The following is a 99157-nucleotide window of genomic DNA, read 5'->3' on the forward strand; positions in this document are numbered from 1 at the left end:
TCAGAAACAGCTGATGAACCACCGGCCTATCTCAAAGCCATGAACGTGATCGAAAACGCACTCTGAGTCTTAACTAACCAAACCTAGAAACTCAGTCTTGGTCGAGATCAATGATTGAATCGGCAATCGCTCGGTAGGGATCAGGGTCGCAACTCAGAAGCACCACCTGCAGACCCAGATCAACAGCCTGCCGGAGCATGCTCCCCACCGCTTCCAGTCGCAAGGGATCGCTGTTCGTAAAGGCGTCATCAAACAGCACAGGCAGACAGCCGTCATGGCCATCGCGCAGAGCCTCGGCAATGGCCAGGCGAACGGCGGCATTCAGTTGTTCCTTGAGTCCTCCGCTGAGTTGTGAAAACTCGAGGGTCTGACCTGAACGTTGAAGACGCAGATCCTTCAGACCATCGCTGGCATCAAAGCGGAGCTCAGAGCTGTCGCCGGGGTTCTGCAGAAATGGAGCAATGAAACGGTTGATGCTGGACTTGAGTGGTGATGAGTAGCGCCGTGAAAGATCGGCGCGTGCTTCCTGAAATCGTTTGAGAAGCAGCACGCGTGCCTCAACCAACTGGGTCTCCTGTTGTTCTGCCTGCTGGGCCACCTCCAGACGATTACAAGCTTCCTCCAGTTCTGCATGCAGTTCCCGGCTACCGAGACGTTCGCAGCGCTCCAGTAATGAGCCGCGTTCACGGCTCAGATCCGTACGCTGACGATTGAGCTTCAGCTCACGGGCATCCAATGCAGACAGTGATGTCTCAACGTCGGCGTCGACATTGAGGCCACAATCACGACTCAACACAAGCAGTTGGTCCTGCAATTGCTCACATTGATGAGACAGCTTCCTGAGATCGTCGGCGATTGTGTTGGCTGTGCCGTGCCGTGTCTCGATCTCGTGTTGCTGTTGAAGCTGCTGAGCATGCCGTGCCTCCTGACGCTCCAGTCGAATCTGCAGCTCCTGAAGCTGCTTGGTGTGTCCGTTCTGTTCACGTTCTCCACGATCACAATCGGAACGCAGACAGCGAACCTGTTCCTGCACTGATTGATAGGTCTTGCGGCAATTGTTCAAGGCCTGCTCGAGATCCTCCTCCGCGGCAAGGTCTGGCTCATCTTGATGTTGTTGCAATTCGGCGAGCTGCTGATCGAGTTGTTCAAGAGTTTCACCACCCTTCTGCTCGCCCCGGTGCTGCTCCATCAGCTGGCGAAGACGCGCTTCAAGAACAGCAAGCTGTTGTTGAAGCTCCTTACGTTTCTGCAACTGAGCCTCTGCAGCTTCAATGCTGCTAACGCCCCAGAGTTTGAGATTGTCCGCCAACAGGGCCTCACAACGTGTCTTGTCAGCCAAGAGTGTTGAGAGGCCAGTTCCCTCACCAGGACAAACCAGCAGAGTGACACCATCACCGACGTCAAGACGGAATGCACCCGTCCTTTGAGCAACATCACCTGGGCTGAGCTGTTCACCATCGAGCTGCACAGTCCTGTCTGAGGACTGCAATTCGATCCTTGATGCCATGCTCTGCAGACGAATGTCCAGCTCACGAAGCCGTAATTGCTGAGCCTGTAAGGCATCCAGAGCGTTGGCATCACGACCCGGCAGTTCCATCAGCTGCTCTTTGAGAGCAGATTGCTGATGTTCAAGATTGGCCCGTTGATCCCTTTGACGCCGAATGGTCTGGATGCGATGTTGAAGCCGTTCCTGATCCTGATGACGCCGGAGGGCAAGGCCACGCTCCTCAAGCACCTGACGTTTGCGCTCGAGTTGTTCATAAGCAGCTTTTTGATGAACGAGGTTTCTGGACAATGTTTGAGCAGATTCGTTCATGACAGAGAGCTCCTGTCGATGGGCCTTCATCGCTGTTTCCGCAGCCTGAATCTCCTGATGAAGACGACTCAGGACACTGAGTTGCTGTTGCCATTGGGTCTGCTGTAAACGCAGCGGAGCCAACTGTTGTTGAAGATCCTTCAGTGAAAGAAGCTTTCGACGCAGCTTCTGCACTTCTGGTGCTGCACACTCCAGCTGATCTAGAGCCTGCTCGTTCGCATCGAGCTCGATGCAGGCCGTTTCGTAGCTGAGCAGACGATCCTGTGCTTCAGCCTTGCGTTCAGAAGCCTGCTGCAGCTCCTGCCGACGTTTCCACAGTTCACTGTTCTGTTTCACCCCGCGACTGGTGAAACTGGAGGCCACAAGCTGTTCAAGTTGGTTGAAGACCTTTTGGTCGATCGGCGACTGCAGCGATTGCTCCGCCTGTCCCTCCAGAGCCGTGATCAATCCCTTGAGGTCATAGTGCTCGCCACTGAGTTCCAGCAGATTGCGACCGGCCAGTCCCTGCATCACCCAGAGATGTGCCCAACGGGTGGGAAGCACACGGTTCACCTGGCGACTGCCGATGATCTCCTCGACTCCAAGCAGAGCGGCCAGTTGATCCTCGGCATCTCCACCGAGCAAAACCTGCTGACCAGCTCGGCTGAGGCGGCAGGTTCCGCCGGCACCGCTGAAGCATTTCAACAACGACCAACGCTGCCCGCCGACATCGAAATCGATTTCCACCTGCGGATGGCCTGCATGTGTGGCAGATCTCAGATCACGAATGGCAGCTCCGGTGGCAGAGGCGCGCACAAACAGAGCCCGATGCATCGCGTCCACAAGCGAGCTTTTGCCGGATTCATTGGCACCACCGATCAGGGTCAGCCCTGGAGCGAAGGGAATCTCCAGAGCTCGATGACGGCGAAGGCTTTCCAACCGGCAGCGAATCAGGCGCATGAGTCGGTGGTCACTGGGTGCGTGGCAACTGGAACCGTTGCAAGTGAATCCCTGGCGCAAAGACGATGCAATTCGATCAGAGCCTGCTCAACCAGAGGATCAGCATTGCTCTGCAGCTCCTCCTGAAGACCAGCAGCGATCGTGCTGACCAGGGGGCTGTCCATCCGAAGCAGCAGCTCATCCCTCTCCTCGGCAGTTGGTTGACGGTGCAGCTTGCCTCGCAGACGCAGGTGAAGAAGCTGTTGACTGAGCAGCGCCAAACGGTCCTGCAGCTGGAGGTGTCCCTGGAGACCCAGTTGACCGTTGAGTTCAAGCCGCAACAGGTCGCGCCCCACGCGACTGCCAACAGACTCGGCAAGCTGTTGCTCCAAGCGGGCCAAATCGGCATCGCCGTTGAGCGTCATGGTGATCCGATGCCAGCGCATTCGACCGGTGGACTGGACCTTCACGATCGGCTGTTGACCTCTCTCCAGATCAACCAGCAGAACCTGTGACCTCAGGTCATCGGGCCCGCTCGGGAAGCGGTCGGGTTCCGGTGTGCCGCTGTACCAGGTTTTGCGATCGATCTCCATCAGCGCATGCCAGTCGCCGAGAGCGATGTAATCGATTTGATCCCGGGGAAGGGAATCGAGGCAAAGCTGATTCACCTGGGCTTCGCCACCGAAACCCTGCACCGAGCCATGGGCCAGAACAACACGGGGTTGCAGAGAATCGAGCTCAGTCCAGTTGAGCTGATCAAGCCAGAGAGACGGGCTGCGGCTCTCCCGCTGCCGAAGCAATGGGCATGGCAACAGAGTGATCCCAGCAACACTGACCGGTTCCTGCTTGAGCAGCAATCGGAGGTTGGCGGCACGCTGCCGCATCTGCCCGAGCAGATCTTCACGCCTCCAGATGCCACCGGCTCCGCCGTGATCATGATTGCCTGGTATCACAACCACAGGTGATGGGATCGATCCGATCGCTTCCAGCACCTCCATGACCATGTCAGCGGCCACAGTGCTCGAGTCGAACAAATCACCAGCAACCAGCACAACGTCCGCCTGTTGCTGACTGGCCTGCTCAGCAATTCTTAGAACCGCATCAACACGCTCCTGCTGCAAACGAGCCTGTTTCTGCGAGTTTTCGATCCAGCGATAGGGCTTGCCGATCTGCCAGTCAGCGGTGTGAAGGATTCGTGGCACCCGTGCCGTTCAGATATCGCTCACCATGCTGCCGCCTTCCCGCCTGATTTTCCGCACACTCATTGCTGGCAGTGGGCGAAGAACACGGCATGTTTCGTGATGAGACCCATGCGATTCGACGTGCCCTCCCCATTCTCCAGCACCAACTCGATCCTGGAGACCATCGCTGGACTGTTCCACCCGCCAGAACAGATCGACGGGATCAGCCAGCTTGGGTCAGGAAATGTCAACGACACTTTTCTGGTGACACTGAACCGCAGTGCATCACGATCAGCCTTCGTGATGCAGCGTTTGAACACTGAGGTGTTTGAACAACCTGAATTGGTGATGAGCAATCTGCTCAAACTGGGCAACCACGTTGAGCAGCGTCTTGCCCAACAACCGCCTGAACTGTCGGGTCGCCGCTGGGAGGTTCCCAAAGTTCTGCCGACCCTCGATGCCCACGGACACTGGGTTGAGCATCAGGGTGAGTTCTGGCGATCCATCACCCACATTGGTGCAGCCACCACGACGGATGTGATTCAAGACGACCTACACGCCCGCGAACTGGGCTACGGGTTGGGCATGTTTCATCACCTGATCAGTGATCTGGCCACTGACGAACTGGCTGACACGCTGGAAAATTTCCACATTGCCCCGGCCTACCTTGCCGAATTTGACCTGGTGTTCTCCAGGGCGAATGATCGAAACAGCAATCGCATCGCCAATGCTGTCTCCTTCATCGACAAGCGGAGGGCAGGGATCGACGTTCTTGAGCAGGCCTGTGCAAGAGGTGAACTGAAACGACGACCAATCCACGGAGATCCGAAGATCAACAACGTGATGATCGATAACGCCTCCGGGCAAGCCGTGGGACTGATCGATCTCGACACCGTCAAGCCGGGGCTGGTTCATTACGACATCGGCGACTGTCTTCGCTCCTGCTGCAATCGATCGGGCGAGGAAGCTCTCGATGCCCAGACCGTCAGCTTTGATCTGGACCTTTGCCGGGCGATCCTTGAGGGCTATCTGTCTGTGGGTCGATCATTCCTCACGCCAGAGGATTTCCGCTACTTGCCTGATTGCATTCGTCTGATTCCCCTTGAGCTCGGTATCCGCTTTCTCACAGACCATCTCTCCGGAGACCGTTATTTCCGTACAACAAGGCCTCAACACAATCTTGAGCGGGCTGAGGTTCAGTTTGCGCTCACCCAATCGATCGAAAATCAGTGGCGGGAGCTGAAGAAACTGATTGATGAATTGTCGCAAGAATTCTGAGTTGGATAGCCATAGGATGATGATGAATCAACTCGGAACGAGTTCACTTTAATCCACAGCATTTGCTCAGACCATTGCCCACGATGCGCTTCCAGAGAGAGGCGATCAACAACAATCCAAACCAAGAAAACGAAAATAATTTTTTTGACCAGTGATCATCCAAAGTGACATCAGATTATTCATATTGCCACAGTGTTGCCCGACAAAGCATCAACCAAGAGAAAGCAAAGTTCTTATGACAATTAAAACGAATAAGACAACAGTTGGGTAAAACGTCAAAGCAAAACCAAACGCTCTCGACACGGCACCTTTTCGGAATCCTTTGATAAATAATATCCGACCGATCAAGAAGCAACACGCCGAGAGAGGAAGCACCGATAACCACACGGAGGGAGTCATCACGATCCACAGACAATAGACAAATGCAGCCAGAATCGTTTGCTCAAGAGTGTTCTGGAGAAGCGATTGGAGGCATAAAAGTGGTGACGATGGTGTAGAGGCTGCCGTTGAATCAATATCTTCAGGAGAAAAAAATCGGTACCTAGCGATTCTTGCAATGGATACGATGAGCACAGATAATGGGATGAGTAAACATCGTGCCAGTACTACGATCCTGTCATCCATCGCCTCCGACTCAGAAAAAGAGAAAGGATTGAAGATGATTCCGTAGAGAACCAAAAGGAGAGAGACAAATATTCCCAGTCCCATGCCGCGCAACACGTTTGCCTGCTGTTCTGTCAAGGACATCGCCCTATTCATGAGTTGCACGATTCACTACTCATACTATGTCGACAGCAAAACAATTGATCAATCAAGTCAAACTTAAAACATCTGACGACAACAAGAATCCAAGGAAATCCCAAACTGACCAGCGGTCAATCCAATGACCTTTCGGTGGCACCCCATGAACAGTGTTGAGTCAGTGGCTTGAATCCAGGAATCGCCCCCATTCATTCCGCTACTATTTGAATAACCTGCCATATCTTGCTGAAATAGATGCCCCACCTGCTAAATACTCCGCACTTGCAACCTGGAACCATTGATTTAATGAAGTAATTACCAAAACGATAATGTTCTGTATAGTTTTGAGTTTTGAGGCTTGTTCAATCTTGCCGATGCGCAGAGCATGAACAGCCACGTTGTTCAGATCCTTGGCTTTGTTCTCGTCGTTGTAGCCTGCACCGCCAATGATTCCTTACAGACCTTAGGCACCTTCCTGGTCAGTAATCGTGGGAGAACATCCATTCATCTGCAGATGATTTGGATCTGTTTAGCAACAACCTTCATCTTGGTTTTCGGCTGGTTTAAATATGCAGGTGATCCTGCCTGGGGGCTGCTATCTCAGTTCCCATTACCAGATGATTTCAATCTTTTTTATCTGATACCACCATTGACCGTGGCAGCTCTGACCTGGTGGGGTGCGCCGATTGGAACTTCCATCCTCGTGTTGGCTGCTTTTTCGCCTCTACAAACATCTGCACTGGTTACAACATCGATTTTTGGCGGGGTCTTCGCGCTGATCGCCTCTGCTGTCGTTTATGGGTTGGTGTTATGGATTCTCGAGCGTCGATTTATACGAAGTCCACAGGATAACCATCAGCTACCACGACGTTGGTTAATTCTTCAATGGTTCAGTACGGCCTGGTTGTGGTGTCAGTGGATGATTCAGAATGCAGCTAGCTTCTATGTTTACCTTCCAAGAAAGCTCAGCTTTTTTGAACTGCTAATGAGCATTTGTGTGATCTGCTGTTCGATTGCATTGATTTTCGCCTGGGGTGGAGGGCCTGTACAGAAGATCATTCGCAGAAAGGCGAATATTCGCGATATCCGCTCAGCAACACTCTGCGACTTAGTCTTTGGAACAATTTTATTTGCAAGAGCTCTTAGCTTCTCCGTGATTCCAATGAGCACAACATGGGTCTTTCTTGGCCTGCTCGCTGGCCGCGAATTGGCCTTGGTTGCCCGCATAAAAGTCTCAACTCCACTGGCAGCTTTCCATCAGCTTGCCAAAGACTTCTTCAAAGCTTTCTCGGGTGTCCTGGTGAGTGTAGGTGTGGTTTCCGTTCTTCGATTGCTCACAACCTGAGCGGTCTAAATATGCTCCATAGCCTAGAAGTAACGCTATTTAACTCTACTCATCAATTGGCCTTCTTCCTTTACCACGATTGCATCGCCTCACGATTGATTCTGACAAGAATTCATACAGTACCCAACCTGTGAATCTAAATCTCCCGACACTCTAAGATGTCATCTCAGATTCGATTAATGACCCTAAATTATGGTTAATTCGCTGGCACCAAACTTTAAATTTCTTGTTTTAAAATAGTGATAGCATACTTCTTTGAAATCAGAATAGAGATAGTCGCAATCGCTTGCTGCACTATGAGATCAGCATATTGAATCGTCTCTTCATTGAATTCCGGAATCATTGCTTCAGGATCCTGTACTTCTGCTGCTGTAATCAGATTTAAACGCTCGCGATCTGTCTCTGAACAATGATCAAGCACGTTTTCTACAGCAGCCGAAATCAGCCAACCTCTGGCCTTTTTGTATCGATAGGAACAGTCATCCTGTTCATCACCACTGGGCATCTTGAAGTCCATGCTTGACATCACACCAGCATGACTCAGCTCACCCTGAATCGGGGCCAACAAGCCCGTATATCAATTAGGTGATCTCTAGGAAAGCTTTGATATCTCAGAGATTCATCCTGGTGGTTGGATTTTGCAAATCAGCCCTCACGGTTATCTTCTTGTTGATCGTTGTGTTCTTGCTCGTCGTGTTCGTCTTGAGGGTTGGCCACTTCCAGCTGATGACGAGTGAGCTCAACTGAACAGGACTCGATGAGGTCTGCTGCCAGATCCTGTTCTTCTCCCTCAAGTCGAAGATCCTGAGAGATCGGTGCTTCTGGGCAACTGATGGCGGCTACCTGCTGCAGGGCATTGGTGATGGCGGAGAGATCGTTTTGCCAGGTGACTGCCAACCCCTCGATCTCGGCAAGCACTTCAGGACTGGCAGCTTTGATGCCAGAAGCGGCATTCATCCGAGCAGCAATCCGCCGCTCATCCCAGACAGAGGCACCGACCAAGTGTGCTGCATGAAGGGTGGCCAGGGAACTGATTGCTTCGGCCTTGAGAGTTTTGACTGAGCGGCTGATCACACGTTGATCCAGCGATAACGGTTCCACCGAAGGCAGATCAGCAGCATCCGCCGAAGCCGTATTGGTGAGGGATTCGCCCTGCTGTTGTGGTTCCAACCGCAGCGGCATCTCCTCAAGTTCATCGGAATTGACAGGTGGTGCGATGCGGCATGCAGCTCGAATCAAGAAATCAGCAAAGCGTTCTCTCAAGCTCATGTTTGATCAGCTACCCCTGCTCCATTCTGACTCTGCACCTAGTCTGCGAATCTCAACAGGCCGGACTTCACCACTCAACAGTGACCACGAGACAAGCCATCAGTCGCAGAGCTCAGCTCAGAACTGCCTGGAGTGGGATTTAGGGAATGGGACGACACCCGGTGATGGTGAGGCAAGTGTGCCCACTGATTCCCTTTGACCTTGATCAGTGTCCAGCGGTGCTTGCCATGGCGGAGTTTGTCTGGAAAGAAAATGCTCCTCTTGAACTGAACTTCAGCCTTAGCCCGAAGTTGCCCGAAAGCTCCATCAATTGCCTATCGCTGAACAGTGGGAAGACAAAAACTTCAGCGCAGAGACTGGACAATCTCTGGAGCCATACCTGTTTCGAAGCCTTTCTCGCTCGTCCTGGTGAGCCAGGGTACTGGGAGATGAATGTCTCTCCGAACGGAGACTGGAACCTCTATCAGTTCAGCGATTACCGCACAGGTGGAAAAGCGGATCCTCTGGCAGAGGCACCTGAGGTGAGCTTCAGCATTGATCGTGTTGGTTGTCGCTGCACGATTCGGATTTCACTGAAGCCATGGTGGGAGCACACAGAGATGCCTGAAATCGCACTTACCATGGTTCTTGAAGACCAAAACGGTTGCCTGAGTTATTGGGCTCTGAACCATCCGGGAGACAAGCCAGACTTCCATGATCGAAGGGGTTTTCTGCATTGGTGAACAGTCGTCTGCGTTACACCAGGGTCTGGGTGCGTTGTCTTTTAAGCATCCCTGTCTTGCTCAGTCCGATCACAGTGGCTTGCAAGACGATTGAAAGCACCGACACAGCTGAAGTTCAGACGCCGAGCAAAGCAACAAGCCCGAACCTGCCAAACCGGACAGACCTGTCCATCGCACCGAATGGTCGGCACTACCCGCTGATGCCGGAAGAGCCGAATGAAATCGCCGAGCTGATTGGCGAGATCGAGGCCGCTGTGCTCACTCCGCAGTTGACCGAACAAAACCTCGCTGCACTTGCCCATCAGCAGCAGGTGATCTACAGGGTTCTGTCCAAGAACAAAGCACTGAGTCAGGACGTTCGGGCTCAACTGGATCCTCGCTGGCACTGGGTCTTTGACCAGCACATCGCAGCTCGCAGAGAATTCCTGGCGATGCACCGAGGCCCTGCGTCGTCCACACTGCCGGCCTGGAGGATCAATCCTCCAGCACCAGCAGATCAATTACTTAAGGCTTACCGCAGTGCGTCGGCAGCCACGGGAATCGACTGGACCGTATTGGCCGCAGTAAATCTGGTGGAAACAGGAATGGGGCGCATCGATGGCGTCTCTGTTGCCAATGCACAGGGACCAATGCAGTTTCTACCCACCACATGGTCAGAGCAAGGCATCGGGAATGGTGGCAATATCCGCGACCCATGGGATTCCATTCATGCTGCTGCTCGCTATCTGGTCCGGCGTGGAGGTCTCAAAGACATTCGCCGCGGCTTGTGGGGCTACAACAACAGCGACCACTACGGCAGGGCCGTGCTTCATTACGCGGCACTTCTCGAGCAAGAACCACTGACCTACAGGAGTCTTCACCAATGGCAGATCCATTACGCCTCTTCCGCTGGTGACCTCTGGCTGCATGAGGGTTATGAGCAACAACAGCCGATTGCGGTGAACGACTACTTACGAGGAAACCGCCACAGCGCACCGCCGATCTGAGAACGATCCACCCTGGTCTTTCATCCCCTGGCATCTACGCTTCGGGAATTAGGACTCAACAAGCTGCGTGGCAAAAGAACTTACCCATCGCGCCAATGAACTAGCTGGACTTGGCTGGTCTGCTGACGATGTGAATCGCTACGCGGAACTCTGGGAGTATCGGCAGCGCTGGGGAGCTATGAACCTGGAACGAGAGGACCGTCTTTTTCTGCGTAAAGCCGAAGCGGCCTTGCCTGTTCTGGCGACTGGCAAAGCTGCGGTCAAAAAGAACACACAAGACAAGTCCTATTACCGCTGGCTGCGTTTCCACCTCGATGCCATGAGCACGGCACAGTCCCAGATGGATCTCCCTGAAGGATCCCAAGGAGCGTGGGCCATTCTCCTGGAAGAAGAGCTGCGTCTTCTGGATCACTATCAGCCGGTCCTGGGGCTTCCAGACACCATCAAGGCCAAAAGCTTCGATGCATTCCGAGAGCAGATGGCTGAACAAGCATCTGCTCTGGAAAGCACAGAAATGCAATTACGCAGCCATGATTTTCAGGCCGCGCTAACGGAACTCAAGGAGAAAGAGAACAGCAAGTGGCGTCATCTACGCGAGCAGGGCGGAGAACAGCCCTACCCGGTACTACTAGGCAGCACAGTCGATTCCTTCCGCAGCGAAGTGCGCAGCAAATTGACACCGCTACTGCGACAGACCCTTCCCTCGCTCGCAGAAACAGACAAACCTGATCCAGACGGGGGCTGAGGTCGCTCGATCTCCGCAACGCTAGAAATAAGGAGACTTCCCTGCGATTGCCGTGACGGATCAGCGCTTTGAGACCCTGCAACTGCATGCGGGACAGGTCCCTGATCCCACCACAAATTCAAGGGCGGTGCCGATCTACCAGACCAGTTCCTATGTCTTCAATGACGCAGATCACGGGGCCAATCTTTTCGGTCTGAAGGAATTCGGCAACATCTACACCCGCCTGATGAACCCAACAACGGATGTCTTCGAGAAGCGGGTAGCTGCTCTGGAAGGGGGCGTGGCAGCGCTGGCCACAGCATCAGGACAGTCAGCACAGTTTTTAGCGATCACCAACTGCATGCAGGCAGGTGACAATTTCGTGTCCACGTCATTCCTGTATGGGGGGACCTACAACCAGTTCAAAGTTCAGTTTCCACGACTCGGCATCAACGTCAGATTCGCCGAGGGAGACGATGTTGCCAGCTTTGCGGCACAGATCGATGACAACACCAAGGCGATCTATGTGGAAGCCATGGGGAACCCGCGTTTCAATATCCCCGACTTCGAAGGCCTGTCAGCTCTTGCCAAGGAGCAAGGGATTCCTCTGATCGTGGACAACACCCTTGGTGCCTGCGGTGCATTGCTGCGACCGATCGAACATGGTGCCGATGTAGTGGTGGAAAGCGCCACCAAATGGATTGGTGGTCATGGCACCAGTCTCGGTGGTGTGATTGTGGATGCCGGCACCTTCAACTGGGGAAACGGCAAATTCCCGCTGATGAGCCAGCCGAGCGCCGCTTATCACGGACTTGTGCACTGGGATGCCTTCGGCTTCGGCAGTGACATCTGCAAGATGTTGGGACTGCTGGACCATCGCAATATTGCTTTTGCCATGAGAGCCCGGGTGGAAGGGCTGCGTGACTGGGGTCCTGCAGTGAGCCCCTTCAACAGCTTCCTGCTACTGCAGGGTCTGGAAACCTTGAGCCTGCGTGTTGAACGCCATGCTCAGAATGCAATGGAACTAGCGACGTGGCTGCAACAGCATCCGAAGGTGGCAAGCGTGAGCTATCCCGGCCTCAATAGCGATCCATATCATTCTGCAGCCAAGAAATACCTCACAGACCGAGGCATGGGATGCATGCTGATGTTCTCGCTCAATGGCGGCTATGACGACGCAGTTTGTTTCATTAACAGCCTGAAACTGGCGAGTCATTTGGCCAATGTGGGAGATGCCAAGACATTGGTGATTCATCCAGCATCAACCACTCACCAGCAGCTAAGTGAAAGTGAGCAGATGTCCGCAGGTGTGACTCCGACCATGGTCAGAGTGTCGGTGGGTCTTGAACACATCGATGACATCAAGGCCGACTTCGATCAAGCCCTGGCATCAGGGGCCTGATCGGAGAAGTTGTGACATGGCTCTGATTCTTCCAGCCAACTATCACAAGATCACAGCTGTTGAGCGAAATCGCATTTCCTGGATCAAACCAGAACAGGCAGAACGTCAGGACATCCGACCATTAAGGATCGGAATCTTGAACATTATGCCGCTTGGAAAACAGTACGAATTTAACCTGTTACATCCACTAGGACTTTCGGTGCTTCAGATCGAACCAATTTGGATTCGTCTGCAGAACCATGCTTATAAAAGCTGGGATAAATCACACCTCGATGAGTTGTATCAGAGTTGGGAAGAGGCCAATGCCAAAGGGCCTCTGGATGGTTTGATTATCACAGGCGCACCGGTTGAACACCTTCATTTTGAGGAAGTCACGTACTGGTCGGAATTTGTAAACCTCGTTAATGAGGCTCGTGTCAGCTGCGCTAGCACCCTGGGCTTGTGTTGGGCGGGATTTGCTCTGGCTTATCTGGCTGGAGTGAGGAAAGTGGCACTGCAACAAAAACTATTTGGGGTGTTTCCAATGCGCAGCCTTGTGCCAGGGCATTCGCTAATGGGAACTCAAAATGATCAATTTCTCTGTCCACAAAGTCGCTACGCAACACTGCCAGATACTGCTATGGAGGCAGCCCAACGTCAGGGACGTCTACGTTTATTGGCACATGGAGAGTCTGTTGGCTACACAATTTTCGAAACCCCCGATCAACGACAGCTCATGCACCTTGGACATCCCGAATACAACGTTGACAGAATTCTTGCTGAAATGGAAAGAGACAAAGCCCGGGGTGATGTTCCACCGCCACAAAACTTCGACGCTGATCAACCTCAAACTTTATGGAGATCTCACCGAAACCTACTCTTTCAACAATGGCTGTGGTTCTGTTATCAACGCGTTAGTTTCCAAGCTTAATGATATCAAACAAGAGCCATGCATCCTCTTGAAACCTTTGGTCAATGGCGTAGACGATGGTTAGGTTGGCTTCCCAATCAAAAACGGTGGGAACGTTCAGGTACAGACATTGCACCAAGGCCACAGGACGATTGGTTGTTAGAACCTGTCAGTCAACAAGAAGCGTCAGCCCTATTTCCTCATCTGAGTAAGGAAAAAGCTGTCCTTCAATACCAAAAAATAAGACTCCAATTGCGTGAACAGACTAAGAGAGGATACTGACCAGAAACAGAGCTAACAGACGACAATTGAAGTAATTGATAGAGCTCAAACAACGTAGAACACAACCAATAAGCTGAAACAACAAAGACGAAGAGCCACTCATATTGAGAAGCTGAGTCTAAGCGTAATCAACAGAATAACAATAATAAGCTGAAAATTATTAAGACAGACTTTTCGGAAAATGTATAATATCAATTGTTCGGTCAAAGAATACAGTTCTGAATGATTGCTTTGATACGTCAAGAGCGGCAACATCAAACACAGAGCAGAGTTTGAACGTTCGGATGGGCCCTTGAAGGCCAAGATGTAGTCTCGGTTTCAACCCCATCAGTCAAACTCACGGCTACTGGATTGAATTCGCCATAATCTTGCAATGAAAAATTTGTTCCTGAAATTTCTTGGCCCACTGCTTGCTATTGCCGGCGTGCTTGGGTTAACAGGCTCCTCCATTCTCTGGAATTTCCAGGGTCGTGCCCTGGGAATTCCCGCGACAGTGCTTTCACTAATGCTACTTGGAGTGGGAGTTGTTCTATTGCGCCCCCTACAACCTGCGGCGTCAGCAGAAGCAATTGAAACCATTGAATCCACAGCGCTCGAGATTGACACCGCGGTTGCCACAAACGAAACCAGCGAACATCAAGGGGTTCAGATCAATGAATCATCCAAATTTGAAACAGGAACCATCGAAGCTGACTCCGATGAATCGTTGTCAACCACTCAATCATCGTTGACCATTGCTGAAGCGATCGCTGCGGAACTTGCCGCAGCGGAAGCAGAAAAACCTGATGTGGTCCTCGTGAATTTTGCTCCGGATGCCTTGAGCCCTGGAAATTCGATTCGATCCAACAAGCGTGTACCGGGACGCAATTTATCTGGTTTCAGAATGATGGCTTCTGATCTCTTCAAATCGAACTGATTCATTTTTAATTGATTAGCTCGTCGAAAAAAACTAAACTTTTATTTGAGTTATTTCCAAAAATTAAAATTTTATTGTTTTTAATTCTATTTTATAATTATAATCATTCAAGCTTCATTGGCAGTACTTTCTTAAGAATGTTAGTGACTGTTCATCTCCAAGCTCAATAGCGCGGTTCCAATCGAGGCATGCACGTTGAAGATCATTAGACATTTCCATTGCCATTCCGTGGTTAAAGTAAGCAGTACCATCGTCGGGATTCATCTGTATAGCAACATCAAAGTCGAGAATGGCTCCAGAAAGATCTCCAGAACGCGCTTTTGCAATTCCACGATTCGAATAGGATTCAGTGCGACTTGAATCCAGCTCAATAGATTTGCTGTAATCTATAATTGAACCTTCAAAATCACCATATTTTGCCTTAGCTACACCACGATATTGATATGCAGATGAATTGGTTGGATCGAGTTCGAGTGCCTTATTAAATTCAATTAGAGCACCTCTATAATCTCCGGATTCAGATTTCTCCACTCCAGCTTGCAAATAGGAATCAACACTCGCAGCAAAACACGGTGGCACAAGAGCTAACAAACAAACCATTAACGAAACAACAATGACTCGAATGAACATTTGCTGATAAGACTCAGTCTATACAGCGTAGTCGCCAGGATCAAGAGAGTAAACAATCAATCACTGAAAAACACCATCCCAGTAACCATCGTTTCGTGCTGGGGGTTGGGATCTGGAACAAAACAACATTCATAGAGTCGTTTTCAAAACAATGCTAGAAGATAGTCAGGCTAAAAAAGAACGACTAGCGTTCGGTTTTAGAGACATCTGACGACAAGAGCTAGCTTCCTCGGAGAAGCTTGTGAGATGGATTGTTATGGAATTGGTGAAAATCGATGCTTCTCTGAACAGCGAACTCCAAGTGACAGTCTCTGGACATCCCCCCAAACCAACTCATGACTGACTGGAATGGATCACCTGGTGCAGTTGTCACACCACCCAAATCGTTAAAGCAGTCTCGATGCATGATCAGATAGCCAGAACCAGTGAACCAAAAATCTTACAAAAATGCCGCGAGACTGGTGGAGCGACGAACACTTTAAAATTTAAGGGAGATTACAAGGTAATGCTATCAATGTTTAAATTAACGACCATTAAATATAACGATAAATAATAAATAATACCTGATGATGCAGCATCCAAACGATCAAGCTTGGGTTATCGGCTCTTGATCAATCAATACTAATTTCCAATCATTCGGATCATACTCACCATCACCAAACATAATATTGGAAGCTTCATCAAAACAAGATGCTTCGACCTCAACCGTTCTTTTTATTTTCTGATTCAAGAAAGAGTAAATATGACCTTCCTCGTAATAAGCAAATGGCTTAGATGGCATCTTTGAATCAGGAAGCCAATCGTCTTGCTCAATGATTTTCTGTGTGACCTCTTCGATCATTTTCAAAGAATCGATATCACCATCTTCGAAATATCCTTGCCAGCTCATCTCTACCCACTTTCCATTGTCCTCCATGTAAAGAATGTAAGTCTGATCATTGGCAGACTCTCTCATCAAGCAAAAATTTTCACCTGAAAATCCAAATTCAGCTGACTGAAGCTTATTGTTATTGGCCATCATAAAACTCCGATATCATATTCTACAAGTCATTAACACAATGCAAGTTATATCATCGTCCAGTATTAAAACTGAAACGAGCAAGACGACTCATTGACCAGCAAACCACAGAACAGACATCTCGCATTATTGCATCATGTCAGCCGAGGGCATTTACTGAGTATTGGAGACGAATGTTAATTTAGCATGACCTTGCTTGATTAAGCATTCCATAGTGCTCAAATCTAATTTGCATTTGAAAATAAAACACGGCGTAATTAAGATAATAATTTATACATTTTCTTCCTCAACAAATTGGCCAGGGTAGAGCTCGTCAATGAACTACTTCAAAACTTAGAGCACGCGATCAAAACAAACTAAAATATAGCAAAATTAAATAGCATTAGCAGACTTGTGCGCTTGGTCATGACTTGGAACAACACCAACGATTCCATCGCAACAGTAGCTATAAAAACAGTATGCTCATCCACTAGAAGCACCATCTTAGGTCTTCAAATCCTCTTTTGAATACAAGAACCCATGGCAGATTCAAATTTGAAACGAGCCTGCTACGTTGTAAACCTCAGCGATGGTAATCTCCTAATTGAAGTCAATAGCTTTGAGACTCACGCCGAAGCGTTAGAACAGTTCAATCAAATCATTAAAATGGGTTCTTTTGGTCGATGGAAAGAAGCCTACTTAGAGGGCAAAGACCGAGCAGGTGAATTCGTCGATGTGTATTCAGTTCATTACTTTGACCGAAACTAGCCAACTCTGATACCTCACCTGAGACGTGAAGAAGATTTGATGCAGAGTCAGCTACGCAGGAACTCATTTTATCAGGTGCTTTCGCTGATATAACTCAACATCGCCTTAAACACATGCTTCATTCCCCCAATAGAGCTAATCGTAATGTTGTTTTTGGTACGAATGGGGGAGGACAGGGTAAACGCCTGAGCTGATACTGAAGCCAATGGAGGCTTTAGTGTGCTGACCGACTGGTACTGGTATAAAGATCTAACTGACGAACAAAGGAGTTTGTATGAGGAGCTAGTTCAGATCGACACAGAGGTTTATTTAAGTCCTCACGACTGTAAGCAACTCGTGAAGGGTCTAACACGAATCGGAATCAAAACACCTAGGCAACTCAGAGAGTGGTTTAGAGCCTTAGCCGAAGCAGAAGTAGAAGTAGAAGTAGAAGACAATTAACTAAAATTAGAGATAAGTCTCAACTGAACCCCCATCGGCTTAGTGATGATCAAACAAAGACTTTAATACACACCATTACTCTTACTGCTGCACAACCTTGCCACCGATGCCAGAAGAGCAACTCAAAGCCTTCCTTGAAAAAGTTAAAGCCAGTATAGAATTACAGGAGAAGCTCAAGGCAGCAAAGTCACCTGAAGATGTTGTGGGCATTGCTAAGGAACATGGCTATGAATTAACTGCTGATAAGGTCGACCAGCTCTCAGATTGGGAACTAGAAGGTTTTTCCGGGGGCGGATGGCATCATGGCATCGGTCCAGGCGGATATCCGGGTGCTTACGCATCGCATGGGGGTGAATTCGCAGTGTGTGCAACACCTCTGACTGTTGTAAATTGACTGATATTAAAAGAAAAAGCTCACAAATAAGTCTCCAATACCTGGGACAATTGAGCGCAGTTGAGCAGTAATCAGGCAAGTTAAAGCTTTGCTCAACTTGGCGGTGAATTGTTCTGAGCCATTCACCAGAAGCCCGCCAGAACCCCTTGGGGTCTGCACCGGGGCTATGTAGCAGGGTTCCACAGAGGGTTGTAAGCTTGAACGAGTGGAGGGGGCATTACCCCAAAAATCCACTGCTTGGAACCAAAACATCTTCAGTAACACCCACCAATAGCTTTCCCTAATGGGCAGATGTAGAAACAGGTACAGAACCCGAGGCCGTAGGCTATCCGGAAAATATTTTGTATCGCCCATGTACTCCGATCAATTAGCAATCATTGATGGAGAAAATTTATCGACAGGCTGATTCAATAACTGGAGAGACTATTGGTAACTGATGGGAAACAACAGATCCATGGCAAAGGGAATTGGATTCAGCAGTGCTTGGTTGGCTCAAAGAGCATCATGTCGAGCGACTTAGAGACGGTTATTTTGATATGAGTGAAGCGAATTCCTTAACTGGCGAGGCAGCTGATTATATGGCGGTCAACAACACCGGTGGAACTGAGCACATGGAATTCTCCCATGAAAATGTTTCTGACAACAACCTTGACCTGAATTTCATGACTGAGCCCGTAGAATTCACTCCACTTGAGGCTAACTTCGCAGTTCCATTACTTACTGATCAGCTTGCAATGAGAGATCAAACAGAGTCTGTTGTAGTCAACGAAACCTGTCGGCTGGTGAATAACCCCAGAACAGAAATGAGCTTCATGGTTTGCGAGCAACACATCGACTAGTGGTTACGGAGAAGTCCACGTAAAGGTCCTGTCAAACGAAAGGTTTTGCTGCCTTTCATCCATCAAGAGGTTCTTAATTTCAAATCAGGCTCTCCAACAATTCAGCCTTATAACCTAAGCAGGAACCACAAAGCGAGTCACTTGTGGATCTTTCACATCCTCTCCCCCCATTCAACTATGACCACAACAGTGAGGATCAGAGAGCCAGCAGGGCAAAGAACATATTGAATAAAAAAAATTTGTTACTTCGCGATAACAAAATAATCATTAATTGCTATAAATAAATCAACTATTAATGTATCATGGCACAGGATATTGGATATTACCTGGAAGGCTTAGACGAATGGGCAAACACTCCACGAGGATCTACAGTCATCGGAAATGAGGCGAGCACAACATTTCAAGATCAAATCAACAATGATGGACGGCTATTTGGATTCTCCGCTGCTCTGAATGCACAGGGCGTAGGACTCTGGGAAAAAATCAATCAAGAAGTGGATCCAACAGCGATACTTGATGCGGCGTTTATACAAGATCAAGGAAAGAGCTCGGTCCTAAACAATCGAGGAAACTCATCAAAATGGTTTTATGCGCAGAATTTTCAGATTACAGATGTTAAGACTGCGAATGCCAAAAGTAATGAAGTTTATGCCGGGGTTGCTGCGGTGCTTTGGTCAGTTAAACAGCTATATCCTTCTATAGATAGAATTCCAGTCTTTGATTCCTATTATGTGAAGAGTTTAGGCAACTATGATGCCAATAAAATACAAACATTATTGTCACCAATATTTAATCTGCAAGTAACAACTCCTCCCAAGCAAGGAAATTGGAACTTCATCTCCACTTTATACGATAATGGACTCATTAAGGGATTTATTGGAGATATTTATGCATTAGGGAAAGAAGGTCAGTTTCCGACTGATGCGAAGCCATTCAGTGCACCGGTTCCTTATGCACTCCAATCAACTTGGGATAACCTGCCAAACGAAGGGGGCAAAATTACTTCCGACTATTCTGGATCACTTCCAGTGAATGGATCTGTTTATTTCCCAGGCGCTGTCCCTCATAATTTCGATGGGTCTGACTATTTGATTCCTACGAACAGTCCCCTGTCAGCAAGTTCCTTACCAACCGTGCAAACTCCTGAGGCTAATCAAGCCTTAGTCGATGAAAGTATACAAATAATCGATGGCGTTACTCAGCTTACCGATGCAGACGACTTACTAACAAACCAATCAAATTTTAAGCTTCGGATGATGGGAGGCAAAGATTTTCTTGAAGTGATTGGTGGCAAAGGTAACTTCGCTAACGGCAACATGGGAGAAGATACAATTGTTTTAAAAGGTGGCTCTGGTGAATACCTAGGAGGAAGAGACAATGATACCTTTGAGGTTTTTAATGCAGAAGAAGGTACTTCTGTTAATGGTAATATGGGAAAAGATTCAATTGTTTTGAGAGCTGGTTTCGGTAAGTACCTTGGAGGAGAAGATAGCGACACAATTTACGTTATGAACGCAGAAGAGGGAACTTTAGTGAATGGCAACCGTGGTGATGACAGAATCATAGGTAATGTTGACGGCGTGGTTTACAGAGGTGGCAAAGACAACGACTTGATGGCAGTCAGTCAAGGAGAAACTTGGGGCGACAAAGGCGCAGATATGTTCCGTGGCGTAACTGGTGAAGGATATGCTGTAATTAAGGACTACACCATTGGAGAGGATTTTGTTGACCTTACAATGAGTGGAAGCTGGAGCCAAATTGGACCTGGCTTGATGTTTACGGACGACTCAGGTGACCAAATCATGCTGCTAGCTGGAATCACTAATATTGAACAAGTCACAGCGGTATAAAACGACATTCAAAGTCAGATCTTTCTTGATACCTCACCATCTGTGGGGTTCTTCATTCCATCCCTATCAATACTTCAAGTGCTACAAACTATCGCTATAACTATTGAACAGACCTGATACAAATGTCGAAAGAACAACTCAAAGCCTTCCTCGAAAAAGTCAAAGGTGACACCAGCCTTCAGGAGAAGCTCAAAGCAGCTGCCGATGTTGACGCAGTTCTAGCGATTGCGAAAGATGCTGGGTTTATGATTTCTGCTGATGAATTGAAGGCCTTCTCAGAGCTTTCAGTAGAAGAACTAGAAAATGTGGCTGGTGGTGGTACTGATGTAAATCATTGCTACTTCGCAACAGCATACGGTCCGCACACATGCTCAGGTGCCTGTGCACAATAAAATCATTTCCAATATGTGAGATTATTTAAGATTATTCTGCCACAAGGATCACACATTAGCCTTCAAAACCTGGCACAATCTATTAGCCAAAGACGCTGCAGCAGACTGTTGCTATAACCGTTATAGACTCCCGATACCCATGTCAGAAGAACAGCTCAAAGCCTTCCTTGAAAAGGTCAAAGGCGACACCAGCCTTCAGGAGAAGCTCAAAGCAGCGGCTGATCCTCTTGATGCTGTTGTGGCGATTGCGAAAGATGCAGGGTTTAGTATTTCTGCTGATGACTTGAAGAACGCTAAGTCAGAGATTTCAGATGTGGAGCTGGAAGGAGCGGCTGGCGGGGAGGATTCAGGCGGCAAATGGTCGAGCGCCAACCCTCCATTCTGCGGCCCCTGCTGGTGAATCCTAAGCCCTTCAACCCCCTGTATTGACAGAGGCTTTTTATTGCTTCAATAACCTGACTAATCCCATAAAACATCCTTCAATACCTGGCACGATTGAGCGTATTAATCGATTGACAAAGACACTGCAGCAGACCGTTGCTATGACTGCTTAACAGGCCTCATACCCATGTCCGAAGAACAACTCAAAGCCTTTATAGAAAAAGTCAAAGGCGATACCAGCCTTCAGGAAAAGCTCAAAGCAGCGAAGTCACCTGAAGATGTTGTAGGCATTGCTAAAGAACTTGGTCATGAATTCACCGCTGACAAGTTCACTCAGCTCAGTAAAGAGGAGCTAGAGGGCGTGGCTGGGGGGAGTGGGAGCTATGCGGCGGGGTGCTGTGTTGGTTCAAGTCAGTGTGTGGTGGCAGGTCCTGGTACCTCCTAGGTGGCTTCAAGTCAGCTTGGTGGGGCAGACTGTTTTTGGTTGCTTGTTATTTGATCCCAGATCTCCGAGGATCCATTTTTTAAGGGAACACTGATAGAGCTTACACACTCAAAGCCCTGCATTAGCAGAGGTTTTTATTGCTTAAATCTCGCCAATAAGCCAACAAATCAGCCTCCGATGCCTGGCACGATTGAGTGCAGTAATTATTAGCTATAGACGCTGTGAGACTCCTTTGCTATGAATGCAGAGCCGACCTCATACACATGTCAGAAGATCAACTCAAAGCTTTTCTGGAAAAAGTTAAATCCGATACTGAATTACAGGAAAAGATCAAGAGCGTCACCTCCCCTGAAGCTGCTATTGAAATCGCCAAAGATGCAGGATTTTCAATTACATCAGAAGATATTCAATCGATGAAATCTAAATCACCTGAAGTGTCTGACCAAGAGTTAGAAGGTGCAGCGGGAGGAACTGCTGCAGCATTGGTAGCTCTTGGTGTTGTTGCGGCGATTCCGATAATTACAGAACATATTTGTGATCAATAGTCTTAGCCATAAATTTTAAATCCCGATTGGCCAAGACTCCTTGTCGTGAGACCACGGCTGATGACGAGGGTCAAGTAGCCAGTGGCGTTGATGCTGTACCTAAACTTTGATAGCTTGTCGTAGGAGCTGACTCCGGGTTCAAATTCGATTACTCGGAGAGCGCTGATTAACTTCTTGCAGCTTGGAAGCCTGACTAATCCCATAAATCAGCCTTCAATGCCTGGCACGATTGAGAGTAGTAAGTATTAGCCAAAGATACTTCAAGACATTGTTGCTATAACCGTTAAAGACACCAGCTACCCATGTCAGAAGAGCAATTCAAAGCCTTTCTTGAAAAGGTCAAAGCGGACAACAGCCTTCAGGAGAAGATCAAGTCAGCTAAGTCACCTGAAGACGTCGTGACAATTGCCAAAGAACATGGTCATGAATTCACTGTTGACAAAATTACTGAATTTTGCGAACTTAGTAACGAAGAGCTAGAAGAAGTGGCCGCAGGGGCTACGTGCTATCTTTCAACACATGACTACAGTTCGAATTGCTAACTGGAGTTACCAGCCTTGAATGTAATTGACTTACAACCAGAATAGCCGCTGCATTAATGACAGGAATTATTTATTTATTCGATCACCCTAAAAAGTCTAGATATCAGCCTTCAATACCTTGCACGATTGAGCGCAGTAAATATTAGCTATAGATACTGCGACATATCTTTGCGATGAATACAGAACTGACTTCATACATATGCCAGAAGAGCAACTCAAAGCCTTTCTGGAAAAAGCCAAAGGCGACTGCAACCTTCAGGAGAAGCTCAAAGCGGCTAAGTCACCTGAAGATATTGTAGGCATTGCTAAAGAATATGGTGATGAATTTACTGCTGAGCTCATAAGCCAACTCACTAAAGAGGAACTGGTAGTAATAACTGTGGGGGGTTTGGCAACTTACGATGAACAAGAGAATTTTTACTACCCCTGATTGTTTGGTTAGTAAGTGATTGTGAGAGAACTGGGAGGATTGTTTCTCTATCCCCTCTCCCTCCTCTCTCACTCCCTTTACGACTCTCCATCTACGACCTTTCTGGCTTATCCAGTTCTGAATAAACTTTCTGAAGCTCTCAGTGTTGTTTTACAGGGAGTTGGTGAGGGGTTCGGGGGTGAGTGTCCCAGTCCATTCCCAACAGGCACCTACCATAGAGGGATTCACCTTTACCCAAAAACTATCCATTAACCAGAAAGGTTTATTTAGTTTTTTAGATGAAACCCAAAAAGGTTTAGCACCAGATTTTCTGAGCAAAAAAATTTTTGGAATGCCCTAACAGGTAACCCAATCTGCTCTTATAGCTTTATCAGGCAGGATGGGACCCATGGGGTTTATATGGGGGGATTTTATCAAGGGTACCCCCCACCCCTCTCCTGTAACTCCTCACTGAAGATCAACTGAAGGTTCTCCAGCGCCCATGCACGAGCCTCTTCAACTGTGTGTTTACCAGTTGATCGAATGATGTATCGCCCAGCGTTCTTGTGATATCTCCTGACTCGAAGGCAACTCCTTCCCTTGTGCTCGTAGATCTCCAGGCCACTGCCAGGGATCACTTGAATGATCTCAGAAGTCCTTGGTCTTGCCAAACAGTACAGAAGAATTACCCCTAAGACGGTTTCCCCTTGAAATCAAGCGGGTGGTCAAAACTGGGCAAAACCCAAACCCAGTGTTTACCAGTCAACCAAAAAACCATCCATAACTATGCAAACCGATTCCCAGCAAATTAACGCCGATATAACACACGACAATCACCACTAACCCGGAGGCCGCAACCAATGCTGGCCGCCGTCCCTGCCATCCACGACTGAGACGCGTATGGAGATAGGCGGCATACACAAGCCAACAGATCAGAGCCCATGTTTCCTTTGGATCCCAACTCCACCAGCTTCCCCAGGCTTCATTAGCCCAGACGGCACCGCTGATGATGCCAACAGTGAGCAGTAAAAAGCCCACTGTGATCGTGCGATAGCTAAGACTGTCTAGCTGCTCAGTGCGGCTGAAATGGACGGAAGACAGTTGTACCTCCGGTGGGTTCTGCACAGCAACTCCACCTTCAGCAGCGAACACTTTCGGCCTTCGATAGGCACCAGTTCCAATGGAACTGCTGCGAAGTTCAAGCTCTTCGCCTCGGTCTGTCAGTAATACAGCAACCGACAGCAGCGACCCCACCATCAGAGCCGCATAGCTGACCATGATCACGCTGACGTGCATCACCAACCAGCTGCTGCGCAAAGCAGGAACAAGCGGTGATGCTTGCTGTAACTGATCAGGCAGTGCAAAGCTCGCAAAGGCAATGCAGCCGAGTCCCATGGGTGTTGCGGCAGCTGCCACAAGTGGTGACGACCAGTTGCGCTCAACCAGCAGCTGGGTGAGCGTGCAGGCCCAGGCCAGAAAGCACAGTGATTCGTAGAGGTTGCTGATCGGAAAATGTCCAGATTGCCACCAGCGCAATACGAGCTGGGCTGTCAGCAACAAGTTGGAGAGGGCGATCAGTGAACGAACACCGCTTGAGCTACGACCATTAGACAGAGCCCAGAAACTCCAGGGGAGAGCTGTCAGCAAAAAGGCAAAGGCCATCAGACCCAGAAGCAGAACGGGTTCGGAGACGATCGCTTCCAGACCGGAAAACCCCATCAAACACCTCGACCAGAGGACTCACTGACGTTGATTCTGACGGTCTGGCTCATCGACTGGCCTGCCGTAGTAGGAAACCGCCACCAGCTAGAGAGATCAACACTGGACTCCAGGCAGCAAGTAGGGGTGGAAGGGTTCCCTTGACGCCAAGGGAACTGAAACTGAAACCAAGCAGGTAATACACCAGAATCATCACAACACTGATCCCGAAACCCTGGCTACGGCTGGTTCGATTGTTCGGCTTGGCACCCAGGCTTGCTCCGATCAAACCGAAGACGAGACAAGCCATGGGCAGAGTGAATTTCTCCTGAATCCGAACCTGAAGCTTCCTCGCTCCCTTGACGTCACCAGCGTTCTCAAGCAGTTGCTCCGCCTGCAACGCTTCGGCAACGGTCATGTTGTTGGCATCTTTTGGAAGCTTGGCGATCCTGATCGGTGCCGCACTAAAGGGGTACATGTATCGGTCGAAATCAGCCGAAGTGGTGCTTCCTGAGGGCGTCAGAGTGAGAATCTGCCCGTTGAAAAATTCCCACTTCGCTTCCTGTTCATTCCATTGACCACTTTCAGCAAGCAACATCTGGGTAAAGCCGACCCTTGAAAAATCAAGCAGTGTGACTCGGGTCATGGTTCCGTCTTGGAATCTGCTCGCATAGAAAAGCTGAAGCAGACCTTTGCTGGAGGAACCGTCAGGTTCCTCCAGCCTTCCAAAGCGTGGATAGATGATGTTGTCACCTTTTTCAGTGGCGATGGCCTTGCCAAGAGCCCTACGCAAGGTCACCTCGGCCGATCGATTACTGCGCGGCACCAAAACGTCGTTAAACAGGAAGGTGAGGCTTGACATCACCAACGCCAGCACCAAGGCAGGAATGATCATGCGTGTGGCCGTCACACCAACACTGCGTAGGGCTGTGAGTTCACTGTTGGTGGAAAGACGGCCGTAGGCCAGCAACGTGGCAAGCAAGGTGGCCATCGGGAACGAGAGCACCAGAAAGCTGGGCAGTCGCTGCAATAGCACCTGAATGGCAATCAACACCGGCAGATTGGATTCAACAATCTGACGAACCAGCTCAAACAGAACCCCCACCGAAAGGGAGAGCACCGTGAACAGGGCAACGGCAAATAGAAGGGGGCCGATCAGCTCACTAAGAAGCCAGCGATCGAGGAGAGGAATCCTGCGCAGGAGCACATGAATCCGTTGCGTCAGGTTCTGAATCACAGCTGGAAGCCCTCACCGAGGTAGTGACGACGCACCAGAGGATCCGAGGCCACCTGATCAGAAAGCCCAGAGGCCAGGACGCTCCCGTCCGTGAGGATGTAGGCCCGATCAGTGATGGCCAGAGTTTCCCTCACATTGTGATCAGTGATCAGAATTCCCATTCCCCTTTGACGCAGCGCCTGAATCAGTTGCTGCAGATCCGCCACCGCCAGTGGATCCACACCGGCGAAAGGCTCATCCAAGAGCAGATAACGCGGTCCTTCAAGCCCAACCGCCAGGGCACGGGCCACCTCACAACGACGACGTTCGCCACCGGATAGTTGGAAACCCTTGCGATTCAGAAACGGCTGCAGATGAAAATCATCAATGAGTTGTTGGAGGCGTTCACGGGCCTGAGGCTTAGCGAGTCCGGTCTGTGACAGCACCAGCTCCAAGTTCTCCCGCACTGTTAATTGTCTGAAAACGCTGGGTTCTTGGGGCAAATAACCGATCCCAAGTCGTGCCCTCTGTGGCATGGAGAGACTGGCAACGGGATGTCCATCCATCAACACCTCTCCCTGATCGGGCTTGAGCAGGCCGATGACAAGGTTGAAACTTGTGGTTTTACCAGCACCGTTTGGGCCTAGAAGACCGATCACTTCACCCGGTTCCAGCTTCAGGGTGAGATCTTTCACCAGAGGTCGACCTCCCAGGGAGAGAGAGACCCGATTGAGACTGAGACTCATGGTGTCAGCGGGGTCTGCGCTGGCTGATCAGGGCGCAGGATCATGGTGGCGCGCACCTGTCCGCCATTCGTCGGTACCGCCACAGCCCTTTCATCCTCAAGGTTGTAGGTCACACGTTCAGCCCTGAGTGTGCTGCCATCTTCCTGTACGACGTCGACATCACCACTCAGCACCAGGCGGCCCTCGCGGCTGAAGTACTGCGCCTGACGCGAGGTCGCCACCATTCCACGGGAGGGGTAAACGATCCGGACATTACCGATGGCGGTGACCACACCCGTGATGTTGTCAGCCGTTTGACTGTCGGATTCGATGGTGATCAAGCCATCGTCCGAGGGCGGACCCTCCAGAGGTGCGACAAACTCCTGCGCCAGAGAAGGTCCTGACAAGGCGAGAGCCAGACCCGCGCACCAGATCATGGAACGACGGAGCACAGTGATCGATCGCTGAAACGGTGGGAACACCATCGGTCCAGGCGCTTGGGAAAGGATGTGTCATGGTCCCACGAATCACTCCACTGCAATCAGGCGAGGTGGCGGTAGAACCTCCGGGTCTGAGCCGGACTGAAGGGCGCTCAAGCGATCAGCGACTGCTTGATGCAACGCCATGAGGTCAAGCCCCAGAGCAGTGGGTAATGAGGGTCTGAGGCGCCCAATACCCTCACCGAGAAGAATGGTGGCACCGCGTGTGTTGCCCCGTTCGAGGTGAACATGGGCGACAGCGATCTGCACAATCGCCTGAATCAACTTGCGATCGGGATCGATCTGCTCATGCCAGATCTCCTCAAAGGCATCGTGGGCCTCATACCAGGCTCCGGAATTGAACAGCTCCAGAGCCTGCGGGAAACGGGGATCGTCAGCCGGACTCAACGCTTGGCCATCTTCTTCGCAGGAAGTTTGCGCAGACGAATCGATTCCGGAGTGACCTCAAGCATTTCGCCAGGACCGATGTATTCAAGAGCGCGCTCCAGCGTCATCTGAACAGGAGACTGAAGGGTGTCGAGTTCTTCAGCACCCGCTGAACGCATGTTGGTGAGCTGCTTCGACTTGCAGACATTGATCTCAAGATCCTGAGGACGATTGTTCTCGCCGATGATCATGCCTTTGTAAACCTTGGTTCCTGGGGAAATGAAGAATTGACCACGATCTTCGGCATTTTTGAGGGCATAGAAGGTGGAAGTGCCCTCCTCAAATGCGATCAACACACCATTGCGGCGGGTGTCGAAATCACCCGTCATCGGCCGGTATTCAAAGAAGGAATGGCTCATGATCCCTTCACCACGAGTGGCACGGATAAATTCACCACGGAAACCGATCAGGCCACGGGAAGGAACCACAAATTCCAGCTGTGTACGGCCATCCGAACTGGTTTCCATGTTCTGCATCTCAGCCTTGCGTGAGCCCAGTTTTTCAATGCAACTTCCCACGGCTGCTTCAGGAACATCCATCACAAGGGTCTCGACAGGCTCGCAGGGTGTGCCGTCGATGGTCCTGAAAATCACCTGCGGCTGAGAGACCTGGAATTCGTAACCCTCGCGGCGCATGGTTTCAATGAGGATGCCGAGGTGGAGCTCACCGCGACCACTCACTGCAAAACGATCAGGTGAATCCGTGTCTTCAACTCGGAGTGCAACGTTGGTCAACAGCTCACGCTGGAGACGGTCTCGCACCTGACGGCTGGTCACAAACTTGCCTTCTTTACCTGCAAAGGGTGAGTCGTTGACCACGAAGGTCATCTGCAGGGTCGGCTCATCAACCTTGATCAGTGGAAGAGCTTTGGGTTCATCCGGACAGGCAATCGTCTCGCCGATATTGACCTCGTCAAAACCGGCTACAGCCACCAGATCGCCAGCACTGGCTTCAGCGATTTCAACGCGCTGCAGTCCTTCAAAGCCAAGCAGTTTGCTGATCCGGCCCTTCTTGAGGTTGCCGTCATCTTTGATCAGAACTGCATTCTGACCCTGCTTAATCACACCATTGTGCACACGGCCAATGATGATCCGGCCTAGAAAATCGGAATAATCAAGCGTGGTGATCTGAAGTTGGAGAGGCTTGGTGGAATCGCCCACCGGAGGCGGAACGTGGCGCAGAATCGCATCGAAGAGCGGACGCATGTTGTCGCTCTCAGTTTTCATATCGGGCTTGGCGAAACCACCCAGGCCACTTCCAAACAGATAGGGGAAATCACACTGGTCGTCGTCGGCACCCAGCTCAAGGAAGAGATCAAGCACCTTGTCGACAGCCGTTTCAGGATCAACCCGAGCACGATCGATCTTGTTGACAAAAACGATGGGCCTCAAACCCTGTTCCAGTGCTTTTTTCAGCACGAAACGGGTCTGAGGCATCGGACCTTCATTGGCGTCAACGATCAGAAGGCAACCGTCCACCATGCCGAGCACGCGCTCGACCTCACCTCCGAAATCAGCGTGTCCAGGGGTGTCAACAATATTGATGCGGGTGTCGTTGTAGGTGACAGCCGTGTTTTTGGAAAGGATGGTGATTCCACGCTCGCGCTCCAGGTCATTGGAATCCAGGACGCAGGTGGGGACTGCTTCGTTGTCACGGAAAATGCCTGACTGGGCCAGCAGTGAGTCGACCAGGGTCGTCTTTCCATGGTCAACGTGGGCGATGATCGCGATGTTGCGAATCGCCTTTTGCTGGGCGCTCATGGGGGTCTGTAGGGGGCGGAATGTCTCTAAGCGCCCGCAGGCGCAGTCGACGCACCTTATCTCAACGTGAGATCGTTTCGGGTCGATGTGGACGGTCTTGATGAAGGTTGCTCCAGTACTAAGCACCAAATCAGCGCAGATCAGCGCGAATGACGATCCTCAAGCTCCATTGGCCAGGCGACGTGCAGGTTCAAACCTTCTCAACGCATCCGCTGAACCTTCAAAACGCCAGTGCCAAGGCTCGTAACTGACACCCTGCGAATTCACAGCAGGGAATGAAAGCGTGAAGTGATAACTAGCGGCATGATCCTGAAGCCAACTGAAGGCGTAAGTCTGCTCAAAAGAGGTTGACAAATTAGTCGCCGGGTCGTCCCCATCCCCGAGGTCGACGGCATAGCCAGTGCTGTGTTCGGAATACCCTGGCGGTGCAGACACCTTGGCCCGCTCCGCGGCAGTTTGATTGCGCTCGGATTTGACGTCGAAGAAAATACTTTTCTGGAGTTCCTGGGAGCGATAACCGCTCAGCAATCTCAGATCAACGCCATCGGCTGCAGCCGCACGACGCATGGCATCAAGAGCGATGGCGGCGTCTCGATGCAACTCAATTCCCGCCTCCACTGGCACCAGTTGATCCACCACTGCCTCTGGGTAGGGGAAATGCCCCAGTAGGCGACCATCACGACCTGGCTGTTCCTCAATGCCCTCAACCAACTCGGGCTTGGAACCGAACGGCAGCAGGTCCGGCAGGAATAAGACTGTGGCTAGCGACAGTGAGAAGACAACACCACAGGCGAGCAGAAGTCCTAGACCACTGCCTCGCTTCGGTTGAGAGGAACGACTGCGGCGTGCGATGGGGATGTCATCGCGGCTGCTGTCGCGCTTCCTGCTGCGGGTGGCGACAGCCCGAGACAAAAGAACACTTCACTGATGTTTCGATCGTAAGGGGGTGCGCCAGTGCCAGCGGCGAAAGGACAGGTTGCGGTGTAGCTTCAATTTAGAGTCCAGCGGAGTGTGCTGAGATGCTGAGAGTTGCTGTCATCGGCGGAGGTCCGAGCGGTTCCTGCGCGGCCGAAGTGCTTGCAAAAGCTGGCATCAACACCTGGCTGTTCGAACGCAAACTTGACAACGCCAAGCCCTGCGGAGGAGCAATCCCACTCTGCATGGTTGAGGAATTCGAACTTCCTGAATCAATTATCGACCGAAAGGTCCGCAACATGAAGATGATTTCCCCCTCCAACAAGGAGGTGGATATCAGACTGGACCCACTCGGCTACGACAACGATGCCTATATCGGCATGTGTCGTCGTGAGGTTTTTGATGCCTTCCTGCGCAACCGCTCCGCCGAACTCGGGGCGACTTTGGTGAATGCGTTAGTCCAGAAAATTGACACCGGAACCAATCGCCAGGGGCCCTACACCCTGCATTACGCCGATTACAGCAATGGTGGTCCGACCGGAGAGCTGAAGACTCTCGAGGTGGATCTGATCATCGGCGCCGATGGTGCCAACTCCCGTGTTGCCAAGGCCATGGATGCCGGTGATTACAACGTGGCCATCGCTTTCCAGGAACGCATCAAGCTGCCTGCCGAGGAGATGACCTATTACGAGGATCTCGCCGAGATGTATGTGGGGACCGACGTCTCCCCTGACTTCTATGCCTGGGTGTTCCCCAAGTTCGACCACGTTGCTGTGGGAACAGGAACAATGCAGCAGAACCAGTCGCTGATCAAAGGCCTTCAGAAAGGGATTCGTGAGCGTGCGCGCAAGCGTCTGTTCAAGGGTGAAGTGATCAAGGTCGAAGCCCATCCAATCCCCGAACATCCCCGTCCAAGAAGAGTTGTGGGTCGCATGGCCCTGGTGGGTGACGCCGCTGGCTATGTGACCAAGAGCTCAGGTGAAGGGATTTACTTCGCCGCCAAGAGCGGGCGAATGTGCGCGGAAGCCATTGTGGAGATCTCAGCGAACGGAAGCCGCATCCCCACGGAGAAGCAGATCAAGTCGACCTACCTGAAGCGCTGGGACCGGAAGTACGGCGCCACTTATGCGGTTCTCGACATTCTCCAAAAGATTTTCTACCGGAACGACGCAGCCCGGGAAGCCTTCGTGGAAATGTGCGATGACCGCGATGTTCAGAAGCTCACCTTTGACAGCTACCTGTACAAGCGGGTGGTGATGATGAATCCCTGGCAGCAGGTCAAGCTCACCCTGCGCACTGTTGGCAGCCTGTTACGCGGTCAGGCCCTTGCACCGTCCAACTACGGGTCTGTTCCCTCCGCAGTGGGACGAACAGACGGTGACTTCCTAGCGGAGGAAGCGGCCCAGGCAATCAAATCCCAGTCCAATGAAGAAGACCACGCGTCAAGCGGAGAGGAGCGTTCAAAAGTCACCAGCAGCTGAGCTCAACCAATGTGGAGCTCAGCTATTTGATTTACGACTGGATGTTGTCGAAACGCGCCAGAACGGAAGCCTGATTGCGCAGGACACCAAGCAGGTTCAGACGGTTGCGTCTCACAGCATCGTTATCAGCCATCACCATCACGCTGTTCTCGCCGTCGAAGAAGGCCTCGAGAGCTCTAGCAGCACCCTGAAGCTCTGAAGCCAGGCCTTGGTAATCACAGGCCTCAGCTAGCGGACTGAGGGCCTGCAACTGCTTCAGCAGATCAGACTCACTCGGTGAGTCGAACAACGAGGCTTCGATCACGGGTCCCGGGACCAGTTGAGAGCTGTCGAGATCACCTTTCTCGGCCAGTTTGGATGCTCGTTGAACCACTGCCTGAATAGCCTGGAGGCGACCGCCAGTCCGCAGTTCCTGCAGCAATAAAAGCCGTTCACGGGCATCGACAGGATCCTGAAGCAGGCGTGCGCTGCTCACCCCCTCTCCGCTTACAGCCTGCACAAGGTCGAGCGGGAAACCATCCTCTTCGAACTGAGACACCATGCGTTGCCGCAGCAGCTGGCCCAGATCATTGGCCAGACCAGGAGCATCAAACTGAAACGCTGGGAATAAATCTGCCCAGTGGTCTGCCGCTGTTGACAGCAGCGTCTGCAACGGCAGTCGCCAGCCACGGTCCCAGAGGATCTGAACGATTCCATTGCCGGCACGGCGGAGCGCGTAGGGGTCGGACGAACCCGTCGGACGCTGACCTTTGGCGAAAATGCTGAGTAGGAGCTCCAAACGCTCAGCCAGTGCCAGCAAGGCACCGGCATCGCTAGAAGGTGGCGCGTCCCCCGCACCTGCTGGTTGATAGTGCTCTGCCACTGCCAAGGCAACATCGCGGTGTTCCCCTTCCTCAAGCAGATACTTACCGCCCATCAAACCCTGCAGTTCAGGGAATTCACCCACCATCTGGCTGACAAGATCGTTCTTGCAGAGATAGGCCGCACGGCGTCCATGGTCTGCCTGTGATTCGCTGGTTGCCAGGGCCTGAAGCAGCTTGTCCATCACCCAGCTGATCCTCTCGGTGCGATCCAGCAGGCTGCCTAGACCTTCAGCAAACGTGACGCGATCGAGCTCCTGACGCCGTTGCTCGCTGGGTTGTCGGCGATCAACATTAAGGAAAAACTCAGCATCCGCAAGACGGGCACTGAGAACTCGCTGATTACCGCTGACAATCGTCTTGGAGGCATCAGGCAATCCATTGCCAACAAGCAGAAAATCGGACAACAACACGGTGCGAGCACCAAGCTGCAGCGGATCGGCAGTCGCGTTCGTTTGCCTAAGAGGAACGTACCGTTGATGCGACTGCATCACCGTGACGATCACTTCCGGCGGCAAATCCAAATACTGATCTGCGATTTCACCCTTCAGCACGATGGGGGCTTCCACCAGGTCCACCAGCTCCTGAAACAGGCTTTCCGGACAATCAGCCTCACCGCCGCAGGAGGCTGCCTGAGCAGCAATGGAGCTGCGAATCATTTCGGAACGCTGATCGCGATCCACCATCACACCGGCTTCAGCAAGACGCTCTGGCAGTTGATCTGCAGACGTCAACTCAGCGAGCGAGTCATGAAGACGATGGCCTCGACTGTGACGACCACTGCGCACGAGAGGATCAGAGGCATCGAGAGTGACAGGTATCAGGGCCTCACCCAGAAGCGCGACAAGCCATCGCACAGGTCGACTGAACCGCTGCTCTCCGCTCCCCCAGCGCATGAACCGACGTCCCTGAAGGCTGTCAATCCACTGGGGGATGAAGTCCTGCAACAGAACGGAGCTCTCCTGACCAGGGGTGCAGACACGAGCAAACAGACATGGACCCTTGGGCGTGTCTCGGGTTTCGAGCTGCGAGGGGTCCACGCCGCAACGCTTAGCAAAACCAAGAGCGGCCGGTCCTGGCTGGCCGTCAACCAGAGCCTGGGACACAGGAGGGCCCTTGCGATCCTCCTCCAGATCTGGCTGTGAATCGATGAGATCGCTGATCTGAACTAACAAACGACGTGGTGTCCCCGTTACCGAGAGCGGTCCGTGGTCGAGCCGCAGCTCTTTCAGATCAGTGCGGACACGCAGCTCCAGCTGCTGAAGCGCTGAGCGAACGAAATCGGCCGGTAGTTCCTCAGTGCCGATCTCGAGCAGAAACGTGTTTGCCACTCCACGTGCCAATGCAGGTGGCGACTTTATGAGACGCCGCTTCGCTAGTTTCAAATGAAACAACGAGGCACGTGTGAGCGACGGACTGACAGCCACATCCAATGCGCAGGAGGCCGTCGTTGCTTCTGTGCTGGATGGGCCTGCAGCGCGCACAGAGTCGATCGATACAGCACTGTCAAAAGCTGAGAAACGGAAGCTTTACAGCGGTCATCTGCGTGAGCCGCTGCAGTCGGAACTCCTGAACGACGACATCCGTTTCAGTGAAGATGCCGTCCAGTTGCTGAAGTTTCACGGCAGCTATCAACAAAACCATCGCGAACTGCGCAAAACCGACAAGGTGCGTTGCTGGCAGATGATGCTGCGGCTGCGCAATCCAGGAGGTCGGGTCCCAGCTGATCTGTTCGCAGCTCTTGATGACCTCTCTGATCGCTACGGCGACGGCACACTACGCGCCACAACCCGCCAGGCCTTTCAGATGCACGGGGTGCCGAAGGGTGACCTGAAGACCGTGATCGGCACGATCATTACCAATCTGGGGTCAACCCTGGCCGCCTGTGGTGATATCAACCGCAACGTGATGGCCCCCCCTGCGCCGTTCGAGAAGGGTGCCTACCCGGCAGCAAGGGCACTTGCCGATCAAATCGCTGATCTTCTCAGCCCTGAGGCAGCGGAGGGGTCTTACCTGGACATGTGGATTGACGGCGACCACAGCTACCGCTTTCAGCCAGTCACAACCGTCCGCAAGGCCCGCAGCCGTCAGCAGAAAGGAGGAGTCTTTTCCGGCAGCGGAGCCGAACCTCTCTACGGCGATACCTACCTGCCCCGCAAATTTAAGGTTGCCGTCACCGTGCCAGGCGACAACTCCGTTGATCTACTGACTCAAGACATCGGACTCGTGGCTTTTGCTGATGCCTCAGGAGCACTGAAAGGTTGCAATGTCTACGTGGGGGGCGGAATGGGCCGAACCCACAACCAGGAAGACACGTTTGCAAGAACCGCCGACGTGCTCGGCTACGTGAAGGCGGAGGACATCTTCGATCTGCTGCAGGCGATCATGGCTTTGCAAAGGGATCACGGAGATCGTGAAATCCGCAAGCACGCCCGTATGAAATATCTCCTGCATCAGCGGGGGATCACCTGGTTCAGATCAACACTGAGAAAGAGCTACTTCAGAGGTGAACTGAAGGGCATCCGCCAGGAGCCTGTTGCCAAGCTCCAGGATTACCTGGGTTGGCACCGTCAGAAGAAAGGTCTCTGGTTTGTCGGACTACCGATGATGTGCGGACGACTGGAAGGTGCGGTGAAAAATGGGTTGCGCAAAATTGTGCAGACCTATCAGCTGGAAATCCGCCTAACTGCCAATCAGGACCTACTGCTCTGCAACATCGGCGCCGCTCAGAAAACATCGATCAAGCAGGCACTCGCAGAACTTGGGTTTGAACTTCCAGGCGAACCAGCCCCGCTTGCGCGTCATGCGATTGCCTGCCCAGCACTGCCAACTTGCGGTCTGGCAATCACAGAGGCTGAGAGGATTCTCCCCGAGGTGCTTGACCGCCTGGATGCGTTGTTGCAAAAACTGGGCATCGACCAATCGGTTTTGGTGCGCATGACCGGATGCCCCAATGGCTGCGCCCGTCCCTACATGGCCGAACTTGCTCTGGTGGGAAGTGGCCTGAATCAATATCAGCTTTGGTTGGGTGGCACTCCGAATCTTCAGGTGCTGGCCAGGCCCTTTTTGCAGAAGATGCCCCTGGATCAACTGGAATCAACGCTGGAGCCCTTACTGATCAACTGGAAACAGTGCGGGGTCAAGCGCAGTTTCGGAGCGCACGTCAACCGACTCGGAGACGAGTTGGTTCAACAACTCCTGGAAACGGAGGCGTAGATCGCTCCGGGAGTCTGTTGTTTCCAAGCCCAGAGCTGATCTCCGTGGCTGAAATGCCACCATTCATTGGGATGTCTGGCAAAACCAGCCTGGGACATCACTTCATTGAGCAGACAACGACGACCGTGCCAGCGAGCCGCCTCACCGTGGGGATTTGCTTCAGCCTCCCTGGCATGGTGATCGGGAATGGACTGATCGCCGATGGCATCGATGTCACCGCCCATCTCCAGTGGCTTACCAGAGCTGTCAGCAAGGGTGAGATCCACTGCGCCACCGGTGCTGTGAGGAGGGGGTGTACAGGGATCCGGACTCGGAGGGGCCCAGAACCGGGCCACATCGCTTTGCACCTGTTCGAGAGCTGCAGCCATCAACGGGTCTGAAGGATCAAAACCCTGAGAGCGGCATTGCTCCTGCACGGCGTGCTCCACCATGAAAGCCTGGACACGAATCGGCCTCCAAGCATCAAAGATCGCCAGCTGCACCGTGCCGACCTCTGGATCACTTCGCATCGACAGAAGGGTCTGTGCGGTAATCAGCCGCTTAAGAACGCCGGAACGCAGTCGATAGGGATCGGCATCCTCGCCATACGGTGCACCGACGCAGGCATAGGGATGGGGCTCAAGGCACAGGAAGCGTGGCTTGAGCGACACAAGCGGTTCACCACAGTCGTCGATCACCACATCGCTCCAGGGACGACGCATCCGACCTCAGAACGCAAGGCAGCCATCGTATGGGGAGACCATCATCAGCACTCCGATGGGATTCAGTTGAGTTGAGCCGCCGAAGTCACACGACTGCGCTGCTCATCGAGAAGACGCCTAAGCACGGCGTAATCCTTCAGCTCTGGATCCACACGCAGGATGTCTGCAGCCTCATCCCGCGCTTCCTCCAGCACAGATCCATCATCAGCAAGACTTGCCAATGCCAGATCCGGCAGGCCGGATTGACGCGTTCCGAGGACCTGACCAGGTCCCCGCAGCCGCAGATCCATCTCAGCGATCTCGAAGCCGTCGGTTGACCGCACCAGAACTTCCAGTCTCTGGCGGGCGAGAGGGTTGCGGCTGTCATTGATCAGCAGACAATGGGAGGCCGCCGCGCCACGACCGACACGACCCCGCAGCTGATGCAGCTGCGCGAGACCGAAACGGTCGGCATGGTCGATCACCATCACACTGGCCTCTGGCACATCCACACCCACCTCCACCACAGTGGTCGAAACCAGAACCTTGGTCTCCCCTGAAGCGAAGGCTTTGATCACAGCCTGCTTGTCCGCACTGGCGAGACGTCCGTGCAGCAGTCCAACCTGAAGATCAGGAAACACCTCATCGGCAAGCTGTCGGTGCACATCCACAGCTGAACGCAGATCTATCTTTTCGGACTCCTCCACCAGGGGCAGCACGACATAGGCCCTCTGGCCCTTGTCCACCTCGGCCCGGATCAGGTCGTAGGCCTCATCGCGATTCGAGCCCGTGATCATGGTGGTACGAATCGGCGTACGGCCTGGCGGCAATTCATCGATCTGACTCACATCCAGATCACCATGCAGGGAGAGCGCCAAGGTGCGGGGAATCGGCGTTGCCGTCATGGTGAGCAGGTGAGGCTGCAAACCCTTACCGAGCAAACGATTGCGCTGACGCACACCAAAGCGGTGCTGTTCGTCCACGACCACAAGGCCAAGACGAGCGAAAGCCACCGGATCCTCCAGCAGAGCATGGGTCCCGACCAGAATTTTGCAAGCACCTGATCCAACGTCCGCAAGGATCCTGCGGCGTTGCTTCTGGGGTGTCGAACCCGTCAACAGCTCAACGGTGACATGAAGAGCTGGCATCCAGCCGCAAAGACTGCGGTAGTGCTGCTCAGCGAGCACCTCGGTGGGAGCCATCATTGCCCCCTGCCATCCGGCCTGAATGGCTCTCAACAGAGCAGCTACGGCAACGACCGTCTTGCCGCTGCCCACATCCCCTTGAACCAGTCGAGCCATTGGTTCCTGCCGGTTCAGATCTGCCTCGATTTCTGCCAGAACCCGCTGCTGCGCAGCAGTGAATTCAAACGGCAGCAATGTGAGAAAACGACCCAGCAACCCATCTCGATCTGATGCGACGCTGCTTAGGGAGGGTGCGGAGCGTTGCTTCAATGCCGCACGGCGTTGCATCAAGCCGAGCTGCAGCAGAAGAAACTCATCAAAAACCAGGCGATGCCTGGCCTGCTGAAGTTGATCGGATGACTCAGGACGATGAATCGCCACCAGGGCCTGATCGCGTCTAAGCAGCTGGCGTGCATCGCGCCGGATCCTGGGAAGTGGCTCCGGCCAGAGACGCACCGATGGCAGGACGCGTTCGATCAGCGCACGAAAACGATCCGCCGTTAGCCCCTCCGTGAGCGGATACACAGGCAGAAGTCGGCCGATCCGACTGGAACGAAGTGGTGCTTGAGCACTCTCCATCACTTCGATCAGTGGATCCTGAAAACTGATTCCATAAGGCCCGCTTTTAACCAGGCCACTGACAGCAACCGTGGATCCATTGGGGTACTGGCGGGTCTGACCATGCAGATAGGAGGGGTTACTGAAGCGCTTTCCAGCCAGGAAACGGGTCACCTTGATCCGCCCTGTTGGATCCTGAAGCTGCAGCTCAATGATCGAAAGATTGGGATTGCGGGGACTTGTGAAGCCATGGCAGCGCCGCACCGTGGCCACAATCGTTGCTGTTTCACCCGGCACCAGGGCATCAATGCGTCGCAGTGCCGAATAGTCGACATAGTCCCTGGGGTAGTGGAGGATCAGATCACGCACCAGCAACAACCCCAGGCTGGCCAGCCGTTCTGCGAGTTTCGGCCCAATGCCTTTCACCTGAGCCAGTGGACTGTCGAGACTTGGTGCGGCCGAAATGGATGGAACAGATGATGAAGATCGTTGCGCAACTTTTAGACGCGGTGGAGCCATGGGTGCTGATGGCTCCAGCCGCTGGCGCAGAGCATGAAGCCACTGTCTGACCACCGTCACCTGTCGGCGACGGGCTGCATCATCGAGGGTTGAATAGTCGCCGAATCCCTCTGCCAAGGCCTGAAGACGAGGAGGAACATCTCCTGGCAAAGGAATCTGCGGAGGAGTGGCCAGCTCGCGTTGCATGAAGCTGTGAAAGCGTTCATTGCGGCCCTGAAGATTGCTGAAACCGCGTTCAACCTCGAGTGACAGCGCCTGCTGCAGAGGTCGGATCCACACCAGAAAGCGTTCCAAAGCCTGATAGTCCAGGCCGGCATTCAACTGAGTTGAGGAGTCTCCGGCTGGTTGGGCCACCAATGGTTCTGGACCTCTCGGACACTGGCGCGACGCTGCCAGTGTCGCTCCTTCTGCAGCAAAGTGCCTAGATCACGACGTTGCAATCGAAGCCGACTGCGGCTGCGCCTCAGAGCATGGTCATCGAACTCAAGCTCGGACGGGCGCATCAAAACACAGGCGGTATCGATCGCCTGATCGTCAATGACCATCGACAGAGGCAGGGTCAGTCTCAGCACATTGGAGGGTGCCGACTGGGATGGCAGCTGACCATTATTCACAGCATCCAGAAGCTGCATGGGAAGAAGGCTGCGCGTCACCCCCGCTCGCATCAGCTCAACATTCACAGCATGGGACACATTGCGCAGCCTTCGGATTAAGGCGGAATCCAGTGAATCCATCCAACTCAACAGGCCGCTCGCGGTCGAAGGCATCAGTTGATCGTTCGACTGAGCTATCGAATCCAGATGGGATTCGTCTGGTTCGAGACCGCTTTGCAACTCCTGATAAGACTCTCCCTGATCCAAGGAATCCCCGGCCATCACGAACAGTGATCGCAGGATCTCCAGTTCGGACATCTCTGCACCTGAATCAGGTGGTGTCAGTGACTGAGGCTCAGTTACTTCAGAACGATCAACCGAATCATCAGCGGTCGAGGGCGGATCGGTCGGCAGCAGACCCTCCAGCAGGTCGGGGCGTTCTAACGGCAGATCCATTCCCAGCTCAATCCCGGGGGATGGTGCTTCACTCATAGCTGGCTCAACGCTGCTAGGAGAACGGTCAGCGAGATTCTGAAACTGCTGGATGCGGGATCGCCGCTCTTCGTCCTGCAGGCGCACGGCCAGCACGAGCAGCTGCTCAATCGTGATCATCGATGAAGCACGTTGAACGAGTGCATCGATCCGTTGCTGCAATAGCGTCTGGCGCTCTGAGAGCGATGCGCGTTGCAGAGGAGAGAGAGAGCAGAGCAGGTGGCGGATCGCCGCTTTGACCGCGATAGGCAAGATCAGACGCACCAGTTCCAGATACTGGGCCTGCTCTCTGTAGAGAAGCGGAGCCAGTGAGTTACACCGCTCTTCCAGGCGTGCAAGTTGCACGCCTGGATCATGCGCATAACGACTCCCCGGCAATCCCGTCAAGATCAGCCTTTCGACATGGAGGCGACTTCTGCTGCGAAGTCGGATTCTTCAATCTCAATGCCCTCGCCCAGGGTGTAGCGAGTGAATCGACGCACCTTGACGTTTTCACCGATCTTGCCTGCTGTCTGCTTCACAAGCTCCGCCACGGTCAGTGAGCTGTCCTTAATGAAAGGCTGCTCCATCAGTGCAAGTTCCTTGAGGCGCTTGTTGATGCGCCCCTCAACAATTTTTTCTTTCATCTGCTCTGGTTTGCCCTCGAGATCATCACGACCCATTTCGATCGATTTCTCGCGCTCACGGATCTCTGCAGGAATCTCGTCCGTAGTGACGTATTCGACACCAGGACAGGCAGCGACCTGCATAGATACATCGCGCAGCAACTCCTGGAACATGTCACCACGCGCAACAAAATCGGTTTCGCAGTTGATTTCGATCAACACTCCGACGCGGGCACCCGTGTGGATGTAGCTGCCGACAGCACCCTCAGCAGCAGTGCGACCAGATTTCTTTTCCGCGCTGGCAATACCTTTCTGACGAAGCCACTCAACGGCTTTGTCGGCATCACCATCAGTTGCTGCAAGAGCTTTCTTGCAATCCATCATTCCAGCGCCGGTCTTGTCGCGGAGTTCCTTAACGAGCTTGGCGGATACGGCAGCAGCCATCGGATGTGTTAGTGGAGGACGTTGGGACAAAAAGATCCGCCTTCCCGCTCGGACGGGAGGGCGGCGTGAACTTAGCGGCTAATGCAACTCAACCTTGGTTGTCGGCGCCACGCTGCTCGTTGGAGCCATGACGACCTTCATTGATCGCATCAGCGAGGCGGCTCAGCACCAGCTGCACTGAACGCACAGCATCGTCATTGCAAGGGATTGGCACCTCGCAGAGATCGGGGTCGCAGTTGGTATCAAGCATCGACACCAGGGGAATATCAAGCTTGCGGGCCTCGAGCACAGCATTGGTCTCGCGGCGCTGGTCCACCAGGACCACCACATCAGGGAGTCGGCGCATGTTCTTCAGACCACCGAGGTACTTCTGAAGACGATCAAGCTCCCGGCGAAGCACAGCTGCTTCCTTCTTGGGGCGCATGGCAATCGCTCCGCTGGACTCCATCCGCTCCAGATCCTTGAGACGATCTATCCGGGCTTTCATCGTGGTCCAGTTGGTGAGCATTCCACCCAGCCAACGTTGGTTCACATAGGAAGCACCACAACGTGCAGCCTCATGAGCCACAACCTCGGACGCCTGCTTTTTAGTGCCAACAAAGAGGAAACGCTTGCCGCTTCTGGCTGCAGTCCGTGTCCATTTGTAGGCGTTGTTCATGCAGACAGCGGTCTGCACAAGGTCAATAATGTGAACTCCGTTGCGCGCGCAATAGATGTAGCGCGACATTTTGGGGTTCCAGCGACGGGTCTGGTGACCGAAATGGGCACCAGCTTCCATCATCTCGGCAAGAGTGACGACAGCCATGGTTGTGTTGAGGTTTCGGGTTCGCCTCCACCTGTCAGGGATGGTGTGCTGAACCGAGGTTCAGATCACAACCAGCACCCGAAACAGACAGGTGTGCGGTTTGAAGGTACCCGGCGAATTTAACAAAGCACCGTCTCAGGACAGCCCTGCCTGCCGCGCTTCTCGATACAGAGCCTCGACGCCGATGCGGTTGAGCGGAAGTCTCAGCAGCTCGAGTGCCAGCGATGGTTGACCCAGGTGGATCAACCAGGCCAGCAAGGGCCGCAGAGTGCGTTCGTTGAGCAATCCCCCCAAGGTCAGCAGCCCCCACAGCAGCCGATGCATCCAAGTGAACTGGATGATCATTCGCACCCGGCGACTTGGATGCTTTCTATAGAACACGAGCCCCATGCGGGCGCGCTCGCGTTCGACCCTGATCAGGTCAGGGATCTGCGCAAGGCGAAACGCAGGATGCCAGTGATAGCCGACAGCTTCAGGACAGCGCACAAGCTGCACTCCCATCTGGCGTAACCGCTCACCTAGTTCGAGGTCCTCCCAGCCATACAACCTGAATCCCGTGTCGAACAGGCCAGACCGTTCCAGCACCCCTCGATCGATCGCAACATTTCCGGTTGCGAAATAAGCCCAGGAAAGATCACGCAACTTGTGACGCTCTCCAGTGGGATTCTCGAAATCAGCGGTATTGATCACCGCGCCATAGGTGAAACAGAGTTGATTGCCGGACCGCTGCCATTGCCTGGCCAGCGCTCGCGCATGACTGGCCAGGAATGTCGGCGTCACGACCAGATCACTGTCGATGAACACAATCACGTCGCCGCGGGAGTGGGCAACACCACGGTTGCGCCCTTCTGCAGGCCCCCCATGACTTTGCTCAACCAAGTGGACCTTGGGAAAAGTCGCTGCAGAGGATCGAAGCCAGTCGGGCGTGCCATCGGTGGATCCGTCATCCACCACCACCACTTCGTAATCATCAATCTCGGAACAGTCGTGCTGACTATGCAGAGAACGCAGACACTTCTCAAGGATGTCGCGTCGGTTGTAGGTGGGAATGACGACGCTGATGAACATCCGCCCGCTCGGTGAGCCGTAGTGAGCCAGCCTAAAGGCAAGAAAAAAGGGGGCCTCTGCCCCCCTCAAAACAGTTTGTTGGCAAAACGATCAGTCCGCAGCGCCACCATTGTTGGCAGTGCCTGTTACGCCATTGCCAGCGCCTTCGCCACGGCCATCGTTACGCATCTTGCGCTTCTTAAATTTGCGCGCGTAGGCGCGGTTGCGCTCCTGCTTTTCCTTTTTGAGGTTTCTGCGCTTGGCCATTCTTGAATCGGAAACGTCTTGATGTTCAACCCAACTTACTCAATGGCCTGAAGCAAACGGCCATCCTCCATTTTCACCAGCCGATCAGCAACATCAAGAATGCGCGGATCATGGGTGACCATCAGCACGGAACAGGATTGCTCACGAGCAAGGCGCTTGAGTAACTCAACGACCTCCCGGCCGGTGCTGCTATCAAGCGCTGCCGTGGGTTCATCGGCAAGCAACAGCTGGGGCCTGGCGGCCAGAGCTCTGGCAATGGCCACGCGCTGTTTCTGGCCTCCAGAGAGGTCCTGAGGAAGTTTGCTGAGGTGATCCTCCAGCCCCACCGCCCTCAGCCACTCCCTGGCCTGATCTCTGCGACCGCGATAGCTGAAACCCTCGAGAAGATCGGCTCCCATCTGCACGTTCTGCTCGGCTGTGAGGCAGCGCAAAAGGTTATGACCCTGAAAAATCATGCCAATTCTGCGACGAAGCAGCTGTCGTTGTCCCCGGCCAGCACCCTGCAGTTGCTGACCAAACACGCGCACATCACCTTGCTGAACCTGACGAAGTGCACCGATCAGCGTCAGAAGAGTGGTCTTGCCACAGCCTGATGGACCGGTCAGCAGCACCACTTCACCGGCTGCGATCTGAAGATCAACCGACTGAAGCACCTGTCGACGCGTTGACCCACGCCCAAACCAGTGGCTGAGGTTCTCGATCCTCACTGTGCTGATCAGATCAGCTCCTTGCTGCTGAGCTGGTTGGGAAAGAACCGTCATGGCCTCAGAAGATCTCCGCTGGATCGGCATCCACCAGACGGCGCATCGCCAGACCTGCCGATGCCATGCACATGACCAGAATCATGCTGAACACCGTCATTGCACGGCTGAAATCCATCGCCACGGGAAGCGCCGTGGCACTTCTGACCAACAGATAAAGCCCCTGCCCAGCGGCATAAGCCGGCAAATACCCGAAGAGAGCGAGCAGAAGCCCCTCACGGACAACCACACCCAGCAGGGTTCTGAGCTTGTAGCCCATGGCCATCAGCGTGGCGTACTCCGGAAGATGGTCACTGACATCGGAGTACAGCACCTGATAAACGATCACGCAGCCGACAACGAAGCCCATGGCGGCACCGAGCGTGAAGATGAAACCAATTGAGGTGCTGGTGCGCCAGTAGTTCTGCTCGAAATCAATGAAACCCTGCTTGGTGAGAACAGTGACGTCTTCGGGTAGCAATGCGTTGAGTTTCTCCACCACAGCCTCGGGGTCCGAGCCAGGCTGCAAACGAACCAGTCCTACCTCGATGCTTCCTGGTGGAGTGTTGGGTAGAAGATCGAGGAATGTTTCGCTGCTTGTGAGCAGATTGCCATCGGCACCGAAGGAGCTGCCGAGCTCGATCAGGCCTGCCACCCGAACCCTTTTTCCTGAGATCTCACTCTCAACTGTTCGTCCTGAGCGGAACCATTCGGCAACGGGACCAAACTCAGGCCTCGACTTTTCGTCGAACAGAACCCGACCTTTCTGGGTTAGAACCTGCGCCTTGGGCGCCAGGCTTGGATCAACAAAAAGAGGGTCACCCGGCTCGAAGCCAAGGGCAAGGATTGAACGGGTGCCGCGCGTCTTGGGATTACGCCAGAGCAGCAGGTTCCAGTGCACAGGTGTGATGCCCTCGATCTCAGGCAATGCCATGGCCTGCACCAGACGACGGCGAGGAAAGCCAGCCATGCTCACTGAACTGGTCGAGCGTGGACTGATCAAAACAATGTCGGCATCGAACAGTCGATGAACCGTGACGCTGGCATCAAACAATCCGTCGCGGAATCCCAGCTGCATGAACATCAGAATTCCCGCGAAACTGATACCGGCCAGAGCAACAGCCAGACGAACCGGCTGACGCACCAGCATCAGTGAAGCCAGTGGAATTCCGCGCCCGCTCAGGAAGCGGCCGATCATGAGGAACCGAATCGGGCGATCACCTTCAGGCCTGACAGCCTTGATACGCGCTGGGTGGATCCTGGATCCAACCTGACCAGGACCTCAACGATCCTGGCGTCGGCATCACCGGTGGGATCCGTCGACAACACCTGTCGTTGTCGCACCTGGGGACTGATGCGCTCAACGGTTCCCCGAAGATCTCCCTCGAAACCACCGTTCTCACTGATCAAAGTGACGGGTTCTCCAAGCTTGATGCGATTGATGTCTGACTCATAGACCTCGATCAGAGCCTCCATCGACTGACTGGCGCCAACCTCCATGACACCTTCAGCAGTAGGACGCTCCCCCACCCGGGCACGCAACTTGAGAACGGTGCCATCAATTGGAGAGCGAAGTTCGCTGTCGTTCAGATCAGCTTCAAGCTTTCTGCGCTCGGCGATCAGCTCCACCTTTTTGCGCTCAAGCATGGTGAGTTCATTCTGTTTTTCCTCGAGCAAAACAACTTTCGCCGCACCCTGCTGAGCAGCCTGGGCGATGCGGGCTACCTCCTTTTTTTTCAGAGGAATCTCTGTCTCAGCACTGCGAATCTTCTCGTTGAAAGCGGCAAGATCCGCTTCGATATTCGGCCTGTTGTCGAATACAGCGAGGAGCTGCCCTTTGCTCACCGGATCGCCTTCCTTGACCAGTAGAGACGACACCCTCGGTGAGCCACCAAAACTGCTCACCGGGGCAGCCAGACGACGTACCTCTCCTGCAGGTCTGAGACTTCCAAGGGCTGCAACAGATTCCGGCTGTCGGTTCGCCACCTGCTCAGCGTCTGCGACAGGGGTGGGTGGTTGCGGACGGCGCAGCATCAAGACTCCACCAGCAACAGCAAGGACCGCCAGAGCACCAACGCCAAGCCAGATCCGCCCCAATCCGCTCAAGGGCTCAGAGGTTCGTCGAACAGCAGTTCCTCGATGTACCGATCCGCCCATACCGTCCCGAAGGCTTTCTCCAGAACCCGCCGCGTTTTGTCGTTGCGTTTCTGTTGCCGGCAATAGGACACCTGTCCGTGATATCGGGCCAGAGTAGAAGGAGCACTGGGGTCATCGGGCTCTGCGGCCTTCACGGCATCACCGAGAACCTGGAGGTAATCGTCGACCAGTTCCACAAACCAATCCTCTTCCTGTTGGTTGACAGGGCGGATAAATCTCACGAACGGCGAGAAAATCGTTGCCCAAGTGGGAAGATCTCGCACCTGTTGGAAGGCAGGAATCACTGCGACTTCAAGCCCGCTTTGGATACGCTCGGGCAGGTGCTCTCCGACCGGGGAAAGATCAATAATGGCAGCGGAGATCCCCGCTGGGCTGGCGACGATATCGGCGCCAAACACAGGCAGATCAAAGCGTGGATCGGGGAAGAAAACACAATGAAGAATCTGAAGTCCAAGTCCAAGTCGTGCGATCTCCAGGTGCAGTTTGCGAAGTCCTCGGCAGGAATGCACCTCATTACGGATAAACAGAGCCTCACCGTCGAGCGTGCCGATGATCTCCTCGAGGTCATCCGACAAGCCGAGTGGATTGAGCTCCGGGAAACCGTTCCTGCACTGACGGATACGAGCAGCCATAGCCATCACCAGCGGATGCATCTCCTGACCGCTCGGGGACGCAGGCATCAATCCGATCCGTAATTGCACAGAATGGGACTTTGCCACGGGACCCTGACTGCGATCCCATCCGGTCCGGTGCTCGAACACCGCACACTCCATAACGGAAGCAACCTTGTGACAGCCGCCATCCCCGATGCGGCCCTCACTTGTCTTGATTTTTGGTGCCAGGGCGGAAGCGCCTGGGAGAGAAGTGGCGAGGAGGGCATCGCTCATTTCCTCGAACACATGGTGTTCAAGGGAAGTCGACGGATGGGGCCGGGGGAGTTTGATCGAAGAATTGAGGCACTGGGAGGCAGCAGCAATGCAGCCACGGGCTTCGATGATGTGCACTACCACGTGCTTGTGCCCAGCGCGGAATCGAAGGAAGCACTTGAACTGCTGCTGGATCTCGTTCTGGATCCGGCTTTGGAGCAGGACTGTTTCTCAATGGAGCGCGACGTGGTGCTCGAGGAGATCGCCCAGTATCGGGATCAGCCTGATGACCAGGTGCTGCAGACTCTGCTGGAACTCTGCTGTGCTCCCCACTGCTACGGCAGACCCATCCTCGGCTGGGAGAACAGCCTGCGGGAGATGAATCCGGAGGGGATGCGGCGCTACCACCAACGCCGCTACCAGGGAGCCAACTGTTGTCTGGCAGTGGCAGGAACTATTCAGCAGGACCTAATCAGCCACGTGCTCGACAGCCCCCTTGCAACGCTTGACAAGGTTACGGACTCAGATCTGAACAAGACAATCAAACCTTTGCTGAATTTTCGTAGCGGTCGGGAATGCCGCGCCTTTCCTCGACTGGAGGCCGCACGGCTGATGATGGTTTGGCCGGTTGCCTCTGCAAACGATCAGCTGGCCATCGCCGGAGCTGATCTGGCCACCACAATCCTTGCTGAGGGTCGGCGCAGTCGACTGGTGCAGAGGCTGCGCGAAGAACTGCAGATCGTTGAATCCATCGACATGGACGTCACCACGCTGGAACAGGGCAGCCTGGTGATGCTGGAGGCCTGTTGCCCAGAAGATCAGATCGAACGCGTGGAGACCGAGATCCACCAACAGCTGAACAACAGCTTGACCACTGCCATCACGGATGAGGAATTGCATCGCGCCATGCAACTGGTTGGAAACGGTCATCGCTTCAGCCTTGAAGCTCCTGGAGCTGTGGCCGCCAGTGTCGGTTCACAAACACTCTGGGGACGGCACCGAGACCTTCTGGCTCCACTCCAGGATCTAGCGCACTGGAATGCTTCAACCTTGCGAGAAGGTGTTATGCCAATACTGCAACCCCAGCACAGCTTCACCCTGATTGCCCGATCGGAGGACAACGCTTGAGCCCCAGCTGCGATCTCGTCCTTGATCCTGTAACAACAACCGGGGTGCTCTCCGCCAAGCTCTGGATTCGGCGCGGAAGTAGTGCTGATCCTCTTGGGCAAAGGGGCGGTCATCAGCTACTGGGTTCGGTGCTCAGCCGTGGATGCGGACCTGTCGATCATCTGCAGCTGGCAGATCTGGTTGAAGGCTGCGGCGCAGGTCTTCGTTGTGACACCCATGAAGACGGAATTCTGATCAGTCTCAAGTGCCGCGACGTTGATGCAGATCGACTGTTGCCTGCTCTTGGCTGGATGCTGCGCCAGCCACACCTGGACGAAGGACAGATCGAACTGGAGCGAGACCTGAGCTTGCAGGCCCTGCAAAGACAGAAAGAGGATCCCTTCCATCGTGCCTTTGATGGCTGGAGACAACTGGCCTATGGCAAGGGTCCCTACGGGCACGATCCACTTGGCATCGGTGTCGACCTGGAACAACTTCAAAAAGCGGAACTGGCCTGTCTTGCCGAAGATCTCGAGAGCAATGGCTCGGTGCTGGCGCTTTCCGGAACCATTCCTGATAAATCCACGGAGCGACTGGAGGAGTGGCTCGGCACAACCAAAACCAAGCTCAGCCGCGAAGAACCCTTGGCAACAATCCAGGAATCAGCTGAATTGGAGCCTGGCAAGAGGCCGTCATTAGGGCTCCAAGCTCTTCCCACCGAACAAGTGGTGCTGATGCTGGGTCAGGCCGCTCTGCCCCACGGTCAACCGGACGACCTGGCTCTGAGGCTGCTGCAGGCTCACCTGGGATCAGGCATGTCCAGCCTGTTGTTCCGCAGGCTTCGAGAGGAGCATGGCGTCGCCTACGACGTAGGTGTCCATCACCCGGCGCGCGCTGGAGCGGCACCCTTTGTGATGCACGCCTCAACCGGAGTCGACAGGGCAGAACTATCGCTCGAACTCCTGATCAGCAGCTGGTGTGAGCTGATGGAGACCACCATTTCCGAGCTCGATCTCAAACTGGCCAAGGCCAAGTTCAGGGGGCAACTGGCTCACGGCTCCCAGACCACAGGTCAGAGGGCCGAGCGGCGGGCGCAACTGCGTGGTCTGAATCTCCCTGATGACCATGACCAGAGCTGCCTCAACCAACTGGAGCAGCTACAGGCCAGTGATCTGCGTGACATGGCACTCCGCCATCTTCAGAGTCCTCAGCTCAGCTTGTGCGGACCCGAGGAAACGCTGGAATCACTGAAGAAACAATGGAGCCTGAGCACTTTTGCTGAAAGCACCGAGCCTTGATCAGTGCCCTGGGTCAGCAGAACCCTACGTCTCAGATGAAGCATCGGAGTCCGATGAAGCGTCTTGATCCGAGGCATTGTTCGGATTTTCGCTCACAAGTGTGAGTTGCTCAATCGACAACAGAAAAGTCCCTCTGGCGAAGCGCACTGCTGCCGTTTCAGCCGGTTGTAATGCCATGACCCTGCCGATTTCATTGTGGGCCACAAGATCGGGAGGCCTGAGCATCGGCATCGGATCAGCTGTCTTGAGGAAGGTCTGGGGGCGCACCAGTCGCACCTGGTCACCGATTGAAACGGACATCTCTGCTGGGCAATGCATCTCTCTTACAGCAGGATGGTGCGAGCTGACGATTGCCCGTGCGGGCACTGTCCACCTGGAGCGGCGCTCTTGCCGGATTGCTTCTGATCCTCGTCGGAAGCCTCATCCCTACTGCCCTGCTACTGCCTCTGCCCGAGTTGCCTCCTGCCGTTGTGGGTCTGCCCAGCACCTGGCAGGTTCCTGCACTGCTCGTCTGCGCCCTTGTCGCGGGCCCAAGAGCGGGAGTCATCGCTTCAGTGGCTTATCTAACCATCGGATTGGTGGACTTGCCTGTGTTCCACGGCGGTGGCGGTTTCGCCTATGTGCTGAATCCGGGTTTTGGTTATCTGGCGGGATTCGTCCCCGCCGCCTGGTTGACCGGACGGCTGGCCCAGCAGAACGGAATGAATGACATCGCCAGACTGACCCTCGCAGCCATGGCAGGCCTGCTGACCATTCAGGTCTGCGGACTGCTCAATCTTGCCCTGGGAGCCGTGCTGAATCGCTGGGATGCCCCCCTACTCGACCTTATTTTCAGCTACAGCCTTGGGCCCCTGGCTGCGCAACTGGCCCTGTGTTGCGCAACTGGACTGATCGCACGCGTGAGCCGTCAGGTGCTCTGGATCGAATGAGCCGGAACCATGCCATGAACATCCGTCCAGCCCGAAGCATGCGACGGGGCAGCGTCGTTGCACTCAGTGTGCTCATGGTGGTGCTGGATCAGCTCAGCAAGCATTGGGCCAGAGGCGTCCTTCTCCCAGGCGAGACGATGCCCTTCATTCCTGGATTGCTGCAACTGAACCTTGTGCGCAACACGGGAGCTGCATTCAGTCTGTTCAGAGATTCCTCCCTGCTGCTGGGAATTCTCAGCCTGGTGGTTGCCATTGGCGTCAGCATCTGGATCTGGCGGGAGACTCGGCGAGGTCTCTGGATGGGACTGGCCCTCGGCTTTCTTCTGGGAGGAACCATCGGCAATGGCATCGACCGCTGGCGGCTCGGTCATGTGACCGACTTTCTCGAACTCGTGCCAATTCAGTTTCCAATCTTCAACTGGGCTGATGTCGCCATCAACCTGGCGGTTCTCTGCTTCGCCATCGACGCCTTCAACCACAGAAATGAGCAGAGCGACGGCTGAGCCAAAGAGGTTGGCCCTACTGACGATTCATCAGCAGGGTCGGTCTGAGCGCACGCTTCAACTGCATGGCGAGGGATATCGGATTGGACGTGATGCAGACATGGAAATCTGCATTGACAATGCGGCTGTTAGCCGCTTGCATGCACTTCTGCAAAAGCAAGGCCAGCACTGGATTCTCAAGGACCAAGGGTCCACCAATGGACTGTGGTGGAAAGGGCGACGAGTGCAACAACTGGAGCTCCAAGACGGCGATCGAGTCAGCTTTGCCCCGACCCAAGAAGCGGATAGCCCCTGGATTGGCTTTGCAAGACCCGGACAACGGCGGCATCAGCGGATCAAGCGGTCGCTGGGGATCGGCATCCTGTGCTGCCTCGGTGGGGCAGCACTGTTATTGGGCCATGCCGCCCTCAACGTGCCGGTGAGTGGACGACTCGCCAGCGTTCGCGGACCGCTCGCCATCTACGACGGCAACAACAAACCGCTCAAATCGGTGGATTCCAATCGACACAGGGAACTGAGCGGCCTTGGCGAGTTTTCTCCGCTGTTGATCGATGCCTTACTCAGCAGCGAAGACAATCGTTTCTGGTGGCATCCAGGGGTTGACCCTGTCGGCAGCCTGCGCGCTTTCGCTGTCAACCTGACCGGCGGCAGGGTGCTCGAAGGTGGCAGCAGCATCACCCAACAGTTGGCCCGCAGCCTCTACCCAGAACTCGTCGGCGAAGGTGACACCCTGGGACGCAAATGGCGTGAGCTGCTGGTGGCACTGCAGCTGGAAAGCCGCTTCAGCAAGCGGGAGCTGCTGCTGAGTTATCTCAACAGGGTGTACCTCGGTGTGGGATGGGGATTCGAAGACAGCGCACAGACCTTCTTTGATCAATCAGCAGCTGATCTGAGTGTTGAACAGGCCGCTCTGCTAGTTGGACTGTTGCCATCACCGAATGGTCACGACCCCTGCCGTCATCCACAGCGGGCCCTTGAAGCCCGCAACCGCGTGATCAACAAGATGGCCGATTCCGGTCGCTTATCTCTTGACGCTGCTCGTCTGGCGAGACGTCAACCCATCCAACTGGCGCCCACGGCCTGCAGCCGGACTGCGCTGACACGCTCAGCACCCTTCTACACCGATCAGGTACGCAGGGATTTAACCGCAATGGTGGGTCCGGAGGTAGCGGCAGAGGGGAATTTTCTGATCGAAACCCACCTTGACCCTGTGCTGCAGGCCGTTGTGGAGAGACAACTGCGCAGTCTGATCAGCAATGCCGGTGGACTCGGCGTGAGTGAGGGGGCCGCCGTGGTGATCGACAGCAGCACAGGAGGGGTCCTGGCGATCGCCGGCGGACGTGACTACCGATTCAGTCAGTTCAACCGTGCATCCATGGCCTTGAGACAGCCAGGGAGCACCTTCAAACTGATGACGTACCTGGCCGCCCTGGAACGTGGAATCAAGCCCAACGAAACCATTGACTGCAGTTCTCTGAACTGGAGAGGCCAGTGGTTTGAAAGCAGCTGCAGAGGTCGCCTCAGCCTCACCAACGCCTTCGCTTCGAGCAGTAACACGGCGGCTCTTCGCCTAGCTCAGCGGGTTGGGCTTGAACAGGTGGTTCGCCAGGCCAGAGCTCTTGGCATCACAACACCGCTGGATCCGGTTCCAGGGCTCGCACTCGGCCAGAGCGAAGTGCGACTGATCGAACTCACCGGGGCCTATGCAGCCATTCTCAATAAAGGCGAATGGAAGCCCCCCAATACGATTCGTCGTTTGCTTGATGCGGAAACCTGTCGCGATGACAATCTGCGTGGCTGCGGCAGCCTTGCCGGCGATGATCAGCGTGGTGTGAACCCTGGACGCCAGGCTGTCGGCAGCGACAGTGCAACTCAGATGCAAGCGTTGCTGCGCGCGGTTGTGCGCAATGGCACCGGTACTGCCGCATCGCTGGGAGGTCAAGAGGGAGGCAAAACTGGAACCACCAATGAAGGCAGGGATCTGCTGTTCGTGGGCTATGAACCCTCGCGCCGTTGGGTGCTGGGGATCTGGCTCGGCAATGACGACAACAGCCCCTCGACCAGCTCCAGCGCCCTTGCGGCATCACTCTGGGCTGACATCATCCGCGCGGCGGGACGAGGTGGGCTCAAGGAAAAATGAAAGGATCGACGCGTTGGATTCTGTTTGGTGCCGCTGGGCTAATCGCCCTCATGGTGATTGGCCTGGTACTGCAGGGAATCCGCAACCTGCTCTGGGATCTGAGTTACTGGCTGCCCCCCTGGCTGGTTGGCCCTGTGCTGCTGATCGGCGCAGTTCTGCTGGTGGCAGTCGTGATTCAGGTCGGCCTGCCATGGCTGCGTCAATGGCGCACACAGCGTCAGCGTCGAGACACGTCATCGCTCCAAGACAGACCGGCACCAACGAGCAGCAGAGATGCAGCGGAACAAAGCCTGTCCAGCGTGGATCGGCTGCTGGAACGACTCCAGGACGATGTGGCTCGTCAGTCTCTCCTCGAGGAACGCCAACGGGTCGCCAGGGAACTCGAACGCGGGGATCTTGTGCTTGTGGTCTTCGGCACCGGCTCCAGTGGCAAAACGTCTCTGATCCGTGCTCTGCTCAAAGAGATCGTCGGCGATGTCGGTGCTGCCATGGGCTCCACCGGCGAAAGTCGCAGCTACCGACTCCGGCTCAAAGGTCTGGACAGAGGAGTGCTTCTCGTTGACACGCCGGGAATCCTTGAAGCTGGCCAGGAAGGGCGAGGACGCGAGCAGGAAGCACGTCGCCGAGCCAGCAGAGCGGATTTGATGATCGTTGTGGTCGATGGAGATCTGCGCAAGAGCGAGCTGGAGGTGGTGCAAAGCCTGTCGGGACTTGGCAAACGTCTGGTGCTGGTGCTCAATAAATGTGATCTGCGCGGTGAGGAAGAGGAGCGCAGGCTGCTTCAACTGTTGCGGCAACGCTGCTCCGAATGGCTGCAACCCGAAGATGTGATTCCCGCTAGTGCACGCCCCCAGTCACTACCCCGCCCTGGCCAACGTCCCGTTCAGCCGCCAGCCGAAATCGGGCTGCTGGTGAGGCGATTGGCTGCAGTGCTTCATTCCGATGGAGAGGAACTGCTTGCAGACAACATCCTTCTGCAATGCAGGGATCTTGGATCCGCTGGTCGGGATCTGCTCGACCGTCAACGTTCTCACGAAGCCCGGCGAATCATCGATCGCTACACCTGGATCAGTGCTGGTGTCGTCGCCGCAACGCCACTGCCCGGAGTGGATTTACTTGGTACTGCTGCCGTCAATGCCCAGATGGTGATGGAGATGGGAGCGGTGTATGGAATCCAGCTGACCCGCAGCAGGGCCCAGGAGCTGGCAGTCTCTGTGGGCAAGACCCTGACTGGACTGGGGGTGGTCAAAGGCGGAGTGGCTTTGATCGGTACCGCGCTGAGTGTGAACCTGCCGACCCTGCTGCTCGGTCGGGCGGTGCAGGGTGTAGCAGCCGGCTGGCTCACCAGAATTGCGGGAGCCAGTTTCATGACCTATTTCCAGCAGGACCAGGACTGGGGCGATGGCGGAGTGCAGGACGTGGTTCAGCACCACTACGAACTCAATCGGAGGGATCGCTCCCTTCAGGACTTTCTGCAGGCGGCACTGCGACGGGTGGTGGAGCCCCTCCAGCAGGAGGCAAAGAAACGACTTCCACCCCGGCCAGGGCCTCGGGAGGCGGGGGACGCATCGGACCGCGGCTATCGAGCACCGTGATCAGACCCAGATACAACACACCAATCAGCACAGACATGGCTCCGGTGACGATTGCAACCCAGCGACCTCGCTTGTTCTGAGCTGCAGGCATCACACCACCTCGCGTGAATAGTGGTTCAAATCGGCCGCCAGTTGGTCGATGAGCGCATTGGAGGTGTGGGGATTGCCCAACACCACTTTGATGCGATGCCGTCCTTGATGGACTGGTCTGGACACCATGATCTGCCGATCAAGCAGCCGTTGTCGCACGGCAGCTGTCCATTGATCGCAGCGCGCTGGATCCGCTCCAAGTGGGACGCAAGCGAGCAGATGCAGCGGGCCTGACGTGATCTCCAGAACAGAAGCATCAAGGTCTTCTTCCAGGCGTTGACGTCTCAACAGAGCCTGCTTCAGCAGGGCATTGATCCCCTGCTCACCCAGCTGTCGCAAGCCAAGCCAGAGCTTGAGGATCTCTGCGGGACGACTGCCCTGCAGGCCCAGTTCACCGCCATGGGCAACAGCGAATGCGGGTTCCATATAGGGAAGCCCCGTTTGAAATGTCTCCTGGAGAGCTGACTGATCACGTACTAAAAGCAGGGACGAGGTCTTGGCGATTCCCAGCAGCTTCTGGGGATTCACCGTGATGGAATCAGCCTGGCCAAGCCCAGCCATCAGCTTCGCCGTGTCTGGACACAGTGCAAAGACAGCGCCAATCGCGCCATCCACGTGCAGCCAAAGGCCCTGATCACTGCAGAACTGAGCCAGAGCGGGAATCGGATCGATCGCTCCACGCACTGTCGTGCCCGCTGTCGCCACCACTGCGATGCAGGGCCGGTTGTGCTGCTTAAGCCCCTGCAGCTGCTCTTGTAGGTCTGAAATCAGCATGCGGCCCTGCGAATCAACGGGTACCCGTCGAATGCCATCTGGCCTGAGCCCCATGACTCTGGCAGCCTTCTGCAGTGACACGTGGGCGTCATCACTCATCAAGATCACCGCATTGGGGTCATGGTCCAGACCCATCCGATGTCGAGCGGTGACCAGGGCGGTGAGATTGCTCAGGGAGCCACCACTGGCGGCGACACCGCCAGCGCCATCAGGCATTTCGAAACGGGCAGCGAACCAGCCACAGAGCTGACGCTCCAGTTGACTGAGACTCGGTGAGAGCTCCTCCGCCAGCAGATTGTTGTTCAATCCGGCGCAGATCAGTTCCGCAGCGATCGATGCCGTGTTCGGAGGAGGGTCCAGATGGGCGAGGGCTCCAGGATGGTTGGGCTGGTAAGCACCATCCATCAACTGTTGAAGGTCATCCAGCAGTCGGTCCGCACTGACACCCTGTTGCTCGGGGAAAGCCTCTGGAAGCAGCCGCAGAGCAGGTAACGGGGACCGCTGAGCGGCTGACCCGAGCCATTCACACAGACGAGCGCTGGCGTCCTCCAGGAAACGCTGCAAGTGCGGATCCAGTGCCTCAGATGAGGCAAATGCGGACAGTTCCGTCGCAGTCGATGCCGCCGATGAAGTCCTGGAGGATCCGAACAAGGAGGGCGCGGAAGGAACCACCATTCTCACCTGCGGTGGCACATTGGACGCCTCTGCACGATTGGGGGGGACGTGCGACTGACACCGGTCGAGCTGGAGATCGCCGAAATCCACGCCTGGATGGAACGCTTGTTGCGACGCGCTGAACAGCTCGGTGAATCAGGAGAGATCCCTGTCAGTGCTGTGGTGCTGGATTCAGAGGGACGATGCATCGGCCATGGCAGCAATCGGCGCGAGTGGGCTTCAGATCCACTCGGACATGCAGAACTTGTGGCTTTGCGCCAGGCCTCCTTGATCCTCGGCGACTGGAGACTGAACCAGTGCACCCTGATCGTGACGCTGGAACCCTGCCCGATGTGCGCTGGAGCTCTGGTGCAGGCCCGGGTCGGTCGGGTGATCTACGGAGCGCACGATCCCAAGCGGGGTGGTCTTGGAAGCACGATTGATCTCTCCAAGCACCCCAGCGCCCACCATCACATGCAGGTGATGGGAGGCGTGATGGAGCTTGAAGCATCCGCTCTATTGGGACGCTGGTTCAGGCAGCGACGGCAGCGTTTTGCCGGAAACGAGGCAGCTCGGTCTCAAAAAGATTGAGCAGAAGGTCCACATTTTCAGGTGTGGAGTTGTAACCCATCAGACCGATCCGCCAAATCTTGCCGGCGAGCACACCGAGTCCACCCCCGACTTCGATGCCGTGGTTGTTGAGCAGGTGAGAGGAGAAGGCCTTGCCATCCACATCCTCTGGAATACGAACCGTGGTGAGCGTGGGCAATCGCAGCTCTTCTGTCGCATGCATTTCCAGTCCGAGAGATTCAAGGCCAGTCCAGAGCGCCTCCGCGTTGCGACGGTGACGTGCCCAGGCATTGTCCAGGCCTTCTTCAGAAAGAAGACGAAGGGCTTCACGCATGCCGAAGTTCATATTCACCGGAGCGGTGTGGTGGTAAACACGATCACTGCCCCAGTACTGGTTCAACAGAGAGACATCCAGATACCAGTTGGGAACTTTGTCTTGGCGCGCAGCCAGCTTGGCCTCTGCCCGCGGGCCCATCGTGAAGGGACCGAGGCCGGGAGGGCAGCTAAGACCCTTCTGGCTGCAGCTGTAGGCCAGATCGACCTTCCAGGCATCCAGAAAGACAGGCACGCCACCGAGGGAGGTCACCGTGTCGAGCAGTAGCAGGCAGTCATGCTCATGGCACAGATCTCCGATACCCTCCATCGGCTGACAGATGCCGGTGGACGTTTCGGCATGGACCATTGCCAAGATCGCTGGCTTGTGTTTTTTGATCCCCGCTTCGATCTCCTCAAGGCTGAAAGACTCACCCCAGGGTTTCTCGATCACCTGAACATTGGCGCGGTAACGACCCGCCATATCCATCAGGCGGTTGCCGAAGTATCCCTTCACGGCAACCAGAACCGTGTCGCCGGGTTCAACCGTATTGGCCAGCGTGGCTTCCATGGCTGAACTACCCGTGCCACTCATCGGCAGGGTCAGGCGGTTGTCGGTCTGCCAGGCGTAGCGCAACAGCTCTTGAACCTCACCCATAAGTTCCACATAAAGCGGATCGAGGTGACCGATCGGCGTGCGTGAAAGGGCCTGCAGAACAGTTGGGTGAGCATTGGAGGGGCCGGGACCGAGCAACAAGCGGTCGGGTGTGTCAATCGGACCGATGGAGCATCGATGGCACGGGTCAACCGACAGGTGAGGGTGCGTCATCGGTGAAGCCGGAACCGGAAATCAATGGCGAGCAGCCTACGCATCAATCGGTCAAAAATTGGGCGTGAGCGGACACTCCGACGCCGCTTGAAATGATTCGGAGACTTTCGTTCAGCGCTGACGCACGTCGCTTGCGGCAAGACCGGAGGCCATGTGTTCGAAAGGCTGACGCACAAGAGCGCAACGATCTTGACGAACACCCTCGTTGAGAAGGCGTTCACAGAGAACATCAGCCAGAAGCACCATGCTCCTGACGGTCGGTCCGGTTGGAACACCAAGACTCTTGTAAGTGTCGTCCAGTCCGTTCAGAACCCTCTCGTTGAGGATGGTGCTGTCGCCGGCAATTAATGAGTAGCTGGCATAGCGAAGGAAATAATCCATGTCCCTCAGACAGGCAGCTAAGCGACGGGTTGTATAAGCATTGCCGCCGGGTAGCAACAGTTCAGGATCCGCCTGAAAAAGTCTCTGGCTGGCTTCACGCACAAGCTCAGAGGCTTCACGGTTGATGATCTCAACTGCAAGAACGCGAACTTCCGCTTCATCGAAATAGCTCTCGATGCGATCGATTGCAGAACGATCGAGATAGCGACCCAGCTGGTCGTACTGACCGATCAGTCCGGTGATGGCATCGCGCATGCAAGCCCTGTCCACTTTGGTTGGAAGGTAACACCGACAACGCGTTGAAACCTGCTCCAGCAAAGGCGATCACAGCAATCTGACAGAAACGGTTACTAAGAGGCGTCTCGAAGCCACCCAAGGAGACGGAAAGCCAAAGGGTGCCTGTTGATACAAAACAGCTGCGGATCGATATCTACGGTCGAAAAGATTTGTATGGGCTCCATTCCCCGCCATGGCTAAAACCGCCCAGGACGTGCTTCGTCAGATCAAAGATGAAGGCATCGAACTAATCGACCTTAAGTTCACGGACCTGCACGGCAAGTGGCAGCACCTCACTGTCTGTCAGGACCTGATCGAGCCTGATTCCTTCACGGAAGGCCTGGCCTTCGACGGCTCCTCCATTCGTGGATGGAAGGCGATCAACGCTTCAGACATGGCCATGGTGCCCGATCCAGCAACCGCCTGGATTGATCCGTTCTACAAGCACAAAACCCTGAGCATGATCTGCTCGATTCAGGATCCCCGTACAGGAGAAGCCTACGAGCGCTGTCCTAGAGCTCTTGCCCAGAAAGCACTGACTTACCTGGCCAGCACAGGGCTTGCCGATACGGCATTCTTCGGTCCTGAGCCGGAATTCTTCCTGTTCGACGACGTGCGTTACAACTCCGCTGAAGGCGGTTCGTTCTACAGCGTTGACACCATCGAAGCCGGCTGGAATACAGGCCGGATCGAAGAGGGCGGCAACCTCGCTTACAAAATTCAGGAGAAAGAGGGGTATTTCCCAGTCGCGCCGAACGACACCGCCCAAGACATCCGTTCGGAAATGCTGCTGATGATGGCTCAGTTGGGCATTCCCATCGAAAAGCACCATCACGAAGTGGCTGGCGCGGGTCAGCACGAACTAGGCATGAAGTTCGCCGAGCTGATTCAGGCAGCCGACAACGTGATGACGTACAAGTACATCGTGCGCAATGTCGCCAAGAAGTACGGCAAAACAGCCACCTTTATGCCCAAGCCGGTCTTTAACGACAACGGCTCAGGTATGCACGTGCACCAAAGTCTCTGGAAAGGAGGGCAACCCTTGTTCTTCGGGGAAGGAACCTACGCCAATCTCTCCCAGACAGCACGCTGGTACATCGGCGGCATCCTCAAGCATGCACCGTCATTCCTGGCCTTCACCAACCCTACGACCAACAGCTATAAGCGACTGGTTCCAGGTTTTGAAGCCCCTGTAAACCTCGTTTATTCAGAAGGAAATCGCTCCGCTGCCGTGCGCATCCCGCTCACCGGCCCCAGCCCGAAGGCCAAGCGGCTTGAGTTCCGCTCTGGTGACGCTCTGGCCAATCCTTACCTCGCTTTCAGCGCGATGATGATGGCCGGTATCGACGGCATCAAGAATCAGATCGACCCCGGTGACGGAGTGGACGTTGACCTGTTTGAACTGGCCGCTGATGAACTGAAGAAGATCGCCACTGTGCCTGCCTCCTTGAATGGGGCACTCGAAGCCCTGAACGCCGACCACCACTATTTGCTGGAAGGCGGAGTCTTCACCAAGGACTTCATCGACAACTGGATCGACCTGAAATACGAAGAGGTGCAGCAGTTGCGTCAGCGGCCACATCCCCACGAATTCGTGATGTATTACGACGCCTGATCAATAGGGCCTAGTAGCACTGGGGTAATTGACTTTCACCAAAAGTCGTCACTGAAATGGTCCCCCAAAGGGGGCCATTTTTTCTGTAACTGGCGTGGCCTGAGTGGCAGGGGCAACGACAACTCACCGGTTTGATCTCGGCTTGGCTTGCTGCAGCGGGTGATTCAGCGGTGCATTCCGCTGCTTCGGCTGACGTTGGTGGTCTGTCAATGACCTTGGCGCGCGCTGCCCAGGGGGCGCTCCAGCCTTTGAATTGCCCAGAACGAGAGCAAGCGTTGCTTCAATTTCACGATCGTTGACAAGAGAAGCGAGCGATCTTTGATAATTGGTGTGCCTTGGAAGCATCGACTCCTCGGGCGGATGGCTTGAAACGAGTGACTGCTCTTTTGCAGCATCCGCGCTTTGATCCGATAACGCCCAATGCGGTGCGCGCGGTGTTGGGTGGATTCGCTGGGAACCTGTTGGTTTTCCACGCTGAAGATGGCGGTGGCTAAACAAAGAATTGCTTTGGATCAGCGCAATACCATCACCGCGTCGCGCTTGGCCACGGTCTTCGGTCATTGGGGGGGGGGGGGGGGGGCCACAGCCTTGGATCAACACTCCGCCGCTAAGCTTTCCTCTAGTACTCGCGAAGCTGGGGAGATGACAATGAGGCTTAGCATTCTAAAGTAATTTTAATTTGAAAACAAATATTTTTTGATGAAGTGCATTTAGCGCAGAAATTTAAAAAGCTTTTATCCACTTTGCCCAGGCCTTCCTGAGCATTCCTCGCATATACGAACATTTTTGCCGAAGATTGTTCTATCATACTATACAGATTTGCCATTTTAATTAGGCAAATCTGTGAACATATCTCTCTTCTTTTAGCCAAAAATTTTGCTTATAGATTGGCAGCGATTAAGCTTATGGTGTCGCCGCTTTGTTGGAGTTGAAACTCATCGCCTAGTCCTTTTACGGAGTTGGAAAGGAAACTCCCTTCAATCTTGCCTCCGACAACTGTAAAGAGATCTATTTGCTCTCCTTTGCCAAGTGTTAAACCTGAGGCAATATTTAATGTTAGTTCAGGACCGCCACTGTCGCCATTATCTTGAAGAATCAAATTTCCATCATTGATTATTATTGAATCGAATTCGTTCGCTTCTTTGCCTAAGACATCAAATTCGAATCCTGACCGGTATGTGGATGTAAGACTAGAGTCTTCTCCGGTCATGGTGATTTTTCCAATCTTATCGTCAGCGGCTCTGCCGCCAGGAGCGATAATTGCATCGTTCAAAATCTTGATTCCAGTATCAGTGCCTGGAGAACCTTGTTCAATGAATTCGTGGGTTCCTGTGATGTAACCTAGTACGTCGTCGCTGATGTTTGGATTTAAATCTCCTTGAGCATTACGGATCGTGGCAACTCCTTGTTTTTGAATCCATTGGCCGTCTTTGCCTCCATTGAAGACGCCCCCGTTTGTTAGGACATCTACTTCTGTATCTACTTCTCCACCTATGCTATTAGTCAATTTGGCATTTAGGTTGAATCTTCCATTGCCGAGGATTGAAATATTAGCTTGTTGAGAATTCTTCTTGTCTTTAGGATCTGTTGCTCTAGATAAATCAAAGGTTCCATTGTTGTGATTGAACTCCATTTTTTGGAAATCAAAATAATTTGGTGACCCCTTGTATTTGCCAATTGTCACGTACTCGTAGAAGTCGAGAGCTATGATCCCTGTGTTAATAAAAGTTCCCCATTCAAAGTTATAATTATTTTGAGTGGTCTGAGCGAGATCACCAGCAGTGTAGTCCCCCCTTATGTTTCCCGTGTTGTAAAACGTACCGCCAGATTGTTGGAATAAAGAATCGTCATCTTCTTTGCTGGCAATATTTAAGATTGTTCCTGCGTTGTGGAATGTTGAGGTGTTGTCTGGGTGTAGATAGTCTTGAACGCCATTGAAAATAAGTACACCGCTGTTATTAATTGTCCCACTATTTCTATTTGTAAAATCAAAGACATTCAGTCCGTATTGGCCATTATTGCCGACGCTAACGTCGTCTGGTTCGTATGGAGCTATAATGAGAGCGAAACCTGAATCCAGATTGTCGTATGTTGAATTAACGCCACTGGAACTCCCTGGAATAATTAGATCGGCATCGTTATACCAACCTTGGATTCCTCCGTATGCAATAAACGTTCCATTGCCACTTAAATTATTATCCCAATAGGAGTTATTAGCAGGGCGCCCGTTCAGTGGATTAGGGATCTGCCCTGCTTGGATGAATGATGACCTGTCGTTGGGATTTATTTGGACATTTTGATATTTCTTATTCATGCTTGATTAAGCAATAAACACTAATTTAATAGTGTGTGCTTGTGAACTGAAGAGGTCCTTTTGCCTCTTTTCTCTTAAGGTTTGGATGTAAAGATTGTTGCTTGCAACCAGCTTTGCATAAGAAAATTTCTTCCAGGCCTTGCGTTGAATGATGTTAAACGTGCTGCCTCCTGGTGCATACACTTCCACAACTGATTAGCTGCTATCATTATTGCTTACAATGCAAATCAGATTCCAACAACAATAACAACCTACAAATCATAGTAGACGATAACAACTCCCCCACCCCGAAATAGATTTAAGAGCGGGTGCAGACACCACCCCTTCAGCACGCGCAAGGACCTCTTCCAGGCTCCTCGACACTGAATCTGGTGGTTCTTGGTAGGCAACCGCTGCAGAAGGGCCTACTCCCCCGGAGCCTTGGCGTGACTGGATTCAGGGTGAGCTGAAAAGACCGCGCTAATTGGACAGTTATTATTGATATTATCTAAAATGAAAAATCCTGAAAAACAAATGAAAACCTTGGTTCTGTTAAGTGCCTTGTTGGTCTAGTTTGGACCTGTTAAAGCACAATCGAATGAAGCTTTATATTACTATTGGAGTGGTGTTGCTTACACCGCTGGAAATATTTTATGCGGTTTGGCGAAGGAGGGCCAAATTGACAAAGAATATGCAAGAAATTTTTTATCTGAAATCAATAAATCATATTCAAGAGATCCACAAATGGAGCGGAATATGAGTGCAATTGAGCTGGGTATTAAAAGTGCCAAAGATGAATGCCCTGAAGTTTACTTCTAACAAATTTGCTGCCCTGGAGCCATGGCGACACCGGCTTCCCCTTCAACACGCGCAAGGACCTCTTCGATCAGGATCAAGGACTTCCTGGCTGACTTCTAGGGCTCCAGAACAAAAAAAGAGGCCGTATTACTCCGACCTCCTATCCATCTCGAACTGAGTCAAGAGTGTCAGCTGATCGCTGTAACGCAAGAGTCAGAAGGCATCAGAGTTCATCATCATCCTGTTCCGTATCGGAATCAGGAACTTGCTCAAGGAGCTTTTCGAGATGTTCAGCCAGAGGGTATGGCTGTGGTTGCGGATCCCCTGCTTTCGAACGAGACGCGATTGCTGGTCAGTTCGTAACCAATAGTGCCGTCAAGGTTCTGCTTGCTCAAATCTTTCAAAATTCCCTACTGTCCTGGCGCCTTGACTTGTGCCGGCGATGAACCACCACACCAGTTCACACGCTCATGATGGTTCTCTAATTTGTAACTTCCATCCCAGTCATCGTGCCCATAAATGCAGAACAATTGACTTGTCGAAACAAGGCCAGCGGGGATCTGACAAACGGCTATCACAACCAAAGAAATTGCTATGAGAACAGCATACTTTTCACTCACGATAAAACCAAATATGGGAAACCAAATTCATTCTATCCTTATCTGTGTCAACTGCAAAGCGTGTCGTTTTCGCTGTTACCTTGAATGCAATGATGTTCGCATCTAACAACCCTGGAAAGGATGTCAGTCCCCAGCTCAGCCTCGTTCCAGGATCACCGAGCCTCAGACATAAGCCGCCCTTCTGAATACCATTGGAGCAATGGTCTCCGTTTTGGTTGTCTCCAATGCCAGAGAACTGGATTCCTGGGCTTCAAGCTGCTAAACCTTCCGCTGCCGACCTCAAGAAGCGGCCAACTGTCGAAGGTGTCTCTGAAGAGGGTAAATATGAGAAGATCATTTCTCTGGAAGAGCTAGAGCTAGCCAAGGAATCAGGCTTCGAAGTTCCCAACGATGGTCGAGCCCCAGGCTTTTAAGGCTCCAGATCAGCTCCTAAAGCAGGTTCGGTCACGGTCCACCCAAGGCCCTTCAGTTGGAACCACAGACTCGCCGCGTCTTCATATCTCATCTCCTTTCTGGTCTTGAGCAGAGCAGGTCCATCGGGCATCGGTCTGCCGTGGTCCACGAACACCCTTTGATCCTTGACCCACTTGCTCTTTGGGTCCCGGTGAAAACGTGCAAGTCAGTAACCCTTCGGGTCTGAAAGCCATCCATCCATGGCGCCCTCATAACTAGAACATCTGTACTAGCTAAAAGGCGGTGCTGTGGTCAACCGTCCCCAAAAACTGTCCCCAAAGCCGTCCCCAAAAGCGTCCCCAAAACGGCGGAACCGCGATACAAGCAAAATTTAGGCTGCGACTGGTGTTTTAGCGAGGCTGACGGTGTATTACGACATTCGTGATGTACTACGACGCCTGATCCATAGGGCCCACTCGCACTAGGGCACTTGACTTTCCCCAAATGGTCCCCAAAAGGGGACCGTTTTTTTAATTGCGATCGTCCAGTAGTGGACATTGACTCCCAGGCATCCTTCTGCAGGAAGCTGATCCTGAAAGAGAGAGACTCCTCTTTCGCCGATGTGATCTACGTGCTGGCCATGGGTGAGTACAGCACTCGCTGAACTGTTGGAGCTGGAATCCTTAAGTGGGCAGCTGATCCTCTTGTAAGACACGATGTGGGATTTTTATGGTCTCGTTAGCTAGCCGTTGCCAAGGAAATCAAATACCTGCTGGACTCCACTCACCGTTCTTTTGTAGAACTTCGTGAAACCACACCTGGTACATGAAACTGCGTTGTAGCGCTTGTTGCCGACGTCAAACATGCTGCTCCAAAATCCACCGGAGACACGAATTTGACCAGTTTCGTAAGAAGTGCATCCACATTCAGTGCACACATACCGAGTAGGTTCACTGTCATAAGAAGCCATACGCTTGATGGATTTAGTTTCTTATCCATAACATTAGTCTGTCTGTAGGCTTTCTCTACTGCGCCACTTGCTCAGCAGCGCCAGCTTCTTATGCGTCGCTATATTTCTGTCTCCCTGTAGGATTGATAATTAGGCAAACGTGATCAAGAAAGAGATCAACTAGTTGATAGCGCAACTTCGGCAGCATCGAGTCCTTTCGTCCTACCAAGATAATCTAAAATGTGTTGGTGAAAATCAATCGAAGAAGGCCCTTGTCTTGTTAGGCAATGTTTTGCTTGTAACAAGCTCTACCATGGCTGAGGGTCAATACGATCAAAACTCTTACTGGTTTGGATTGACTGCTAGAGCTGGTAACACTCTTTGCCAGCAAGCCAAAGGGGGATTGATCTCCAAAGCAGATGCAGCGTCTTATGTTGATGGCATCCGAAAATCAGCAGAGACAGATCCAGACCTAATCGAATTCAAACAAGATTTCTACAATGCCCTTGGGCTTTTAAAGAAGAATCCCGACTGCAGAGGTGTTATCAAATAAGCCCTTCGCTTTTTATCGTTCCACCAGGCCAGTGAGATTGAAGCAGGTCGTCCAAGCAGAAGAGTCCGCCTACCAAGTGATTCCCGGCGACCCTGGACAGGGGCAAATCTAAACTGAATGTGAAAATATAAACACATTTCAGTGTACGGTTATTGCGATAAATCAATGTAACTTTTAACAGCGGTTCAGTTCATGTGCTTCTTAGCTTCTATTCACTTGCAGAAATTGCCATGGCAACGAAATTGAGGCTTTCAACGTCAGAGGAGTTTGAAATTGCAATTAGGTGGGAAACACTCCGATCCGAGTATTTTCGTGCAATCGGAAATATTCAAAAATCCAATGAATCTCTTCTGATAATCAAAGAGCTTAGGTTGCGTCTTAGGTCTGAAGGTATTGATACTCATCCTGATGAAGTCACTGAAGCGCATGAACCGAATGGGGCAAATGGTTCTTTCACTGCAAAGCCTTCAGAGGCAGTCTTCGCCTGAATGTTTCTGGCACCGACTCCTCCTGCGGAATGGCGGGAGGACTTTGCTAGGCCTCAACTTTATTTTTTAATTCCTGATAGCTCCCTGAACAGATATCACACAAGCCGCAGGAAAACGCTCCAAAAGCTGCGGCGAAGATTTATGCCGATGTTCCCGTGGCCCTTGCAGTGCCCCCAGAGGCCTCAGAGACTTGTTTCTAATACTTGGACCATTTAGATGATGTTTTCAGATTGCAGGGCTACTTTGCTAGAACGGCAAGCGATTGTAAGTGCTAATTGTTAGCAAGGAATGGATAGGGTGGATCGCGCATTCCTCAATCGTCGTCGAATGCTTCCTAATAACAATCGATCGTTATTACACAGTTCAGTTGAATAATTGTTCAGGATTTGCTAACAGCTCAAAAGCCATTTTTCACGCTCGAGATGCATCAGTCCAGAAAGCGATAAACGAACCTCAGGGTTGCAAGCAACATTTACCAATACCTGAAAGATTTTAGCAAAACTTGTTAGCACAATCGGGAGCAAAAGCCACCGCAATCAAATAAATACCGGTATCTCGAAATAGTGCATCACGTAATTTCAGATAGTCCTTTTGAATTTAGACGAAGAACCATCAAAAGCCTCAAGTCCGCAGATGGACCTTTGGCCATGATCCAAAGCAATGATCTCCATGAATGAAGAACCAGTCAAACCCTGTCAGTTTTGGTTTTTTTTCATAGGCAATAAGCCCTGATGAACATAACCACCATCAACAACTAGATCGACTCCAGTAATATAAGATGCTTCGTCGCTACATAAAAACGTGGCTGCATTCGCTATATCTTCCGGCACTCCCATTCGCTTGAGAGGGACTAAACTCCCCATTTTTTTGAAAAAATCAGGGTCCTGCTTCAACCTTTGATCGAAGATTGGCGTTTCGATAAATCCAGGTGAAATAGCATTGACTCGAATACATTTATCGGCAAGATCAATAGCAAAATTAGCCGTCATCTTTGTAACTGCAGCTTTCGCAGCGGAGTATATTACATGATCTGTAAATGTCACGTGACCTGCGATGGATGATATCAACAGAATTGACGAATTCCCACTTTTCAAGTCTTTTTCAGCAATCCTAATTAAATCAAAGATAGACCTCACATTTACACTAATTGTGAGGTCGAACTCCTCAAGAGTTGCTTTTTGTAGCGGCAGCCTATAACCAATTCCAGCACTACAGACCAATGTGTCTATGAAGCCAAAATTGTTTTTGGCGTCTTCAATCATATCTTTCAGTTTTTCATGATTTGTTACATCTCCCTGCATAGTCTGCAGGTTTTCTCCTAATTCATTTTTTAACTCTCTGAGTCTTCTCTCGTCCCTGCCAATCACGGCAACTTGGGCTCCCTCGGCGACAAAGCGCTTAGCAATACCTCGACCAATTCCACTGCTTCCTCCTGTGATTAATGCAACTTTTCCAGACAAACGATTTGACATAACGAATACGTCACTCTTCTTGTATTAGCAGATCCATCTTCCTTATCAACTTCCATCTTTTGGATTCAACATCGCTGAATGAAACAGAACCCACATCATCGGAAAAAGTGGTTCATCAGGTCTTACAGTCACTCGTCCAGGATTTTGATCAAGGAGCCTCCAGAGGCCAGCTGCTTGCGGTAGTGGCCTAAGGACTTCTTCGCAGACTTCTGGGGCTCCAGGTCAGCTCCCCAAGCGGGTTCAGCCAGTGTTCAGTCTAGGCATTCAGCTGAAATCGTGGAGAGGCTGCATCCGCGTATCGCACTTCCTTCTGGTCTTAAGCAGCGCAATTCCATCAGGCATGGGTCTGGCGTGGTCAACGAAAACCCTTTGATCCTTAAACCAAGTCTTTGACGGATCTCTGTGGGACCTTGCAAACCAATACTTCCGGATCACAAAGCCACCATCCAAGGCCATCCAGATGACGAGAACTGCTGCACTAGCCATGCAGAGGTGCCGTGGTCAAGAAGGCAGAACAGCAAAAGATACAGAATGCAAGCTGTGACTAATGGTTTGGTGATGCCCTAGGTGGCTTACGACATTCGTGATGCAGCAACACGCCTGAATCCGTCATTGATCCGCAGGCCACATTCATTAAGAAGGAGCTTCGGCTCTTTTTTATTTTGACCGTCCTGCGAAGCATCAAGGGCTGGTCCCTTCAGCCATGCCGTAACAAAGCCATGGCACTGTCGTGCAATTGCTTGGCATGAAGACGGCGACGAGCACACACTTGCTGCTGCGCCAAAGCGCTGCGCTGATCAAGGCGATCAGGATGCTCTTCGACCTGGGCATGGGCCGCTTGCTGCCTCAGCACATCGTGTGCATGGCGATCTGCCCAGGCCAGAAATTCAGCGGCTGCTCGCTGCCGCCGCTCCAGCACGTTGCCTGAATACGACACCACAGTTCCGGGGGCAATGGTCTCAATAGCCATCGAGAGCTCCTGATCGTCCTGCACATATTCTGTAGCAACGGCTACCATTTTTACAGTGGCTTCACATAAGTTTCGCGTTCGTTTCGGCAAAAGCCCACGACAGGGTTCGCGATCCATTGAAATGGGTCGGCTTGGATCTCAATCCTGTTCATGGCGCCCAGTTTCACTGAAATTGCTTACCGAACCATGCAGCAGGGCCGCAGCCTGGCTGGTCTGGTTCACAAGGAACTGAGCACCAAGGTGATGGAAGTGGTGGCGCCGGATGTAGTGCCGAAAACGCAACCTGTTCCCAGCGAAATGATCGATGCGCTGCGTCAGTCGCTGGATGAGTTGCACGCGCGTGACTGGCAGGATTCTGAGACGGGGATTTACCCCCAGTCTCTGCTGTTCGATATCCCGTGGCTGGAATGGGCTGAACGCTATCCGAAGGTCTGGCTAGACCTGCCTTCCAACTGGGCAAGAAGGCGTGCCAGAGACGTCAAGGACATCCCTGATCTGCCCAATCGCGATCTTTATCCCGACTACTACCTCCAAAATTTCCACCATCAGACTGATGGCTACCTCAGCGATCATTCCGCTGAGCTATACGACCTGCAGGTCGACATCCTGTTCAACGGCGCTGCTGATGCCATGCGTCGTCGGATTCTTCCTTATCTATGCAAGGGACTCAACCGATTTGCTGATCGCCCCGAGGGCAGCCTGCGCATTCTCGATGTTGCCACCGGAACGGGCAGAACATTGCATCAAATTCGTGCTGCGCTTCCGCAGGCCACTCTGGTGGGAGTGGATCTTTCTGAGGCCTACCTGCGCCAGGCCAATCGATGGTTGAACCAATCCAACAAGCCTCTGGTGCAGCTGGTTCAGGGCAACGCGGAACGGATGCCCTTCGATGACGCTGGCTTCCAAGGGATCACTTGCGTATTCCTCTTTCACGAACTGCCTGCAGATGCACGACAGGCCGTTTTACAGGACTGCTACCGACTGCTCGAACCAGGCGGGGTTTTGGTTTTGGCGGATTCTGTTCAATTGAAGGATTCGCCTCAGTTCGACGTTGCCATGGACAATTTCAGGCGAGTTTTTCACGAGCCCTACTACCGCAATTTCATCAGTGATGACATTGACCAGCGCCTTGAAGATGCAGGCTTCAGTGATGTTCAGGCCGAATCTCATTTCATGACCAGGGTGTGGACGGCCACCAAGAATTGATCACTCAACACAGTGATTCCCTGACATAGACGCTTGCAGGGGCATGGCAACCCCATATGGTGCAATCACTCAGGGACTCCGTCCATGTCGAATCCTTTTCGGATCCGCTGGTTGCGGGGATGGACCTTTCAGATCGTTTTCATGGAAGGCAAGGTTCAGGTTGAGGCTCACGGTTTCGGAATCTGCCTGAGAACGGCCTTGAATTCCGGCGAAAGCCCTATCGCAGCTGCGGATCGTTTAGTGCTTGCAGAGGATCGACGTCGGCGAGCTCTCTACCAAGCTTGGGTGAAAGGCCAGCCCCTTCCTACACCGCAGGAAGGCCAACCACATCCTGAGGAACGTCTTCAGGATGCCCCGGATTCTCTAGTGGTGGTCGATAGCTCAGCGGTAGCAGCCTGAGGTTCAGCGAGTCAGCCACCACCCCAGGGCAAGGGCCGGACCACCCCAGCGCAGGGCTCTCCAGAACCGCTGACCTCGTTCAGGCGTGATCAGCCAGTTGAGAGCTTCAGGATCAGTCTCGATCAATCGACGCAGTAGTCGACGCTGCTGGATCCGTCGGATCGAGCGTCGATCCTTGGCCTCCCAGGACCTGGGCTGATAACGGAGAAGGGAGCGCAGTCCATGCAAACCTCCCCGACCGCGTAGCTGCCTGTTCACCACCATCAGCAATCACACAGGCCAGGATAGAGAGACACTGCTGATCCAACGCCAACGTGTCCGCGAAGAAATGGCCAGAACAAGCGATTGAGCAGGCCCTGACGCTGCATCAGAGTCTCAGCATCAGTGATCGTGAATGGCACAGACTCAAAGGCGATGCGGATCGACGTGGAGCCGAATTACTGGCTGCGGCGCTGGCACAACTGCTCCAGAATGGGCGCAATGATGATGTGGAAGCACTAACTCAGCAGGCTCTGGGTTGGATCAGGGGAGAGCTGAAAGACCCTGGCTGCCCTCGGCACTGATCTCTCTTTGGCAGGATCCAGGCCGACGGCAGGCCAGCTGAACCCTATTGCCGCGACGGCTCCAGCGAATGTCATCAAAACACTGGTGCATCAAAAACAGACCGCGCCCTTGATTGGCATCAACTCGGTCCGGCAGACAGCCCTGTCGTGCATCTCTCGATAAACCATCGCCCTCATCCTGGATCTGCCAGATCAACCAGTTCGGCGTGAGAATCCGACGGATTCGCAGACATTTGCGAGGGTCTCCGGCATTGCCGTGACGCACGGCATTGACCAGTGCTTCCTGCAGACCCAATTGCAGCCGACACGAGGTCTCGTTGCAGTCAACTGGCTCCAACAACAGCTCCATCAATGGACTGAGCTGAAACGTTGACGGAAGGATGAAGTCCGCCCACCGGAACGAAGGTAGAAATCGGCTGAACATCAGCGCTGTTTCATCCTTTTCGACCTTACCGGCCTGCTGACGTTCTGCCAGAGAAAGCCAACGCTGTCATGACCTACTCGCCAACCCAGGATGCTGGAGAAGTGCATCCATCAGACGCACGCCCCGGAGTTGGTTAACCAATGGCATATGTCCTTCAGGCGCTTCCATGCACCACTGAAAACTGCCTGGGTAACGGGTCCAGACACCATCCTTCTTCCAGCCGATCCTCGGCCAAAGCCTTTCGTAACGCCCGCCGAGTGTGCTCAGTAGTCGAGATTGAACCGTGAATCCGAAGCGTCCCTGGGAGTAGGCGATCCAGAGTCTGTCGATGGTGGTCAAATCCAGAGCCTCCATCGCGGGGACTTCGCTGAAATACACGTATCCCCGTTGCACAGCCTGGTCACCGGCCAGTTGACGCAGTGCGGAACTGGTGAGGCGATCAGCCTGCTCAAACTGCTCATGAAGTAAAGCCTGTTGCAAAGCCGTGTAGTCGATCCCACAGGACGACGGCATCTGGAACCAACCATTGGAGACTCCAGGAATGGCCTCCAGAGCCTTGGGCTGGTGACGTTGAAGGATCTGCAAAATCCAGCCCGCCCCCCACTCATCACCCTCTGGGGAATAGGCCTTGAGGGCAACAACAGCTTTGCCTGAAAGCTGCTCTGAAACTTTTTCCAGAGCAGAAGCCGTTGAACGCTTCTGCCGAGATGATCCCGAAACCAGTCGTTCCAGCAACTGATCAATGCCGAGTTCTGTTGAGGGTGGTCGTCCGGAAAGCATGGCAAGGTGCCGGCCACTGACTGGCTCAGCATTGGCCCACTATGTCAGGCATGGGCAACAGCATCGTGACCGGTCTCAATTGCTTCCGCACGGCGAAGGGGACCATCGTGGATGTGAGAACACCCTCAGAATTTGCTCAAGGTCACTGGCCAGGGGCTGTGAATATCCCCCTATTCAGCGATGAACAGCGTCATCAGGTGGGGCTGGCCTACAAGCAACAGGGTCGGCTGAACGCGATCCAACTCGGTTTAAGGCTCTGCGGCCCATCCCTGGAGGACTTATCGGTTGCACTCACAACGGCAGCCGGAGGACCCGCAAATGCGCTGAGGATCTATTGCTGGCGTGGAGGCATGCGCTCCAACAGCATGGGTTGGCTGGCTGGACTAAGCGATCACCCCGTCACGGTGCTGAATGGGGGGTACAAGAGCTATCGACGATGGGTGCTGGATCGCTTCGAGCAGATATGGCCGCTGCGGGTGCTGGGCGGAAGGACAGGAACGGGCAAGACCGATCTGCTTCTGGAATTAAACAGACAGGGCGTTGGTGTGATCGATCTCGAGGGTCTCGCCAGCCACCGTGGTAGCAGTTTCGGCAATCTGGGCATGCCGCCACAACCGACCAGCGAACACTACGAGAACAAACTGGCGGAATGCCTGGAGAACCTGCGTCATAACGGAGTTCAGCAAATCTGGCTGGAAGCCGAAAGCATCCAGGTGGGGCGCTGCAGGATTCCCAAAGGGCTGTTTGATCAGATGCAAACCTCTCCGGTACTGGAAATCCAGCGCAGTGACCAGGAACGGGTTGAGCGACTTGTGGAGGTTTACTCGTGTCATGAGGCGGCCGAACTGCGGAAAGCTACGGAACGGATCCAGAAGCGCCTTGGACCTCAGCGCACCCGTCAGGCCCTTGAAGCGATTGATTCCCAAAACTGGGATGTGGCCTGTGAAGCCATGCTCGATTACTACGACAGCTGTTATGACCGTGAACTCGAGCGTTCACCGGCTAGATCCTTGGTGAATCTCCAAGGACTCGACAGCAAGCAAGCAGCAAGACTGCTTCTGGATCAAGGGCACGTCATCCCTGGAATCTCCAATTAAGATCCACACCTCCAAGTTGATGAACCATGGCAGAAGGTGACAAGGCGGCGATTCAGTTCTTCCGCGGCACTGACGAGCCGGTGATTCCCGATATCCGCATGACGCGAAGCCGCGACGGTCGCACCGGGCAGGCCATATTCATTTTCGAGGAACCGCAGGCACTCGCACCGGAAACGATGGAAGCGATCGCCGGCATGTGGATGGTGGATGAAGAAGGCGAAATGGTGACCCGTGAAGTGAACGGCCGTTTCGTGAATGGCAAGGCTTTTGCTCTGGAAGCGACCTACACCTGGAAAAGCGAAGCGGATTTCGAACGCTTCATGCGCTTTGCGCAACGTTATGCGGATGCCAACGGAATGGGTTATTCGCAGAACTCCGGCGACAATGACGCCAGCGAGGAAGGAACAGACGGGTGAAATTTCAGCACTGGCTCGGACTTGCGGCATTGCTGACATCCGGGCTGTTGCTTTGGAGCCTCCGCGAAGTTCTGATTCATCTCTTCGCCGCCGTGGTGCTTGCCATGGCGGTTTGCACGCTCGTAGGCGCACTGCGCAGGCGATGGACGATTCAGAGGCCGTTGGCCCTGATCATCTGTCTTCTCGGTCTGGTCTTGATCGTTGCCATTGCAGTGGCTGTGATCATTCCACCGTTCTTCAGCCAGTTTCAACAGCTGCTTCAGCAGCTTCCTGCTGCGGCCCGCGAGCTCCAACAGATTGTGATGGGTTGGGTCAACCAAGCCTCATCGCTTGTCTACGGAGCAGGTGATGGAGCTGGAAGTGGAACTCGGCTCGTTCCGGGTGACCTGACATCACTCCCCAACAGCACGGCTCTGGCATCTGGCGTGAGTGGTGGAATTAAGGGTTTGCTGGGTCTTGCCAGCAATCTCGGCAGCGGACTTGTTCAGCTGGTGTTTGTGTTTGCGGTGGCTCTGATGGTGGCGATTCAGCCGGAGTCCTATCGCAATGTGGCTATTCAGTTGGTGCCTTCCTTCTACAGGAGACGCGCCAAAAGCATTCTTTTGCAGTGTGGGGAGGCCCTGAGCAGCTGGATGATCGGAGTTCTGATCAGTTCGGTGTGCGTGGGGCTACTGGCGGGAATCGGGCTATCCCTGCTTGGCGTGAAGTTGGTGATGGCCAATGCTCTGCTGGCTGGCCTGCTCAACGTCATTCCCAATGTGGGGCCCACCCTCAGCACCGTGTTCCCCATGGCGGTGGCTCTACTTGACGCACCTTGGAAGGCGCTGGCTGTCCTGGGTCTCTACGTGGTGATCCAACACGTTGAGAGCTATGTGATCACCCCGTCAGTAATGCAGCACCAAGTGAACCTGCTTCCTGGCCTCACATTGACTGCACAGTTCATCTTCACCGTGCTGTTTGGACCGCTGGGGCTGTTGATGGCCCTCCCTCTTGCGGTGGTAATGCAGGTGCTGTTCCGGGAGATCGTGATCCACGACTTGTTGGATCCATGGAAGAAGCGTCGCGCGGCCGCATGAATCCAAGCAACCTGCTGGCAGCTCTCGCCCTTGTGGTGCTGGCTCTGCTGACCTGGCAGCTGCGCTGGGTGCTGTTGGTGTTGTTCGGTGCCGTGGTTTTGGCTGTCGCCCTCGATGTCCCCATTCGCCATTTGATCAAGCGCTACCGATTGCCTCGACCGCTGGCTCTGTTGGCGGTGCTGCTGATCGGGATCATTGGAGGGCTGTTGGTCATGCAGCTTCTACTGCCTCAGTTGATCTACCAATTCGAACAACTCACGACTCTGTTGCCAGCGCTTTTCGGCCAGGTTCAAGCGTTGCTGTCCAATCAGCCCCTGCTTGGTGAGCTGGCGCGAAGCCTGCCCGACCAATTCAGCTGGGAGCGCATTCAACCTTTCGGATTTCAGTTGCTCGGCGTGGCCGGTGGAGCGGCCAACGGTCTGGTTCAGGTGCTGCTGATGAGCCTGCTGGCGGTGCTGCTTGCCCTGGACCCCTCAGCACATCGACGCATGCTGATTGTTGCAACACCGCGACCAGCACGCCCATCCATGGAGGACCTACTGGACCAGTGCCGCACCGCTCTGGGTGGCTGGCTGGCTGGCATGACCCTCTCTGCCTTAGCGATGTTTCTTTGCACCTGGGCAGGTCTAGCAATTCTGCGAATTCCACTGGCCCTGCTTTCTGCTTTGGTCTGTGGACTTCTGACCTTCGTACCGACGATCGGGCCCACAGCGGCAACGCTTCTGCCTCTCAGCCTGGCGTTGATGATCTCACCGGGAACAATGCTTCAGGTGTTGGTGCTGCGACTGGCACTGCAGAACCTGGAAGCGTTCGTACTCACACCGCTGTTGCTCAGGCGCACCGTGAATCTCCTGCCCACGGTTGCCCTGACTTCCCAGCTGAGCCTGGGTGCTCTGCTGGGACTACCTGGGGTGTTACTGGCGCTTCCTCTGGTGGTGGTGCTTCAGGTGGGGATGGAGCAGGTTGTGGTTAAGAAGATCATGGACCGCTGGACTTAAGCGTCTGAATCGTTTCAAGCCGGTTGCGAGAGCTCAAGGATTTTGTAGTACCCCTCAGGCAATGGCAGATTCTGACGATCAGCACTTGATTGAACCGAAGTCCTGAAACTCCTGAGGGCTTGATCCCAGGTCAGTGCCTGATCATGACGAGCCATTGTCAAACGTTCGACACCTATTCCAAAACCCCAATCTGTGTTAAGGCCAATCTCAGCAATTTCAATTTCCTGGCCGTCGGGCAAAACATATTCAATCGAATACGTCTCCAATGAAGGCGAACGGGGATGACCCTTGGGTTCAAAATATCCTGATCCTTTTCCAGCAATCCGAGCCTCATTCAAGTCAACGAAGCGAATCTGCGATTGTTGAATTCCGTACCTTTTAAGCCAAGGCAAATGAGCCAGTACGTTGTCTGTGCCTGTTATTTTTAATCGATCGTGAGCGAGACCGATTCGGCTAAGCAAAAGATTCAGGACGAGGTCAATACTTGGGCTGGATCGGCTTCCTCCTGGGGAGCCTAGGCTCAATATGTGAAAGAGCGGAAGAGTCCCTGACCTGGACTTTTCACTAACATCTTCCACGCGTGAAGCCGGTTGTATACAAAACTCATTGACGCCAATCATCGAAAGATTGTCGTCAAATTCCAAGCCTCCATTGAATTCATAGCCGGTCACCAAGGGCCCGGATTGAACCAACTTGTAACCATATCCTTGGAAGAATTTGATTAAATCGTTAGCCGTTTCAGAAACCTGAGCATTAACAAATTCATTTTTAACTTTGTTGCTTCGCTCTTCTGCGTTTGAGCGCTTCAACAATCTAAAATTGCCCAGTACAACAACGGCAAATGTTGTCAAGCCAATAAACGTTCTGCGAAGCATGGCCATTCTTCAATTCTCCACATGTAACACATTTAGAACGCTCTACAAACGTCGGGGATGATCTTCAAACGCAACAATGATCAGAAGCAACAGAGAAAAATCTAAATAGCGCTTGCCCATGTCTAAGCAGACGCTATTCAGAGCTGGTGTTCAAAATGCAGCCGAGCAATCAACCTCCGTACTGCCAGCCGGTGGTGCTCAGCTCAAGAGCCGCTCCATCACGGTGCAACACAGCTGATTTAACTTCACCAATGAACACGGTGTGATCGCCGTGGGCCAACTCGCCAACCAGCTCGCACTCAACACCACCTAGTGCATCCTTCAGGATCGGCAGCCCGAGGGAGCCGAGATCAAAGGGCGCGGCCTCAAACCGGCCACCCACCGCCGACTGGGGCTTGAAAAATGTCGCAGCCAGATCCTTCTGATCGGCTGCCAACACGTTCAGCGAAAAACGACGAGTGCGCTTGATCATGCCGTTGCTGGTGCTATCGGCACGCACCCCCATCACGACCAGAGGCGGCTCGAATGAACCCTGGGTGACCCAGCTGGCAGTGAAACCATTCACCTCATCACCTTCCGCGACACCGCAGATGAACAACCCATGAGGGATTTTCCGCAACAGTGTCTTCTTGGCGTTCAGATCAAGCGACATGGCGGTTCGTGCTCACGATGTGGGAAGAATAGGCAAAACCGTGACAGCACAACGTGTCAGCGCTGCAGACAACAGAGGGAGACTGCTAGTTTTCAACGGCTTATGAGCAGGATCCCTGGACCGGCCCTCCTCCCTGAGTGTGTTCGCAACGGTGGCCGGAAGCGGAGTAGTGGGCCTGTTGATCTACGCCGGCTTCTTTTACGCCGACCTGCGTCGAACCAGTTCAACGTTGGAGCCTCAGGAGCGTCGCCCCTCCTATCCAACCCAAGCGAAGGCCGAACAGGAAGCCGAACGCTGGATCGAGGAGGGGGGCACCTTCACCGTCAAGACCACAAAGCGTGTTCGCAGGACCATTCCCCTCACCCGCCAGGAACGGCGCAAACTCGAGCTATTAGCTGATGAAAAGCGCAGAGCCCTGATTGAGGCGGACTATGAAGCCTGTCTCAATCAAGCGGCGACGGATCTCGCCAAAGAGCTCTGCTCCTTTCAGCAGTTACCGCCCAACGACAATTCGACCGCATCGGGGGTAGGTGATTCCAGTGGTCTTCCCTCCACCAAAGTCGTTGAAGATGTTCGTGTTCAGACCAGTCAACGCCCGCGCCGAACATGCACTCCCGTGAGTTCTTATCGACGTCTCAACTGCATTGAATTCGACGTGGACAGGAATGAAGAAGTCAGCAGAGAACAGCAGAACTCCCTGGAGATCAGGGGGTATCGACAATTTCGTTACTGAGGCGCCGATGGCGCGGACCGTAATGAATCCAAAGCGAAGGTTGCAGCACCAGCACAACAACCGCCAGCAAATGATGGCGCACCGCAAAGATCAAAGCCGTCAGGGTGACCTGATCCGCTAACAATCGCAGTTCAGTTCTGAGATCGCTCAGAGCAAGCAGCAGCAACAGCAGCGGTATCCAGCGCTGGGAACGGACTCGTGCTGTCGCTGAACGTTCAGGCACTGGCAGCTGCAGCGGACCGAGATGGCCAGATGCTCAAAAGAGAGGGCGCCAGGGCAATGCTGGACCAGCTACCAACAATCACACCAAGCGCGAGAGCAATGGCAAACCAGTAGAGCGTTGAACCGCCGAACAGGATGAGGGCAACCAGGGGCAGAAGTGTGGTGCCGCTCGTGTAGATGGTTCTAGTCAGGGTGGCTGAAACCGCACGGTCAACCTGCACGGAGAGAGGAAGGTCACCATCGATACGTTGGCGCTCGCGAATTCTGTCGAAAACGACAACCGTGTCGTTCACGGAGTATCCGGCAATAGTCAGCAGAGCAACGGCAAACAGGCTGTCAACTTCTAGACCTGTGGTGAGTCCGAGCCAGGCGAAGACGCCACACACGATCACGATGTCGTGAACCAGTGCCACGAGGGCCAGAAAGGCGTAGCGAGGATCGTAGCGAACGGTGATGTACAGGGCGATCCCCGTGAAAGCGACCAGCAAGGAAATCAGACTGCTGCGCAGCAGCTGTCCACCAAGGCTCGGACCGATCGTGTCAACGGACTGTCCACCAGGCTCAAAAGGCCCAGCAACCGGCTCAAGTGCTTCAATCACAGCTTGCCCCTGGCCTGCGGTGAGAGCTGGCATGCGCAGCACGACAGACTGACCTGCATCGAGGAGCTGAACGCGAGCGTTCTCCAACTTGGGCAATGCTTTTCCGTCCTGAACTGGCAGCTTGATCTGCTGAAGCTCAGCTTCGACAGCAACGGTATTGAGCTGATCACAGGCATCAGCGCAGCTGCGCTCCAGCTGAATCTGAGTCCCTCCTGTGAAGTCAAGACCAGGCCTTAAAGGCGATCCGATCTGAGGGTCCGTCCAGCTGCGCACAATCCCGAGCAGGCTCAAAAGCAGACAAACAGCAGACACCAACCAAACCTGCCGTCGACGGCTGGTGAGGGGGAAGCGCAGAGGTCGCACATCAGTTTCGGGTGAGGTGAAAGCCATGACTCAGGACGCTGTCGTGGGAAGTTGCTTTGCAGGCAGGAAATTCGTTGGACGCCGCAAGCCCTGGTAGCTCATCAGGAAGCGCAGCAATGTACGCGTACAGGTCAGAGCCGTAAACAAACTGAGCAGAACGCCGATACCGAGAGTTGCCGCGAAGCCCTTGACCAGACCGGTGCCAAGGGAAAAGAGTGCGGCACAACTGATCAGCGTGGTCAGGTGACCATCAACAATCGATGAAAACGCCTCAGAAAAACCCGTTTCAATCGAGCGGATCAGGGTGTTGCCGCGCCGCAGTTCGTCCTTGATGCGCTCAAAGATCAGCACGTTGGCGTCGACCGCCATGCCGATGCTCAGGATGAATCCAGCGATACCCGGCAGCGTCAGTGTGACGGGAATCAGGGCATACACCGCAAGGTTGAACAAGGCGTAGAGGCTGAGGGCCATCACAGCGACAGCGCCAGCCAACCGGTAGATCAGCAACATGAAAATGCCGACCAGCACAAGTCCTGAAAGAGCGGCGATCAGGCTGCGACGAACGTTCTCCGCACCAAGAGACGGCCCGATCGTGCGCACTTCAAGGATTTCAACGGGCAAGGGCAGCGAACCACCCCGCAGCTGAACCTCGAGGTCCCTGGCATCTTCGGCCGTGAAGTTTCCGGAGATCGAGGCGGTGCCTCCTGAAATTCCAGCGGCTTTGTACTGGGGACCAACACTGGCTTCACTGATGAGTTCTCCATCGAGAACGATGCCGAGCAGTCGTCCAGTGCCGGCGATCGACTGGGTGAGCTCAGCGAATTTCTCACCACCCTCGGCGTTGAAATTCAGTGTCACCTCCCAGCCAGAGCCGTTCTGTTGCTGCTGACGACCAGCACTGATGAGTTGTTTGCCCGTGAAGGCCGTGGGGTCAAATCGATCAAGAATTTCCTGATTGGTACGCGCCAACAGCTGCTCTAGTTGCTCCGTCTCCGTCTTGGCCGTTCCGTCAAGACCTAATTCTTTTTGACGTCTCGCAAGCTCCTCCTGCTCGACGGGATCAATCTCGGACTGATCTTCGCCTAAGCGCGTGGCCAGCACACTGAGCAGCTGGGCTTTCAGCTGCCGCAAGCTCTGGACTTCCTCCTGCGTCCCTTCCTGCTGCGCCCTGAACTCAAGCAGAGCCGTACTGCCGAGAACATCAGCCGCCCGGGTCGGATCGGTGACGCCGGGAAGCTGGAGCACAAGCTGGTCATCACCGACGGTCTGCAGGGTGGATTCAGCGACACCGAGACCGTTAACACGGCGATCGAGCACCGCCTTAACCGCTTCCATTTGCTCTGCGCCAATGGTGGTGATCTCTCCGGCCGGTTGGACCTCGAGAGTGAGCTGACTGCCCCCACGCAAATCAAGTCCTAACTGCAGAGGGAAACTGGACAGAACTGCTGCTGCCGCGATGGCAAGCGCAAGGATGAGGGCGAACCAGCCCTGTTGGCGGGCCATCAATCAGAGCCCCTGACGAACAATGGTCTGCGCCGCTTCGACAATTTGATGCGGCTGAATGATGGTCAGATTCTCAAGGTTGCCGTTGTAGGGAGTGGGGATGTCCTGGCTGGACAGCCTGATCGGCCGGGCATCGAGATCATCGAAGCAATGCTCGGTGATCAGAGCGATGAGCTCTGCACCGATGCCACCGGTCTTCATGCACTCCTCCACCACGATCACCTTGTGGGTCTTGCGGATCGAGCGAGCAACGGTCTCCATATCAAATGGCTTGAGACTGATCAAATCGATCAGTTCGGCGTTGATGCCATCCTCCTCGAGCTGGTCCACAGCCTTGAGACAGTGATGACGCATCCTTGAGTAGGTCAGGATTGTGATGTCACTGCCCTCCTTGACCAGATCCGCCTGATCGAGGGCACAGGTGTACTCGCCATCCGGCAGTTCTTCCGTGAGGTTGTAGAGCAGCACGTGCTCGAAAAAGAGAACCGGATTGTTGTCGCGGATGGCAGCCTTCATGAGGCCCTTCGCGTTGGTCGGCGTGCTGCAGGCCACGATCTTGATGCCGGGCACGGCATGGAAATAAGCCTCGAGCCTCTGACTGTGTTCGGCTCCCAGCTGTCGGCCGACTCCGCCTGGCCCCCGCACCACCGTTGGGATGGTGAAATTGCCACCGCTGGTGTAGCGCAGCATCCCCATGTTGTTAGAGATCTGATTGAAGGCCAGCAGCAGAAATCCCATGTTCATGCCTTCCACGATCGGCCTCAGGCCAGTCATCGCGGCACCTACTGCCATGCCGGTGAAACTGTTCTCGGCAATCGGAGTGTCGAGGACCCTCAGTTCACCGTATTTCTCGTAGAGATCCTTGGTGACTTTGTAGGAGCCGCCGTAATGGCCAACGTCCTCTCCCATCACACAGACATGGGGATCACGGGCCATTTCCTCATCGATGGCTTCGCGAAGTGCGTTGAAGAGAAGCGTCCCTGCCACGGCGTTGCTGCAATCCCGGCCATGCCGGCGTCAGCGGCCAAGCTATCTCAGTCCAGGTGTGTTCAGCCCCCGGCAGCAAAGGTAGCCAAGAGCAGCACTGAAAGAAGCAGTCCTGGAGACAGCAGCAGCACCAACTGACCGAGATCGTGGGGGGTCATGGCTGCAGAAGCTCTGCGCCGAGGCTAGGCAGCGTCCAGCTTGTCTTTCATGAAAAGACTGCGAAGAAACACCAAGAACAAACCAATCCCGATGAAGGCAAAGCTGAATGTGGCCAGAAAACACATGCCAATGAACAGAGTCTTCATGGCAGACGCGATGTTCTGGGCTGTAGTGCTGCTGAAATTCGAAGAGTGAGTCGACAGATAAATCACGACTTTTTTGCTCAGGCCGAAACTCAACCAGGCCAGAACAAGACTGGTAACGGATCCGGAAAAGAAACTGAGTGGTCCTTTACGGGGCTTCGCTGAGGCTTTGTTGCTGTCACTCATGCAGCCAGCTTGACGCCGTGGGGGAGCAGTGAGCAACTCCAGGACTGCAAACCTTCTGCCAGAAACAGCTCGGTCGTTCGCTGACGGGCTTGTTCAGCCGCATCGAAGTTGGGGAACAGAGCAAAGCAACTCGGTCCTGAACCACTCATGGCCACCCGCAACTGCCCCGGCAATGATTCCAGGAGCGCCAGCGCCTTCCGCACCGAGCTGTTCTGAGGAGCCACCACGGCCTGAAGGTCGTTGCGCAAGGGCGGAGCAGATTCCGCTCGAAGAGGATGCAACCACGCAGAGGTGCGAAGTGCCTGACGACGCTGCTCAAAAGCAGACTCACCGTCGAGATAGTGATTGAAACGCTGCCGCTTGGATTCGCCATAGGCCCACGGCGTCGACACGCTGATGGATGGATCCTTCACCAGCAAGACGCCCAGCGGCGCAGTCACATCAGGCAGAACTTCAAGCCGCTCGCCGCGTCCGAAACAGAGCTGGGTGCCGCCGGCCACACAGAAGGGCATGTCGGATCCGAGATCAGCAGCAAACGTCTCGAGCTGAGAGGCGCCCAAACCAAGGCCCCACAGCGTGTTCAGGCCAACCAGTGCTGCTGCCCCATCGCTGGAGCCTCCTGCAAGACCGGCGCCGATCGGAATCCGCTTGCGGAGATGCATCCGTGCACCCAACTCCCCGAATCCGGATCGCTCACGCAGCAGCCTGGCCGCCCGCATGATCAGGTTGTCGTCTCCGCAACTGAGTTCTGGCTGATCACAGCTGAGAGAAAGAGTCCCGTCTGCGGTGTTCTCGCAATCGAGCTGATCGGCGAGATCAATGCTTTGCATCACCATGGCGAGTTCATGGAACCCGTCGTTGCGCAGGCCAAGCACCTCGAGATGCAGATTGATCTTGGCCGGAGCGCTGACGCAAACCGGAGCCGTCATGAACAGAACGCAGCGCAGTTGGCCGGACTCCGACCGGAATCAGGAGGCTAAACCACAGCCATAGCCCAGTTTTTACAGGGGATCGAAGGCCCAATATCTAGAGATTGCTCAGCCACGACACGCACAAACATCGATCCGTCTAAGGCAGCTCACTCGGATGTTTCCGCCTGACTCAATCCCCTGGCCAGGGCCACCCAGTTTTCCGGTGCCACCTCCTGAGGCCTCTGCTGCAGATCAATCCCAGCCTGCTGTGCCAGCTCCTGGAGCTGATCAGGAGGTTTGACACCGGCAAGCGTGTTTCGCAACATCTTGCGTCGAGCAAGAAAGGCCTGTTTAAGCAATCGTTCCACCCCACGGCAGATCTCGGGATCTGGGCGCTGATCCGCCGGCAAGGGGTCCAGCCTGATCACCTCGGACTGCACCTTCGGAGGAGGCTGAAAGCAACGCGGCGGCACAGAACAAACACTTTGACAACGGGCCAGAAGCTGCAAACGCACACTCAAAGCACTGAAACTGCTGTGTCCGGGACGGGCTCGAATGCGCTCTGCCACCTCTTTCTGGACGAGCAGGATGAGCCTTTCGTAGGGCGGATCAACAGGTCGATCCAGACGACCAATCAGCCGATCAAGCAAGGGCCCCGTGATGTTGTACGGAATATTGGCCACCACCTTGGAGGCCGGAGAACCGTCCGGAAGGGTCAGAGGAACCTCAAGAACATCGCCCTCACAGAGTGAAAACCGCGACTGAGCTCCGTATCGCTCGGTCAGACCTGACACCAGATCTCTATCCAGCTCGATCGCATGCACCAACGCGGCAGGGCTCTTCAGCAGTCGGTCGGTCAGGGCACCACGCCCTGGTCCCACCTCGAGAACACGGTCTCCTTGCTCGAGTGCTGCTGACTCGAGAATCCGATCCAGAACCCGTTCATCCCGCAGCCAGTGCTGACCAAACCGTTTGCGGGCCGTATGTCCTGCGAAGCTCATGTCATGCGGGCCATCGGTTCACTGTGCACCAGCGCATAGGGCGCGGAACGCGATGATTGTGGTGTTTAGGTCTGGCGGGTTGATGAACAGATCTGCGCTGCTGATCTGCATCGCCGGCCCCTCCGCAGCAGGCAAGACTTACTTCAGTGAGGAGCTGAAAACGTCGCTCGCTCATAGCGGGATTGCTGCTGTGGTGATCGGCTCCGATGATTACTACCGCGAGCACTGGACTCCGGATTCGATCTACGGATTCGACACGATCGATGCAATCGATCGCGAAGCGCTGATCACAGACGTGCAGTCCATGAAAGATCGTCGACTTCAGCATCGACGCCGTTACGACATGAGCACCAGGGACGTCAGCTGGGAATCTTTCAACGAAATCTGGGATGTTGTGCTGCTGGAGGGGGCATTCGGCCCCCAACTATTGATGGATCAGCTCCATCCTGATCTTTTGATTTATCTGAGCGCATCCCTGCCGATCAGAGTGATTCGCCGACTGCGCCGTGACGTGTCCGAACGTCAGCGAACCCCCCTGTCGGTCTTGCGTCAGTCAGTGATGCAGATGCTGCCGGGAGAGCGGAGGTTCATCCATCCACTGAGACGTTCGGCTGATCTGGTGATTCGCGATCTTCCAACGGGTCTTCCACTAGCTGTGAAACGAATTGAAGGTCTGATCAAGACATCCGTAGCTCCGGGACCCTGATCCAGCGCACAGGCCTGGAGCTGGGTGGCAACGGCACAAGCGCAAGCACCAGCTCGAGATGCCCCTGATCACACCAGGGGTGACATGACTGCCAGCAGGCAAGCGTTCGGGCCAAGCGTCTGCGTTTTACAGGATCGAAAGCTTTCACACCCCAGCCATCAAGACCACATCGACGCCTGGCCTTGACCTCCACCAGCAGCAGACGGAGACCTGAGCGACCCGATTTGATCATCATCAGATCAAGCTCCCCGTAACGACAGCTCCAGCGCTCAGCCAGGCAACGCCACCCCCGGCCTTTCAACAGATTCAGGGCACGCCGCTCGGCCCAGCGACCGGGATCGCTCTTGGCATCAATGGTCCACAAGATCAGCTCCCTGCATTCACGGAGCATTCCCCTGAGCTAGGAATCAGGCCCCCTAGGCTTCGGTGACGCTCTTCATCCGCTGATGCAACGACATCTGCTGGCCTCCCTGCTTGCTCTCCTTCTTTTAGTGGGCTTGCCTCCTCAGCCGGTGCAGGCTGCAATGGATTACGCCAAACAGGTGTTGATCGGCGCTGATTTCTCCAACCGGGAGATGCAGGGGGTGACCTTCAACCTCACCAACCTGCGTGAAGCTGATCTGTCTGGCAGCGACCTGCAGGGCGCCAGCCTCTATGGAGCCAAGCTTCAAGACGCCAACCTCACAGGAGCCAACCTGCGCGACGCAACGCTGGATTCAGCGGTGCTGGATGGCACCAACCTCACGGATGCCGTTCTCGAAGATGCTTTTGCCTTCAATACCCGGTTCATCAACGTGACGATCACCGGTGCCGATTTCACCAACGTGCCTTTTCGCGGGGACGCACTGAAAACACTCTGTGCCGCCGCCGACGGCACCAATCCAGTAACGGGCCGCGAGACACGCGACACCCTTGGCTGCTCATGAGCTTCGATCCTCGCAGCCTGGAACGGCTCAGACAACTGGGACGCCAGCTCCCTGAGGCCATCCCTGCACCGGCAACCGACACGAAACGCGCCGCCAAAGACAGCCGGCCTCGCCACAAGGTGGAGACCGAGCAAGACCCCAAAGCTCTGTTTCATGAACTGATGCAGGTGAGCCAGGACGGCACCGTTCCTGAACATCTGATGGCGCGATTGCGGGATGCGGAAGAGCGGGTCGACAGCGAGCGACGCCAGAAGCTCAATGCCCCATCACCATCAACGCTGGATTCTCCTACCACCCAGACAGCCTTCTCGAACCGTTCGATGGGCAAAGGCAAGAACACACGACCTCAGCGCCGTGATGTGGCACCCGGCAGTGAGGAGGACAGTCTCTACGTGGCTTTCGGACAGATGTTTCTTGAGGAACAAGACGACGAGACGGATTGAAGCCGCTAAGCCATGAACAATTCCCGTTGCCGCATCATTGCGGTCGGAAAAGTACGCAAGCGGTGGGTTCAGGAAGGTGTGGACCTTTATCTCAAACGCCTTCCTGGCCTGGGCATTACCGAACTGCGTGACAGCAACCCTAAAAAGGAGGCCGAGGCGATCCGTCAGGCCCTGCGTACCGATGAATATCCGGTGCTGCTGATGGAACAGGGCCTCACCCTGACCTCGGTGGACTTTGCTGATCGTTTACGGGACTTGGGTTCTGAGCGTCTGGCCTTCGTGATCGGAGGCGCTGACGGCTTCACCGATGCATTCAAAAGCACAGCTCGCTGGCAGCTGAGTCTTTCACCTCTGACCTTTCCCCATGAGCTGGCTCGATTGCTCTTGCTCGAGCAGCTCTACAGAGCGCAGGCGATCCTGCAAGGGAGTCCCTATCACCGGGCCTGATGTCCAGTGCAAAGGCGAGCGTTCAGGAGGAACGGCAATTACCCCCCCGCTGCGACTAGCGCCTCGGCCCAGGCATCACAGCACACCCACCACTGGAGATATCCGAGCTGATGCACATGGGGCAACAGCTCAAGCATCATCGCCGCAGCTGCTGTCGTAGCCGGATCAGGCTGCGTCCGGGCCAGGCGATAGTTCGCACAAAAAGCGCCGAAGGTCCCTTTGCGCACCCCCCGCTGACGTTCCAGATGCTCCTGCAGCACAGCGTCGCTGCGATGGCTACTCATGGCTGTCTGTGCAGCTGATGCGCCGAAATCCTGAGCACCCGGCAACAGATCCTCACCGGTGAATCCGCACACCTCACCTGAGGCCAAGGCCTCTTGATTGTCATCATCAAAGCCCTGAACCTCCTCATCGCCACGCTTGGCCATCTCCTCTAGGCAGATCTCAGCGATGTCTTGGTCGCGCCAGTCGAACAGGTCACCAACGCCGTTGGAACGCACAATGTCGACCATCTGACGCCGCAGCATGCGATTGCAGGCTTCAGCCTGTAATCGGTCTTGATCCGTTATCAAGGATCTGCGAAGGGCCCATTCCGCGTTCAGAAAAAACGCCGAAGTGGTCCCTTTTCGATGGCCGTTAGCACTGTGTTGCGACGTCCCCATGATCTGTTCAGGGGTCACACAGCGATCGTTTGTCATGGCTGTGATCAAGAGCGATCACATTCATCTTCATCAGCTTTGGCTGTTCGACACGGATCGGCGAGAGATCTGCAACAACTGCGCCATCAGCACGCATGCCATAAGTATTACCCCCAGCCAGAGCACGCTCTGCAAGCCCGTCAATGCCATCGAGCTCGTTCCCATCGAGAAGATCACAAAACCAAGGCCATTGAGCGTCGTCAATGTTGCCCAGCAACGCCTCTGCAACTCGGCCGGCACCAAGTCAGGCAGTCGATCGAGCGTGAGCGATGAGGTCATGATCGACCACCAACCGATCAAAAAAGCAGATAACAACAGCAGTTGCGGCGTGCGCGCCAGCGCATAGATCCAGGCCCCCAACCCACCAAGCATGGCCACCGCCGGAAGCAACAGTGCCGTTGGCCAAGTCCTAGGCAAAACCAGCAACAACAATGACGCCATCAAGCCGCCAAGTCCCATGGTGGAGAAGGAGGCACTACTCATCGATGCATCCAGGCCGATGCGGTTCGAGGCCACGATCGGCTCATACAGCGCCATGGGCACCTGGGCCGCTCCCGTGAGAGCAAACGCGCAGGTGAGAGCAATCAACGGAAACCAACAAATTGATTTCACACCGCTGTCAGCAATTGCCACCTGCTGTTCTTCTCCACTCTGTTCATTAGCGCGCAAACGGCGATGCCCCCGGTCGATCAGCCATAGGGTTGGGAGGGACAGCACAGTGGCGAAGCAAGCCAGCACTAACCAAGCGCCTGCCGCCGAACTCGGAGCCAGCCAGGCCACCGCACTAGCTCCCAGCAGAGCCACCAGTGCACCACCTCCCAACACCGTGGCGACAGCCTGGCGTTGATGACGAGCGGGAACTCCCGCGATAGCCAGGCCTGGCAGACCGCTCATCAGATGTCCAGCACCCCAGCCGGCCAACACCCTCAGACCACCTTCACCGAGTTGGCCACTCTGCACAGCCCCCAACCAGAGGCAAAGCACTCCGACCGCCAATGCCAGCCGCAAGCTACGCAGCAACTGGGCCTTACCCTTCAGTTGCGCCTGATGCACACAGCCCAACAGGTAACCCACCATGTTGAGTGCAGCGAGTTCACCAAGATCGGCCTGGGATATCCATTCCTGCACGACCATTTCTCGACCGATCACACCGAAGTCGGATCGGATCAATCCCAGGCCGATGCCCAGTCCGCATGCTCCTGCCAGCACCCTGAGCCGATGAGGTTCTTGTGGCTGAAATGGCACTGGTGAGCCTTCAGAGGACGGAGACATCACCACTGATCAGGCCGGCCAAGCGCTGAGCGCGACAGCTTCGAACTTGGCGATGCTCATGGTCCAGGCCCGCCCGCACATGGCTTGAAGACTCACCTGAAAAGCCTCGGTGTCGCCGCTGTTGAGCCAGTCGGCTTTGAGCCTGGGGAGGTCCTCCGGTAGACACTCCATTGGCAACTCCACCAGCAGCAGACTCTCGACGCCGCAAGCCCGACGCAAGGGGCCGTTATCACTGCGCTGCCACAGCCTCAGCAGCAACTCCAGAGCCAGGGAATGGGCCACCTGCGTGGGTGGCTCCTCCATGGCGGTTTGTGCACTCAAGGAACGCCCGGCAAGCGGCAGAGCCCTCTTCCCCTCCTGCTCGATCAAAGCGAGGGCAACGAGATAGGGAGCAGCAGCCATCACGACAACCTCAGTGAACACATCCTCTCCGGTCAAGGCCGCAGTGGCGCCGAATCCGGATCATGGCTGAACTGAATGTGCGCAGACAACCTGTCATTCATGACAGCATCAGCTCAGGAGCCAAGGACAGTCCTCTGCTTCGGCGACTCCAACACCTGGGGATTCAACCCCGACGGTGGTGGGCGACTGCCCCACGACACGCGCTGGCCGAATCAGTTGGAGCAGCAGCTGAACCGGCGCGCGTCCGGCCCTGCCTGGCGCACGATTGAGGACGGTCTCAATTCCCGCACCTGGCTGCTCGACGATCCCATCGGTGCCGCCCGGTATGGCGCGCAGTACAGCTGCAGCGGGCGCTCAGGCCTGATGACCTCTCTGCACAGCCACAAACCGATCGACGTGGTGATCCTGGCGCTGGGCTGCAACGACTGCAAGAACTACCTCAACCTGTCCGCCGAGCAGATCGCCGACGGCGCCCGCATCCTGATTCACGACATCCGCAGCGCACTCAACTGTGGCCCACGTGAGCGGCCCGACCAGCCCCCCTGCATTGTTCTGATGACCCCGCCATTGGTGATGATCACTTCGCAGTCGCTGAACTGGGGATTCGCGGGAGCTGACACGAAATCCCAGGCATTAGGCAACCGCTATCTCCAACTCGCCGCTGAACTGGAGGTGCTCGCTTTTGATGTTCAGCCTGTGGCCACTGCCTCATCCCTGGATGGCATCCATTTCGACAGCCAGGCCCAGTCGGCGATCGCTACAGGCCTGGCCGATCTCATCGCCCAAACCTGAACACCAAACACAACCAGCAGCCGCAACAGAACACCTGTACTATTTTGTGCGTATTGGTCTGTTGAGCCCCTTGCAATGGAGATCGATCGCTCCTTTCTCCAACCACCACAACCCCTACGCCCCCAGAGAACGCCAAGGCAGCTGCCAATGGCGGAAGCGCGAGTGGCAGCAGGCTTTCCCTCTCCGGCAGAGGACTACGTGGACGTGGGGATCGACCTCAACGACCAACTGATCCGTCATCCCACCAGCACCTTCTTCCTGCGTGTCAGCGGCGACTCCATGACCGGCGCCGGCATTCATGACGGCGACCTTCTGGTCGTGGACCGCAGCCTGAACCCCTGCCCCGGACGAGTGGTGGTGGCCGTTCTCGACGGCGACTTCACCCTCAAGCGCCTGATGCGCCATCAGGGCCGGCTGCGCCTGGAAGCGGCCAATCCCAGCTATCCACCTCTCGATCTGCAGTCGTGCGACGACGTGCAGATCTGGGGGGTCGCCATCCATGTGATTCACCCCCTCTGAACGCCATGGCTCAGGTCACTGCCCTCATCGACGCCAACAACTTCTATGCCTCCTGCGAGCAAAGCCTCGATCCAGCCCTGATTGGCCGCCCCGTGGTGGTGCTTTCCAACAACGACGGCTGCATCGTGGCCCGCAGCGCGGAGGCCCGTGCGCTTGGCATTGCCATGGGCACGCCGTATTTCAAGGCCAAGCAGACGCTGGAACGGTGCGGAGTGGCGGTGCGCAGTTCCAACTACGCCCTCTACGCCGACATGAGCCAGCGGCTGATGAGCCTGCTGGAAAGTCAGGTGGAGGAACTGGAGGTGTATTCCATCGATGAAGCGTTCGCTCGCATCAGTCGTCCGCCGACGGCGGATCTGCTGCCCTGGGGGCGACAGCTGCGTGCCCTAGTGCGTCGCAATCTGGGGCTGCCGATCGCCATCGGCCTGGGGAGCAGCAAAGGCCAGGCGAAGCTGGCGAACCGTCTGGCCAAGGTGGAGGCAACCCATGCAGGCCTATTCGACCTTGGACACTGCAGCCATCGGGACCGCTGGCTAGAAACGATCGACATCGAAGATGTCTGGGGGATCGGCCGCAAACTGGCCTACTGGTGCCGATTGCGTGGTGTGCGCAACGCCCGGGAACTGCGGGATATGGCCAGCGGACCACTGCGGGCCAAGGCGGGTGTGGTCGGCCTACGACTACAGAGGGAACTCCAGGGACATGCCTGTCTTCCCCTCGACCTGGCCCCATCTCCGAAGCAGGAAACCTGTGTCAGCAGAAGTTTCAGTCGACCGATCACCTCCCTGGTGGAGCTGAGAGAAGCCGTGGCGACCTACGTGGTACGCGCCGCGGAAAAGCTGCGCAAACAGCATCAACGCGCTGCATCCCTGAGTGTTTACACCCGCACCAGCCCATTCGTACCGGCCTTCTACAGCCGCAGCGCCAGCACTCATCTGGACCTCCCCAGCAACGACACCCAGACGCTGCTAAGGGCAGCTTTGCCACTGGTGGAACGGATCTTCCAGCCACACCGTCAGCTCGCCAAGGCCGGCGTACTGATGGAGCATCTGCAGGACACAGAGCAACTGCAGCACCACTTACTGGTGCCGTGCAGTGCAGCGAACCTGCAACGGCGGGACACCCTGATGAACACCATCGATGGCCTCAACCGCCGCTATGGACGAGGCACCGTGCAGTGGGCAGCCTGCGGCCTGCATTCCGGCTGGTCCATGCGACGGGAACGCTTGGGCCGGGCAGCCACTACACGACTGAGTGATGTGCCGGTGGTCAAGACCTGAACAGCAGATACGGGCTTTTATGAAAAAATCTGGCTTCTATCGACGAAAAGGTTGTGTTGCGGCGAATCCCGATCATTGCTGCGGGACTTGTCCTGCTGGGACCCCAATCGACTTTCGCCGAGCAGGTCACCCTCAAGCTGAGCAACGGCGACACCCTGCACGGAGAACTCATCCCATCCGAAAGCACAGACACCACAACGGTGCTGCAGCACCCGGTGCTGGGAAGGCTGAGCATCCCGAAAACGGCACTGATGCCCGAACCCAAGCCGAAGCCATGGAAGCTGAGTCTCTCCAGCGGAATCACGGGATCCAACACCGACAACGATCTCTCCGCCGGGGGAACAGCGCAGCTCGACACCAGCTACAGCGCAGGCGCCAACAAGGTGTCGTTGAAAGTGAATGCCCAGTATGAGGTCTCCCGTGACGAGGGAGAGAGCGGCAATACAACAGACACGAATGAGGGCGATGCTGAGCTCCGCTACATCCGCAGCCTGAACAGCCGCCTGCACGCCTATGCAGGTGCGCGTTTCAATTACGACACGCTGAACTTCACCGGTACCGATGTTTTTGAAAGCTCAATTGGTCTTGGCTATGACCTGATCAAGACTCCAAAAACACGACTCACCGTGTCCCTCGGTCCCTCGATCGAGACGATCTGGGGAGGGGATGGCTGCAAAGCAGATCCGGTCTGCGGCGAGTCATTCGCAGCATCAACGGCCAGAGCAGAACTGGAGTGGAAACCCAGCTCAGCCGCCAGCCTCACGCTGACCAACACCTATACCGGGGCTTATGTCAACGGGATCTCAACCAACAACATCTTTTCCATCGCGCTGAAGGTCTTCCCCATGAACAATCAGCGCCTGTTCACATCCCTGAACGGTCAGACGATCTACAACGAACTGCGCAGTCCGAAAGTGAACAACAGCATCTCGATGCAGGTGGGCGTGAAGCTGGATTGAGGATGAGCGAACATCATTGAGGCGACTCCGGCCAGATGGTGATGCATTGCGGGTCTCTCGAGAGTGCAGCGGATTTTGCCCGCTCTGTTTCTTCTGGGTCGAGGTAGTGCGCTGTAAGTAGCAACATCAGACGCTTCAGAGCCTTCCTTCCCTGATCGGGAGTGAGCCACCCCAATCCGTAGTAAGTGCAAGTGGCATCAAGCCATCCCTTGGCTTCGCCCTGCAGTCTGAGCTCCAGATCATCCATGGCCGGAATGGCCATCACCGGAGAACTGAAAAGACAGGAAGCAGCAGCGAAAGCAATGAAAAAACGATGCACTGAACAACAACAGCTCGCAACATCCTGACGCCTCAGCCCAACATGCTCTCAAATGGGTACACACAAGACTCCGTATTGCACTAAATAACAGTGGCGGAACAAGCCAAAAAACTGAGCTTCAGAGAAACTGATCTGTAACCAATTGATCAACCCATCTGTTCAAGTTCGCGACCGCGGGTTTCTCGCAGCGCGATCAAAACATAGATGAATGAGATCAAACTAAACACAGCAAAACAGGCGAATGGAAACGATGGTCCTGCGTGCTTGAGCCAGAGAGGAAAGCTCAAAGAAATCAGAATCGTGGCCAACCACTTGGCGGTGACTGAAACACCGAGGGCTGTCTCACGAATGCGGTTGCTGAACAACTCACCAAGCAGAATCCAAAGCACGGGCCCCCAAGAACAACCGAAAGCCAACACAAACAGATTTACTGCAATCATCACCACAACAGCTGAAGAACCGCCGAGCGGATCAGGAACCTGTGGCATCCCAAGACCTCTCAGCCCGATAGACAGTGCCATCAGGCTCAACGTCATCCCTGCGGAACCGATCAAAAGAAGTAATTTGCGGCCAAGTCGATCCACAAGCATGACCGTGATCAACGTGGCAAGCAAATTGACGGCTGCTGTCACCACACTCCATCCGAGACTGACTTCTGGAGAAAAGCCAATGGATTGCCAGATCAGAGTTGAGTAATAAAAAACGGCATTGATGCCATTGAACTGCTGAAAACAGGCCAGCACGATTCCACTCCACACAACCGGCAAAGCCAACACCTGCCAGAAGCCCAAGGCTCCTGCTCGCTGAGAATCTTTCACCGCAAATGAATCCTGAACCTGCTGCACCAGATGGTCAGGATTAGAGGCTCCGAAAACACTGAACACCCTGCGAGCCTGCTCCAGGCGACCTTCACGCACCAACACTCGGGGACTCTCAGAGACCCGCGGCAGCAGAAGCAGATAAAGCAGTGCGGGGAGCGAGCCAGAGAGCAGCATCCAGCGCCAAAGTTCCATCGATCCGAGACGCTGGACAGGATCAGCACCAGGCACAGCAAGAGCGAGCAACGCCTCGAACACCAGGGCGAGCAAAATTCCCAATCCAATGGCGCAATACATGACGCTGCCGATCCGGCCACGCATGCTTGCTGGTGCAATTTCAGTGAGATAGGCCGGAACCACAACGCTGGCAAGGCCAATGCCGATTCCAGCCAGCAGTCGCCACAGGAACAATGAGGGCATCGCGCTGCTGAACGCTGAGCCCACAAAAGAGCTGATGAAGGCCAACGCTGCCAACTGCATTCCTGGCACCCTGCCGATAAAAGCTGCCAACCGGGTACTGAACAGACCTGTGATCACAGCGCCGATCGGAGCAGCAGCAACCACGAGGCCAAGCTGTGCCGGAGTCAAACCCAGGCTGACGCGAAGCGGATCTGCTGCTCCGTTGACAATGACCTCGGAATAGCCAAGAAGGAAGCCTCCCAGTGCAGCGACCATCACAGGCCAAAGAATCGACAATGCAGCCACGGCCATGGGTCAGTCCCACTGGAGTTATCAAACTGATCGCAGAACGGACTTAAGACAACGATGTCGGACGGATTGAATCAACAATCAACGCACAAAATCTCTGCCTAAGCACCAGAAGCTAGACGAAGCGAAAACTTTGCATCTCAGTGATTTGCCGAATGGTGCAATGCAAAATTGCGCCGATATTCAAAGTGCATCAGCGGTTGGACTGGACGAACATCGAACCGAAAAAGCTGCTGAAGACCCGACGGGCTTTTAACCCATCACTCGATGCTCCTGTAGATCGCAACTCAATGGGGCAAGCCATGGCCCAGGATTCCTCCGGGCAGAAGCTTCGAACACTTTTTTCTTCTCAAATGATGGGTTGTTTGATGCAAAAACAAGCGAGTAAGGCCCTCTTGCCAACGGAAAGGACTTCCTCACTCGTGCAGAAGAGACAACAACAAAGCGCTTATGCCGTGAGCTGGAGGGATTGCTCGGCCAAAGCACGGAAAATCTCCTGTTTTTTGCACTCAAGGAAATCCTGCTCATTGGGATCGCCTCCAGGCCAGTTCCGCAGCGCGTCACAGGTTGTCTTGTATTCCAACCGGAGAGCGTTCAAGTCGTACGAAAAGGTGGCGACAGGCTCGTTCATGGGAAACACGAGAAGGTGGAGAAATTATTACAAGTCTTCATGCTCTCTTGACGTAGCAGCAGCAACAGTATCCACATTTCGCGAGAGACGTTAGTCAACAGCTGATCTGTTCGTGAGCTGCAGCTGTGCGGATATCTCGATCACGGACAACAACCGGATTGAGCGATGGTTTCTGGGTACTTCAATTGCTTGTTCTGATGACTTACGAAATCCGCAATTGGGCCGTGATCGCTGCGGCCATGGAAAAGCAAGGCGCCACTGACAGCCAGATGTATCGACGCGCCAAGGCGATGGCCAACGGCAACATTGACCCGATGCCGACAAGCTACCCGGCCGCCCCATACAGCATTTCGTTGGCCTGAAGGTTCACAGAAATGTCAATCATCGGGAGGCTGAACGATCAGACCTCCCTTTTTTGTTGCGCCTACACAACAGAATAGAGCTGGCCATGAGCACCTCACAATTCACTGAGATGCCAGTTGTGATCAAGTCCTCTGAGTTGAACAACTCAGTTCGCTTCATTGCGAAAGTCAACCGCCCACTGATTTGCGGGAAACCAGCAGAGACCAAATTCAATTTTGCTGCTGAATCGAGCTGCACGGAGGGGCCGACCTGGGTTACACCTGAAACAACCGCTTTTGGTGCTATGCCGTCAATCGACAAGAACGCAACGCAACAGAAGAAAGCCGAAGCGTCAAAACCACTGACTCTCCTGGCCCGTCCTGTGTATCCAGGCACACGCGGAACGCCCCACACCAACACCTGAAGAACGATCACTCAGCGAAAAAGCGTGGGCTCTGAAGGGCTGTTCTCTCCAGCCTTTCAGATTCCAACAGCGTGCACTAGATCCATGATTAAACGAGGACGTGTGGCGGCATGAACGAGATCAACACCACGGACTCCTGGATCCATATCGAACAATTCAGCCAAACTCACTCCTGGAGGCAAACCTGGATTTTTCTTGGCGGTGCGGTGGTGATGTTTGCTTTTGCGCTGCTCTACGAGATCGACAAAGACCTGAGTTGCAAGACTGATCAAGTTTCAATTCATCAATTGACTCACACAAACGCTGAACCTTCACAACGCATGCATATAGCAATCCATTCGGCATTCCTACTGGGATAGTCCTGATCTACAGGATTACATCTCTATGGCAATCGCAGACAGACATTGAACAGTCAAGAAAATAAAAATTAGCGATCAAAACCAGAAGCGGACGCCTGCAAAAAAGGAACTTCAACACAGTGGAATCAACATCTCTGAAACGAGTCTGAACCAATCAACCTCAGCCAAGCCAAGCTTGAGCCAGCCTTCGGCAACGGAGGATGTATCCAGAGACAGATTGTTTGTTTCCCCTGATTCGAACATGCAATGAAAATGACACGGCAGGGACTTTTGGCACAACCAACAGCAGTTACAGGCACTTAAGGTTTTCTCAATAATTGTTTTTGTCTCTTTTGCAGGGCACAAACTCACCACTGGGTCCTAGGCAGACGACTGCTGACCCTGTCAATCTCTACACCGAACGCCTGAATGGACGAATGGCCATGCTGGGGTTGGCCATAGGAATCACCGTGGAAGCACTGACCGGCAAAGGAATCCTCGATCAGGTGTTTGGTCTGTTCAGTTGACCCAATTGGGTTGAATTCCCGATGCTCAACGGCGGTGCATGAGCTACGACTGAAGGATGGGTACGTTGAGCATGACCGAACTCTTCAGCAAACCATCTGCACATCGTTATTCAGATGTCTTGATTCATCTTTCCGAATGGCTCGAGATGATCTGCATGCAGGCGCTTTTGACCTTGGCTTTGTGGCCGTTGAAATTGATGTACAAGCGTCCAAGGCCAGAAGAGTCATGGCCGGCCTGGCAAGCCAACCAGAAACTATGCCGGGTTGACAAGCGCTATTGCTGAGCGGAAATCAAAAGAGATCCCATCAACGGCACTTAAGTCATCACGGTTGAAGCTGATTCAATCGCTGACCAGAAGACACCACTCTTCTTTTCGCTGGAGGCCTGGCGTTAGCGCAAGGGGTAAGACTGAACTCACATCCAGGGCTGATCGGGTCAGCCTGGATCGGAACCGAACAGATCAGCAGCCAAGTGCAGGCAGCGGTCGACAGAACCCTATTGATCGAGCGAGATGGGAACACTGTCGACAGCACTGCGCTCCAGAGGTGGGCTTCACCAATGTCACCCGACTTGAGCAGCAAGTCATCACCTGAAAGAGGGATTCATCCATTCAAGGTGCAGGGCTTGAGTTGTCGTGAATTTCACAGCGTGCGGTCACAGCAGGTGCCCCCAACCCAGAAATATCACTGGTGAAAGCTCCGGTTGAACGGTCCAAGACGTTTGACAGATAAGACCTCGTATGGGGCAGCGTCTTCCCAAAACGAACTATTTCTTTTGTGAACGTAGCTGGATATTCCGTTCTGCTACGGAATGCAGGCTTGAAAATCCATGCTTTGCCACCCTCCTCATCGAGGGTGATTTCCCAGATGGTACGAGCAACTCCAGTCACATCACAGCGCAGAAAGACCTGATCAGCCCTGACGAAGTTGATGCATCCCTCCATTGCTGAAAGCGAAGCTGCAGCAAACAACCCGCCAACAGCAGAACCAACGACACACCGACCGAGACAGTCCATTCAGGGAAACAAGTTGGGGCAAGACTCTTTGATCAAGACACAAAACACATCCCCCCAGCGAGCGCTCGTGCACCCTGACGATCAGGAAAAATCCTGAACATCCTGAATAACCAAACCCTCAGCATGCAGCTGAATCGCCACTGCACTGGTGTTAAGAAACTGGAGGCGAGCCCCCATTTGGGGGATGAGCTTCGACAAAACCTGTCGTAGAAAGGAGGCACTGAAGAGGACTGCAAATGTCGACCTCAACCCCAACCTGCGCTTGTGAGCCCTGCGATTGCAGCATTACTGCTGATGCGGCTATCGAAAAAGACGGAAAGCTGTTCTGCTCTCAGCCTTGCGCTGATGGACATGCAGGTGGGGATCAATGCTGCACCAGCTGCGAGTGCTGTTAATTCCTTAACACACGCTTTGAACAAGCAAGTCCCCGCTCGATCGAGTGGGGTTTTTTGGATGCCAATAAAGACTGTGATCAACCCGCCCAAGAGCACTAATGGGCAAAAATCCTGTGTAGTTTCACATGGCGGCTAGAGACCATGGCCCGCTGAATTATCAATCCCAGGCGGCTTGGATGAGAACCGCTGCAATGTCTTGACTCTCAGCAAAGAACAAAGACAAAAATTTCACTAGCTGGCTAGCGCAACATTCCAGAGGACAAATAAAAACCAATAAAACCCTCAGTGATCTTTCTTTGTGTGCGCCAACTTCAGACTCGGCACGGGGGTCGAGCTGATGCTGCAATAATTGAAGAGACTTAAGACATTTCTGACAAGATTTAACAGATAAAACTGCAAATAAATCTGGTCATTCTCTTCTCAACTGCTCTCAATTGTGCCAGGTATTGAAGGTTGATTCATGAGCTTTTAGGGGTGATTGAAGCAATAAAAAGCCCCTGCGGTTGCAGGGGCTTTGAGTGTTTAGGCTGTCAACACTGCTTTATCCTGGTAAGTAGAACTGCTACTGACCTTTGCACTTTGAGACTTACACTAAAGAACATCCATTCCCACATAACTCCAAGAACACCTGTACTGCCCCCCGCAATCTCCGCCAGCCGCGCCTTCTAGCTCACCATCAGACGGGGTTTGGCGATGTGCTTTTAACTCTTCTGTGGTTATCGAGAAGCCTGCAGCTTTGGCAATGGCTACAACATCAGCTCCTTCTGCTTTGAGTTGTTCCTGCAGTGAAGTGTCTACTTGAACCTTGGCGATGAATGCCTTCAGTTGTTCTTCTGACATTGGTATCGGTAGTCTTTAGTGGTTATAGCAACGGTCTGCTGCAGTGCCTGTGACTAATATTTACTGCGCCCAATCGTGCCAGGTATTGAAGGCTGATTTATGGTCTTCTTGGGGTGATTGAAGAAATAAAACCCCCTGTCAATGCAGAGGCTTTGAGGGTGTAAGTTTTGAAGACGAGGGGAATACCAATGCTATACTCTCATCCCACACCACTGAGTTTACTCATCTCCTGCCAGTTAGCAAATAACCCTCCAGTTTTCTCAGCCATTTAGTTAGTTTTCTTCCAGCACTGACCTCCAGACACGCCTTCTAGTTCCTCTTCACTGAGTTCAGTAATCTTATCAGCAGTGAATTCGTGGCCATGTTCTTTAGCAATGCCTACAACATCTTCAGGTGACTTAGCTGCTTTTAGTTTCTCCTGAAGATTGGAATCACCTTTGACTTTGGAGAAAATGCCTTGAGTTGTTCTAGGGACATGGGTATCAGGTCTGTCAAGCAGTCATAGCAACGGTCTGCTGCAGAGGCTTTGGCTAATACTTACAGCGCTCAATCGTGCCAGGTATTGAAGGCTGATTGATGGTCTTTTTGGGCTGATTG

At 54.1% G+C, this 99157-nt stretch carries 110 protein-coding genes and 3 pseudogenes (1 of these 113 only partly in view); 55 read left to right on the forward strand and 58 right to left on the reverse strand.

Annotated elements, in window-relative coordinates:
* On the forward strand, positions 1-66 hold the final stretch of the coding sequence (locus tag DXY31_RS06530) for a hypothetical protein (protein ID WP_114992953.1). 1476 nt of this gene lie to the left of the window's left edge; only the last 66 of its 1542 coding nucleotides appear in the window; its start codon lies off the left edge, out of view; it ends in the stop codon at positions 64-66.
* A 25-nt stretch (positions 67-91) separates the two neighbouring features.
* Here the strand turns inward: DXY31_RS06530 and DXY31_RS06535 are convergent, their stop codons facing one another.
* Both DXY31_RS06535 and DXY31_RS06540 read right to left on the reverse strand, forming a co-directional pair.
* A complete protein-coding gene (locus DXY31_RS06535; RefSeq protein ID WP_114992954.1) occupies positions 92-2755 on the reverse strand; it encodes an AAA family ATPase in 2664 nt (887 codons plus the stop codon).
* Entirely contained in the window at positions 2746-3936 is a 1191-nt protein-coding gene (locus DXY31_RS06540; protein WP_114992955.1) for a DNA repair exonuclease, read from the reverse strand. The genes DXY31_RS06535 and DXY31_RS06540 overlap by 10 nt, the downstream gene beginning before the upstream one ends.
* A 108-nt stretch (positions 3937-4044) precedes the next feature.
* Here DXY31_RS06540 and DXY31_RS06545 point away from each other — a divergent pair, with 108 nt between their 5' ends.
* A complete protein-coding gene (locus DXY31_RS06545) occupies positions 4045-5193 on the forward strand; it encodes a phosphotransferase enzyme family protein (RefSeq protein WP_114992956.1) in 1149 nt (382 codons plus the stop codon).
* Between the two features lie 210 nt (positions 5194-5403).
* On the opposite strand, the gene DXY31_RS06550 is transcribed toward DXY31_RS06545, so the two are convergent.
* Positions 5404-5934, reverse strand: coding sequence for an MAPEG family protein (locus DXY31_RS06550; RefSeq protein ID WP_170953584.1), 531 nt, complete (start codon positions 5932-5934; stop codon positions 5404-5406).
* A gap of 358 nt (positions 5935-6292) precedes the next feature.
* Between DXY31_RS06550 and DXY31_RS06555 the strand changes: the two genes are divergently transcribed.
* Positions 6293-7279, forward strand: a complete 987-nt coding sequence (locus tag DXY31_RS06555) for a hypothetical protein (protein ID WP_114992958.1) — start codon at positions 6293-6295, stop codon at positions 7277-7279.
* A 217-nt stretch (positions 7280-7496) separates the two neighbouring features.
* Here the strand turns inward: DXY31_RS06555 and DXY31_RS06560 are convergent, their stop codons facing one another.
* Complete coding sequence (locus tag DXY31_RS06560; protein WP_137024924.1) at positions 7497-7844, reverse strand: hypothetical protein; 348 nt, start codon at positions 7842-7844, stop codon at positions 7497-7499.
* A gap of 80 nt (positions 7845-7924) precedes the next feature.
* Entirely contained in the window at positions 7925-8548 is a 624-nt protein-coding gene (locus DXY31_RS06565; protein ID WP_114992960.1) for a hypothetical protein, read from the reverse strand.
* A gap of 146 nt (positions 8549-8694) precedes the next feature.
* Between DXY31_RS06565 and DXY31_RS06570 the strand changes: the two genes are divergently transcribed.
* The 6 genes from DXY31_RS06570 (at position 8695) to DXY31_RS06600 (ending at position 14469) form a co-directional block, all read left to right on the forward strand.
* The gene (locus DXY31_RS06570; protein WP_114992961.1) at positions 8695-9270 is read left to right on the forward strand and encodes a DOMON-like domain-containing protein; all 576 of its coding nucleotides are present in this window, start codon (positions 8695-8697) and stop codon (positions 9268-9270) included.
* Positions 9267-10256, forward strand: a complete 990-nt coding sequence (locus DXY31_RS06575) for a lytic transglycosylase domain-containing protein (protein WP_114993120.1) — start codon at positions 9267-9269, stop codon at positions 10254-10256. The genes DXY31_RS06570 and DXY31_RS06575 overlap by 4 nt, the downstream gene beginning before the upstream one ends.
* Positions 10257-10323: 67 nt before the next feature.
* The gene (locus DXY31_RS06580) at positions 10324-11001 is read left to right on the forward strand and encodes a hypothetical protein (RefSeq protein WP_114992962.1); all 678 of its coding nucleotides are present in this window, start codon (positions 10324-10326) and stop codon (positions 10999-11001) included.
* Positions 11002-11053: 52 nt separating this feature from the next.
* The gene (locus DXY31_RS06585) at positions 11054-12382 is read left to right on the forward strand and encodes an O-acetylhomoserine aminocarboxypropyltransferase/cysteine synthase family protein (RefSeq protein ID WP_114992963.1); all 1329 of its coding nucleotides are present in this window, start codon (positions 11054-11056) and stop codon (positions 12380-12382) included.
* 16 nt (positions 12383-12398) lie between these two features.
* Entirely contained in the window at positions 12399-13292 is an 894-nt protein-coding gene (locus DXY31_RS06590; RefSeq protein WP_114992964.1) for a homoserine O-succinyltransferase, read from the forward strand.
* A 634-nt stretch (positions 13293-13926) separates the two neighbouring features.
* Positions 13927-14469, forward strand: coding sequence for a hypothetical protein (locus DXY31_RS06600; RefSeq protein ID WP_114992966.1), 543 nt, complete (start codon positions 13927-13929; stop codon positions 14467-14469).
* 114 nt (positions 14470-14583) lie between these two features.
* On the opposite strand, the gene DXY31_RS06605 is transcribed toward DXY31_RS06600, so the two are convergent.
* Positions 14584-15099 carry a tetratricopeptide repeat protein gene (locus tag DXY31_RS06605; RefSeq protein WP_114992967.1) on the reverse strand — a complete coding sequence of 172 codons (516 nt, stop codon included), beginning with the start codon at positions 15097-15099 and terminating at the stop codon, positions 14584-14586.
* Positions 15100-15685: 586 nt separating this feature from the next.
* On the reverse strand, positions 15686-16117 hold the full coding sequence (locus tag DXY31_RS06610; RefSeq protein WP_137024925.1) for a hypothetical protein: 432 nt from the start codon (positions 16115-16117) through the stop codon (positions 15686-15688).
* Positions 16118-16636: 519 nt separating this feature from the next.
* On the opposite strand from DXY31_RS06610, the gene DXY31_RS06615 reads away from it, so the two are divergent.
* From DXY31_RS06615 to DXY31_RS06675, 10 genes are all read left to right on the forward strand, one after another.
* Complete coding sequence (locus DXY31_RS06615) at positions 16637-16864, forward strand: hypothetical protein (RefSeq protein WP_114992969.1); 228 nt, start codon at positions 16637-16639, stop codon at positions 16862-16864.
* Between the two features lie 547 nt (positions 16865-17411).
* Positions 17412-17699: a Nif11-like leader peptide family natural product precursor gene (locus tag DXY31_RS06625; protein ID WP_114992971.1), complete on the forward strand. Its 288-nt coding sequence runs from the start codon at positions 17412-17414 to the stop codon at positions 17697-17699.
* 467 nt (positions 17700-18166) lie between these two features.
* Entirely contained in the window at positions 18167-18538 is a 372-nt protein-coding gene (locus DXY31_RS06635; RefSeq protein ID WP_137024926.1) for a hypothetical protein, read from the forward strand.
* A 302-nt stretch (positions 18539-18840) separates the two neighbouring features.
* Positions 18841-20388, forward strand: coding sequence for a hypothetical protein (locus tag DXY31_RS06640; RefSeq protein WP_114992974.1), 1548 nt, complete (start codon positions 18841-18843; stop codon positions 20386-20388).
* A 122-nt stretch (positions 20389-20510) separates the two neighbouring features.
* Positions 20511-20780, forward strand: coding sequence for a Nif11-like leader peptide family natural product precursor (locus DXY31_RS06645; protein ID WP_114992975.1), 270 nt, complete (start codon positions 20511-20513; stop codon positions 20778-20780).
* A 139-nt stretch (positions 20781-20919) separates the two neighbouring features.
* The gene (locus tag DXY31_RS06650; protein WP_114992976.1) at positions 20920-21180 is read left to right on the forward strand and encodes a Nif11-like leader peptide family natural product precursor; all 261 of its coding nucleotides are present in this window, start codon (positions 20920-20922) and stop codon (positions 21178-21180) included.
* 168 nt (positions 21181-21348) lie between these two features.
* Positions 21349-21606: a Nif11-like leader peptide family natural product precursor gene (locus DXY31_RS06655; protein WP_114992977.1), complete on the forward strand. Its 258-nt coding sequence runs from the start codon at positions 21349-21351 to the stop codon at positions 21604-21606.
* Positions 21607-21869: 263 nt separating this feature from the next.
* Positions 21870-22151: a Nif11-like leader peptide family natural product precursor gene (locus tag DXY31_RS06660; RefSeq protein WP_114993121.1), complete on the forward strand. Its 282-nt coding sequence runs from the start codon at positions 21870-21872 to the stop codon at positions 22149-22151.
* 302 nt (positions 22152-22453) lie between these two features.
* On the forward strand, positions 22454-22693 hold the full coding sequence (locus DXY31_RS06670; protein ID WP_114992979.1) for a Nif11-like leader peptide family natural product precursor: 240 nt from the start codon (positions 22454-22456) through the stop codon (positions 22691-22693).
* A 199-nt stretch (positions 22694-22892) separates the two neighbouring features.
* Positions 22893-23123, forward strand: coding sequence for a Nif11-like leader peptide family natural product precursor (locus DXY31_RS06675; RefSeq protein ID WP_114992980.1), 231 nt, complete (start codon positions 22893-22895; stop codon positions 23121-23123).
* A gap of 741 nt (positions 23124-23864) precedes the next feature.
* Here the strand turns inward: DXY31_RS06675 and ccsB are convergent.
* The 7 genes from ccsB to DXY31_RS06710 all read right to left on the reverse strand — a co-directional run bounded on the left by ccsB (position 23865) and on the right by DXY31_RS06710 (position 30339).
* Positions 23865-24821, reverse strand: coding sequence for a c-type cytochrome biogenesis protein CcsB (gene ccsB, locus DXY31_RS06680; RefSeq protein WP_114992981.1), 957 nt, complete (start codon positions 24819-24821; stop codon positions 23865-23867).
* A 49-nt stretch (positions 24822-24870) separates the two neighbouring features.
* Positions 24871-26037: an LptF/LptG family permease gene (locus DXY31_RS06685; RefSeq protein ID WP_114992982.1), complete on the reverse strand. Its 1167-nt coding sequence runs from the start codon at positions 26035-26037 to the stop codon at positions 24871-24873.
* Positions 26034-26762: an LPS export ABC transporter ATP-binding protein gene (gene lptB, locus DXY31_RS06690; protein WP_114992983.1), complete on the reverse strand. Its 729-nt coding sequence runs from the start codon at positions 26760-26762 to the stop codon at positions 26034-26036. The genes DXY31_RS06685 and lptB overlap by 4 nt, the downstream gene beginning before the upstream one ends.
* Positions 26759-27178, reverse strand: coding sequence for an LptA/OstA family protein (locus tag DXY31_RS06695; RefSeq protein ID WP_114993122.1), 420 nt, complete (start codon positions 27176-27178; stop codon positions 26759-26761). The genes lptB and DXY31_RS06695 overlap by 4 nt, the downstream gene beginning before the upstream one ends.
* A 90-nt stretch (positions 27179-27268) precedes the next feature.
* Complete coding sequence (locus DXY31_RS06700) at positions 27269-27628, reverse strand: DUF309 domain-containing protein (RefSeq protein WP_114992984.1); 360 nt, start codon at positions 27626-27628, stop codon at positions 27269-27271.
* Positions 27625-29427, reverse strand: a complete 1803-nt coding sequence (gene typA, locus DXY31_RS06705; RefSeq protein ID WP_114992985.1) for a translational GTPase TypA — start codon at positions 29425-29427, stop codon at positions 27625-27627. The genes DXY31_RS06700 and typA overlap by 4 nt, the downstream gene beginning before the upstream one ends.
* A gap of 159 nt (positions 29428-29586) precedes the next feature.
* Positions 29587-30339 (reverse strand): M15 family metallopeptidase, encoded by a 753-nt coding sequence (locus DXY31_RS06710; protein WP_114992986.1) that lies wholly within the window; start codon positions 30337-30339, stop codon positions 29587-29589.
* A gap of 107 nt (positions 30340-30446) precedes the next feature.
* Between DXY31_RS06710 and chlP the strand changes: the two genes are divergently transcribed.
* Positions 30447-31823 (forward strand): geranylgeranyl reductase, encoded by a 1377-nt coding sequence (gene chlP / locus DXY31_RS06715; protein ID WP_114992987.1) that lies wholly within the window; start codon positions 30447-30449, stop codon positions 31821-31823.
* Positions 31824-31854: 31 nt separating this feature from the next.
* Here chlP and glyS read toward each other — a convergent pair whose 3' ends face one another.
* A complete protein-coding gene (gene glyS / locus DXY31_RS06720) occupies positions 31855-34014 on the reverse strand; it encodes a glycine--tRNA ligase subunit beta (protein WP_114993123.1) in 2160 nt (719 codons plus the stop codon).
* A gap of 127 nt (positions 34015-34141) precedes the next feature.
* On the opposite strand from glyS, the gene DXY31_RS06725 reads away from it, so the two are divergent.
* Positions 34142-35899 (forward strand): NADPH-dependent assimilatory sulfite reductase hemoprotein subunit, encoded by a 1758-nt coding sequence (locus DXY31_RS06725; protein ID WP_114993124.1) that lies wholly within the window; start codon positions 34142-34144, stop codon positions 35897-35899.
* On the opposite strand, the gene DXY31_RS06730 is transcribed toward DXY31_RS06725, so the two are convergent.
* The 11 genes from DXY31_RS06730 to DXY31_RS06780 form a co-directional block, all read right to left on the reverse strand.
* On the reverse strand, positions 35872-36600 hold the full coding sequence (locus DXY31_RS06730; protein WP_114992988.1) for a M15 family metallopeptidase: 729 nt from the start codon (positions 36598-36600) through the stop codon (positions 35872-35874). The two genes, DXY31_RS06725 and DXY31_RS06730, sit on opposite strands and share 28 nt — an antisense overlap.
* A gap of 62 nt (positions 36601-36662) precedes the next feature.
* The gene (recG, locus tag DXY31_RS06735) at positions 36663-39197 is read right to left on the reverse strand and encodes an ATP-dependent DNA helicase RecG (protein ID WP_114992989.1); all 2535 of its coding nucleotides are present in this window, start codon (positions 39195-39197) and stop codon (positions 36663-36665) included.
* Positions 39158-40312 (reverse strand): hypothetical protein, encoded by a 1155-nt coding sequence (locus DXY31_RS06740; RefSeq protein WP_244279591.1) that lies wholly within the window; start codon positions 40310-40312, stop codon positions 39158-39160. The genes recG and DXY31_RS06740 overlap by 40 nt, the downstream gene beginning before the upstream one ends.
* Before the next feature lie 2 nt (positions 40313-40314).
* Positions 40315-40974 carry a translation elongation factor Ts gene (tsf, locus tag DXY31_RS06745; protein ID WP_114992990.1) on the reverse strand — a complete coding sequence of 220 codons (660 nt, stop codon included), beginning with the start codon at positions 40972-40974 and terminating at the stop codon, positions 40315-40317.
* Positions 40975-41062: 88 nt separating this feature from the next.
* Positions 41063-41779 (reverse strand): 30S ribosomal protein S2, encoded by a 717-nt coding sequence (gene rpsB, locus DXY31_RS06750; RefSeq protein WP_114992991.1) that lies wholly within the window; start codon positions 41777-41779, stop codon positions 41063-41065.
* A gap of 135 nt (positions 41780-41914) precedes the next feature.
* Complete coding sequence (locus DXY31_RS06755) at positions 41915-42847, reverse strand: glycosyltransferase family 2 protein (RefSeq protein ID WP_114992992.1); 933 nt, start codon at positions 42845-42847, stop codon at positions 41915-41917.
* Between the two features lie 90 nt (positions 42848-42937).
* A complete protein-coding gene (locus DXY31_RS06760) occupies positions 42938-43093 on the reverse strand; it encodes a hypothetical protein (RefSeq protein ID WP_006850288.1) in 156 nt (51 codons plus the stop codon).
* Positions 43094-43128: 35 nt separating this feature from the next.
* Positions 43129-43854 (reverse strand): DevA family ABC transporter ATP-binding protein, encoded by a 726-nt coding sequence (locus tag DXY31_RS06765; protein ID WP_114992993.1) that lies wholly within the window; start codon positions 43852-43854, stop codon positions 43129-43131.
* A 4-nt stretch (positions 43855-43858) separates the two neighbouring features.
* A complete protein-coding gene (devC, locus tag DXY31_RS06770) occupies positions 43859-45031 on the reverse strand; it encodes an ABC transporter permease DevC (RefSeq protein ID WP_114992994.1) in 1173 nt (390 codons plus the stop codon).
* Positions 45028-45867: an HlyD family efflux transporter periplasmic adaptor subunit gene (locus DXY31_RS06775; RefSeq protein WP_114993126.1), complete on the reverse strand. Its 840-nt coding sequence runs from the start codon at positions 45865-45867 to the stop codon at positions 45028-45030. Before DXY31_RS06775 ends, devC begins: the two co-directional genes overlap by 4 nt.
* Before the next feature lie 68 nt (positions 45868-45935).
* Positions 45936-46670: a phycocyanobilin:ferredoxin oxidoreductase gene (locus DXY31_RS06780; protein ID WP_114992995.1), complete on the reverse strand. Its 735-nt coding sequence runs from the start codon at positions 46668-46670 to the stop codon at positions 45936-45938.
* A 24-nt stretch (positions 46671-46694) separates the two neighbouring features.
* Between DXY31_RS06780 and DXY31_RS06785 the strand changes: the two genes are divergently transcribed.
* A complete protein-coding gene (locus tag DXY31_RS06785; RefSeq protein WP_114992996.1) occupies positions 46695-47984 on the forward strand; it encodes a pitrilysin family protein in 1290 nt (429 codons plus the stop codon).
* Entirely contained in the window at positions 47981-49261 is a 1281-nt protein-coding gene (locus DXY31_RS06790) for a pitrilysin family protein (protein WP_114992997.1), read from the forward strand. The genes DXY31_RS06785 and DXY31_RS06790 overlap by 4 nt, the downstream gene beginning before the upstream one ends.
* A 24-nt stretch (positions 49262-49285) precedes the next feature.
* On the opposite strand, the gene DXY31_RS06795 is transcribed toward DXY31_RS06790, so the two are convergent.
* Positions 49286-49561: a DUF3148 domain-containing protein gene (locus tag DXY31_RS06795; protein ID WP_114992998.1), complete on the reverse strand. Its 276-nt coding sequence runs from the start codon at positions 49559-49561 to the stop codon at positions 49286-49288.
* A gap of 56 nt (positions 49562-49617) precedes the next feature.
* Here DXY31_RS06795 and DXY31_RS06800 point away from each other — a divergent pair, with 56 nt between their 5' ends.
* From DXY31_RS06800 to DXY31_RS06815, 4 genes are read left to right on the forward strand one after another with little or no spacing between them, the layout of a single operon-like run.
* Positions 49618-50190, forward strand: coding sequence for a biotin transporter BioY (locus tag DXY31_RS06800; protein ID WP_114993127.1), 573 nt, complete (start codon positions 49618-49620; stop codon positions 50188-50190).
* A 14-nt stretch (positions 50191-50204) separates the two neighbouring features.
* Entirely contained in the window at positions 50205-50693 is a 489-nt protein-coding gene (lspA, locus tag DXY31_RS06805; protein ID WP_114993128.1) for a signal peptidase II, read from the forward strand.
* On the forward strand, positions 50674-52833 hold the full coding sequence (locus DXY31_RS06810; RefSeq protein ID WP_114992999.1) for a transglycosylase domain-containing protein: 2160 nt from the start codon (positions 50674-50676) through the stop codon (positions 52831-52833). Before lspA ends, DXY31_RS06810 begins: the two co-directional genes overlap by 20 nt.
* Positions 52830-54428, forward strand: coding sequence for a YcjF family protein (locus DXY31_RS06815; RefSeq protein WP_114993000.1), 1599 nt, complete (start codon positions 52830-52832; stop codon positions 54426-54428). The genes DXY31_RS06810 and DXY31_RS06815 overlap by 4 nt, the downstream gene beginning before the upstream one ends.
* A 90-nt stretch (positions 54429-54518) precedes the next feature.
* Here DXY31_RS06815 and DXY31_RS06820 read toward each other — a convergent pair whose 3' ends face one another.
* A complete protein-coding gene (locus DXY31_RS06820) occupies positions 54519-55967 on the reverse strand; it encodes an aminotransferase class V-fold PLP-dependent enzyme (protein WP_114993001.1) in 1449 nt (482 codons plus the stop codon).
* A gap of 96 nt (positions 55968-56063) precedes the next feature.
* Between DXY31_RS06820 and DXY31_RS06825 the strand changes: the two genes are divergently transcribed.
* Complete coding sequence (locus tag DXY31_RS06825; protein ID WP_114993129.1) at positions 56064-56537, forward strand: nucleoside deaminase; 474 nt, start codon at positions 56064-56066, stop codon at positions 56535-56537.
* Here DXY31_RS06825 and DXY31_RS06830 read toward each other — a convergent pair.
* Complete coding sequence (locus DXY31_RS06830; RefSeq protein ID WP_114993002.1) at positions 56479-57657, reverse strand: alanine--glyoxylate aminotransferase family protein; 1179 nt, start codon at positions 57655-57657, stop codon at positions 56479-56481. The genes DXY31_RS06825 and DXY31_RS06830 overlap by 59 nt on opposite strands.
* A 111-nt stretch (positions 57658-57768) precedes the next feature.
* Positions 57769-58293 (reverse strand): allophycocyanin subunit beta, encoded by a 525-nt coding sequence (locus DXY31_RS06835; protein ID WP_114993130.1) that lies wholly within the window; start codon positions 58291-58293, stop codon positions 57769-57771.
* Positions 58294-58507: 214 nt separating this feature from the next.
* Between DXY31_RS06835 and glnA the strand changes: the two genes are divergently transcribed.
* A complete protein-coding gene (gene glnA, locus DXY31_RS06840; RefSeq protein ID WP_114993003.1) occupies positions 58508-59929 on the forward strand; it encodes a type I glutamate--ammonia ligase in 1422 nt (473 codons plus the stop codon).
* Between the two features lie 131 nt (positions 59930-60060).
* A pseudogene (locus tag DXY31_RS17835) lies at positions 60061-60423 on the forward strand (aminopeptidase N C-terminal domain-containing protein).
* A 386-nt stretch (positions 60424-60809) separates the two neighbouring features.
* Here the strand turns inward: DXY31_RS17835 and DXY31_RS06850 are convergent.
* Positions 60810-62243, reverse strand: a complete 1434-nt coding sequence (locus DXY31_RS06850; protein ID WP_114993004.1) for a hypothetical protein — start codon at positions 62241-62243, stop codon at positions 60810-60812.
* A gap of 1621 nt (positions 62244-63864) precedes the next feature.
* On the opposite strand from DXY31_RS06850, the gene DXY31_RS06855 reads away from it, so the two are divergent.
* The gene (locus DXY31_RS06855; protein ID WP_114993005.1) at positions 63865-64053 is read left to right on the forward strand and encodes a hypothetical protein; all 189 of its coding nucleotides are present in this window, start codon (positions 63865-63867) and stop codon (positions 64051-64053) included.
* Here DXY31_RS06855 and DXY31_RS06860 read toward each other — a convergent pair.
* Positions 64050-64244 (reverse strand): annotated as a pseudogene (locus DXY31_RS06860) (DUF1651 domain-containing protein); the annotation flags it as partial. The gene DXY31_RS06855 and the pseudogene DXY31_RS06860 overlap by 4 nt on opposite strands.
* A 279-nt stretch (positions 64245-64523) precedes the next feature.
* Here DXY31_RS06860 and DXY31_RS17330 point away from each other — a divergent pair.
* Entirely contained in the window at positions 64524-64697 is a 174-nt protein-coding gene (locus DXY31_RS17330; protein WP_206749797.1) for a hypothetical protein, read from the forward strand.
* Between the two features lie 78 nt (positions 64698-64775).
* Here the strand turns inward: DXY31_RS17330 and DXY31_RS06865 are convergent, their stop codons facing one another.
* Positions 64776-65003, reverse strand: coding sequence for a zinc ribbon domain-containing protein (locus tag DXY31_RS06865; protein WP_114993006.1), 228 nt, complete (start codon positions 65001-65003; stop codon positions 64776-64778).
* Between the two features lie 292 nt (positions 65004-65295).
* On the opposite strand from DXY31_RS06865, the gene DXY31_RS06870 reads away from it, so the two are divergent.
* Positions 65296-65535, forward strand: a complete 240-nt coding sequence (locus DXY31_RS06870; RefSeq protein WP_170953585.1) for a hypothetical protein — start codon at positions 65296-65298, stop codon at positions 65533-65535.
* A gap of 230 nt (positions 65536-65765) precedes the next feature.
* Positions 65766-66023 (forward strand): hypothetical protein, encoded by a 258-nt coding sequence (locus DXY31_RS06875; RefSeq protein ID WP_137024927.1) that lies wholly within the window; start codon positions 65766-65768, stop codon positions 66021-66023.
* Positions 66024-66718: 695 nt separating this feature from the next.
* Here the strand turns inward: DXY31_RS06875 and DXY31_RS06880 are convergent.
* The gene (locus tag DXY31_RS06880; RefSeq protein WP_114993009.1) at positions 66719-67495 is read right to left on the reverse strand and encodes an SDR family NAD(P)-dependent oxidoreductase; all 777 of its coding nucleotides are present in this window, start codon (positions 67493-67495) and stop codon (positions 66719-66721) included.
* A gap of 697 nt (positions 67496-68192) precedes the next feature.
* The gene (locus DXY31_RS06890) at positions 68193-68513 is read right to left on the reverse strand and encodes a hypothetical protein (protein WP_244279593.1); all 321 of its coding nucleotides are present in this window, start codon (positions 68511-68513) and stop codon (positions 68193-68195) included.
* 102 nt (positions 68514-68615) lie between these two features.
* Here DXY31_RS06890 and DXY31_RS06895 point away from each other — a divergent pair, with 102 nt between their 5' ends.
* A complete protein-coding gene (locus tag DXY31_RS06895; protein WP_114993011.1) occupies positions 68616-69671 on the forward strand; it encodes a class I SAM-dependent methyltransferase in 1056 nt (351 codons plus the stop codon).
* An 84-nt stretch (positions 69672-69755) separates the two neighbouring features.
* Positions 69756-70070, forward strand: a complete 315-nt coding sequence (locus tag DXY31_RS06900; protein WP_114993012.1) for a copper-binding protein — start codon at positions 69756-69758, stop codon at positions 70068-70070.
* A 3-nt stretch (positions 70071-70073) separates the two neighbouring features.
* Here DXY31_RS06900 and DXY31_RS06905 read toward each other — a convergent pair whose 3' ends face one another.
* On the reverse strand, positions 70074-70331 hold the full coding sequence (locus DXY31_RS06905; RefSeq protein ID WP_206749798.1) for a hypothetical protein: 258 nt from the start codon (positions 70329-70331) through the stop codon (positions 70074-70076).
* Between the two features lie 53 nt (positions 70332-70384).
* Between DXY31_RS06905 and DXY31_RS06910 the strand changes: the two genes are divergently transcribed.
* The gene (locus DXY31_RS06910; protein WP_114993014.1) at positions 70385-70633 is read left to right on the forward strand and encodes a DUF6439 family protein; all 249 of its coding nucleotides are present in this window, start codon (positions 70385-70387) and stop codon (positions 70631-70633) included.
* On the opposite strand, the gene DXY31_RS06915 is transcribed toward DXY31_RS06910, so the two are convergent.
* Positions 70593-71057: an ATP-binding protein gene (locus tag DXY31_RS06915; RefSeq protein ID WP_114993015.1), complete on the reverse strand. Its 465-nt coding sequence runs from the start codon at positions 71055-71057 to the stop codon at positions 70593-70595. The genes DXY31_RS06910 and DXY31_RS06915 overlap by 41 nt on opposite strands.
* A gap of 66 nt (positions 71058-71123) precedes the next feature.
* Complete coding sequence (locus tag DXY31_RS06920) at positions 71124-71837, reverse strand: GUN4 domain-containing protein (RefSeq protein WP_114993016.1); 714 nt, start codon at positions 71835-71837, stop codon at positions 71124-71126.
* A gap of 41 nt (positions 71838-71878) precedes the next feature.
* Here DXY31_RS06920 and mnmH point away from each other — a divergent pair, with 41 nt between their 5' ends.
* The 4 genes from mnmH to DXY31_RS06940 are packed head-to-tail and all read left to right on the forward strand — an operon-like array spanning position 71879 to position 75424.
* Positions 71879-72934, forward strand: a complete 1056-nt coding sequence (gene mnmH / locus DXY31_RS06925; protein ID WP_114993017.1) for a tRNA 2-selenouridine(34) synthase MnmH — start codon at positions 71879-71881, stop codon at positions 72932-72934.
* 26 nt (positions 72935-72960) lie between these two features.
* Positions 72961-73350 carry a photosystem II reaction center protein Psb28 gene (psb28, locus tag DXY31_RS06930; RefSeq protein WP_114993018.1) on the forward strand — a complete coding sequence of 130 codons (390 nt, stop codon included), beginning with the start codon at positions 72961-72963 and terminating at the stop codon, positions 73348-73350.
* Positions 73347-74426, forward strand: a complete 1080-nt coding sequence (locus DXY31_RS06935) for an AI-2E family transporter (protein ID WP_114993019.1) — start codon at positions 73347-73349, stop codon at positions 74424-74426. The genes psb28 and DXY31_RS06935 overlap by 4 nt, the downstream gene beginning before the upstream one ends.
* Positions 74423-75424, forward strand: coding sequence for an AI-2E family transporter (locus tag DXY31_RS06940; protein WP_114993132.1), 1002 nt, complete (start codon positions 74423-74425; stop codon positions 75422-75424). Before DXY31_RS06935 ends, DXY31_RS06940 begins: the two co-directional genes overlap by 4 nt.
* Before the next feature lie 14 nt (positions 75425-75438).
* Here the strand turns inward: DXY31_RS06940 and DXY31_RS06945 are convergent, their stop codons facing one another.
* Both DXY31_RS06945 and DXY31_RS06950 read right to left on the reverse strand, forming a co-directional pair.
* The gene (locus tag DXY31_RS06945) at positions 75439-76305 is read right to left on the reverse strand and encodes a hypothetical protein (protein ID WP_114993020.1); all 867 of its coding nucleotides are present in this window, start codon (positions 76303-76305) and stop codon (positions 75439-75441) included.
* 163 nt (positions 76306-76468) lie between these two features.
* Complete coding sequence (locus tag DXY31_RS06950; protein WP_114993021.1) at positions 76469-76951, reverse strand: flavin reductase family protein; 483 nt, start codon at positions 76949-76951, stop codon at positions 76469-76471.
* 139 nt (positions 76952-77090) lie between these two features.
* Here DXY31_RS06950 and DXY31_RS06955 point away from each other — a divergent pair, with 139 nt between their 5' ends.
* Positions 77091-77684 carry a hypothetical protein gene (locus DXY31_RS06955; protein WP_244279594.1) on the forward strand — a complete coding sequence of 198 codons (594 nt, stop codon included), beginning with the start codon at positions 77091-77093 and terminating at the stop codon, positions 77682-77684.
* Here DXY31_RS06955 and DXY31_RS06960 read toward each other — a convergent pair.
* From DXY31_RS06960 to rsmA, 7 genes are all read right to left on the reverse strand, one after another.
* Positions 77656-77907, reverse strand: coding sequence for a hypothetical protein (locus DXY31_RS06960; RefSeq protein WP_114993023.1), 252 nt, complete (start codon positions 77905-77907; stop codon positions 77656-77658). The genes DXY31_RS06955 and DXY31_RS06960 overlap by 29 nt on opposite strands.
* Entirely contained in the window at positions 77900-78895 is a 996-nt protein-coding gene (secF, locus tag DXY31_RS06965; RefSeq protein ID WP_114993024.1) for a protein translocase subunit SecF, read from the reverse strand. The genes DXY31_RS06960 and secF overlap by 8 nt, the downstream gene beginning before the upstream one ends.
* A 3-nt stretch (positions 78896-78898) precedes the next feature.
* Positions 78899-80371, reverse strand: coding sequence for a protein translocase subunit SecD (gene secD, locus DXY31_RS06970; protein WP_114993025.1), 1473 nt, complete (start codon positions 80369-80371; stop codon positions 78899-78901).
* A 3-nt stretch (positions 80372-80374) separates the two neighbouring features.
* A complete protein-coding gene (locus DXY31_RS06975; protein ID WP_114993026.1) occupies positions 80375-81358 on the reverse strand; it encodes an alpha-ketoacid dehydrogenase subunit beta in 984 nt (327 codons plus the stop codon).
* Between the two features lie 182 nt (positions 81359-81540).
* The gene (locus DXY31_RS06980; protein ID WP_114993027.1) at positions 81541-81846 is read right to left on the reverse strand and encodes a DUF3082 domain-containing protein; all 306 of its coding nucleotides are present in this window, start codon (positions 81844-81846) and stop codon (positions 81541-81543) included.
* The gene (gene ispE, locus DXY31_RS06985) at positions 81843-82775 is read right to left on the reverse strand and encodes a 4-(cytidine 5'-diphospho)-2-C-methyl-D-erythritol kinase (RefSeq protein ID WP_114993028.1); all 933 of its coding nucleotides are present in this window, start codon (positions 82773-82775) and stop codon (positions 81843-81845) included. The genes DXY31_RS06980 and ispE overlap by 4 nt, the downstream gene beginning before the upstream one ends.
* Positions 82776-82924: 149 nt before the next feature.
* Entirely contained in the window at positions 82925-83758 is an 834-nt protein-coding gene (gene rsmA / locus DXY31_RS06990; protein ID WP_114993029.1) for a 16S rRNA (adenine(1518)-N(6)/adenine(1519)-N(6))-dimethyltransferase RsmA, read from the reverse strand.
* A gap of 82 nt (positions 83759-83840) precedes the next feature.
* Between rsmA and DXY31_RS06995 the strand changes: the two genes are divergently transcribed.
* Entirely contained in the window at positions 83841-84464 is a 624-nt protein-coding gene (locus tag DXY31_RS06995) for a uridine kinase (RefSeq protein ID WP_114993133.1), read from the forward strand.
* Here the strand turns inward: DXY31_RS06995 and DXY31_RS07000 are convergent.
* Positions 84436-84855 (reverse strand): YraN family protein, encoded by a 420-nt coding sequence (locus DXY31_RS07000; RefSeq protein ID WP_114993030.1) that lies wholly within the window; start codon positions 84853-84855, stop codon positions 84436-84438. The genes DXY31_RS06995 and DXY31_RS07000 overlap by 29 nt on opposite strands.
* A 55-nt stretch (positions 84856-84910) precedes the next feature.
* On the opposite strand from DXY31_RS07000, the gene DXY31_RS07005 reads away from it, so the two are divergent.
* From DXY31_RS07005 to DXY31_RS07015, 3 genes are read left to right on the forward strand one after another with little or no spacing between them, the layout of a single operon-like run.
* A complete protein-coding gene (locus DXY31_RS07005; RefSeq protein ID WP_114993031.1) occupies positions 84911-85390 on the forward strand; it encodes a pentapeptide repeat-containing protein in 480 nt (159 codons plus the stop codon).
* Positions 85387-85833, forward strand: coding sequence for a hypothetical protein (locus DXY31_RS07010; protein ID WP_114993032.1), 447 nt, complete (start codon positions 85387-85389; stop codon positions 85831-85833). Before DXY31_RS07005 ends, DXY31_RS07010 begins: the two co-directional genes overlap by 4 nt.
* Before the next feature lie 12 nt (positions 85834-85845).
* Positions 85846-86280, forward strand: a complete 435-nt coding sequence (locus tag DXY31_RS07015) for a 23S rRNA (pseudouridine(1915)-N(3))-methyltransferase RlmH (protein ID WP_114993033.1) — start codon at positions 85846-85848, stop codon at positions 86278-86280.
* Positions 86281-86318: 38 nt separating this feature from the next.
* Here DXY31_RS07015 and DXY31_RS07020 read toward each other — a convergent pair whose 3' ends face one another.
* From DXY31_RS07020 to DXY31_RS07030, 3 genes are all read right to left on the reverse strand, one after another.
* The gene (locus DXY31_RS07020; protein ID WP_206749799.1) at positions 86319-86942 is read right to left on the reverse strand and encodes a hypothetical protein; all 624 of its coding nucleotides are present in this window, start codon (positions 86940-86942) and stop codon (positions 86319-86321) included.
* 69 nt (positions 86943-87011) lie between these two features.
* The gene (locus DXY31_RS07025; protein ID WP_114993035.1) at positions 87012-88250 is read right to left on the reverse strand and encodes a YbfB/YjiJ family MFS transporter; all 1239 of its coding nucleotides are present in this window, start codon (positions 88248-88250) and stop codon (positions 87012-87014) included.
* Between the two features lie 9 nt (positions 88251-88259).
* Complete coding sequence (locus DXY31_RS07030; RefSeq protein ID WP_114993134.1) at positions 88260-88652, reverse strand: hypothetical protein; 393 nt, start codon at positions 88650-88652, stop codon at positions 88260-88262.
* Positions 88653-88751: 99 nt separating this feature from the next.
* Between DXY31_RS07030 and DXY31_RS07035 the strand changes: the two genes are divergently transcribed.
* From DXY31_RS07035 to DXY31_RS07050, 4 genes are all read left to right on the forward strand, one after another.
* Entirely contained in the window at positions 88752-89444 is a 693-nt protein-coding gene (locus DXY31_RS07035; protein WP_114993135.1) for an SGNH/GDSL hydrolase family protein, read from the forward strand.
* Between the two features lie 75 nt (positions 89445-89519).
* On the forward strand, positions 89520-89963 hold the full coding sequence (locus tag DXY31_RS07040; RefSeq protein WP_114993036.1) for a LexA family transcriptional regulator: 444 nt from the start codon (positions 89520-89522) through the stop codon (positions 89961-89963).
* A 5-nt stretch (positions 89964-89968) separates the two neighbouring features.
* Positions 89969-91243, forward strand: coding sequence for a Y-family DNA polymerase (locus DXY31_RS07045; RefSeq protein ID WP_114993037.1), 1275 nt, complete (start codon positions 89969-89971; stop codon positions 91241-91243).
* Positions 91244-91296: 53 nt separating this feature from the next.
* The gene (locus DXY31_RS07050) at positions 91297-92202 is read left to right on the forward strand and encodes a DUF481 domain-containing protein (RefSeq protein WP_114993038.1); all 906 of its coding nucleotides are present in this window, start codon (positions 91297-91299) and stop codon (positions 92200-92202) included.
* Positions 92203-92215: 13 nt separating this feature from the next.
* Here DXY31_RS07050 and DXY31_RS07055 read toward each other — a convergent pair whose 3' ends face one another.
* From DXY31_RS07055 to DXY31_RS07065, 3 genes are all read right to left on the reverse strand, one after another.
* On the reverse strand, positions 92216-92521 hold the full coding sequence (locus DXY31_RS07055) for a hypothetical protein (protein ID WP_244279595.1): 306 nt from the start codon (positions 92519-92521) through the stop codon (positions 92216-92218).
* Between the two features lie 146 nt (positions 92522-92667).
* The gene (locus DXY31_RS07060; RefSeq protein ID WP_114993040.1) at positions 92668-94050 is read right to left on the reverse strand and encodes a sugar porter family MFS transporter; all 1383 of its coding nucleotides are present in this window, start codon (positions 94048-94050) and stop codon (positions 92668-92670) included.
* 445 nt (positions 94051-94495) lie between these two features.
* A complete protein-coding gene (locus tag DXY31_RS07065; protein WP_066906425.1) occupies positions 94496-94678 on the reverse strand; it encodes a hypothetical protein in 183 nt (60 codons plus the stop codon).
* A gap of 125 nt (positions 94679-94803) precedes the next feature.
* Between DXY31_RS07065 and DXY31_RS07070 the strand changes: the two genes are divergently transcribed.
* Together DXY31_RS07070 and DXY31_RS07075 are read left to right on the forward strand one after the other, a co-directional pair.
* Positions 94804-95040, forward strand: a complete 237-nt coding sequence (locus tag DXY31_RS07070) for a hypothetical protein (RefSeq protein ID WP_206749800.1) — start codon at positions 94804-94806, stop codon at positions 95038-95040.
* An 86-nt stretch (positions 95041-95126) separates the two neighbouring features.
* Entirely contained in the window at positions 95127-95444 is a 318-nt protein-coding gene (locus DXY31_RS07075; RefSeq protein WP_137024929.1) for a hypothetical protein, read from the forward strand.
* A gap of 56 nt (positions 95445-95500) precedes the next feature.
* Here the strand turns inward: DXY31_RS07075 and DXY31_RS07080 are convergent, their stop codons facing one another.
* Positions 95501-95716, reverse strand: a complete 216-nt coding sequence (locus tag DXY31_RS07080) for a hypothetical protein (protein ID WP_114993043.1) — start codon at positions 95714-95716, stop codon at positions 95501-95503.
* A gap of 410 nt (positions 95717-96126) precedes the next feature.
* Between DXY31_RS07080 and DXY31_RS07085 the strand changes: the two genes are divergently transcribed.
* Both DXY31_RS07085 and DXY31_RS17335 read left to right on the forward strand, forming a co-directional pair.
* On the forward strand, positions 96127-96309 hold the full coding sequence (locus DXY31_RS07085) for a hypothetical protein (protein WP_179949436.1): 183 nt from the start codon (positions 96127-96129) through the stop codon (positions 96307-96309).
* A gap of 71 nt (positions 96310-96380) precedes the next feature.
* Complete coding sequence (locus DXY31_RS17335) at positions 96381-96593, forward strand: hypothetical protein (RefSeq protein WP_114993045.1); 213 nt, start codon at positions 96381-96383, stop codon at positions 96591-96593.
* Positions 96594-96633: 40 nt separating this feature from the next.
* On the opposite strand, the gene DXY31_RS17340 is transcribed toward DXY31_RS17335, so the two are convergent.
* Entirely contained in the window at positions 96634-96891 is a 258-nt protein-coding gene (locus tag DXY31_RS17340) for a hypothetical protein (RefSeq protein ID WP_114993046.1), read from the reverse strand.
* A 670-nt stretch (positions 96892-97561) separates the two neighbouring features.
* Here DXY31_RS17340 and DXY31_RS07105 point away from each other — a divergent pair.
* Positions 97562-97720, forward strand: a complete 159-nt coding sequence (locus tag DXY31_RS07105) for a metallothionein (protein WP_114993048.1) — start codon at positions 97562-97564, stop codon at positions 97718-97720.
* Between the two features lie 591 nt (positions 97721-98311).
* On the opposite strand, the gene DXY31_RS07110 is transcribed toward DXY31_RS07105, so the two are convergent.
* Positions 98312-98560 (reverse strand): Nif11-like leader peptide family natural product precursor, encoded by a 249-nt coding sequence (locus DXY31_RS07110; protein ID WP_114993049.1) that lies wholly within the window; start codon positions 98558-98560, stop codon positions 98312-98314.
* 268 nt (positions 98561-98828) lie between these two features.
* Positions 98829-99037 (reverse strand): annotated as a pseudogene (locus tag DXY31_RS07115) (Nif11-like leader peptide family natural product precursor).
* Between the last annotated feature and the right edge of the window lie 120 nt (positions 99038-99157).

It is taken from the genome of Synechococcus sp. UW179A (genome assembly GCF_900473965.1).
Classification (GTDB): domain Bacteria; phylum Cyanobacteriota; class Cyanobacteriia; order PCC-6307; family Cyanobiaceae; genus Synechococcus_C.

Bases quoted from the DNA above. Each gene is read 5' to 3' on its own strand.
- mnmH (WP_114993017.1), top strand. From the start codon at position 71,879: ATGTCAGGCATGGGCAACAGCATCGTGACCGGTCTCAATTGCTTCCGC.
- DXY31_RS07000 (WP_114993030.1), bottom strand. From the start codon at position 84,855: ATGCTCCGTGAATGCAGGGAGCTGATCTTGTGGACCATTGATGCCAAG.
- DXY31_RS07035 (WP_114993135.1), top strand. From the start codon at position 88,752: ATGACAGCATCAGCTCAGGAGCCAAGGACAGTCCTCTGCTTCGGCGAC.
- DXY31_RS06795 (WP_114992998.1), bottom strand. From the start codon at position 49,561: ATGTCCGTTTCAATCGGTGACCAGGTGCGACTGGTGCGCCCCCAGACC.
- ccsB (WP_114992981.1), bottom strand. From the start codon at position 24,821: ATGGGGTTTTCCGGTCTGGAAGCGATCGTCTCCGAACCCGTTCTGCTT.
- rsmA (WP_114993029.1), bottom strand. From the start codon at position 83,758: ATGAGCTTCGCAGGACATACGGCCCGCAAACGGTTTGGTCAGCACTGG.
- DXY31_RS06775 (WP_114993126.1), bottom strand. From the start codon at position 45,867: ATGCTGCGCCGTCCGCAACCACCCACCCCTGTCGCAGACGCTGAGCAG.
- DXY31_RS06850 (WP_114993004.1), bottom strand. From the start codon at position 62,243: ATGAATAAGAAATATCAAAATGTCCAAATAAATCCCAACGACAGGTCA.
- DXY31_RS06870 (WP_170953585.1), top strand. From the start codon at position 65,296: ATGGCTGAGGGTCAATACGATCAAAACTCTTACTGGTTTGGATTGACT.
- DXY31_RS06570 (WP_114992961.1), top strand. From the start codon at position 8,695: ATGGGACGACACCCGGTGATGGTGAGGCAAGTGTGCCCACTGATTCCC.
- DXY31_RS06820 (WP_114993001.1), bottom strand. From the start codon at position 55,967: ATGGTGGTTCCTTCCGCGCCCTCCTTGTTCGGATCCTCCAGGACTTCA.
- DXY31_RS07005 (WP_114993031.1), top strand. From the start codon at position 84,911: ATGCAACGACATCTGCTGGCCTCCCTGCTTGCTCTCCTTCTTTTAGTG.
- DXY31_RS06765 (WP_114992993.1), bottom strand. From the start codon at position 43,854: ATGACGGTTCTTTCCCAACCAGCTCAGCAGCAAGGAGCTGATCTGATC.
- DXY31_RS06565 (WP_114992960.1), bottom strand. From the start codon at position 8,548: ATGAGCTTGAGAGAACGCTTTGCTGATTTCTTGATTCGAGCTGCATGC.
- DXY31_RS06675 (WP_114992980.1), top strand. From the start codon at position 22,893: ATGCCAGAAGAGCAACTCAAAGCCTTTCTGGAAAAAGCCAAAGGCGAC.
- DXY31_RS06640 (WP_114992974.1), top strand. From the start codon at position 18,841: ATGGCACAGGATATTGGATATTACCTGGAAGGCTTAGACGAATGGGCA.
- DXY31_RS06615 (WP_114992969.1), top strand. From the start codon at position 16,637: ATGGCAGATTCAAATTTGAAACGAGCCTGCTACGTTGTAAACCTCAGC.
- DXY31_RS06865 (WP_114993006.1), bottom strand. From the start codon at position 65,003: ATGGCTTCTTATGACAGTGAACCTACTCGGTATGTGTGCACTGAATGT.
- glnA (WP_114993003.1), top strand. From the start codon at position 58,508: ATGGCTAAAACCGCCCAGGACGTGCTTCGTCAGATCAAAGATGAAGGC.
- DXY31_RS06980 (WP_114993027.1), bottom strand. From the start codon at position 81,846: ATGAGTGACAGCAACAAAGCCTCAGCGAAGCCCCGTAAAGGACCACTC.
- DXY31_RS06815 (WP_114993000.1), top strand. From the start codon at position 52,830: ATGAAAGGATCGACGCGTTGGATTCTGTTTGGTGCCGCTGGGCTAATC.
- DXY31_RS06625 (WP_114992971.1), top strand. From the start codon at position 17,412: ATGCCAGAAGAGCAACTCAAAGCCTTCCTTGAAAAAGTTAAAGCCAGT.
- DXY31_RS06950 (WP_114993021.1), bottom strand. From the start codon at position 76,951: ATGTCGCTTGATCTGAACGCCAAGAAGACACTGTTGCGGAAAATCCCT.
- DXY31_RS06945 (WP_114993020.1), bottom strand. From the start codon at position 76,305: ATGGCCATGCTTCGCAGAACGTTTATTGGCTTGACAACATTTGCCGTT.
- DXY31_RS06900 (WP_114993012.1), top strand. From the start codon at position 69,756: ATGTCGAATCCTTTTCGGATCCGCTGGTTGCGGGGATGGACCTTTCAG.
- DXY31_RS07010 (WP_114993032.1), top strand. From the start codon at position 85,387: ATGAGCTTCGATCCTCGCAGCCTGGAACGGCTCAGACAACTGGGACGC.
- DXY31_RS06730 (WP_114992988.1), bottom strand. From the start codon at position 36,600: ATGCGTCGTCCCTGGAGCGATGTGGTGATCGACGACTGTGGTGAACCG.
- DXY31_RS06825 (WP_114993129.1), top strand. From the start codon at position 56,064: ATGGAACGCTTGTTGCGACGCGCTGAACAGCTCGGTGAATCAGGAGAG.
- DXY31_RS06655 (WP_114992977.1), top strand. From the start codon at position 21,349: ATGTCCGAAGAACAACTCAAAGCCTTTATAGAAAAAGTCAAAGGCGAT.
- DXY31_RS06940 (WP_114993132.1), top strand. From the start codon at position 74,423: ATGAATCCAAGCAACCTGCTGGCAGCTCTCGCCCTTGTGGTGCTGGCT.
- DXY31_RS07105 (WP_114993048.1), top strand. From the start codon at position 97,562: ATGTCGACCTCAACCCCAACCTGCGCTTGTGAGCCCTGCGATTGCAGC.
- DXY31_RS06830 (WP_114993002.1), bottom strand. From the start codon at position 57,657: ATGACGCACCCTCACCTGTCGGTTGACCCGTGCCATCGATGCTCCATC.
- DXY31_RS06890 (WP_244279593.1), bottom strand. From the start codon at position 68,513: ATGGTAGCCGTTGCTACAGAATATGTGCAGGACGATCAGGAGCTCTCG.
- DXY31_RS06610 (WP_137024925.1), bottom strand. From the start codon at position 16,117: ATGGCCAATAACAATAAGCTTCAGTCAGCTGAATTTGGATTTTCAGGT.
- psb28 (WP_114993018.1), top strand. From the start codon at position 72,961: ATGGCAGAAGGTGACAAGGCGGCGATTCAGTTCTTCCGCGGCACTGAC.
- DXY31_RS07045 (WP_114993037.1), top strand. From the start codon at position 89,969: ATGGCTCAGGTCACTGCCCTCATCGACGCCAACAACTTCTATGCCTCC.
- lspA (WP_114993128.1), top strand. From the start codon at position 50,205: ATGAACATCCGTCCAGCCCGAAGCATGCGACGGGGCAGCGTCGTTGCA.
- DXY31_RS06780 (WP_114992995.1), bottom strand. From the start codon at position 46,670: ATGCCTGCGTCCCCGAGCGGTCAGGAGATGCATCCGCTGGTGATGGCT.
- DXY31_RS07060 (WP_114993040.1), bottom strand. From the start codon at position 94,050: ATGGCCGTGGCTGCATTGTCGATTCTTTGGCCTGTGATGGTCGCTGCA.
- DXY31_RS07025 (WP_114993035.1), bottom strand. From the start codon at position 88,250: ATGTCTCCGTCCTCTGAAGGCTCACCAGTGCCATTTCAGCCACAAGAA.
- DXY31_RS07020 (WP_206749799.1), bottom strand. From the start codon at position 86,942: ATGGGGACGTCGCAACACAGTGCTAACGGCCATCGAAAAGGGACCACT.
- rpsB (WP_114992991.1), bottom strand. From the start codon at position 41,779: ATGGCTGTCGTCACTCTTGCCGAGATGATGGAAGCTGGTGCCCATTTC.
- DXY31_RS07030 (WP_114993134.1), bottom strand. From the start codon at position 88,652: ATGGCTGCTGCTCCCTATCTCGTTGCCCTCGCTTTGATCGAGCAGGAG.
- secF (WP_114993024.1), bottom strand. From the start codon at position 78,895: ATGGCTTTCACCTCACCCGAAACTGATGTGCGACCTCTGCGCTTCCCC.
- DXY31_RS06695 (WP_114993122.1), bottom strand. From the start codon at position 27,178: ATGATCTGGTGCGCGGGTCTGGCTCTCGCCTTGTCAGGACCTTCTCTG.
- DXY31_RS06535 (WP_114992954.1), bottom strand. From the start codon at position 2,755: ATGCGCCTGATTCGCTGCCGGTTGGAAAGCCTTCGCCGTCATCGAGCT.
- DXY31_RS06880 (WP_114993009.1), bottom strand. From the start codon at position 67,495: ATGTCAAATCGTTTGTCTGGAAAAGTTGCATTAATCACAGGAGGAAGC.
- ispE (WP_114993028.1), bottom strand. From the start codon at position 82,775: ATGACGGCTCCGGTTTGCGTCAGCGCTCCGGCCAAGATCAATCTGCAT.
- DXY31_RS06785 (WP_114992996.1), top strand. From the start codon at position 46,695: ATGGGACTTTGCCACGGGACCCTGACTGCGATCCCATCCGGTCCGGTG.
- DXY31_RS06590 (WP_114992964.1), top strand. From the start codon at position 12,399: ATGGCTCTGATTCTTCCAGCCAACTATCACAAGATCACAGCTGTTGAG.
- DXY31_RS06920 (WP_114993016.1), bottom strand. From the start codon at position 71,837: ATGCTTTCCGGACGACCACCCTCAACAGAACTCGGCATTGATCAGTTG.
- DXY31_RS06875 (WP_137024927.1), top strand. From the start codon at position 65,766: ATGGCAACGAAATTGAGGCTTTCAACGTCAGAGGAGTTTGAAATTGCA.
- DXY31_RS06645 (WP_114992975.1), top strand. From the start codon at position 20,511: ATGTCGAAAGAACAACTCAAAGCCTTCCTCGAAAAAGTCAAAGGTGAC.
- devC (WP_114992994.1), bottom strand. From the start codon at position 45,031: ATGATCGGCCGCTTCCTGAGCGGGCGCGGAATTCCACTGGCTTCACTG.
- tsf (WP_114992990.1), bottom strand. From the start codon at position 40,974: ATGGCTGCTGCCGTATCCGCCAAGCTCGTTAAGGAACTCCGCGACAAG.
- typA (WP_114992985.1), bottom strand. From the start codon at position 29,427: ATGAGCGCCCAGCAAAAGGCGATTCGCAACATCGCGATCATCGCCCAC.
- DXY31_RS07110 (WP_114993049.1), bottom strand. From the start codon at position 98,560: ATGTCAGAAGAACAACTGAAGGCATTCATCGCCAAGGTTCAAGTAGAC.
- DXY31_RS06995 (WP_114993133.1), top strand. From the start codon at position 83,841: ATGAACAGATCTGCGCTGCTGATCTGCATCGCCGGCCCCTCCGCAGCA.
- DXY31_RS06755 (WP_114992992.1), bottom strand. From the start codon at position 42,847: ATGTTCATCAGCGTCGTCATTCCCACCTACAACCGACGCGACATCCTT.
- secD (WP_114993025.1), bottom strand. From the start codon at position 80,371: ATGGCCCGCCAACAGGGCTGGTTCGCCCTCATCCTTGCGCTTGCCATC.
- DXY31_RS07065 (WP_066906425.1), bottom strand. From the start codon at position 94,678: ATGAACGAGCCTGTCGCCACCTTTTCGTACGACTTGAACGCTCTCCGG.
- DXY31_RS06545 (WP_114992956.1), top strand. From the start codon at position 4,045: ATGCGATTCGACGTGCCCTCCCCATTCTCCAGCACCAACTCGATCCTG.
- DXY31_RS06600 (WP_114992966.1), top strand. From the start codon at position 13,927: ATGAAAAATTTGTTCCTGAAATTTCTTGGCCCACTGCTTGCTATTGCC.
- DXY31_RS06760 (WP_006850288.1), bottom strand. From the start codon at position 43,093: ATGGCCAAGCGCAGAAACCTCAAAAAGGAAAAGCAGGAGCGCAACCGC.
- DXY31_RS06605 (WP_114992967.1), bottom strand. From the start codon at position 15,099: ATGTTCATTCGAGTCATTGTTGTTTCGTTAATGGTTTGTTTGTTAGCT.
- chlP (WP_114992987.1), top strand. From the start codon at position 30,447: ATGCTGAGAGTTGCTGTCATCGGCGGAGGTCCGAGCGGTTCCTGCGCG.
- DXY31_RS06835 (WP_114993130.1), bottom strand. From the start codon at position 58,293: ATGCGCGATGCCATCACCGGACTGATCGGTCAGTACGACCAGCTGGGT.
- DXY31_RS06895 (WP_114993011.1), top strand. From the start codon at position 68,616: ATGGCGCCCAGTTTCACTGAAATTGCTTACCGAACCATGCAGCAGGGC.
- DXY31_RS06660 (WP_114993121.1), top strand. From the start codon at position 21,870: ATGTCAGAAGATCAACTCAAAGCTTTTCTGGAAAAAGTTAAATCCGAT.
- DXY31_RS06855 (WP_114993005.1), top strand. From the start codon at position 63,865: ATGCCAGAGAACTGGATTCCTGGGCTTCAAGCTGCTAAACCTTCCGCT.
- DXY31_RS06810 (WP_114992999.1), top strand. From the start codon at position 50,674: ATGAGCAGAGCGACGGCTGAGCCAAAGAGGTTGGCCCTACTGACGATT.
- DXY31_RS07040 (WP_114993036.1), top strand. From the start codon at position 89,520: ATGGAGATCGATCGCTCCTTTCTCCAACCACCACAACCCCTACGCCCC.
- DXY31_RS07015 (WP_114993033.1), top strand. From the start codon at position 85,846: ATGAACAATTCCCGTTGCCGCATCATTGCGGTCGGAAAAGTACGCAAG.
- DXY31_RS06650 (WP_114992976.1), top strand. From the start codon at position 20,920: ATGTCAGAAGAACAGCTCAAAGCCTTCCTTGAAAAGGTCAAAGGCGAC.
- DXY31_RS07075 (WP_137024929.1), top strand. From the start codon at position 95,127: ATGAGCACCTCACAATTCACTGAGATGCCAGTTGTGATCAAGTCCTCT.
- DXY31_RS17335 (WP_114993045.1), top strand. From the start codon at position 96,381: ATGACCGAACTCTTCAGCAAACCATCTGCACATCGTTATTCAGATGTC.
- DXY31_RS06670 (WP_114992979.1), top strand. From the start codon at position 22,454: ATGTCAGAAGAGCAATTCAAAGCCTTTCTTGAAAAGGTCAAAGCGGAC.
- DXY31_RS06915 (WP_114993015.1), bottom strand. From the start codon at position 71,057: ATGTTCAGCCGATTTCTACCTTCGTTCCGGTGGGCGGACTTCATCCTT.
- lptB (WP_114992983.1), bottom strand. From the start codon at position 26,762: ATGAGTCTCAGTCTCAATCGGGTCTCTCTCTCCCTGGGAGGTCGACCT.